The sequence below is a fragment of the Bacteroides sp. AF20-13LB genome, assembly GCF_003603065.1.
Taxonomy (GTDB): Bacteria; Bacteroidota; Bacteroidia; order Bacteroidales; family Bacteroidaceae; genus Bacteroides; species Bacteroides uniformis.
On sequence record NZ_QTMH01000019.1, the window covers coordinates 1 to 90,850 of the forward strand.

80 protein-coding genes and 1 pseudogene are annotated in these 90,850 nt (G+C 47.1%); 47 read left to right on the forward strand and 34 right to left on the reverse strand.

The window, feature by feature from the left end; all coding sequences use genetic code 11:
• Positions 1-54: 54 nt before the first annotated feature.
• From DWX62_RS19200 to DWX62_RS19235, 9 genes are all read right to left on the reverse strand, one after another.
• Entirely contained in the window at positions 55-1,152 is a 1,098-nt protein-coding gene (locus DWX62_RS19200) for a glycosyltransferase (RefSeq protein ID WP_120173096.1), read from the reverse strand.
• Positions 1,149-2,036, reverse strand: coding sequence for a glycosyltransferase family 2 protein (locus DWX62_RS19205; protein WP_005827587.1), 888 nt, complete (start codon positions 2,034-2,036; stop codon positions 1,149-1,151). The genes DWX62_RS19200 and DWX62_RS19205 overlap by 4 nt, the downstream gene beginning before the upstream one ends.
• Positions 2,020-2,646: a CatB-related O-acetyltransferase gene (locus tag DWX62_RS19210; protein WP_057097879.1), complete on the reverse strand. Its 627-nt coding sequence runs from the start codon at positions 2,644-2,646 to the stop codon at positions 2,020-2,022. Before DWX62_RS19210 ends, DWX62_RS19205 begins: the two co-directional genes overlap by 17 nt.
• Complete coding sequence (locus tag DWX62_RS19215; RefSeq protein ID WP_165491347.1) at positions 2,643-3,887, reverse strand: oligosaccharide flippase family protein; 1,245 nt, start codon at positions 3,885-3,887, stop codon at positions 2,643-2,645. Before DWX62_RS19215 ends, DWX62_RS19210 begins: the two co-directional genes overlap by 4 nt.
• A 176-nt stretch (positions 3,888-4,063) precedes the next feature.
• On the reverse strand, positions 4,064-4,681 hold the full coding sequence (locus tag DWX62_RS19220) for a transposase (protein ID WP_158562836.1): 618 nt from the start codon (positions 4,679-4,681) through the stop codon (positions 4,064-4,066).
• A 326-nt stretch (positions 4,682-5,007) separates the two neighbouring features.
• A complete protein-coding gene (locus DWX62_RS22065; RefSeq protein WP_005827578.1) occupies positions 5,008-5,160 on the reverse strand; it encodes a hypothetical protein in 153 nt (50 codons plus the stop codon).
• 10 nt (positions 5,161-5,170) lie between these two features.
• Positions 5,171-6,739, reverse strand: coding sequence for an ATP-binding protein (locus tag DWX62_RS19225; protein WP_057097876.1), 1,569 nt, complete (start codon positions 6,737-6,739; stop codon positions 5,171-5,173).
• 73 nt (positions 6,740-6,812) lie between these two features.
• Positions 6,813-7,298 carry a UpxZ family transcription anti-terminator antagonist gene (locus tag DWX62_RS19230; RefSeq protein ID WP_057097875.1) on the reverse strand — a complete coding sequence of 162 codons (486 nt, stop codon included), beginning with the start codon at positions 7,296-7,298 and terminating at the stop codon, positions 6,813-6,815.
• 23 nt (positions 7,299-7,321) lie between these two features.
• Positions 7,322-7,858 carry a UpxY family transcription antiterminator gene (locus tag DWX62_RS19235; protein ID WP_057097874.1) on the reverse strand — a complete coding sequence of 179 codons (537 nt, stop codon included), beginning with the start codon at positions 7,856-7,858 and terminating at the stop codon, positions 7,322-7,324.
• Positions 7,859-8,473: 615 nt separating this feature from the next.
• Here DWX62_RS19235 and DWX62_RS19245 point away from each other — a divergent pair.
• The 11 genes from DWX62_RS19245 (at position 8,474) to DWX62_RS19295 (ending at position 19,659) form a co-directional block, all read left to right on the forward strand.
• A complete protein-coding gene (locus DWX62_RS19245; RefSeq protein ID WP_057097873.1) occupies positions 8,474-8,833 on the forward strand; it encodes a hypothetical protein in 360 nt (119 codons plus the stop codon).
• Positions 8,834-9,013: 180 nt separating this feature from the next.
• Positions 9,014-9,379: an SH3 beta-barrel fold-containing protein gene (locus DWX62_RS19250; RefSeq protein WP_008664384.1), complete on the forward strand. Its 366-nt coding sequence runs from the start codon at positions 9,014-9,016 to the stop codon at positions 9,377-9,379.
• Between the two features lie 25 nt (positions 9,380-9,404).
• On the forward strand, positions 9,405-10,106 hold the full coding sequence (locus tag DWX62_RS19255) for a Lin1244/Lin1753 domain-containing protein (protein ID WP_005827562.1): 702 nt from the start codon (positions 9,405-9,407) through the stop codon (positions 10,104-10,106).
• 59 nt (positions 10,107-10,165) lie between these two features.
• Positions 10,166-10,930, forward strand: coding sequence for a glycerophosphodiester phosphodiesterase family protein (locus DWX62_RS19260; RefSeq protein WP_005837303.1), 765 nt, complete (start codon positions 10,166-10,168; stop codon positions 10,928-10,930).
• Positions 10,931-11,270: 340 nt separating this feature from the next.
• Complete coding sequence (dapF, locus tag DWX62_RS19265; protein WP_120173097.1) at positions 11,271-12,119, forward strand: diaminopimelate epimerase; 849 nt, start codon at positions 11,271-11,273, stop codon at positions 12,117-12,119.
• A 27-nt stretch (positions 12,120-12,146) separates the two neighbouring features.
• Positions 12,147-13,379 carry an LL-diaminopimelate aminotransferase gene (locus DWX62_RS19270; RefSeq protein ID WP_120173098.1) on the forward strand — a complete coding sequence of 411 codons (1,233 nt, stop codon included), beginning with the start codon at positions 12,147-12,149 and terminating at the stop codon, positions 13,377-13,379.
• Between the two features lie 85 nt (positions 13,380-13,464).
• A complete protein-coding gene (locus tag DWX62_RS19275; RefSeq protein WP_055288639.1) occupies positions 13,465-14,190 on the forward strand; it encodes a TorF family putative porin in 726 nt (241 codons plus the stop codon).
• Positions 14,191-14,261: 71 nt separating this feature from the next.
• A complete protein-coding gene (locus DWX62_RS19280) occupies positions 14,262-14,618 on the forward strand; it encodes a P-II family nitrogen regulator (protein WP_005827548.1) in 357 nt (118 codons plus the stop codon).
• 58 nt (positions 14,619-14,676) lie between these two features.
• Positions 14,677-15,945, forward strand: a complete 1,269-nt coding sequence (locus tag DWX62_RS19285) for an ammonium transporter (RefSeq protein WP_005837308.1) — start codon at positions 14,677-14,679, stop codon at positions 15,943-15,945.
• Positions 15,946-15,990: 45 nt separating this feature from the next.
• On the forward strand, positions 15,991-18,180 hold the full coding sequence (locus DWX62_RS19290) for a glutamine synthetase III (protein WP_035448681.1): 2,190 nt from the start codon (positions 15,991-15,993) through the stop codon (positions 18,178-18,180).
• Positions 18,181-18,360: 180 nt separating this feature from the next.
• A complete protein-coding gene (locus DWX62_RS19295) occupies positions 18,361-19,659 on the forward strand; it encodes a S28 family serine protease (protein ID WP_035448683.1) in 1,299 nt (432 codons plus the stop codon).
• An 85-nt stretch (positions 19,660-19,744) separates the two neighbouring features.
• Here the strand turns inward: DWX62_RS19295 and DWX62_RS19300 are convergent, their stop codons facing one another.
• Complete coding sequence (locus tag DWX62_RS19300) at positions 19,745-20,320, reverse strand: DUF308 domain-containing protein (RefSeq protein ID WP_005827537.1); 576 nt, start codon at positions 20,318-20,320, stop codon at positions 19,745-19,747.
• 629 nt (positions 20,321-20,949) lie between these two features.
• On the opposite strand from DWX62_RS19300, the gene trpB reads away from it, so the two are divergent.
• From trpB to DWX62_RS19395, 18 genes are all read left to right on the forward strand, one after another.
• A complete protein-coding gene (trpB, locus tag DWX62_RS19310) occupies positions 20,950-22,125 on the forward strand; it encodes a tryptophan synthase subunit beta (RefSeq protein ID WP_171030456.1) in 1,176 nt (391 codons plus the stop codon).
• 76 nt (positions 22,126-22,201) lie between these two features.
• Positions 22,202-23,602: an anthranilate synthase component I family protein gene (locus tag DWX62_RS19315; RefSeq protein WP_120173099.1), complete on the forward strand. Its 1,401-nt coding sequence runs from the start codon at positions 22,202-22,204 to the stop codon at positions 23,600-23,602.
• A gap of 124 nt (positions 23,603-23,726) precedes the next feature.
• Positions 23,727-24,353 carry an aminodeoxychorismate/anthranilate synthase component II gene (locus DWX62_RS19320; RefSeq protein ID WP_120173100.1) on the forward strand — a complete coding sequence of 209 codons (627 nt, stop codon included), beginning with the start codon at positions 23,727-23,729 and terminating at the stop codon, positions 24,351-24,353.
• 64 nt (positions 24,354-24,417) lie between these two features.
• The gene (trpD, locus tag DWX62_RS19325; RefSeq protein ID WP_005837316.1) at positions 24,418-25,413 is read left to right on the forward strand and encodes an anthranilate phosphoribosyltransferase; all 996 of its coding nucleotides are present in this window, start codon (positions 24,418-24,420) and stop codon (positions 25,411-25,413) included.
• A 4-nt stretch (positions 25,414-25,417) separates the two neighbouring features.
• The gene (trpC, locus tag DWX62_RS19330; RefSeq protein ID WP_120173101.1) at positions 25,418-26,245 is read left to right on the forward strand and encodes an indole-3-glycerol phosphate synthase TrpC; all 828 of its coding nucleotides are present in this window, start codon (positions 25,418-25,420) and stop codon (positions 26,243-26,245) included.
• Between the two features lie 96 nt (positions 26,246-26,341).
• A complete protein-coding gene (locus DWX62_RS19335) occupies positions 26,342-26,965 on the forward strand; it encodes a phosphoribosylanthranilate isomerase (RefSeq protein WP_057089591.1) in 624 nt (207 codons plus the stop codon).
• 184 nt (positions 26,966-27,149) lie between these two features.
• On the forward strand, positions 27,150-27,929 hold the full coding sequence (gene trpA / locus DWX62_RS19340) for a tryptophan synthase subunit alpha (protein WP_008664364.1): 780 nt from the start codon (positions 27,150-27,152) through the stop codon (positions 27,927-27,929).
• A gap of 141 nt (positions 27,930-28,070) precedes the next feature.
• Positions 28,071-29,111, forward strand: coding sequence for a type I asparaginase (locus tag DWX62_RS19345; RefSeq protein WP_117652636.1), 1,041 nt, complete (start codon positions 28,071-28,073; stop codon positions 29,109-29,111).
• Positions 29,112-29,291: 180 nt separating this feature from the next.
• Entirely contained in the window at positions 29,292-31,574 is a 2,283-nt protein-coding gene (locus tag DWX62_RS19350) for an LruC domain-containing protein (RefSeq protein WP_118358053.1), read from the forward strand.
• Between the two features lie 25 nt (positions 31,575-31,599).
• Complete coding sequence (locus DWX62_RS19355) at positions 31,600-31,959, forward strand: response regulator (protein WP_005827508.1); 360 nt, start codon at positions 31,600-31,602, stop codon at positions 31,957-31,959.
• 18 nt (positions 31,960-31,977) lie between these two features.
• The gene (locus DWX62_RS22510; protein ID WP_034529835.1) at positions 31,978-33,144 is read left to right on the forward strand and encodes a sugar transferase; all 1,167 of its coding nucleotides are present in this window, start codon (positions 31,978-31,980) and stop codon (positions 33,142-33,144) included.
• A 34-nt stretch (positions 33,145-33,178) separates the two neighbouring features.
• Positions 33,179-34,015, forward strand: a complete 837-nt coding sequence (locus DWX62_RS19365; RefSeq protein ID WP_165859029.1) for a TolC family protein — start codon at positions 33,179-33,181, stop codon at positions 34,013-34,015.
• A gap of 8 nt (positions 34,016-34,023) precedes the next feature.
• Entirely contained in the window at positions 34,024-36,183 is a 2,160-nt protein-coding gene (locus DWX62_RS19370; RefSeq protein WP_005827501.1) for a hypothetical protein, read from the forward strand.
• The gene (locus DWX62_RS19375) at positions 36,184-37,641 is read left to right on the forward strand and encodes an O-antigen ligase family protein (protein ID WP_005827499.1); all 1,458 of its coding nucleotides are present in this window, start codon (positions 36,184-36,186) and stop codon (positions 37,639-37,641) included.
• A gap of 23 nt (positions 37,642-37,664) precedes the next feature.
• Positions 37,665-38,870 carry a glycosyltransferase family 2 protein gene (locus DWX62_RS19380; RefSeq protein WP_005827498.1) on the forward strand — a complete coding sequence of 402 codons (1,206 nt, stop codon included), beginning with the start codon at positions 37,665-37,667 and terminating at the stop codon, positions 38,868-38,870.
• A complete protein-coding gene (locus tag DWX62_RS19385) occupies positions 38,867-39,988 on the forward strand; it encodes a glycosyltransferase family 1 protein (protein WP_120173102.1) in 1,122 nt (373 codons plus the stop codon). Before DWX62_RS19380 ends, DWX62_RS19385 begins: the two co-directional genes overlap by 4 nt.
• 12 nt (positions 39,989-40,000) lie before the next feature.
• The gene (locus DWX62_RS19390) at positions 40,001-41,203 is read left to right on the forward strand and encodes a glycosyltransferase (RefSeq protein WP_005827494.1); all 1,203 of its coding nucleotides are present in this window, start codon (positions 40,001-40,003) and stop codon (positions 41,201-41,203) included.
• Positions 41,200-42,201 (forward strand): phosphoribosyltransferase family protein, encoded by a 1,002-nt coding sequence (locus tag DWX62_RS19395; protein ID WP_009038304.1) that lies wholly within the window; start codon positions 41,200-41,202, stop codon positions 42,199-42,201. The genes DWX62_RS19390 and DWX62_RS19395 overlap by 4 nt, the downstream gene beginning before the upstream one ends.
• Here DWX62_RS19395 and DWX62_RS19400 read toward each other — a convergent pair.
• Positions 42,136-43,200: an acyltransferase gene (locus DWX62_RS19400; protein ID WP_009038303.1), complete on the reverse strand. Its 1,065-nt coding sequence runs from the start codon at positions 43,198-43,200 to the stop codon at positions 42,136-42,138. The two genes, DWX62_RS19395 and DWX62_RS19400, sit on opposite strands and share 66 nt — an antisense overlap.
• Before the next feature lie 168 nt (positions 43,201-43,368).
• Here DWX62_RS19400 and DWX62_RS19405 point away from each other — a divergent pair, with 168 nt between their 5' ends.
• From DWX62_RS19405 to DWX62_RS19445, 8 genes and pseudogenes are all read left to right on the forward strand, one after another.
• Entirely contained in the window at positions 43,369-43,578 is a 210-nt protein-coding gene (locus DWX62_RS19405) for a hypothetical protein (RefSeq protein WP_229031894.1), read from the forward strand.
• Between the two features lie 321 nt (positions 43,579-43,899).
• A complete protein-coding gene (locus DWX62_RS19415; RefSeq protein WP_005827485.1) occupies positions 43,900-44,919 on the forward strand; it encodes a DUF4373 domain-containing protein in 1,020 nt (339 codons plus the stop codon).
• 219 nt (positions 44,920-45,138) lie between these two features.
• Positions 45,139-46,953, forward strand: a complete 1,815-nt coding sequence (locus DWX62_RS19420; RefSeq protein WP_120173103.1) for a bifunctional DNA primase/helicase — start codon at positions 45,139-45,141, stop codon at positions 46,951-46,953.
• A 112-nt stretch (positions 46,954-47,065) separates the two neighbouring features.
• Positions 47,066-47,314 carry a DUF4248 domain-containing protein gene (locus DWX62_RS19425; RefSeq protein ID WP_005827481.1) on the forward strand — a complete coding sequence of 83 codons (249 nt, stop codon included), beginning with the start codon at positions 47,066-47,068 and terminating at the stop codon, positions 47,312-47,314.
• Between the two features lie 407 nt (positions 47,315-47,721).
• Positions 47,722-48,237, forward strand: a complete 516-nt coding sequence (locus tag DWX62_RS19435) for an HU family DNA-binding protein (RefSeq protein WP_009038298.1) — start codon at positions 47,722-47,724, stop codon at positions 48,235-48,237.
• Between the two features lie 75 nt (positions 48,238-48,312).
• Positions 48,313-48,426 carry a smalltalk protein gene (locus DWX62_RS22070; RefSeq protein ID WP_005827475.1) on the forward strand — a complete coding sequence of 38 codons (114 nt, stop codon included), beginning with the start codon at positions 48,313-48,315 and terminating at the stop codon, positions 48,424-48,426.
• A 33-nt stretch (positions 48,427-48,459) separates the two neighbouring features.
• Complete coding sequence (locus DWX62_RS19440; RefSeq protein WP_005827473.1) at positions 48,460-48,903, forward strand: N-acetylmuramoyl-L-alanine amidase; 444 nt, start codon at positions 48,460-48,462, stop codon at positions 48,901-48,903.
• A 107-nt stretch (positions 48,904-49,010) separates the two neighbouring features.
• A pseudogene (locus tag DWX62_RS19445) lies at positions 49,011-50,129 on the forward strand (AAA family ATPase); the annotation flags it as partial.
• A gap of 56 nt (positions 50,130-50,185) precedes the next feature.
• Here DWX62_RS19445 and DWX62_RS19450 read toward each other — a convergent pair.
• Both DWX62_RS19450 and DWX62_RS19455 read right to left on the reverse strand, forming a co-directional pair.
• Positions 50,186-51,253, reverse strand: a complete 1,068-nt coding sequence (locus DWX62_RS19450) for a glycosyltransferase family 2 protein (RefSeq protein WP_005827470.1) — start codon at positions 51,251-51,253, stop codon at positions 50,186-50,188.
• Entirely contained in the window at positions 51,238-52,224 is a 987-nt protein-coding gene (locus tag DWX62_RS19455; protein WP_005827468.1) for a glycosyltransferase, read from the reverse strand. Before DWX62_RS19455 ends, DWX62_RS19450 begins: the two co-directional genes overlap by 16 nt.
• Before the next feature lie 94 nt (positions 52,225-52,318).
• Between DWX62_RS19455 and DWX62_RS19460 the strand changes: the two genes are divergently transcribed.
• On the forward strand, positions 52,319-53,854 hold the full coding sequence (locus DWX62_RS19460) for a hypothetical protein (RefSeq protein WP_005827464.1): 1,536 nt from the start codon (positions 52,319-52,321) through the stop codon (positions 53,852-53,854).
• Here DWX62_RS19460 and DWX62_RS19465 read toward each other — a convergent pair.
• The 8 genes from DWX62_RS19465 to DWX62_RS19500 form a co-directional block, all read right to left on the reverse strand.
• Positions 53,848-55,032 (reverse strand): glycosyltransferase, encoded by a 1,185-nt coding sequence (locus DWX62_RS19465; protein WP_009038295.1) that lies wholly within the window; start codon positions 55,030-55,032, stop codon positions 53,848-53,850. The two genes, DWX62_RS19460 and DWX62_RS19465, sit on opposite strands and share 7 nt — an antisense overlap.
• Before the next feature lie 11 nt (positions 55,033-55,043).
• Positions 55,044-56,084 carry a glycosyltransferase gene (locus tag DWX62_RS19470; protein WP_005827459.1) on the reverse strand — a complete coding sequence of 347 codons (1,041 nt, stop codon included), beginning with the start codon at positions 56,082-56,084 and terminating at the stop codon, positions 55,044-55,046.
• Between the two features lie 6 nt (positions 56,085-56,090).
• Entirely contained in the window at positions 56,091-57,125 is a 1,035-nt protein-coding gene (locus DWX62_RS19475; protein WP_229031896.1) for a glycosyltransferase family 2 protein, read from the reverse strand.
• 16 nt (positions 57,126-57,141) lie between these two features.
• Positions 57,142-59,043: an asparagine synthase C-terminal domain-containing protein gene (locus DWX62_RS19480; protein WP_120173105.1), complete on the reverse strand. Its 1,902-nt coding sequence runs from the start codon at positions 59,041-59,043 to the stop codon at positions 57,142-57,144.
• A gap of 37 nt (positions 59,044-59,080) precedes the next feature.
• A complete protein-coding gene (locus DWX62_RS19485; RefSeq protein ID WP_034529734.1) occupies positions 59,081-60,253 on the reverse strand; it encodes a glycosyltransferase family 2 protein in 1,173 nt (390 codons plus the stop codon).
• Between the two features lie 640 nt (positions 60,254-60,893).
• Positions 60,894-61,562 (reverse strand): bifunctional 4-hydroxy-2-oxoglutarate aldolase/2-dehydro-3-deoxy-phosphogluconate aldolase, encoded by a 669-nt coding sequence (locus DWX62_RS19490; protein WP_005837350.1) that lies wholly within the window; start codon positions 61,560-61,562, stop codon positions 60,894-60,896.
• A 106-nt stretch (positions 61,563-61,668) separates the two neighbouring features.
• Positions 61,669-62,034, reverse strand: coding sequence for a four helix bundle protein (locus DWX62_RS19495; protein ID WP_005827444.1), 366 nt, complete (start codon positions 62,032-62,034; stop codon positions 61,669-61,671).
• Positions 62,035-62,079: 45 nt separating this feature from the next.
• Complete coding sequence (locus DWX62_RS19500; protein WP_057256456.1) at positions 62,080-63,105, reverse strand: sugar kinase; 1,026 nt, start codon at positions 63,103-63,105, stop codon at positions 62,080-62,082.
• Between the two features lie 341 nt (positions 63,106-63,446).
• Here DWX62_RS19500 and DWX62_RS19505 point away from each other — a divergent pair, with 341 nt between their 5' ends.
• From DWX62_RS19505 to DWX62_RS19525, 5 genes are all read left to right on the forward strand, one after another.
• Complete coding sequence (locus tag DWX62_RS19505; RefSeq protein ID WP_008664333.1) at positions 63,447-64,502, forward strand: LacI family DNA-binding transcriptional regulator; 1,056 nt, start codon at positions 63,447-63,449, stop codon at positions 64,500-64,502.
• Positions 64,503-64,616: 114 nt separating this feature from the next.
• Positions 64,617-66,128, forward strand: coding sequence for an altronate dehydratase family protein (locus DWX62_RS19510; protein WP_120173106.1), 1,512 nt, complete (start codon positions 64,617-64,619; stop codon positions 66,126-66,128).
• A 176-nt stretch (positions 66,129-66,304) separates the two neighbouring features.
• Positions 66,305-67,615: a Na+/H+ antiporter NhaC family protein gene (locus DWX62_RS19515; protein WP_057256455.1), complete on the forward strand. Its 1,311-nt coding sequence runs from the start codon at positions 66,305-66,307 to the stop codon at positions 67,613-67,615.
• 176 nt (positions 67,616-67,791) lie between these two features.
• Positions 67,792-68,340 (forward strand): 30S ribosomal protein S16, encoded by a 549-nt coding sequence (locus DWX62_RS19520; protein ID WP_005837359.1) that lies wholly within the window; start codon positions 67,792-67,794, stop codon positions 68,338-68,340.
• Positions 68,341-68,463: 123 nt separating this feature from the next.
• Positions 68,464-69,561 carry a TlpA disulfide reductase family protein gene (locus DWX62_RS19525; RefSeq protein WP_120173107.1) on the forward strand — a complete coding sequence of 366 codons (1,098 nt, stop codon included), beginning with the start codon at positions 68,464-68,466 and terminating at the stop codon, positions 69,559-69,561.
• A 156-nt stretch (positions 69,562-69,717) separates the two neighbouring features.
• Here the strand turns inward: DWX62_RS19525 and DWX62_RS19530 are convergent, their stop codons facing one another.
• Positions 69,718-70,689, reverse strand: coding sequence for a hypothetical protein (locus tag DWX62_RS19530; protein ID WP_005827419.1), 972 nt, complete (start codon positions 70,687-70,689; stop codon positions 69,718-69,720).
• 419 nt (positions 70,690-71,108) lie between these two features.
• Here DWX62_RS19530 and DWX62_RS19535 point away from each other — a divergent pair, with 419 nt between their 5' ends.
• Both DWX62_RS19535 and nrdG read left to right on the forward strand, forming a co-directional pair.
• Complete coding sequence (locus tag DWX62_RS19535) at positions 71,109-73,316, forward strand: anaerobic ribonucleoside triphosphate reductase (protein WP_098032254.1); 2,208 nt, start codon at positions 71,109-71,111, stop codon at positions 73,314-73,316.
• Positions 73,317-73,453: 137 nt separating this feature from the next.
• Positions 73,454-73,960: an anaerobic ribonucleoside-triphosphate reductase activating protein gene (gene nrdG, locus DWX62_RS19540; protein WP_005827412.1), complete on the forward strand. Its 507-nt coding sequence runs from the start codon at positions 73,454-73,456 to the stop codon at positions 73,958-73,960.
• Between the two features lie 164 nt (positions 73,961-74,124).
• On the opposite strand, the gene DWX62_RS19545 is transcribed toward nrdG, so the two are convergent.
• A complete protein-coding gene (locus DWX62_RS19545; protein WP_005827410.1) occupies positions 74,125-75,471 on the reverse strand; it encodes a threonine/serine exporter family protein in 1,347 nt (448 codons plus the stop codon).
• A gap of 112 nt (positions 75,472-75,583) precedes the next feature.
• On the opposite strand from DWX62_RS19545, the gene DWX62_RS19550 reads away from it, so the two are divergent.
• On the forward strand, positions 75,584-76,306 hold the full coding sequence (locus DWX62_RS19550) for a DUF6064 family protein (RefSeq protein ID WP_005837362.1): 723 nt from the start codon (positions 75,584-75,586) through the stop codon (positions 76,304-76,306).
• A gap of 28 nt (positions 76,307-76,334) precedes the next feature.
• On the opposite strand, the gene gpmA is transcribed toward DWX62_RS19550, so the two are convergent.
• Both gpmA and DWX62_RS19560 read right to left on the reverse strand, forming a co-directional pair.
• A complete protein-coding gene (gene gpmA / locus DWX62_RS19555; protein WP_005827407.1) occupies positions 76,335-77,081 on the reverse strand; it encodes a 2,3-diphosphoglycerate-dependent phosphoglycerate mutase in 747 nt (248 codons plus the stop codon).
• A gap of 36 nt (positions 77,082-77,117) precedes the next feature.
• Positions 77,118-77,414, reverse strand: coding sequence for a hypothetical protein (locus DWX62_RS19560; protein ID WP_005837364.1), 297 nt, complete (start codon positions 77,412-77,414; stop codon positions 77,118-77,120).
• A gap of 243 nt (positions 77,415-77,657) precedes the next feature.
• Between DWX62_RS19560 and fldA the strand changes: the two genes are divergently transcribed.
• On the forward strand, positions 77,658-78,164 hold the full coding sequence (gene fldA, locus DWX62_RS19565; RefSeq protein ID WP_120173108.1) for a flavodoxin FldA: 507 nt from the start codon (positions 77,658-77,660) through the stop codon (positions 78,162-78,164).
• A gap of 124 nt (positions 78,165-78,288) precedes the next feature.
• Here the strand turns inward: fldA and DWX62_RS19570 are convergent, their stop codons facing one another.
• The 9 genes from DWX62_RS19570 to DWX62_RS19615 all read right to left on the reverse strand — a co-directional run bounded on the left by DWX62_RS19570 (position 78,289) and on the right by DWX62_RS19615 (position 90,529).
• Positions 78,289-80,853: a glycosyltransferase family 1 protein gene (locus DWX62_RS19570; protein WP_005827401.1), complete on the reverse strand. Its 2,565-nt coding sequence runs from the start codon at positions 80,851-80,853 to the stop codon at positions 78,289-78,291.
• Between the two features lie 30 nt (positions 80,854-80,883).
• A complete protein-coding gene (locus DWX62_RS19575) occupies positions 80,884-82,545 on the reverse strand; it encodes a glycogen/starch synthase (protein WP_005827398.1) in 1,662 nt (553 codons plus the stop codon).
• 295 nt (positions 82,546-82,840) lie between these two features.
• Positions 82,841-83,260, reverse strand: a complete 420-nt coding sequence (locus DWX62_RS19585; RefSeq protein ID WP_005827396.1) for an ATPase — start codon at positions 83,258-83,260, stop codon at positions 82,841-82,843.
• Between the two features lie 33 nt (positions 83,261-83,293).
• Positions 83,294-85,120, reverse strand: coding sequence for a V-type ATPase 116kDa subunit family protein (locus DWX62_RS19590; protein WP_005827394.1), 1,827 nt, complete (start codon positions 85,118-85,120; stop codon positions 83,294-83,296).
• The gene (locus DWX62_RS19595; protein WP_005827391.1) at positions 85,117-85,722 is read right to left on the reverse strand and encodes a V-type ATP synthase subunit D; all 606 of its coding nucleotides are present in this window, start codon (positions 85,720-85,722) and stop codon (positions 85,117-85,119) included. The genes DWX62_RS19590 and DWX62_RS19595 overlap by 4 nt, the downstream gene beginning before the upstream one ends.
• Positions 85,723-85,842: 120 nt before the next feature.
• Entirely contained in the window at positions 85,843-87,168 is a 1,326-nt protein-coding gene (locus tag DWX62_RS19600) for a V-type ATP synthase subunit B (RefSeq protein WP_005827389.1), read from the reverse strand.
• Between the two features lie 140 nt (positions 87,169-87,308).
• Positions 87,309-89,063: a V-type ATP synthase subunit A gene (locus DWX62_RS19605; protein ID WP_005837368.1), complete on the reverse strand. Its 1,755-nt coding sequence runs from the start codon at positions 89,061-89,063 to the stop codon at positions 87,309-87,311.
• 19 nt (positions 89,064-89,082) lie between these two features.
• On the reverse strand, positions 89,083-89,922 hold the full coding sequence (locus DWX62_RS19610; RefSeq protein ID WP_005837370.1) for a DUF2764 domain-containing protein: 840 nt from the start codon (positions 89,920-89,922) through the stop codon (positions 89,083-89,085).
• Positions 89,923-89,938: 16 nt separating this feature from the next.
• Positions 89,939-90,529: a hypothetical protein gene (locus DWX62_RS19615; protein WP_005827382.1), complete on the reverse strand. Its 591-nt coding sequence runs from the start codon at positions 90,527-90,529 to the stop codon at positions 89,939-89,941.
• Positions 90,530-90,850 lie beyond the last annotated feature (321 nt).

Sequence of the window (90,850 nt, forward strand, 5' to 3'; positions counted from 1 at the left end):
ATTTTTGTTCGCAGCGAAGATAGAGGTTGCAATCAATAGCCATTTTTTGACTGCTTACCATCTAAATAAAGTATTAACTTTACATATTTGCTGATTCAAATCAAAATCAGATAATCTATGCCTTAATTTAGTGGATATCAACAAAGAATGTTCTGACGCTTTACAAATTGCTTCCGAAAAAGAATTTATATCCAATGAAGCCACATATCCAAACTCTCCATTACACAATACTTCTTCAGCACCTACACAAGGAGAGGAAACAATATTTCTTTCTAAAATTAAAGCTTCTATTATTACAGTCGGTAATCCTTCATATAGGGAAGATAAAACAAATACGTCACAGGATTTTATTAAAGGATATGGATTTTCTTTAAACCCTAAAAAATGTACATAATCTTGCAATCCCATATCATCTCTCAGTTTTTCCAACTCAACTTGTAAAGGCCCCACACCTAAAATCCATAATGTAAAATTTCCCTTGTTCAACAATAAAGGCATACACTCAATCAAAAATCGATGATTTTTACCTTTGTCAATCCTACCTACAGCCAATAAATTTATTCTATCCCGACTAAATGGTACATTAATATGTACATTTGATTTTTGTATAATATCAGAAATATCAATAGGATTATATAAAACAATCGATTTATTTTTGACAGCAGGGCATAAATTTATCAATGTCTTTTGACAAGCTTTAGAAACACATACTATTTGATTTAAAGAAGGAAGGTCACGAAAATATCTCCGCTTATTAGTTGTTTTACAGTAGGTATGCTTTATTAAATCTGTATGTAGCCAAGCCACTCTTTGCGCAGTAGCAGGAGCTTTAAATAAAATTCTGGTAGCAGTATCCTCTCTAAAAGCAATATAACAATCGTATAGTTTCCTTATATGAAAGATATAGAACAAGCTAGGAAACGTTAGTAAAATACGTCTCTTAATTTTATTTATTAGCAGATTTGAATCCCCCAAAGCAGAATATAAACATATATTCCGAGGAACACTATCAAGATAAACACCCTCTCTATTTATTAAAAAAAGATCTACATTATATTTTTTTGCATCAAGATGTTGAAGTATTGTTATCAATATCCTTTCTGCTCCACCACCTTTCAAATTATCTATAATGAATAAAAGATTTTTTTTCATGACCTACTTTTATCTTTAATATATAATAAAATTCCTAAGAAACAGGCTATTATAAAAGTCCATCTTCTATTTATAGCTTCTTTATATATATTCCTAAAACTTTTTCCTGCAAATAGACTATAACGCACATAACTTGCAGCATTAATAACATAGTTAGTAAATGATAAATTAAAATAATTCCTCTCATTTATATACAGAGCATAACCATTAGGATTTCTTAAACACAGATGTCTGTATTTGCTAGACAGACCATCTCTTTGATAATCTTTTATTTCTAAACTTCGCTTAATACAACATATTTTATATCGCAAAGAAATTCTATTTAAAACCAATGCTTCTGTTACAAAGAATTCATTCTCAAATTCAGGGAATGGATATTCTTTCAAAATACGAGTATAATAAATTAACCCTTTATCTCCTTTTACTGACAATGAATTGTAAAGGTTATAATGTGAAACAACCAACTCGTCTACAGGTAGCGAAGTTCCTATTAGATTTCCATGTAAATCTAAAGAATTACATGAAAATCCTGCTATCCAAGGATTATCCTTATGTATCAAATGATATGAATAAATTATTTCTAGTGCAGTTTCAATATAATAATCGTCAGAATCTAAACAAATAAAGATTTCCCCTTTAGCTATCTGCACTGCTCTATTAAATGCACGATGCTTTCCCCCATTCTCCTGCTTCAAATATACAATGGAAATTTTATTTGTATTTATCCATTTCTGAACTATTTCTTCTGTATTATCTGTGGAACCATCATCCACAATAATCCATTCAAAACTACGTAATGTTTGTTTACACAAATATTCATAGGTACGTCCTATAGTATTCGCTCTATTGTAAGTCGGAGTAAATACACTAAAGAGAAATTCCATATTTTTCCATTAAACAATTAACATCTGAAAAAAGTAAACTATTACTTCTTATCCATTCCTCATCCATATTCCACCACTTTAATTTTAACAAAAAATCTATTTGATTCTGCTCAAAGCGCATTCTAATACATTTAGCCGGTACTCCACCATAAATTGAATAAGGCGGTATATCTTTAGTTACAATAGAATTTGCTCCTATTACTGCACCATCACCAATTGTAACTCCATTTACAATAGTCACATTAGCACCAATCCATACATCATTTCCAATAGTAACTATAGCAAACTGGTCATACCTATCTTCTAAAAGGAACTTTCCTTTTAAAAATAACCTCGGAGAAGTCGTAACGTTCTTTTCTACTGGATGATTACCCAAGCCAGCTACGACATTAGGACCTATTGAACAAAACTTTCCTATATGGCAACAATGTATAATAGAGTTATAATTTACATATGAATAATCTCCAATAATAGAATTACTGAAAATAACGCGAGCTGAAAAAGAACAATCACAGCCTATAACAGTATTTCCTAATAATTGTACATCTCGTCCTATATTGACAGTCCTTCTCCTAAAGAGTCTCATAAACCGATTTATGAAATTCATCATATTATACCATATTTTTTACAATAATACCATCTCTGTAAAGTTTCAAAGAAAACAGATATTACCAATGATATAGATAAAGTATATATATTTAAACAATCAATAATTCCCAAAAACATTATTACGAACAAATACACGAACATACTATAAAACATATTGACAATAACATCTTTTACATGATTGTGACTTATTAATATAACAGTTCCAAGAAAATAACTTAAATGGCGATATATAAACAGAGTTCCCAACATCCAATACACAGGAATTGCCATTAGCATATCATTATTAAAAAATAAAAGAATAAATGATTTCAAAGAACATCCAACAATAAAATATAATAAAACTCCTATTACAGTAGTATATATTAAAAGTTTACGGGCAAATATTTTATTAGCATTTTTATTATAATATGGAAATACAACATTACTTATTGTATAAAATATAGTAGATAATACATTTACTATTTTTTCTACAAAATCATAATAAGCAACTTCTCCCATTCCCAAAACGCTACCAATAACTATAGTATTAGTCCTATCTTTCACTATACCTGTTATTGACGTTAAGAGAAGTTTGGTTGAATCTTTTGTATGATAAAATATAGTCGCTAAAGACTGCCATCTAAACTTAATTTTAAATTTATATATTAGTATATATATGGCTATAAGAGATGTAATAATAGCTCCAATGCCATTTATAAGTGGAACCAATAAATAATCTTGCGGTGTAGTGACCCATATAAATATCAATAGAATAAACACTACACGTCCTATGAAAGAAAAAATTGCAATATATTTCATTTTTTCTATACCTTGAAAAAACCATATAGGAAATAAACATTCATAAATACATTGCCACATTGAAAAAATATATAATAATTTATATTCTCGAATTTCAGGAAAAAGAAATATTAAAAATAAGAATCCAAATACTATAATTAAAAGCAAGGTTTTTACAATATATACCACACTAACTATTTCGTTTATCTTCTTTGAATCTTCTCTATTAATGCTAATATATTTCGTAGCTGAGATATTAAATCCCCAGTTTACAAATATTGCTAAATAACTAACTATTGCCTGAGAATATATGATTACACCATATAAATTTTTTCCTAAAGTATTAATTAAATAAGGATATGTAACAAGTGGTATCAATAAATTACATATCTGTAATAAAGTTAGATAGCCAAAATTTTCAATTAAGGTTTTATACCTATATATATAGTCAGATATATTTTTCACTTTGCAAATTAACATCATCGTAAGCACTCAATCACTTTGGACTCTTCTGAAAATAAGTAAGCAGTCATTTTAGACCTGAAAAGGTTTAAAAGTAAGCACTCAATACCTTTTTCCCTACTGAAAATCAGCGAGAAAGGGAATTGGTCTTATTATATTTGACTTCGATTTAACTTAATTCAAACCGAAATGCCTGATGGAATCAGCATTTCGTAGTTCTTGTTTCCTGACAATAGTTCACGGAATACATGTATAAGATATCCCTTGATATCCGAGAGGTACATCTTGGCCGTTTCGATAATGGTATAGAAAGTCATTGCCACATTGACACCCTCCTCACTGCTGAAGTGAAGAGAATTATTTCGCGATACGGCAAAGGGACGTATCGCACGTTCCGCCACCATGTTGTCTATCGTGTAGTCGCCCCAGTGGCGATATTTAAGCAGGTCATCCCAGCCGTTCAACATATAAGCCAAAGCTGTCTCCATCATTTTACCGTAGTGACAGCGTTTATCCTGCTGAAGTTCCAATACCTGTTTCCTCAAGCCTTTCAATATCTCACTGACATCGGATTTATTTCTTCTTTTCCTTATCTCCCCGAGAGTGAGCCGACGCATCAAACATTCAGCCTCTATCAGATACAACCGCCCAATTTGTTCCACAAACCATGCCGCCTCTTCGTCTTTGGCGATGTCTGCAGCAAGTTTGAACTTTGCCCGGACATGAGAGATGAACTTGGAAACTCCCTCCTTTTGATAGCGTTTCCATAAATTCTTGAAATCCGTGCTGCTTGCCATAAGCATTCGTTTTATCTTTATGGCACAAAAATCTAGCATACGGGGCGGTAAAGCAAATAAACAATTGAGTGCTTACCGTCCATATGGGTAAGCAATAATACGTTATTTTTTGAATCCGGCACCAACTCTCCCTATCCAAAAAGCGATGCAACGCCATCCGCATCCGGATTTCCTTTACCGAAGGTATCAGCTGGCCGGCATTTATATAATTCATAAACTGAGGGACGAGGTCCGAAAGGGAATCTCGTACAGAGTCAGGCATCAGCATGTGCCATTCACCTTTAACATCATCCTCATATGTCAGCACAAGACCGAACTTCTAGAGTTTATAGGGAGTTTTGCGTATTGCGTACCACGTATGCATTGGCACCGACCGTGACAAACTCCTCAAGCAACTGATGTTCCGCCTTGCAAAGAGAATTGCAGATGGCAGCAAGGCTGATATTAGAACCGTATTCCTTATTTTTGATGGTAACCATATTTCCAATTTTAGAAAACAAAATCTTCCACAATATACCTGTCTACATTACGCCTTTCCTTGCTGAAATTCACCCCCACTTTGACAAGACGCCTCCCGTCCAACCTATAAGGAATCAGATACCCTTTTTCATCAATCTGCCGTAAAGCCTCCTCGGCACTGCCGTTCAGTTTAAACTCAAAAACATAAATGGTATCTTTCGTCTTCACCACGGCATCGGCACGACCGTGGGCACTACGGATTTCCGTCTCAACAAATTGTCCCATCAAAGTGAAAACCACATAAAAGACAGCCTGGTAGTGACGTTCCGTATTATCGCTCAAATCGTATGGCATACCGGCAAAAAACACCCGGAGACGTTCCATGAAAGCATCCACATCACCGGAACGGAGTTCACGCATAAACTTGGCTATGTGGAAACCGGTTTCATCATCGGTCACTTCCGTATAATAAGGTACCAGAAAATTCAAGAAACCATAGCGTACCTCATCATTGGGAAAACCCAAAGTGTACAATAAAACATCCCTGTCGTAGTCTTTGATGGTCAGATAACCACTCTGGTAAATCATGGGAAGCGGGTTCTTTACTTCTGCACGATACTCAAAAAAAGCAGAAGCCGTCACTTCAACTCCCTCAATCAAAAGGCGCAAATCATAATCACTCTTTTTCAACAAGTTAGCCAAGTAGGTAGGAGTACCGGTCTGAAACCAGAAATTATCCAAAATCTTCGACTTGCATGCATTCAACACACTGAAAGGATTAAAAACCCCTTCACAATGAGGGTAAAAATGATAACCGTCATACAGCTTCGTCATCCGCTCCAAAGTTGTATCGAAGTCCATCCCATTGGAAACACCCAAACGTTCTATCTCCGGAGTAAACGTTGTGAGCAGTTCTTCCTTAGTAATACCACATAAAGAAGAATAGTCGGGCCATGTACTGATGTCCTGCAACTGATTTAAATCACTGAACACGCTAATCTGCGCAAACTTCGTCACACCCGTCAAAAAAACAAAGCGGAGATAACGGTCGGCACTTTTCAGTACCCCATAAAAGGCTTTCAATATCCGACGATACTCTTCCGTTAACTTTTCATCCGAAAGAGCTTGAAGCAAAGGCTTATCGTATTCATCAATCAACACTACCACTTGCTTACCCGTCTGGGCATACGCCTGCTCTATCACATAGGCAAAACGCTCTTCGGGACTACGCTCCTGCTTTTCCGCACCATATTTCAATTCCCACTTTTCCAGATATTGATTAAGCATGGCTACCAAATCTCCGGCTGTTTCATATTTACGTGCATTCAAGTCCAGATGCAATACAGGGTATTCCTCCCACCGGGTTTCCTGTTTTTCGATGGCAAGCCCGTGAAACAAATCTTTACGTCCTTGAAAGTAAGCTTCGAAGGTAGATATAAGCAAACTCTTACCGAAACGGCGAGGACGGCTCAAAAAATAGGGAGTGGAATTGGATGCTATCTTATAGACCATTGCTGTTTTGTCTACATAAAGATAATTTTCTTCACGCAGCTTTTCAAAAGTCTGTATACCAATTGGCAGTTTACGCATCTGTTCCATCTTATTTCTCTTTTTTAGAAGCTATATGCAAATATACGTTTTTTCTTCAAAGAGAAATCCTATTTATACATTTTTATTCCATTTCCTCCCATGGATAAGGATTATCCACCACATTCTGAAACTCGTCAACTGCTTCCTGCTGCTCGGCAGTCAGTGATGCAACACTCCAAGAAGCAATGATAGAACGGCCTTCGTCGGCCAAAGGCTCATCGAAAACCTCTCCATAACAAGCCGTAAGCAAGCGGAGTTTCAGCAAAGAGGAAGGAAGGGAATCAAGGGTATCCCAGCAACGCCTCAATACCTCCTGCACATGCTGTAGTTTTTCACCATGGTCAATGAACGAGGCACTATACCCCTTCAAGAGAGCAAGACAGACATTTGCCTGCTCCTCCACCGTGGTGCCCCAGGTGCCGGAATTATACAAAGTTGTGGTCAAGCGATAGACTTCGCTGTTACGACGAGACAAATCATCGCTATAGATAGGACTACCGTCCATACCCAAATACATCAGATCGTGCGCGGCACGCTGAAGGAGGAGTGCTTCTTCTAAAAGAGACATGAGTAGTAATTATAAATTAAAGACTAGCGGATTACTTCAATGAGGTCTGGATGGATGGTCGCCATGGCAACGGCAATGATACCTTGTATAGCAATCACTACGCGACGATCACGGGCACCTTTTACTTTTAGAAAAACACCTTCTTGACCCTCGAAGTCGCCACCGGTGATACGGACTTTCGTACCTTTGGAGAGATTCAGTTCTTCGGGTTGGAAATAGAGAAGATGGTCATTGTAGGTACCGGCGACGGCTATGAAACGCTGCATATCATGGTCGGGAATGACTATTTTCCGACCGCTACGGGTATCGGTGATATATTGCAAATAAGTAATTTGAGATTTAAATCGCTGTACTTCGGAAGGACGTGCATGGACAAAAACCAGGTTACGGATGACGGGAACCAAAGCACGGACTTTCCTGCCCCTACGGATACTTATCTTATATTGCATGGGAATGAAACAGCCAAGATTTGCCTTTTCGAGAAGATGCATAGCCTCAAGCTCCCTGCGGTATGTGGCACGCATGGCAAACCAAACTTCGGTCTCTTTATCCATTTCTATTCTTGCTAATTTTACTTAGAAAAAGGTATTCCTTGGGGGCTTTGAACTACTATTACAGAACTGTAGTTCAATCACTTGCGAGCATTTTATGGGAAGTTTGACAAGCACTATGCTCTTCTTGTCAACAGATTCTCTGCGGTTGTTCATTACCTTTTGGTAAGAGACTATAAACGAACGTATTAGAAACAAAAAAGCGTTTTTTAATCGTACGTTTAATGAACGCAAAGATAGAGACGTTTTTTGTAATGGCAAAATGTTTGATAGAAAAATGTTCCTAATAATAAATAATGATAAGTATATTGCATTGAATTTCAGTAGTATATGCAATATATGTAATCAGTTAAAATCTTCTTATTTTTAGCTCTTTGAGTATGTCTTGTATAAGTTCGAAATAGGTGTTTTTTAAACGTACGTTTTTAAAACAGCATATCATCTTATATATCAACCATTTACAACTCACCCTTCACATTTCCCTCCAAAATCCCCTTATTTCTCCCTCACTTTTTACACTTTCGCATTTTTTAACCAGAATAAAAAACAGTTAAACGAACGAAGAATTACACAAATGAAAGAACTCAAAAAAAGAAGCATCTCAACAGTAACGAACAGAGAAGCATGTCGTATCAATCTGATACACAGAAAATAAAAGTAACAAAAGTCAAAGAGCACTGCTCCATAGTGAACGAAAATCTATTGTCAGAACGGGTTTACTACGGAGACCAGACCCATGTTTATGTAGGTTACTTAAGAGCCTTTAAATCAGGCTATTTTGAAGGAACAAATATCAAGAAAATTACAGATATAGCCAAACTATTCGTTGCTTCCGAAAACTTCACAAAGAGAACCAGAGGAGAGCAAAAGCCTTTGACTTACAGTACGATAATCACCGAATTGGAGAAGGTATGGGCCATCATAAAACAGGAAGACACCACACTGATTGACCCATACGGATATGATGTAAGGATAAATCACTGATAGTTCAGTACCTGGAAAGGCAGTAATTTTGCCGCCGTCAGCAACCGGACAGAAGGGCTACACCTTTCTTGTCGGATGGTGTAGCCTCAACAAGGCAAGGGCGTAGCCATCCGTACTGAAAGGAGTAGCCCTTTTTCATTGCTGATTATCATACATTTACTAACCCTAAAAACATAAAAAATGGGAAAAGAAAAAACTGAATTTGAGGAGAAATTTGTATCCAAAACAGAAAAAGCAAAAAAGCTATGGGAAAAACGGATTACGGAAAACACGACATTGAGCATGGAGTCTGTACAATGGATGGCACAACGCATAAATTCCCTATTGGAATACATGCGATACGGATATGCATTGATAGCCTACCGAAAGCAGGACGGCAGCTTCTACATGGGAAGAGGAACCCTTGTTTCCTACGAAAGCGACTTCAAAAAGAAACATGACATGACAAGCATTAAAGCTCACGTAGCCTATTGGGACGCGGAACAACAAGGCTGGCGGACTTTTCTGATTGAGAACTTTATGGAATGGAGACCGATAGTAAACTAACAAAAAAACACCAATATCAAAAGCTATGGAGGCTTATTTACTACATGATGCCAATGCCGGCAGCAACCTAAAATTAATGATTATGATACAAGAAGAAGGTATGAAAGGATATGGCATTTACTGGACAGTGCTCGAATTCCTCAGATTGCAGAACGAATATAAAGCCAGCCTGAAAGTGATTCCCATACTGGCACAAAAAGCAAGGGTGACAACTGCCACACTGAAGCGAATCATCTATGACTATGCGCTGTTCGAGGTGAACGAGACAAGCTTCTCATCCCCCGGACTAAGCCGCCGCATGGAGCCATGGGACGCCCAACAAGAAGCTAAAAAGGAAGCCGGACGTCGCGGTGGACTGGTTAACCAGCAGAGAATCAGGGATGCCAAGACAAGCAGCGCTTTAGCAAATAAACTAAATAAAGAGAATAAAGAAAACCCCTCTCTATCTCCCCAAGGGGAGACGGGAAGAAGGAAGGAGGAGATTCTTCTGACTCCACCGGAGTACACGCTCAACAGACAGACGCATAATTACCAAGGCCTAATGGAAGAACTGGCAAGGCAGAAAGTAACCGACATACACGATTTGAATGCCATCCTGAGACTGACGGATTTTGGAAAACTGGGAGGGAAAATCTGGAAAATCCTATACGAGTTGAACAGCTCACCCCAACTGAAAGCCCGTATCGTGATGCCTGGAAAGTACATACTGAAATTACTCAGAGGTTAGATTTAATAAAAGAAATATAATACTTATCTTTGTGTCCATAACAAAACACCCTAATCATTATGAATCTGAAAAAACTATTTTTTGCTTCCGCCCTGCTCTTTGCTGCATGCGGCACTATCCAGGCCCAGGAAGTCATTGCCCACCGTGGTTTCTGGACTACGGACGGCTCGGCCCAAAACTCCCTTGCCGCACTTGTAAAGGCTGATTCTATCCACTGCTACGGTTCCGAGTTCGACGTTTGGCTCACCACAGACAATCAGCTGGTTGTCAATCATGACGCCACCTTTAAAGGCGTGACTATGCAAGATGCCACAGCCAAGGTATGCACCGCCGTACAACTGGACAACGGCGAACAACTCCCTACCCTGCAACAGTATCTGGACAAGGCAAAAAGCCTGAAAACCCGCCTTATCCTCGAACTGAAAGCCCACAAGACCCCCGAACAGGAAACACGAGCCGTAGAGGGCATCGTAAAAATGATAAAGGACAAAGGGCTGGAGGACCGTACGGAATATATCACCTTCTCCCAACATGCCACCAAGGAGTTTATCCGTCTGGCACCCAAAGGCACCCCCGTCTACTACTTGACCGGTGACCTTACCCCCAAGGAGCTGAAAGCATGGGGTTGTGCCGGTCCCGACTATCACTTCAGTGTCTTCCAAAAACATCCCGAATGGATAAAGGAATGTCACGACCTCGGCATGAAAGTGAACGCCTGGACTGTAAACGAAGCCAAAGACATGGAATGGCTTATCAGCCAAGGAGTAGATTTCATCACAACCAATGAACCGGTAGTGCTGGAAGAAATTTTAAAGAAAAAATAGCCGTTCCTTATACATTTAGAAACAAAAACCAAACAAACCGCTTCATTATGTTCGCAATGGAGCGGTTTATTGTTTTCAAAAAGATAGCAATTAGTCTTATAAAAAATCTTTTTTCTTATTTTGAATCAAACTAAACTTTCACATGGATTACAATTTATATAAAAACAAAGCCATATGCTTTTAAATTGAAAGCCTGACAGTAGATATTCTCATTGAATGAAAGTTTCGCTAAAAAATAATAGAAAATAGATATGCTTTACAGTTAATTATAAAACAAAACGTCGTATATTTGCATCGAAATAAAACAAAAGGATATATTAACCAACTGATAAAGGACAAAATGACAAGAGCTATAAAATTCACCAAGATGCACGGTGCCGGAAACGACTACATTTATGTAGATACGACCCAATATCCTATCAGCCATCCGGAAGAACTTGCGAGGGCATGGAGTGCACCGCATACGGGAATTGGAAGTGACGGTCTGGTACTTATCGGTTCTTCGGACAAGGCCGATTTCAGCATGCGGATATTCAATGCCGACGGCTCGGAGGCCCGGATGTGCGGCAATGCAAGCCGCTGCATCGGAAAATATCTTTTTGACTACGGACTGACCTCCAAAACAGAAATCGCACTCGATACACTGTCAGGTATAAGGATGCTAAACCTGCACTTGGCAGACGGAAAGGTCAACTCTGTAACCGTAGACATGGGCATACCTGCCGACGAACCGGCAGACTACGACGGCAAAGGAGCCAAACCGATGAAAGAACAGCCCATCGAAGTGGACGGAGAACGATATGTAGGGACCACCGTATCCATGGGAAACCCGCATCTGGTAATCTTTGTCAATGATATTGAAGCCATCGACCTTACAGTCATCGGTCCCAAACTGGAGAATCACCCTCTCTTCCCCGGACGCATCAATGTAGAATTTGCCCAGATATTGGGAGAAGGAAAAATAAGGATGCGTGTCTGGGAACGAGGCTCGGGCATCACCCAAGCCTGCGGAACCGGAGCTTGTGCCACTGCCGTGGCAGCCTTCCTCACCGGACGCGCAGGAAGGGAATCCATCATCATCATGGACGGAGGCTCACTCAACATCCGATGGGACATCGCCACCAGGCATGTACTGATGACGGGAGAAGCCACCAAAGTATTCGACGGCAAAATTGAATTAATTGACTAACCACCAACTATCAACCAAGAAAAGATTATGGCATTAGTAAACGAACATTTTTTAAAGCTACCGGGCAGTTATCTGTTTTCAGACATAGCCAAGAAGGTAAATACTTTCAGGATAACACATCCCAAGCAAGAGGTCATCCGTCTGGGTATCGGAGACGTTACCCGGCCACTGCCACCAGTCTGCATCGAAGCGATGCACAAGGCAGTGGAGGAGATGGCTGACGCACGGACATTCCGTGGATATGGTCCCGAGCAAGGATACGACTTCTTGATAGAAGCCATCATCAAGCACGATTACCTTCCACGCGGCATCCACTTCGGTCCTACGGAAATCTTCGTGAACGACGGAGCAAAGAGCGACACGGGAAACATCGGTGACATTCTCCGCCACGACAACAGTGTAGGCGTGACCGACCCTATTTATCCGGTCTATATAGACAGCAACGTGATGTGCGGACGTGCCGGAGTATTGGAAGGAAACGGCCAGTGGAGCAACGTTACCTACATGCCTTGTACCGCCGAGAACGACTTCATCCCGGAGATTCCGGACAAACGAATCGACATTGTCTACCTCTGCTATCCCAACAACCCGACGGGAACCACTCTGACCAAGTCCGAATTGAAGAAATGGGTAGATTATGCGCTCGCCAACGACACGCTGATTCTGTTCGATGCTGCCTACGAAGCCTTCATCCGCGAAGACGACGTGCCCCACTCCATCTATGAGATAAAGGGAGCAAAGAAATGCGCCATCGAGTTCCGCAGCTTCTCGAAAACTGCCGGATTCACGGGAGTACGCTGCGGCTACACCGTTGTGCCGAAAGAACTCACTGCCGCCACGCTGGAAGGCGAACGCATCCCGCTGAACAAGCTCTGGAACCGCCGCCAATCTACCAAGTTCAACGGCACCAGCTACATCACCCAGCGGGCGGCGGAAGCCATCTACACACCGGAGGGACAGCGGCAGATAAAGGAAACGATAGATTATTATATGGACAATGCCCGGACCATGAAGCAGGGCCTTGAAGCGGCCGGGCTGAAAGTCTACGGCGGTGTGAACGCTCCTTACATCTGGCTGAAAACACCCGACGGAACAAGTTCCTGGCGGTTCTTCGAACAGATGCTGTACGAAGCCAATGTAGTGGGCACACCGGGTGTAGGTTTCGGCCCCAGCGGTGAAGGATATATCCGGCTGACGGCCTTCGGCAAGCACGAAGACTGCGTGGAAGCCATGAAGCGCATCCGGAAGTGGCTGAAATAAAAAAACAATTGAATTAGCGAGGTACTTGCTATAATCGAGTCGGACTGATCATCCGGAATTTTTCTAAACTTAAAGGTAAAAAGGTATGAAAACAAAAAGTGTAAAATGGGGAATAATGGCAATGGCGCTGTTATCAATGGCAATGCCTTTCACGGCAAAGGCTCAGGATAAAGTGGAAGCGTCGGCAGGCGTCGACCTCGTAAGCGGTTACGTGTGGCGTGGCCAGGATTTGGGAGGGGTAAGCCTCCAGCCGAGCGCATCCATCGCCTACAAAGGTTTCTCTCTGGGAGCTTGGGGCTCCGTAGGCATCGAGAGTTCGGACACGAAAGAGTTCGACCTCATACTGGGATATTCAACCGGAGGCTTCAGCGTATCGGTGACGGACTACTGGTACAATGTGACCGGAGATGGGGTGACAGCCAAATACTTCCAGTACGGTGCACACAATGCTGCCAACTCACATCTGTTCGAAGCGCAAATCGGCTATGATTTCGGCCCCGTAGCCATAAACTGGTATACCAACTTTGCAGGCGACGACGGTGTTGACAAAGACGGTGACCGTGCTTATTCATCCTACATCTCCGTGGCAGCCCCCTTCACACTGGGCGGACTGGACTGGGCGGCCGAGATAGGCGCTACCCCTTGGGCCACGGACTTCTATGGAGCCAACGGATTTGCCGTATGCGACGTCAGTCTGGGAGTATCAAAAGACATCAAAATCACCGATTCCTTCTCCCTCCCGTTGTTTGCCAAAGCAACCTGGAATCCAAGGTCTGAAGGTGCCTATTTCGTAGTCGGACTAAGTTTCTAAGATGAAAAACCTATGATTTACACACACCGAACGGTAAATCGTAAATTGTCTAATCGTAAATTATTTAAGGTATGAAAAAGATTGAAGCTATTATCCGAAAGACCAAGTTCGAGGACGTGAAGGACGCGCTGCTCGAAGCGGACATCGAATGGTTCTCCTATTATGATGTACGGGGCATCGGGAAATCCAGACAAGCCCGTATCTACCGTGGTGTCATGTACGACACCAGTTCCATCGAACGGATTCTTATCTCCATCGTGGTACGCGACAAGAATGCGGAAAAGACCGTACAAGCCATCATCAAATCTGCACAAACCGGTGAAATCGGCGACGGACGTATCTTCGTCATCCCCATTGAGGATGCCATACGCATACGTACTGCAGAGAGAGGCGACATCGCACTCTACAATGCCGAACAAGAAAGATAACGGGCAGCTACAAACCACAACTAAGAAAATACAATACAACTAAAAGCAACAAGAAATTATGGATAAACTTATTTTAAGTGAACTGACCAACGGACTGAACACTGTATGGATGCTGCTTGCAGCCATGCTGGTATTCTTCATGCAGCCGGGCTTTGCACTGGTCGAAGCCGGTTTCACCAGAGTAAAAAATACGGCCAATATCCTGATGAAGAACTTCGTTGACTTCATGTTTGGCAGCCTGCTCTACTGGTTCATCGGTTTCGGACTGATGTTCGGTGCAGGCGGATTCATAGGAATGCCCCATTTCTTCGACCTCTCGTTCTACGACGGAGGCGGGCTTCCCACGGAAGGTTTCCTGGTATTCCAGACTGTATTCTGCGCAACGGCTGCCACCATCGTGTCCGGAGCTATGGCAGAACGTACCAAATTCTCCATGTACCTGGTTTACACCATCTTCATCAGTGTGCTGATTTATCCCGTTTCCGGTCACTGGACTTGGGGCGGCGGCTGGCTGATGAACGGTGAGGCAGGTTCCTTCATGATGGAAACATTCGGAACAACTTTCCATGACTTCGCAGGTTCCACCATCGTCCACTCCGTAGGCGGCTGGATTGCCCTGGTAGGTGCGGCCATCCTCGGCCCGCGCATCGGAAAATACGGCAAAGACGGCAAGTCAAGAGCCATTCCGGGACATAACCTCACGATTGCGGCACTGGGTGTATTCATCCTTTGGTTCGGATGGTTCGGCTTCAACCCCGGTTCACAGTTGGCAGCAGCCACTACGGACGATGCAAGGGCCATCTCGCATGTATTCCTCACCACCAATCTGGCAGCCTGCGCAGGCGGTTTCTTTGCATTGGCGGTAAGCTGGATGAAATATGGCAAACCCTCCTTGTCTCTGACACTGAATGGCATTCTGGCCGGATTGGTAGGCATCACGGCCGGTTGTGACATGGTTTCTCCTTTCGGGGCGGTAATCATCGGCACCATCTGCGGCATCCTGATGATTTATTCGGTGGAATTCATCGACCGGACACTGAAAATTGACGACCCCGTAGGGGCCAGTTCCGTACACGGCGTCTGCGGTTTCACGGGAACCATCCTCACCGGACTGTTTTCCACCAGTGAGGGACTGTTTTACGGTGCAGGCTGGAGCTTTCTCGGAGCGCAGGTATTCGGTGCACTCGTAGTAGGCGCATGGGCAGCAGGCATGGGATTCATCATCTTCAAAGGACTCGACAAAATCCACGGCCTCCGCGTTTCCAAACGTGTGGAGGAAGAAGGACTCGACATTTACGAACACGGCGAGTCTGCCTACGGTGCATAATGATTTTATATTTTATTAAACCAACAATTACAACTCTAAGGTATTATGTCAAAATTGAGATTCAGAGTAGTAGAGACGGCGTTCAAGAAGAAACCCGTTGCAGTGGCAGTCCCGGCGGAACGTCCGTCAGAGTATTTTGCCAAGTATGTATTCAACAAGGAGAAGATGTTCCGCTATCTGCCGAGCAAGGTGTATGCCAAACTGACGGATGTGATTGACAACGGAGCTCCGCTGGACCGCAGCATAGCCGACGAGGTTGCCGCAGGTATGAAGAAATGGGCGGTTGAAATGGGGGCGACCCACTATACGCACTGGTTTCATCCGCTGACCGAAGGTACTGCCGAAAAGCACGATGCTTTTGTGGAACACGACGGCAAAGGCGGCGTGATGGAGGAATTCACCGGCAAACTGCTCGTGCAGCAGGAACCGGACGCTTCCAGTTTCCCGAACGGCGGTATCCGCAATACGTTCGAGGCACGTGGCTACTCGGCATGGGACCCCTCCTCCCCGGCATTCATCGTAGACGACACGCTCTGCATCCCGACTATTTTCATCGCCTATACCGGTGAGTCTCTGGACTACAAGGCACCGTTGCTGAAAGCCCTGCGTGCCGTAGACAAGGCTGCCGTCGACGTATGCCACTATTTCAATCCGGAAGTAAAGAAAGTGGTTGCCTATCTGGGCTGGGAGCAGGAATATTTTCTGGTTGACGAAGGGTTGTACGCCGCACGCCCCGACCTGCTGATGACCGGACGCACGCTGATGGGCCATGACAGCGCCAAGAACCAGCAGCTGGAAGACCATTACTTCGGGGCCATCCCCAGCCGTGTGGCCGCTTTCATGAAGGAACTGGAAATCGAAGCGCTGAAACTCGGCATCCCCGTCAAGACCCGTCACAACGAAGTGGCTCCCAACCAGTTCGAGCTGGCTCCCGTCTTCGAGGAATGCAACCTGGCGGTAGACCACAACATGCTCATCATGGCCTTGATGCGTAAAGTGGCACGTAACCACGGTTTCCGCGTACTGCTGCACGAAAAGCCCTTCAAGGGTGTCAACGGTAGCGGCAAGCATAATAACTGGTCGCTGGGTACGGACACCGGTATCCTGCTCCACGCACCCGGCAAACTGCCCGAAGAGAACCTGCGTTTCATCACCTTCGTAGTGAATACGCTGATGGCCGTATACCGTCACAACGGATTGCTGAAAGCCTCCATCTCCAGTGCGACGAACGCCCACCGGCTGGGTGCCAACGAAGCGCCTCCGGCCATCATCTCTTCCTTCCTGGGCAAGCAGTTGAGCCAGGTGCTGGAACACATCGAAGAGAGCACCAAGGACGATCTCGTCAGCCTCAGCGGCAAGCAAGGCATGAAGCTGGACATCCCGCAGATTCCGGAACTGATGATAGACAATACCGACCGCAACCGCACCAGCCCGTTCGCCTTCACCGGCAACCGCTTCGAGTTCCGCGCCGTGGGTTCCGAGGCCAACTGCGCCAGTGCCATGATTGCGCTGAACTCCGCCCTTGCCGAGCAGTTAACGGAATTCAAGAAAGATGTGGACGAACTGATTGAAAAGGGTGAGCCGAAAATCTCCGCCATCCTCGAAGTCATCCGCCGGTACATCAAAGTCTGCAAACCTATCCACTTTGACGGCAACGGTTACAGCGATGAATGGAAAGCCGAAGCAGCCCGCCGCGGTCTGGACTGCGAGACAAGTGTTCCCGTCATTTTCGACAACTACCTGAAACCGGAGAGCATCCGGATGTTCGAGTCCATCGGTGTCATGACGAAAAAGGAACTGGAAGCCCGTAACGAGGTGAAATGGGAAATGTACACCAAGAAAATACAGATTGAAGCCCGCGTGCTCGGAGATTTGGCCATGAACCACATTATCCCCGTAGCTACACAGTATCAGTCGGATTTGATTGACAACGTCTACAAGATGAAAGACCTGTTCTCCGCAGAGAAGGCTGCAAAACTGTCTGCCAAGAATCTGGAACTCATCGAAGAGATTGCCGACCGTACCGCCTTCATCAAGGAGCATGTGGATGCCATGATCGAGGCGCGCAAAGTGGCCAACAGAATTGAGAGTGAACGTGAAAAAGCCATCGCCTACCACGACAACATCGTACCGATGATGGAGGAAATCCGTTACCACATCGACAAGCTGGAACTCATCGTCGACAATCAGATGTGGACGTTGCCCAAATATCGCGAGTTACTGTTTATAAGATGAAAAATGAAGGATGAAGGATGAATCCTTAATCCCTATCTCATTCTTTTGTTGGTTGTTTTAAGTTTGCAGGGGGGAGAGGTGCCGCGAGGCAGTTCTCTCTCTTTTTTCGTCCATGCCAACTGTTGGCGGTAAGCGGGAAATAACCTATCTTTGCCCGTCAGATAAAACAATCCTGTCATCATGAAGAATTTACGTAACTGCTATGCAGCGTTCCTGCTGTTTGCCTTGCTGTTCGTTGCGGCTGCTGCCCCGGCACAAACCGATCTGCAGCAAAAACTGGGTCGGATTTCCGCTATTACGGAAACCCGTCCGTTGGAGTCCACCCGGTTCTCCGAGAAGTATGTAACCTATTTTACCCAGCCGTTGGACCACCGTCGTCCCGAAAAGGGCAGTTTCCGCCAGCGCGTGATTGTCTCCCACGTCGGCTTCGACCGTCCCACGGTGATTGTAACCGAAGGCTATGGAGCCGCCTATGCCCTCAACCCCAAGTATCGCGAGGAACTTTCCGAGCTGCTCGATGCCAACATGATTTTTGTGGAATACCGTTATTTCCTGGAATCCACCCCTGAGCCCAAAGACTGGCAATACCTCACCGCCGAGAATTCTGCCGACGACCTGCACGCCGTCCGCAACGCCTTTAAAAGCATCTATCCCGGCAAATGGATTGCGACCGGCATCAGCAAGGGCGGACAGACTACCCTGCTCTACCGCACGTTCTATCCGGACGACGTGGATATTTCCGTGCCTTATGTAGCTCCGCTCTGCTACGGGGCGGAAGACGGACGCCACGAGCCTTTCCTCAGGAAAGTGTCTACTCCGGAGGACCGCAAACGGATTGAGGACTTCCAGTTGGAAGTGTTGAAACGGAAAGCCGCACTGCTCCCCCGCTTTGAGAAATATTGCAATGAAAAAGGACTCAAGTTCCGTGCGTCCGTTGAAGAGATATACGACTATTGCGTGCTGGAGTATTCTTTTGCCCTTTGGCAGTGGGGAACTCCCGTCAGCAGCATCCCTGCCACCACGGCCTCGGACGATGAGATATTTGCCCATCTGCTCGACATCAGTAATCCCGACTACTTCATTGCCGACAGTCCCACAGCCTCATTCTTCGTGCAGGCCGCCCGCGAACTGGGCTATTACGGCTACGATACGAAGCCTTTCAAGAAGTATCTTTCCATCCAATCGAGCAAGGATTACCTGCATCGTCTGATGCTTCCCGAAGAGCTGAAAGACATGCCCTTCGACAAGACCCTAAGCAAGAAAATCACGAAGTTCCTAAAAGAGAATGACCCGAAAATGATATTCATCTACGGACAGAACGACCCGTGGACGGCTGCCGGAGTGACCTGGCTGAAAGGGAAGAAGAACATCCATGTATTCGTAGAGCCCGGCGGAAGCCATCGGGCACGCATCGGCACACTGCCCGAAGAGGAAAAGAAGCAAGTGATGGAGCTGATAAATGAATGGTTGAAACAATAAAAACGGATGGTCCGTGTGGCATGAACAGACCATCCGTTTACTCCTGACAGACCATCTGTTCAACCTCAACAGATGGTCTGTTTTTTTATTCTATAATTTGTGCATCCTCAATATCGTCCACTGCCTTTACTGAAGCATCCGGTGTCTTCGGGCGGCGACGCGTAAACTTGAACCAGTTCAGCAGTTCCGAAGCCGCATAGACCAGACTGCTGATACCGATAATAATAAATGCCGTGGAGCGTACTCCCGTAGGATTGAACAGCGCAACCAAGCCGGCAAGCAGAATTAATACCGGAACCACATAAAAACCTCCCGGTACCGGCATCCAGCGACGGGCAGCGGAAAGCGAGGCAATCTGTTGCACTCCTCCCATCACCAGGATAAATCCCAATACAAATGTCAGCAAATCGGCAAAGAAACCGGGCATGATAATCAGCCACAAGCCAAACAGCAGGCTGCCCACCCCCTCGATAGGGAAACGGCTGCGCATTTCCGTGCTCTGTGCAAAGTAGCCTATGATGCTGATAAGCGAAGGCACCAGGAAAATGACACCTATCGTAATCACAAAGTAATCACCCGCCTGGTCGGGAAACATCACCAGCACCAAACCGATAACCAGCGCACATATAGCACGCAAAAATGAATAACTTAATCCTTTCATGAGTCTATGTTTTTTTGCGAAGATACATCTTTATCCGAATAACTCCACACGAAAATCCCGAAAAATCAGTTTACATTCAGCCAGGCATTCATATCTTCGGCCACAAAGAGCCAGTATAATAACAATAGTACAGCAATAACCACGCCTATGGCAACTAAATGTTTTCTATTCATAGTTTGTTCCTTTCTTTTTTTGAATGAATATTCGTTTTTACTACACTTATAAGAACAATATTTCAAGAAAAATGTTCTTATCCAGAAAAAAAGTCATATTTATTTTGGCAGTTAAAACAAAGTGCTTATATTTGTCGCGAAAACGAAGACAGGCTGCACCTCAGCATAAAATAATGAACAAGTTCATTTTATTATACATTCGGTTTGCACTGTCTTTGCCCCCGATAAAACAAAAAAAGTCAATGAAAACAATGTTAGTAAATACATATTGGTGGTGGCACCCGTTACAACTCCGACAGTCGTAAGGGAGCAGCGCTCGTATGTATATATGTAATATATAGTAAAAAACAAAAAGAGCCCTGTCGCACCAAGCGACGGGGCTTTTTTCGTTTAAACAATAATGCGTTTTGATTTCTGAAATAGTAAATAGTAAATCGTCAAATAGTAAATAACATGATGAATTTCTTAGTTGACAAAGAAGGTTATTACGGAGAGTTCGGCGGGGCATACGTTCCCGAAATCCTCCACAAATGTGTAGAAGAGTTGCAGAACACCTACCTCAAGGTGCTGCAAAGTGAGGACTTCAAGCGTGAATACGACCAGTTGCTGCGCGACTACGTGGGACGCCCTTCCCCACTCTACTTGGCACACCGCTTGTCCGAGAAGTACGGTTGCCGGATTTACCTCAAGCGTGAAGACCTGAACCACACCGGTGCCCACAAAATCAACAACAGCATCGGGCAGGTATTGCTGGCACGCCGCATGGGCAAGCGCCGCATCATCGCCGAAACCGGAGCCGGGCAGCACGGGGTGGCCACAGCCACCGTCTGCGCCTTGATGAACATGGAATGCATCGTCTACATGGGTAAGACCGACGTAGAGCGCCAGCGCGTCAATGTGGAGAAGATGAAGATGCTCGGCGCCACCGTCGTTCCCGTCACCAGTGGCAATATGACGTTGAAGGACGCCACCAACGAAGCCATCCGCGACTGGTGCTGCCATCCGTCGGACACCTACTACGTGATAGGTTCCACCGTCGGCCCGCATCCCTACCCCGACATGGTGGCACGCCTGCAGTCCGTCATCAGCGAAGAAATAAGGAAGCAGCTCCTTGAACACGAGGGACGCGAATGCCCCGACTACCTCATCGCCTGCGTAGGTGGAGGAAGCAATGCAGCCGGCACCATCTATCACTACGTCAACGACCCGCACGTGCAAATCGTCCTCGCCGAAGCCGGAGGAAAAGGCATTGAAACGGGAATGACAGCCGCCACCATCGCCCTCGGCAAGATGGGCATCATCCACGGCTCGCGCACCTACGTCATCCAGAACGAGGACGGACAGATAGAAGAGCCCTATTCCATCTCTGCCGGACTGGACTATCCGGGCATCGGCCCCATGCACGCCAACCTTGCCAAGCAGAAACGTGCCATCGTCCTCGCCGTCAACGACGATGAAGCCATCCGCGCCGCCTACGAACTGACCCGGCTCGAAGGCATCATCCCCGCATTGGAAAGTGCCCACGCACTGGGTGCGCTGGAGAAGATGAAGTTCAAGCCGACGGACGTGGTGGTGCTGACGGTGTCGGGACGGGGGGATAAGGATATAGAGACGTATTTGAGTGATGAGTGATGAGTTATAAGTGATGAGTTATAAGTGATGAGTTATTTGAAAATACGAGATACAATGAAATAAAATACAAGATACAATGAAACAATATGATTATAAAACAATCAGCCGCACCATGCTCGGTGACTTGCATACGCCGGTGAGCACGTATCTGAAGGTGCGTGACATCTTTCCGCAGAGCGCACTTATGGAGAGTTCCGACTATCACGGCAGTGAGAACAACCGTTCGTTCATCGCTCTGTGTCCGCTGGCTAGTGTCAGCATAGACCACGGCACGGCTATCTTCCGCCTGCCGGACGACAGCCGCGAAGAGCATCCCATAACCGATGCATACCGGGTGGAAAATGCACTGAACGACTTCCTCGGCCGCTTCCACGTGGAAGGTGAATACAGCAATTACTGCGGACTCTACGGATACACCTCCTTCAATGCGGTCCGCTACTTCGAGAATATCCCTGTGAAGGACAGCCGCGAAGCTACCAACGATGCGCCGGACATGCTGTACATATTATATAAGTACCTCATCGTCTTCAACGATTTCAAGAATGAGATGCTGCTTCTCGAGATGCTGGCGCCCGGCGAGACCAGCGAACTGGACCTGGTGCAGAAGGCCATCCATAACCGCAACTACACCGCCTACGATTTCCGCGCCATCGGCCCCACCACCTCTCCGCTTACGGACGAGGAGCACAAGGCGAATATCCGCCGGGGCATCGCCCACTGTCTGCGCGGCGACGTTTTCCAGATAGTCCTCTCCCGCCGGTTCGAGCAGCGTTTCACAGGCGATGACTTCAAGCTCTACCGTGCCCTGCGCAGCATCAACCCTTCTCCCTATCTGTTCTATTTCGACTTCGGAGGCTTCCGCATTTTCGGCTCGTCCCCCGAAACCCATTGCCGCATCGAAGGCCGCCATGCCTATATCGACCCCATTGCCGGAACCACGAAGCGCACCGGCGATGCAGAGCAGGATGCCCTCAATGCCCGGTACCTGCACGACGACCCCAAAGAGAACGCCGAACACGTGATGCTGGTGGACCTTGCCCGCAACGACCTCTCCCGCAACTGCCACGATGTAAAGGTGGACTTCTATAAGGAGATGCAGTATTACAGCCATGTCATCCACCTCGTCAGCCGTGTCAGCGGAACGCTCCGCGAAGAGGCCGACCCCGTCAAGGCCTTCATCGACACCTTTCCTGCCGGCACCCTGAGCGGTGCCCCCAAGGTACGCGCCATGCAGCTCATCAGCCAGCTGGAACCGCACAACCGTGGAGCCTACGGAGGCTGCATCGGTTTCATCGGACTGAACGGCTCGCTGAACCAGGCGATTACGATTCGTACTTTTGTCAGCCGCAACGGTGTCCTCTGGTTCCAGGCAGGCGGCGGCATCGTGGCCAAGAGCAACGACGAGTACGAACTGCAAGAGGTGAACAACAAGCTCGGCGCACTGAAAAAGGCGATTGAGATGGCGGAAAAAATGTGAGTTTATGTACGATTTGCCATGCGGCGTACATTGCGCAGCCAAATCGTACATCGTAAATAAAGTAACTTCAATCGTACATCGTAAATCGTCAAATAGTAAATAAAATAGATTGTAAAAACAAAAGATGAAAACAGTTATCATAGACAATTACGACTCCTTCACCTACAACCTTGCCCATCTGGTGAAAGAGCTTGGCGCAGAAACGGATGTGCTGCGCAACGATAAATTCCGGCTCGAAGAATTGGAGCCATACGATAAAATCATCCTCTCACCCGGCCCCGGTGTCCCCGAGGAAGCCGGACTGCTGCTGGATGTCATCCGCACCTATGCCGGACGGAAACCCATACTCGGTGTCTGTCTGGGCGAACAAGCCATCGGACAAGCGTTCGGTGGAAAGCTGGTCAATCTGGAAGAGGTGTTCCATGGGGTACAGACGGAGATAAGGAGGAAGGAGGAAAGACTAGGGACAAGGGATGAAGGATTAGGGGGAAAGGATTATGAAGGTATTTCTCTCGAAGAAGACTATATCTTCTGCGGTTTACCCAATAGGATTCCCGTCGGACGATACCACTCCTGGGTGGTCGATACGGAGGACTTTCCCGAAGCGCTGGCCATTACCGCCATCAGCCCCGAAGGACAAATCATGGCGCTGAAACATCGGGAGTATGACATACACGGCATCCAGTTCCATCCTGAATCGGTACTGACACCCGACGGAAAAACAATCGTAAAAAACTGGCTTTTCAAATGAGGCACTTCAGAAAAAGAGTAAATTCAATCGTCAAATCGTAAATCGTCAAATCGTAACTAAAAAGATGAAAGCAATACTCACCCGTCTCTTCAACCACGAAGAGCTTACGTCGGAGGAAACCAAACAAATCCTCCTCAACATCACCAAGGAAATGTATCCTGAGGCGCAGATAGCAGCCTTGCTCACTGCCTTCCAGATGCGGAGCATCACTGTGGACGAGCTTATCGGTTTCCGCGAAGCACTGATGGAGACACGCCTTCCCATCGACTTCGCCCCCTATCGCCCCATCGACATTGTAGGTACGGGCGGCGACGGAAAGAACACCTTCAACATCTCCACCTGCGCTTGCTTCGTGGTGGCGGGCGCCGGCTACAAGGTTGCCAAGCACGGCAACTACGGAGCCACTTCCGTGAGCGGAGCCAGCAATGTCATCGAGCAGCACGGCGTACGCTTCACCAACAACCCCGACACGCTGAAACGCAGCATGGAGGAGTGCAACATCGCTTACCTCCATGCCCAGCTTTTCAATCCGGCGATGAAGTTTGTCGGTCCCGTACGCAAGACGTTGGGAGTGCGCACCTTGTTCAATCTGCTCGGCCCGCTGGTGAATCCATGCTGCCCGGCATACCAGCTGCTCGGTGTGGCAGACCTCTCGCAGATGCGCCTATACACCAACGTATTCTATAAGCTCGGCATTGACTTTGCCGTGGTCAACAGCCTCGACAGCTACGACGAAATCTCCCTGACGGACGAGTTCAAGGTGATGACCCGCAACTACGAGCGCATCTACCGTCCGCAGGCTCTCGGCTTCAAGGATGCCCGTCCCGAAGAACTCTTCGGCGGCGCATGCAAGGAAGATGCCGCCCGCATCTTCGACAATATCCTTACGGGGCATGCCACACCTGCACAAACGCAATGCGTCATTGTCAACGCCGCCTTTGCCATCCAGGTGATGGAGCCGCAGAAAGAGATTGAAGAGTGCATCGCCATCGCACGCGAATCATTGGATAGCGGACGGGCGCTGGCTACACTGAAAAAATTTATCGAGATTAATAAATGAAGCAATGAAAGATATACTCTCCGAAATCATCGCCCATAAGCAAACAGAAATTGAACTGCAAAAGCAGACCGTCTCTCTGGAACAGTTGCAGGAGCAGGCCGGAATCATCATCCGGGAGAATGCGGCACACCGCCGCAGCATGAAGCAGGCCCTTGCCGCTTCTTCTACAGGAATCATCTCCGAGTTCAAACGCCGTTCACCCTCCAAAGGCTGGATAAACGAGGCTGCCCGGGCAGAGGAAATACCTGCCGCCTACGAAGCCGCCGGCGCCGCCGCCCTCTCCATCCTGACGGATGAGAAGTTCTTCGGCGGTACGCTGCGCGACATCCGCACGGCCCGTCCGCTCGTCCGCATCCCCATTCTGCGCAAGGACTTCATCATCGACGAGTACCAGCTTCTGCAAGCCTGCATCGTAGGTGCCGACGCCGTATTGCTCATTGCCGCCTGCCTCAGTCCGGAGCAGTGTAGCACCCTCACCGCCCAAGCCCACGAACTCGGGCTGGAGGTATTGCTCGAAATCCACAGCCCTTCGGAACTCTCCTATATAAATAAGGAGGTCGACATGGTGGGTGTCAACAACCGCAACCTCGGCTCCTTCGTCACCGATGTAGAAAACTCCTTCCGGATAGCCCGGCAACTGCGCGAAGCCACCCACGGACCGGCATCCCCGCTCCTTGTTTCCGAAAGCGGCATCTCCGACCCCGAAACCATCTGCCGCCTGCGTGCCGCCGGCTTCCGCGGTTTCCTCATCGGCGAAACCTTCATGAAAACAGCCAATCCGGGCGAAACCCTGAAAGAGTTCATCCAAGACAGTCTCTTAATTGATAATTAAAAGTTGAAAGTTGATAATTGTAAATACAAAAGTCTCTCATACAGCGTCACATCGCGCAGCCAAATTGTAAATAGTAAATTGTAAATCGTAAATAAAATGTCTCCTCTCATCAAAGTATGCGGAATGACCGAAGCAGAAAACATCCGCAATGTAGAACTGCAAGGTGTAGATATGATTGGTTTCATCTTCTACCCAAAATCTCCCCGTTGTCTGTGCCAGATGCCCGGGTATCTGCCAGCCTGCGCCAAGCGTGTCGGCGTCTTTGTCAACGAAAGTAAGGAAAACATCCTGATGTATACCGACCGTTTCGGCCTGGACTACATCCAGCTGCATGGCAATGAAGCTCCCGAGTACTGCCGTTCCCTGCGCAATGCAGGCCTGCACCTCATCAAGGCTTTCTCCATCTTGCTGCCCAAGGACCTGCTTTCCGTATCTGCCTACAATGGTCTGTGCGACTATTACCTCTTCGACACCAAGACCCCGCAGTACGGCGGTTCCGGCAACCAGTTTGACTGGAACCTCCTGCACCGTTACAACGGTCCCACCCCGTTCCTGCTCAGCGGTGGCATCAACCCCTACAGCGTAAAAGCCCTCCGGGAGTTCCGCCATCCCTATTTCGCAGGTATCGACATCAACAGCCGTTTCGAGACGGCACCGGGAATAAAGGATGTGGAACGCATCTCAAACTTCCTGAAAGAACTCAAGGGAGGTACGATTTGACGATTTACTATTTACTATTTGGCTGCGCAATATACGCCACATGGCAAATTGTACATTGTACATGGTAAATAGTAAATAGTAAATAGTAAATTGTAAAATTGTAAAATTGTAAATCGTAACATGCAGCATATAGTGCGCAGCCAAATAGTAAATTGTAAATTGTAAAATTGTAAATAGAAATAGTATGTTGAACCGCATTAACCAACTTTTCCAGGACAGCCCCAAGAATCTGCTGTCCATTTACTTTTGTGCAGGCTGTCCCAACCTCGACGGTACTGCCGACGTTATCCGTGCCCTCGAAAGAAACGGAGTCAGCATGATTGAAATCGGAATTCCGTTCAGTGACCCCATGGCCGACGGCATTGTCATTCAGAACGCCGCCACCCGCGCCCTGCACAACGGCATGTCCCTCCGCCTGCTTTTCGAACAATTGCGCGACATCCGTCGCGATGTCCGCATCCCCCTCATCCTTATGGGGTACCTCAATCCCATCATGCAGTTCGGCTTCGAAGCCTTCTGCCAGAAGTGCGTGGAATGCGGCATCGATGGCGTCATCATTCCCGACCTCCCTTTCCGCGATTACGAAGAGAGTTACAAAGCCATCGCCTCGAAGTATGACATCCGTGTCATCATGCTCATTACCCCCGAAACCAGCGAAGCCCGCGTCCGCGAAATAGACGCCCACACCGACGGCTTCATCTATCTGGTGTCCAGTGCCGCCACCACCGGTGCCCAGAAAGACTTCGACACCCGGAAGCAAGCCTACTTCAAGAAGATAGAGGATATGAACCTGCGCAATCCACGCATGGTAGGCTTCGGCATCAGCAACAAGCAGACATTCGATGCCGCTTGCGCCCACTCATCCGGTGCCATTATCGGCAGCCGCTTCGTCACGCTGCTCAACGAGAAGGAAGGAGATGCGGAAAAGGCTATCAGGCAGTTGAAGGAAGATTTGAAACAGTGAGCTTATTCAAATTTCATACAATATATTTTTCGCAATGAAAAAATAAAAGAGACAAAATCTGCAAAGACTTGTCTCTTTTATTTTCTCCCCATCTCATATTTCACTATCTTTGTGCCCGAAAAAAGCTCTAATACGAATATCATGAAAGTCGATTGCCCTTCCGTACTATTGATTTACACTGGCGGAACTATCGGAATGATAGAAAATCCCGAGACCGGTGCGCTTGAGAACTTCAACTTCGACCAACTGCTACAGCATGTTCCCGAACTGAAGCGCTTCAACTACCGCATCTCTTCCTATCAGTTCGACCCACCGATCGACTCTTCCGATATGGAGCCTTCCCTCTGGGCAAAGATTGTAAAAATCATCAACTACAACTACGACAATTTCGACGGTTTCGTCATCCTGCACGGTACCGATACGATGGCCTATACAGCCTCCGCCCTCAGCTTCATGCTCGAGAACCTTTCCAAGCCGGTCATCCTCACCGGTTCCCAGCTTCCCATCGGCACCCTGCGCACCGACGGGAAAGAGAACCTCATCACCGCCATTGAAATAGCCGCCGCCAAGCATCCGGACGGTACTCCTATCGTCCCCGAAGTGTGCATCTTCTTCGAGAACGAGCTGATGCGGGGCAACCGTACCACCAAAATCAATGCCGAGAATTTCAATGCTTTCCGCTCCTTCAACTATCCCGCACTGGCAAAGGCAGGCATCCATATCCGTTATAACGAGCACCTCATCCACCGTCCCGACCCGTCACGCCCCATGAAGCCGCACTACCTTTTCGACACCAATGTCGTAGTGCTCACCCTCTTTCCCGGCATCCAGGAAAGCATCATCAACTCCGTGCTTCATGTTCCCGGCCTGAAAGCTGTTGTCCTCAAGACCTTCGGTTCCGGCAATGCCCCCCAGAAAGAATGGTTCATCCGCCAGCTGAAAGAAGCCAGCGAACGTGGCATTGTCATCGTCAACATCACCCAATGCCAAAGTGGCGCCGTCGAGATGGGACGTTACGAAACCGGTCTGCAACTTCTCCAGGCAGGTGTCATCAGCGGCTATGACAGTACCCCCGAATGTGCCGTCACCAAACTCATGTTCCTCCTGGGACATGGACTGAACCAAGCCGAAATCCGCCACCGCATGAATTCCGACCTGGCAGGAGAAATCACCAAGATTTAGTAAAGCGGCAATACAGAGGGCATTTAGTAATATTGATAATTTTCAAGACAAACTTGCATTATCTATCCATACAAAATCGTTAAAAAGCGTTAACCAACACGCTTTTATCCCCCATTAATAAAGCTTATTAGTTTAAATAAACGTACTTTTGCTTACAATCAAGCAAAACAAATGTAAAATATGGGAGAAAATACCCTATACAAACGCTTTCTGCCGCTTGTTATTCTTACAGTAGGCATACTGCTGCAGGGTTGTAAAGACGATGTTTTTAACCCCGAAAAAGTGAAAGCAGCCTATCAAGACAGGTTTCCGGTCAAGAACATAGATCCGGCTATGGATTGGAAAATGACTCAGCAGGTCCGGGTCAATGTTTCTGTATCCGAAGATACCGGCATCGACTATACCATACGTATTTACGACAAGAACCCCTTAATCAGCCGGTCATCTGCCAAACTGCTGGCAGAAGGCACCGCCAATAATACAACAGTATTTACTACCGTCATGGACTGCCCTTCTGTGCTGACGAGCGCTTTTGTGTGCCGCACCGATGCACACAGCCGCAACATAGTAAAATACGTATCCATCCAAAACGGTCAGCTCCATGCCGCTTTCGGCAGTTCCCCCACAACTACACGTGCCGCATGGACGCGCAGTGTCAGCATCGAGACCTATTCACCGGAAAAGTCTGAGGCAGAAATCACCGCAATGCTATCAAGTGCCGAAGAAATAAGGCCGAATACCGATTTTCAAAACGGAAAAGCCTACAAAATCTCCAAAGACAATATATATAGGAATAAAATCAGCAAGGACGGCATGGGAAGTGACAATCCGGCCATCATCATCATTGAAGGCAGCTGGGAACCCAATGGAAACAACATGACCGTTGAACGAGGCTTCGAATTCTATGTGATTGACGGAGGGGAAATCGTGATACCGGACGAGCACACCTTCACTTTAGTGCAATCCAGCCGGTTTATCGTCTACGCGGGTGGAACCATCAAAGGGAACGACATCGAATTGACCAATGCATCCGGAGGCAGCTACAACTACAATGCCGGCACTATGGAAATAGACGATTTCCATGTCAGCCAGGGAGGAGCATTCTATAATTGCGGTACCGTGCGTGTCGATGAAATGAATTTCGACAGCGGATGCAAATTCATCAACCAGGGCAAAGCCTATATCGGGAAAACCGACAGCAACATCACTATAGACAACGGATGCTATCTATATGCGGAAGAATTTGTAGGCACACTGAACATGGGAGACACCTCTTCTGCAGAGATAGAGGATTTCGGGGACCATAGCAACAATTACAACACCCAAATCACGATGGGTGACAACTCCATGATAACCGTACTTGATGAAGCAGAATTGTCACAAGCACAATTTATGGGTCCAAACAATGAATATGCACTGGTAAAAATCAATAAAATTGAAGATATAGGAAATTTCTCCAGCCAGGGAAACATTCATTATGAAGTGAAAGAAATTGACGATGATATCACCGAGGATATCTGGTGGGAAGCCAAATTCCTTGATGCCATCAAGAACACCGAAGGAACCATATCCAAATGGGGAGAATCCCCCATCACCATTCCTGCCGGAGACTGTACGGGCGAAGGCAATACTCCGGACGAGTCCGGCTCAGAAACCCCTACAGACCCGGTCTCCTATACGTACGTATTCGAAGACAACTTCCCGTTGGTAGGCGACTATGACTTCAACGACGTGGTCTTGGACGTGGAGACCTACTATCACCGCGAGAAAAAGACGAACCACATCAAGCGCATACAGCTCGACGTGACCCTTGCTGCAGCAGGAGCAAGCAAGCCGTTGGGCGTAGGGCTCCGGATTACCGGAATCAATAAATCCGATATCCGGGAAGTCAAGACCGGAGGCGACGATTCGCGTTTCCAGGAGTCATTCAACAGCTCGTACAACAAATTCAGGTATAACAACGTTACTTACATGGAAGATTCCGATCCGAGTGTCGTAATCCCCATCGCAGGCGAGGTGCACAATGTATTCGGAGTTGAACCGGGTGAGATGGTAAATACCGGCATTGGAGTAACCGCCAAAAAGTACACTTATGAAGTCATTATTGAACTGGCAGACCAAACCCGGACAGAGCCCCCATTCTCAAAAGACAATCTGGACTTCTTCATCTGTTATCAATATAAAAGCATGGAACAACGCATGGAAGTCCATCTTTACGAATTTTGGGGATATGGCGCCACTGCCGCCGGAACCATACAGCAAGAGAATCTTGACTTGGCAGGCAACAACACGTGGGCAATCTGCGTGCCGTATGGCTTCCGCTATCCCAAAGAAACAATCAATGTGTCACGTACTGATATCCCCGAGGCAAGCGCATATCCGGAATTCATCTATTGGGCCCAAGACAGAACCCAGTATACGGAATGGTACGAACACCCGGTAGAAGAAAATGTATATAGATAAATATAGCAAACAATTATCATAAACAATGAAACAAATATTATTTGTAGATGACAAACCTGCCATAGGCAAGGTACTCTCGGTCTATTTAGGGAAAGAGAATGAGCTGGTTTATTTCGAAGATCCCGTCAGGGCCATAGAATGGCTGAATGAGGGGAACGAACCCGCTCTCATCATTTCGGACATACGCATGCCCAAGATGACCGGCAGTGAATTCCTGGCATATCTGAAAAGCAATTCACTTTTCAAGGACATTCCGGTTGTGATGCTTTCCAGTGAAGAAAGTACCACCGAGCGCATCAACCTGCTCGAAGCCGGGGCCGAGGATTTCATACTGAAACCTTTCAATCCTATGGAGCTGAAGGCCCGCATCAAGAAATTTCTCTAAACAACAAAATCAATGGATATGTTATATTATATCTACATAGGTAGCAACCGCGTCACCATCGACCACTTGAGCAAAATTGCAGGAGGCATGTTCATGGCTGTTTCATCCTGCAACAAAGCGGCGAAAGTCATCGACGGTATCCGCGAACGGTACAACACATCCATTCTTTACGAAGAAAGCACCCCTCAAAAGGACAGCCAGAACATCACTTTCCTGCACAAGCGCTTCCCCCGTGTCTACATCATCCTCATCACCGAAGGACTGCAGAAGGAACACCGCAAGCTCTATCTGCAGGCAGGTGTCAACAACACCCTTTCCCCCATGGCCAGCGAAGAGAGCCTCCAGCAAATGACAAAATTCCTCCAACTGCGCAAGGAGCATAAGTTGCAGGAATTCAGCCAGTCACACCGTAAGATATTCAACACCTTCCACCTGCCTATGTGGAAGCGTATCTTCGACATCCTTTTTGCCGTTGCCGTACTGATTGTGCTGTCTCCCATACTCATCGCGACAGCCATAGCCATCCGCGTGGAAAGCAAGGGAAGAGTGATTTACAAGTCCCAGCGTGTGGGCAGCAACTACCAGATATTCAACTTCCTGAAGTTCCGCTCCATGTACACCAATGCCGACAAGCGCCTGAAAGAGCTGAACGCCCTCAACCAATATAAGATAGAAGAAGAGCTTACGGACGAGCAGCCCGATATCCGCTTCGACGACCTGACCGGCACTTCTGAAGAAGAGGCTACCCTGCTGATTTCGGACGATTTTGTCATCTCTGAAGAAGATTTCCTTAAAAAGAAGGCCCAAGAAAAACAGAATACGTTTGTCAAGATAGAGAACGATCCCCGCGTCACCCGCGTAGGCCGTTTCATCCGCAAGTACAGCATTGACGAACTGCCGCAGCTGTTCAACGTCCTCAAAGGAGACATGAGCATCGTGGGCAACCGCCCGCTCCCCCTCTACGAGGCCGAGCTGCTGACCAGCGACGCATATATCGAGCGCTTCATGGCCCCTGCCGGACTGACGGGACTGTGGCAAGTGGAGAAACGAGGCGGTGCCGGGAAGATGTCGGCCGAAGAGCGCAAGCAACTGGACATTAAGTACGCCAAAGAATTTTCATTCTGGCTGGACATGAAGATACTGTGCAAGACGCTGACAGCGTTTGTGCAGAAAGAGAATGTATAAAAATAAAGATAATAGGAATTATATGGCTTTAGAGATGATAAAAAGATATATCAAGTGCATCATTTACAGTGTAATCCTTTTAGGATTGTTGGGGGTACCTTTGTCTGTGGCTGCGCAGCAGGAGTTGACACGGGAGGAGCGCATCAAGATATTGGAGCAACTCAAGATGGAGGATAAAAAAATAGAAGTCAACACATTGGGTTTAATCAGTCCGAAGACATCAATAGATATTGAGAAATTAGAATTGCCCCCTCTATCTGTCTTTCTTGATGCAGTGACAGAGAATGCGTCAGTAAAAAGAGCCCAATCCCAAGTAGAGCAACTCAAGAACCAATATCGCCTGGAAAAGCGGAACTGGTGGAACTACTTCAGACTGAACGGTAACTATTCCTACGGACGCTACAATATTATAGGCAATGCCAGTGACGAGTATACTCCTATGTACCAGACAACGATGTCAAGTGCCCAGCACAACTTCAATGTCGGGGCCAGCGTCGGCATCACCTTAGGAGACTTGTTCAACCGACCACTGAAACTGAAAGACTACCGCTATCAGATAGAGCAATTGCAGTACACGCAGGAAGGAGTTATGGAGGAGCGAAGGCTAAAAGTTCTGGAAGCCTACAATGCGGTTACCGAGCAACTGGCTACCATAAAGGCCAAAGCGGAAACGGCTGCATTGTATAACGCACAGATGAAAATATCTGAAAATAATTTCATACAAGGAGCCATTGATATCATTGCACTTTCTTTGGAACGTGCACGCCGCACCGGTGCCGTGACTAATTATGAGCAAAGCCGCGTAGCTTTACACAATTCAATCGTATTGTTAGAGATGCTGACTAATGTTAAAGTTATAACAGACAAGTAAAACTAATTATGAATATAGTACAATTTTTGGCAAGCTTCTTTTACCGCATCCGTTATTGGTTATTGTGGGGAAGCCTCCTTGTTACAGCATTAGTCATATACTTTACACAGTTTTTACCATACAGTTATACGGTAAACAGCAGTCTATATGCAGGTGTAACCAACAGCACCAATCTGGACGGAAGCCAGCTTATCAATATCAACAGTACCTTCGACAATATCATCAATATAGGCAAGTCCAAAAACACTTTGGCAAAGGTTTCGGTACGTCTGCTTGCAACCAGCCTCGTATACGGTGATGAGTGGAAAGACAACATGTACATTCAAGCCAAACATTATAGGCAGCTCGTCCAAATCCTTCCTAAAGAAGTGCTGGCTTTGGTAGACCGTTCCTCTTTGGATAAAACTACAAATAATCTGATGAATTACCGGAAAGAGAACAGCAGTAATTTTGTCTATTCCATATTCAACCGTCCCTACCCTTATTACAGTTATAGCGCATTAAGCACAATCACCATTAAACGACTGGGTACCAGCGACCTGATAGAATTGGTATATACCTCCTCCGATCCCGGTATTACGCAAAACACCCTCAAGATATTGGAAGATGAACTGTTAAAGGCTTATGAGCAACTCCGGTTCAGTGCCACGAACAGTGCTATCGCCTATTTTGAAGAACAAGTGCGCATAGCCAAAAAAGCACTTACTGCAGAAGAAGATGATTTGACAGACTATAGTGTTCAAAAACAAGTCATCAACTACGACGAGCAATCCAAGGCATTAGCTTTGACCAAATATGCGACGGACGACCGTATGGAAGAAGTGCAGCGAAACTATGGAAGCGCAGTGGCTTTACGCCAGATGTTAGAGAATAAAATGGACATACGTGCCAAGATTATACGCACAAATACTAATTTGTTGCAAGAACTGGAAAAAGTTAGTACCCTGAACCAAAGTATTCTTGAGCAAGAAATATTCACCACAGAACAGAGCCAGCAGAATAGTGATAAACTTCAAAGAGAAAAAGACGCTCTGCAAAAGGCAGAAGAAAAGATAAGCCATCTCTCCGATAATTTAAACGAGTATGGTTTCTCCAAGGAAGGGGTAGGCATTCAAGAAATGGTGACAGAATGGCTGACGGCATGCATCAATGAGGCGAAAGCCAAAGCTGAAGTGAAAGTATTGGTTGACCGCCAACGGGACATTATCGACCAATACCGGGAATTCTCACCCGTAGGCACTCAAATCAAGCGGAAAGAACGTGCCGTAGGCATTGCCGAAGACAATTATCGCCGACAAATAGGAGGCCTTGCCGAAGCACACCTCCGTTTGCAGAATATCAAGATGACAACTGCCAACCTGCAGGTCATAGCATCCCCCGAGTATCCGCTGACAGACAATGGCAGAAAAAGAATTATCTACGTCCTTGCCGCATTCTTCGGCAGTATGATATTCATAAGCGGCTACTTCCTGCTGATTGAATTGTTAGACCGCACTCTCCGCGACCCGGACCGCAGCAAACGCCTGACCGGACTCTCTGTCATTGCAGCATTCAACGGTGTAAGCAACTTGAAGTATCGTGGATTCCTCAAGGCCTGTAACCGGCTTGCCGCTGCCTATAGTTGCCGGCAATTGAACAACTACCTGCACCCGGACCGTCCTACTGTCATAAACCTGCTCAGCATGGAGAAACGTGAAGGAAAATCATTCCTTGCCAAATATTTCATTGATTACTGGGAAACTGAGGGTATAAAAGTGCGCCTTGTAAAATATGACCACGATTTCGATACCCAAAACAAGGGATATGTACAAGCTCAAGAATTGTCTGACTTCTGGGTTCTGAATGAAGCAGAAGAAATACCGGACATCATTTTAGTGGAATATCCTGCTGTCAGTACCGCAACTCTACCTATGTCGGTATTGAAAAAAGCAGATTTCAATTTGCTGATAGCCAACGCCGCCCGATTGTGGGGCAGAGATGACGACACCCGGTTGAAACCGTTAAAGGAAGAATTGGAAGGAACTCCTCTATTTATGTATCTCAACAATGCAGACCGCGAAGTGGTTGAAAGCTTCACCGGAGAATTGCCTCCTCACACCCCGGTTCACAGCTTCTTCAGCCGGTTGGCACAATTAGGTTTAACATCAAAATCAGCAGCTGTCAAATAAATGCAAACGGATATCAAAGGACATAGCATATCTCCCTTGGCGGTAACATTATTAGTGTTCATCATCGGACTGGGTGCGCTCATCTATAGCATATTATTCAGTACTTGGGATATCACTGCATACGTTTGCCTTTCCCCTTTCTTCCTGATAATAGCAATACAAGCATTAAGAAACCCTTTTGCCGGTGTATGTTTCCTATTCACATTCAATTACTTTTTCATTCCCTGGTACAGATACACGCAGGGCAGTGGGTTGAGTGTCTGGTATGATGTCGCAACCGTCACCCTGCTTGTGACGCTCCTGATATATTCCTATCACCAACAAGGTAAGATTGCATGGAAATACACCAAAAACATTCTGACGTTCGGAGGTTGCATATGGGCCATATATACTGCGGCTGAAATCATGAATCCAACAGCTCTCACGGAAGCTTGGATTTACTCCCGTGGAATCATATACAGTACCCTTGTCATGTCATTAATTGGCGTTTTAACAATGACCTCCTACAAGCGGTTGCGCGTCATTATGCTTTTTCTGTCCATATTCACATTGACAGCCGTAGCCAAAGCTGTTTACCAGAAATATGCAGGTTTTGATGAGACAGAAACAACCATGCTGATTGAAACGGAAATGTACAAGACACACCTTTTATCCGATGTCACCCGATATTTTTCCTTTTTCACAGATGCCGGAAATTTCGGTTCCAACATGGGCTTTGCCGCCATTCTGTTCGGTATCTCGGCTATCTTCATAAAAGAACGTTCCATAAGAATCTATTATGCAATTATTGCCGTCTGTTCCATATATGCCTTGTTCATTTCCGGAACCCGCGGTGCACTGTTTGTCCCCATCGGAGGAATCATATTGTTAACTTTCCTCAGTAAAAATATCAAGCTCATGGGAGCTACAGTCTTCTTCGGATTGTTTTTTTATGTCTTTTTCGCCCATACCTATATCGGTGAAAGCAACACTTCCATCAGACGCATGCGTACAGCTTTCAGACCTACAGAAGACGCCTCATACATTGTCCGCAAAGAAAACCAAAAAAGATTGGCTGAATATCTAAAATACAAACCTTTCGGAGAAGGACTTGGTTTGGGAGGGGTAGAAGCCAGAAAATATGGTTCCCGTCTCACAACACTCATTCCCCATGATTCTTTTTATGTCAAGATATGGATGGAAACCGGCATTGTAGGATTAGTGCTTTTTCTTACCATATATGTCTGTACATTGTTAAGAGGTTGCTATCTTATCATGTTTCGGATTAAGAATAACGAGCTACGTGGAATACTCACGGCCATTGCTTGCGGTATTTTCGGACTAATGATAAGTGCCTATGGAAATGCCTTTTTCTTTCAATTCCCTACAGGATTTATAATCATTTTATTTTTGTCAGTTCTGATTAACGGGGAGCATATCGACCAACTGCTGACCCAACAAAAAATGAAAAAGAAATAGAAAATATTAAATAGAAAACATATATGAACGACATTTTTTCCATATTCAATCCCGACTGGTGGATGGACGAGAACAACAATGCCTTGCAAATGACAGACGCGGTTCTTTTCTTATTGCTGGCCATCCCCGTAGCCTACTTGTTTATCTATGCATTGGCCTCCTTGCGGAAATACAAGAATCCCTATCCACCGTCCCCCAAGCGACATCGGTTCCTGGTCCTCTTTGTTGTGCTGAAAAACGGCAAGGAAGTGATAGAGTCCATCAATCATTTCCTTGACACGCAGACGTATCCGAGAGAAAAATACGACATCGCAGTGGCTGCCACACAACTGTCCGAAGAAGATTTGGTTACGCTGCTCCAGATGCCGGTCAACATTGTCGTGCCCGATAAAGAACATTGCACAAAGATATATGCCATACAGCAGGTCATGGAGCGCTATTCTCCTCATGAGTACGATGCCATCACCATATTCAATTCAGACAACAAAGTTGTTCCTAACGCATTAGAGCTTTTCAACAATGCCTACTACTCCGGATGTGATGCCATCCAAGCCCACCGCATGACGGAAAACCTGAATACTAACATCGCCGTATTAAACGCCACCAGCGAAGAAATCAACAACCACCTCTTCCGCAAGGCACATACGGCACTGGGATTCTCCTCCGCCCTCATCGGTTCGGGCATGATGTTTGATTTTGAGATGTTCCAGGAAATCGCTCCCAGATTATCAGGAAGCGATTTGGCCAAAGCTACAGAAATGGAACTTCTGAAGGAAAACATATATACCGAATACATGGAAGAAATAGTCTGCTATTGCAAAAAGACGGACGATACATCGGGGTACAGCAAAGAACGCCAGCGCTGGTTGGGCTCACAGTATCGCAGCTCCATACTGGCATTGCAACAATTTCCGATAGCATTCTTACAAGGAAAGTGGGATTTATGCGAAAAATTATTCCAATGGCTACTTCCATCCCGTTTCCTGCTCATCTTATATATCACGATATGTGCCGTGGCAATGACGTTTCTGGAGTGGCCGCTTGCTACAAAATGGTATGCACTTTTAGCCGTTTTATTCATCACTTTTTTGATGGCCATGCCCGAAGGGGAAATCAGCCGCAAATTCCGGAGCGCTTTCTGGTCTCTGCCCATATTGGTAGTCACCTCTTCCATGAGCCACATCACAAGAATCTTTAAACGGAAAAAGAAAAGAAAGGCAGCAAAATGAGAATCGCCATCGAAGCCCAACGCATTTTCCGCAAAGACAAGCATGGCATGGACTTTGTCATCCTGGAGACACTGAAAGAACTGCAAAAGCGGAAAGACGGTAATGAATATTACGTATTCGTTGCTCCGGGGGAGGACTGGTGCCTGGAAGAATCGGAAAACCTCCATATCATTGAGCTTCGCTGCCCTACTTATCCTTTGTGGGAGCAGATAGCATTGCCCCAGGCCGTCAGGAAGCTGAAAGCGGACTTGCTGCATTGTACATCGAATACAGCCCCGTTATGGTGTCCCGTCCCTTTGGTGCTGACGCTTCATGACATTATCTATTTGGAGCCGCGTCAGCATCGCAGTCCTTCCTTCTATCAGGAAATGGGATGGCATTACCGTCGCCTGATTGTTCCCCGCATCCTGAAGAAAGCAAGAAATATTATTACAGTTTCTCAGTTCGAGTGTACCCGCATACGCGAAGCGCTGCAACTTCCCAAAGAAGTCATTAAAGCCGTTTACAACGGCTACAGCGCTTACTTTACGATGCAGGAAACACCCGATGAGAGTATTGTGCAGAAATACATACCGCACCCAGACTTTCTTTTCTTTCTTGGAAATACAGACCCCAAAAAGAATGCGGCACGTACCCTGAAAGCATACGCGTTGTATCTGAAAGCATCCCAAACGAAACGCCCCCTTCTCATTGCCGATTTAAAAGAAGAATATATCGACCAGCTTCTTCAGCAAGAAGGAATCACCGGGATAAAAGAACATCTGTATTATCCGGGATATATCGGCAACAAAGATTTAGCAACCCTTTATAATGCAGCATTTGCATTTCTCTATCCTTCCTTGCGTGAAAGTTTCGGGATTCCGATACTGGAGGCTATGGCTTGCGGCACTCCCGTAGTGACGGGCAACGTTTCGGCAATGCCCGAAGTAGCCGGTAAAGGTGCCATTTTAGTCGACCCTCAAGAACCGCAAAAAATAGCAGATGCCTTGCTACGCCTGGAAAATGATGCGACACTCTATCAGCAACAAGTAAATTACAGTCTGGAACGTGTAAAACTGTTCTCCTGGAGACACACTGCGCAAGAGTATGTAAATATATATCAAAGTATTCATGATTAACCGGCAAGAATTATGAGAGACTTCATCATCACCAGCCTGCAAACATGGGACATCGAGATAGGCAGTACCATCAAGAATACGGCATTGGAAATTTCAAAGCAGAACCGGGTGCTCTACATCAACACTCCGATGGACATTTCCATCCGGCTGAGAGGGAACAGACAATCTCCGTCCTACATCCGGCGCATGGCTGTCATCAAGGGAGAGACTTCACCGCTCCGGCAAATCAACGCCAACATGTGGGTGCTGGACTGTCCTTTCATGTTGTTCTCGGCCAACTTCCTACCTGCACCGCTTTTCAATATCGTCAACAGAAAAAACAATGCCCGCATAGCCCGATGGATTGTAGAGCAGGCTGCCGCGCTCGACTTCAAAAATTACATCCACCTTATCGATACAGACATTTACCGCAGCCGCTATCTAAAGGAGTATATCCATCCGTCTGTTAGCATCTATTACCGGCGCGACTACGTCATAGGCGAAGCCTACTGGCGCAGGCACGGCACCCGTCTTGAACCGGAACTGGCTGCTTCGGCCGACCTTGTTCTGGCAAACTCCACCCGTTTTGCCGCAGAGTTGCAAGCCTACAATCCCCATACCTACCCCATCGAAACCGGCGTAAACCTAAAGCTGTACAATCCGGCCAAGAAATACGAAACACCCGGTGACATGCAAGACATTCCACGCCCTATCATCGGATATATGGGTACGATAAACAGTACCCGCCTTGACGGAGACCTGCTTTATCAGATAATAAGTCAGCGTCCCGATTATAGTTTTGTGTTCACCGGACCAGAAGATGACATTTTCCGTCGGAACCGTATCCATAGTTTGAAAAATGCCTATTTCACCGGACAAAAAAAAGTGGACGAATTACCGGCCTACATAGCTGCCTACGATGTCTGCATCAATCCGCAAATGGTGAACGAGATTACCGACGGTAACTATCCATTGAAAATAGACGAATACCTGGCTATGGGTAAACCCACTGTCGCAACCAGTACCCACACCATGCGCCACATATTCGCAAATCACACGCACCTGGCCACCACCCCGGAAGAATGGCTTTCGGCCATAGACCGTGCTGTGACCGAAGCCGATGACGAAGAACTTGCCAAACAGCGCATAGCCTTTGCCGAGACCCACAGCTGGGGGCACAGTGTAAAGAAAATATACGACATAATCGATAATTTTTTGAAGGAGAAAGCTACATGAACTATCGTAACATAGACGACCTGAACCATTGCATCCTGCAACATCTCAGCATTCTGCCACGGGATTTCGACCTCATTGTCGGCGTGCCCCGCAGTGGCATGTTTCCCGCCAACCTGCTGGCGCTCTACCTGAACCTGCCGGTCACGGACATAGACTCTTTCCGCAACGGGCATATCTATCAGACCGGAGAACGGGGGAAAACTTTCAACATGAACAATATACATAATGTATTGGTTGTGGATGATAGCATAGCCACGGGAAAAGCCATGAAGAAATGCCGCGAGCTCCTGAAGGACATAGAACATTTATACAACATCCAATATTGCGTCATTTATGCAGTCCCACTACACTCCCATTCCGTAGACTATTTTTTCGAAATAGTCGATTATCCCCGTTTCTTCCAATGGAACATAATGAACCACTCCATCCTGCAAAAAACGTGTATGGACATTGACGGCGTGCTTTGCGCAGACCCCACTCCGGAAGAGAACGACGACGGCGAGAAGTACCGTCATTTCCTGCTGAACACTCCTCCGCTATTCATTCCCAAAGTCACCATCGGCACACTGGTCACTTCACGCTTGGAGAAATACCGTCCGGAGACGGAAGCCTGGCTCCAGAAGAACCATGTAAAATACAATAAGCTCGTCATGCTGAACCTGCCGGATATGGCTGCACGCCAACGGGCGAATTGCCACGCCTCCTTCAAAGCCAAAGAATACGGTTCATCCACAGACAACATGCTGTTTGTAGAAAGTTCCATGACACAAGCTGTCGAAATCAACCGCCTGACCAAGAAACCGGTACTCTGTACGGAAACGTTCCAGATGATTTATGAATCCAAATCGTTGTACTACAACCTGAAGTCGGGAGAAACATTCCCGTGGCTGCGGCGTTTTATGATAAGGATGCGCAACAAATTAAGCTCTCATTCAACCTCTTCCACCTGTAATAATGGCTGTAAAATGTGGAAAAAGTTTTTTCAACGAAGCGTATAACAAAAGATTAACAAGAATAATCACCAAAGGGCTAACAATATAAATAAGCATAAATTGCCAATCAGAAACGGGAGACATAAACTTAAACAGAATACGGACGAACATATTCAAGGGAAGCTGGTGACATGCATACACTAAAAAACAAGAGCTTATCAAAAAATAAGAAGATTTCCATCTTTCCCGTTCCACAAAGTAAGCAGTCAAAGCTATAATCGATACAATGCCCAATAATATGCCGGCATTGGCTACATATAGAAATCCATCTGCTCCTCTTACGCCAATTGTACCTATAGCAAAAAGAAAGTACAAGGCTACTCCCCAAGGAAAAAAAGATTTAAAGTCAGCAACAAAGTTACGTCCGGTAATACTAAACCATGCTCCCACAAAAAAGAAAAAGACAGCATCCATTCTTGGAATCTCCAAAGTTCCCCCTACCAGCCAAATACAACCAAACACTACCAATATATACCAACGAAAATAACGAAGACACCAGTATACTAATGGAGAAAAGGCCAACATGACCATTAAATCACGTATAAACCATAAAGCTCCATTTACCGGCATTCCATTAATATTCCAAAAACTAATCAGATAATCACAAACAGTATAATCGCTCACTTGTTTATAAGCACCTGATGTCAATTGTACCGGTGATAAAACTGTAACAATCCAATGTCCCACAAGTACTACAAAGTTCCAAAACAAATATGGTATTAATAAGGTTTTAATCCTTGACTTTAGCTTCTTTTTATAGACATCAACAGAAAAGGCAGTGCGAAAGAAAAAGAGATACCCTGAAATAAAAAAAAATAAAGGAACTGCCACTGAAGCCAAAATACGTGATATAAAAAAAGAAGTAGTATGATATATCGGTATCCCTGAATCCGGAATATCCAATCCCATAATACCTTCAAAAAAAGAATGCCACAGAACGACTCCAACAATCATAGGAAACCGCAGTACATCTATAACTCTTGATTGCAAAATATTTTTTTCCATTTGATTTAAGTAATCATGTACAAAGTTAATGATTTATAGATGTTTTACAAATTCTCCCCCATTTTTTTCGTGCACTTTTCTTTTTCGTATAGTAAATGGTAGAATACCAATAATTAAGTATCTTTGCCAAGATATTTTTTAACTAATAATGAACATAAAAAAACAACCTTGACCCTCCAAAGCGGAGGTCAAAACGCAGTAAGCATCGAAAAGAATACTGCACACAGTAGAAATCCATTATTGGATCAGTTGGAAATCATTGCAGAGGCAATTGGCGGCTTGCTGGAAGGGAAATCGTCTTTCTCCCAAAGCGAACTGCGCAGTCTGGCCCACATACGGCAGATGACACGTATGCACAAAACAAAGTCCGGAGAGTAATAGCCACTGTGAGTCAAATGTTTACGAATGTAACAAGTAGAAGGCCGCCTAAAGAGCGAGCTCCACCGGCTACTTTCTATAAAAAAATCACATATTTCACCATTGTAGGCTTCAGTTCCCCAGACGAAGGCCAGAACCCCCATACAATAGCTTCTGGACACGCCAAAGCATACATTAAGCCTACAAAAGTCCATTTGCAGGCTTATCCTATTATCCCTACCTTTGCATCACTAAACATAGAGAAAAATACTACGGAAAACGCCGTCGCCACAACAAGCAGCCCCGCTTTACGCACTACTTTTTCCCTCTAAAAAAATATATATGAAAAAGAATTTTTATTTCCAACACTCCTTAATGTCAATGTTCGACCCCAGAATGAAACACTTGGTAGACAACGAAGGACTCAGAGGACTGGGTGCCTACTGGATTATCATCGAAAAACTGTCAATCTTGCCAGAACCGCGCGCGCAACTGGATTATCTCCGTGCCTACTGCGACAGCAAGAAAATTACCTTATGCTACCTTAAGAAAATCATCCTGGAATACGACCTTTTTGAACTGGACGAAGACGGATACTTTATGCCCAAAGAGTTGAATCCCCTACACAAAAAAGGCGAAAAAACGGAAAAAACTACTCAGGAAAAGCCGGATTCCAAAGCAAAAAATGACGAAAAACAGCAAAAAGTATCGAGGAATAAAAGCAAAAAACAGTCTGATTTGTCAAGCAATACACTAAACAACAAGCATTTAGCTAAAAACGCCACAAATACTAATAAGAAGACTATAGATATTAATAAAACAACAACAGCAACAACAGAAGAAAAAGAAGCTGCTGCTGCCGATGCACTTTCATCACCCCAAACAACACCCGCTCCCATCGAACCCTGGCATACGCTGATAGACAAACTCACCGAAGAAAGTGCCTGGCTGGACGTGGCCTGCATGCACAGCGGCTATGGCAGCTTGCTGAAGACGCACATCAAAGAGGCTGTGGAGGTATTCAGGCAGCACGTCATACTGCACGACAACGGCAATGTGCTGCTGAACATGAAAGACACCCGACAATATTTCGTCAACTTTGTAAGGGCCGGCCAGCGCACCTCGCAGGAACTGCATATGCTGTTGCAGGGCCTCGAAAAGCAGCAGTCCGCCGCTGCACCTCCCGACCCCTACCGCTACGAGCTGCTTGTGGACGGACGGCGCACCTACCTGGGCTGCCCCATCCCCGACGGAGCGCCACCCCGACCAGACAATACCGCCTTCTGGAACGAAACTGCCCGTTCGTGGACGTCGCAAACCCCGCCGCCTTCATCGAAAAAGCCGAAACAGAAACCCGGCTGAAACGCCACACTCCGGCATCCGGAATGCCACACGTCAGCGTTCCGAATGCCACATGTCAACGTTCCGAATGCCACACCTCAGCACGTCCCAAGTGTGGCATTTACCCTCGTGAAGTGTGGCATTCCAACCCGCTAAGTGTGGCATTTCAACCCCTCAGGCTGCCCTGAAACTAAAATCTGCGTCTAAAAAATTATCAGAAAACTACTAAAGCAAACCTATATGAGAAATTTCCATCAACGCGGCATTGACACCCGCGGCCGCATCAGCGGCAAAATCAAGACCATCTGCCCGCAATGCAACGACACCCGCGGACACAAAGGCAACAAGTCACTCTCCGTAGACCTGGACAAAGGCCTGTGCTACTGCCACCACTGCGGCTACAAGCTCTACGTGCCCGACGACGCCGAAGAACGCCTCAAGCAGCAGCGCCGCGACATGCACCGGAAGCCCTCCGCACCGCCCCAGCACTTCCGCCGTCCCACCTTCGACCCTGCCCGGATGCAACTCTCCGAGAACCTGGAACGCTACTGGAGCACCGTGCGCTGCCTGCCGCAGGAACTGCTGCGCACCCTGCGCATCACCGAAGAGACGGTGCGCCTGCCGGAGAGCAGCCAGGAGGAGAACTGCATCTGCTTCAACTACTTCGAGAACGGGACGCTCGTCAACACCAAGTACCGCAGCGCCCTGAAACACTTCATGATGGTGAAGGGCGCCGAACTCATCCCCTACAACGTGGACAGCATCCTCGGCACCCCGGAGTGCATCATCACCGAAGGCGAGTTCGACGCGGCAGCCATCATCGCCGCCGGACGCAAGGACGTCATTTCCGTGCCCGCCGGCGCCCAGAGCAACCTCACGTGGCTGGACCGCTTCGTGGAGTCGCACTTCGAAGACAAGCAGGCCCTCTACATCGCCGTAGACGAGGACCCGGCAGGGCAGTCGCTCCGGCAGGAACTCACGCGCCGCCTCGGAGTGGAACGCTGCCGCATCGTGCACTTCGGCGAGGGCTGCAAGGATGCCAACGAGCATCTGGTGAAATACGGCGCCGAAAGCCTCCGCATCTGCATCGAGCAAGCCGAAGAAGTGCCCCTGGAAGGCATCTTCACCGCCGAAGACTGCCGCGACGACCTGCGCTCCCTCTACGAGAACGGCCTGCAGCGGGGTGCCGACACCGGCTGGGACAACTTCGACGAACACTGCACCTTCGAGCCCCGCCGCCTGCTGGTGATGACCGGACGCCCCGGCGACGGCAAGTCCGAATTCACCGACGAGCTGGTGCTGCGCCTCTGCCTGCGCCACGAGTGGAAAATCGCCTTCTTCAGCCCCGAAAACATGCCCATCGCCTACCATCTGCACAAGCTGGCGGAGAAGCTGACCGGCCACCGCTTCACCCCCGGACCGGGCATGACGGAAGCCGTCTACGGGCAGGCAGTGGGCTGGCTGGACCGCAACGTGTCGCACATCCTGCCCGACGACGGGAGCTACGGCATCGACCACATCCTGGAGAAAGCCCGCCAGGTGGTGCGCCGCAAAGGGGTGCGCATCCTCGTCATCGACCCCATGAACCGCCTGGAACAACGTCTGGAACCGGGGCAGACGGAAATGGACTACATCACCGACACGCTGAACAAGCTGGGACGCTTCGCCACCCGCAACCAGTGCCTCGTCATCCTCGTGGCCCACCCCCGCAAGGTGAACCGCAACGAAAAGGACGGCACCCGGCGCCGTGTCGAGATGAACGACATCAACGGCTCTGCCAACTTCGCCAACATGTCCGACTTCTGCCTCGTGGTAGACCGTAACGACACGAAACAGATAGCCACCATCTACATCGAGAAAGTCCGCTTCAAGCACCTGGGCAGCGCCCACACCGAGGCCAAGTTCGTCTACAACCACCTGAACGGACGCTACTGGCCCTGCGAGGAAGACGTCATCCACCCCCCCCAAGGAGAGCAACTGGGACCGGTGAACACGCAGTTCGACAATGAGAATTGGTTGAAAAATAATGAAGAACAAGGCAGGTTATTCGAGTAAAAATCCGTATCTTTACAAGACGGAAAGAAGAGAATAGGTGCAAGCATGTGCAAACTGTGCAATCACGTGTTATCCCTATCAAAGAAAACATACAACCTGAACTTTAAAGAATATGATGAAACAGAATGATTCCTTTGCAGAGCCACGCTTCCCCGTCCGCAGTTACGGGAAAGGCGAACTGGCCATGTACTACCTTCCGGGCATTGCCCAGCAGACTGCCGTCAACCGGCTGAACGAATGGATACGCACCGCCCCCGGGCTGGAACAACGCCTGCTTGCCACGGGCATGAACCCTTATTGCCGACGGTACACGCCCGCACAAGTGCAGCTTATGATTAATGTCTTCGGGGAGCCTTCTTAGAAGGTTCCCCCCCTTTTCACATAAATCCTCACCCCCACTCTGTCTATATGCTCACGCAATGCCTCGTTTTCAAGATTGGCATATACCACCACTTCACGCACTTCATCAAAACGAGCTAAAACAGCACATATCCTGATTACTGTTTTCCAACATATTCCATGTCTTTTTATTCAGTTTACGCACATCTATGCGAATACAAATATACCTCCTATTTGTCACAAATCCAAAACAAAAGAAACAATAACCTCCCTTATCCTCTCCCAACCTCCTCCTACCTCCCCCAACCTCCCATCCTCCCTGCCCCATGTCCTATCTTTGTATCAACGAAACGGAGCAGAGGCCATCGCCGCGGAGACACCTCCTTTCCCCCTTCGGAATGAAACATTAACCATTAAACATCAAACATCATGCCAACAGCATTAGTAGTGCGCACACAGCGCCACAAGAAAATCGGAGACAGCAGCTCCCCCATGGTCTACACCCTGAAACGCAAGCCCCAAGATGCCAAAATCTTCGACCTTGCCCGTATCGCGCAAGACATTGAAGCACTGGGAGCCATGTCGGCCGAAGACGTGGAGCACGTAGGCAAAGCCATCGTACGACAGATGCGCCAGACGCTGACGGACGGCAACAGTGTCCGTCTGGACGGCTTCGGCATCTTCCACACCACCTTTAAATGCCGTGCCACCGAACTGGCCAAAGACTGCACCGTGAAAAACATCGAACGCGTCAATATCCGCTTCAAGGTAGCCAACACCCTGCGGCTGGTGAACGACAGCAACGCCACCACCAAAGGTGGAGCAAACAACCTCATCTTTGAGCTTGTAACTGCCGACAAGGATAGCACCGGTGGAGGTTCCGGCGGCAATAATCCCGATGGCGGAGGTTCCGACGGAGACCAAGGAGAGAATCCGCTGGGATAAAAAAATAGGGGTTAGCGATAAGCTTGTGTTCCCTAACCCCTACCCCTAATCACTAACCCCTAACCATTAACCATTATGAGTACAAAATCATCAGCCTGGGATAAGATTCTGAAAGTAATCATTGCTGTAGCTTCGGCACTTTTGGGTGCATTCAGCGCACACGCCATGAACAGCGGTGGTCCCTTTTAGCGAACAGCCCCCAAAGGCAAACAGTAAAGAAAAATGAGAAAAATTGATTTGATTGTGATACATTGCAGCGCCACGTGCGAGGACCGTCCCTTTACCGGGCAAGCTCTGGAAGCCGCGCACCGCCGACGTGGATTTGATGGCACGGGCTATCATTTCTACATCCGCCGTGACGGACAAATCCTGACTACCCGCCCGGTCGAGAGGGCCGGCGCCCACGCCCGCGGCTACAATGCCCACTCTATCGGAATCGCCTATGAAGGCGGATTGGACCACTATGGGAATCCCAAAGACACACGCACGGAATGGCAACGCCACTCGCTCCGCGTATTGGTCCGCGCTTTGCTGATGGACTATCCGGAAGCAAAAGTGGCGGGACATCGCGACCTCAGCCCCGACCTGAACAACAACGGAGAGGTGGAACCGATGGAATGGACGAAACAATGCCCGTGTTTTGAAGTAAAAAAAGAGAAGTGGTAACCAAGAAAAGGGAGGTGACAAAGCATGACAAAAGCTTTGCCACCTCATTTTTTATTCATACATTTGTTCTAATTAAGCAAAATGCGCATCAAACAAAGTTCAGCCGTATGAAGTACCCTATTGGAATACAGAGTTTTGAGAGCCTTATCAATGACGGATATATCTATGTGGACAAAACCGCCCTGATTTATCAGTTAGTACATACCGGTCGTTACTACTTCCTGAGCCGCCCGCGGAGATTCGGAAAGAGTCTGCTCATCAGCACACTGGAAGCCTACTTCAACGGGCAGCAGGAACTGTTCAAGGGACTGGAAATGGAACGGCTCGAAAAAGAATGGACGAAATATCCGGTACTGCATTTGGATTTGAACACGAGTAAATACGATGAGAAGAACAGTCTTATCGACATATTGAACGATACCCTCTGCCAATGGGAAAACATCTACGGAGCCGTCTCCAGCGAAGTCAACCCCGAACTGCGCTTCAAGGGAATCATCCGCCGCGCCTACGAGCAGACCGGCCAGCGCGTGGTCATCCTCGTGGACGAATACGACAAACCCATGCTCCAGTCCATAGGCAACGAGGAACTGCAGAACGAATACCGCAACACGCTCAAAGCCTTCTACTCCGTAATGAAGACGCAAGACCGGTATATCCGTTTCGGATTCCTGACGGGGGTGACGAAATTCGGAAAGGTCAGTGTGTTCAGCGACCTGAACAACCTGATAGACCTCTCCATGGACCGACAGTTCCAGACGCTCTGCGGAATGACCGACAAGGAGATACACACCTATTTTGAAGAACCGCTGCACCAGATAGCCGAAAACTACGGTATCACCTACGACGAAGTCTGCCTGCGACTGAAAGAACGGTACGACGGCTACCGCTTCCGTCAGAACGGAACCAATCTGTATAACCCCTTCAGCCTGCTGAATACGTCCCGTTCCTTGGAGTTCGGCAGCTACTGGTTCGAGACCGGCACCCCCACCTACCTTGTGAAACTGCTGAAAGACAACAACTTCTGTCTGCCCGACCTTACGAGTGAAGGAGTGACTGCAGAGACACTGACAGACGTGGAGTCGTTCAAGGATAATCCCATTGCCGTGATTTACCAAAGCGGCTACCTCACGATAAAGGAATATGACGAAGAATTCAACATCTATCGGCTGGGATTCCCCAACAAGGAAGTGGCCGAAGGATTCATCAAATATCTGGTTCCCTACTACATGCCGATAAAGGACAGTGAATCCGTCTATTAATAGATGAACAACAATGCCACTTGCTAAAAATGAAGCCAGCGCTTCACCTTATCCTTCAGATTTATATTGACCATGAAGCCAACCAACCACTTTTTAGCGGCCATAGGCATCATATAGAACAGAAGAAAAGGAAGCAGCTTCATCAAATTTTTATCCAAATGCCAATGTGACGGATAAGAAAAATGGCGGGATAAAAGATTTTCCAGATATTGCCGCTTCTTCTCCGGCGAAATACATGCAGAAGCATATACCCGGTTGGCATGATAAAGGCTCATTTTCATGATGTCCAACATCAGTCCGTTATAGAAAGACTCGCCGGTCAAAGAGTGTATATACCCAGACTTCAACAACTGCGTACCAATATATTGTTCTGTCAAAAACTCTGAATACCCTTGCAGCTCTTTCAAACTGGTGACCGATTGAGGATTATAAGTAAAGAACAGTGTACAATCCGGCAACAAGCGGCAAGAACGGGCCCGCAATATCACTTGATACGTAAACCAAGGGTCATCAATCAGATAATGAGGAATACAACGAACCTCATTTTTGCGCAGAAAATCCGTCCGATAAAGCTTGTTCCAAGTAGCTACAAAGATATTCTGCCCCCGTCCGTAACGATATTTAGCCACTGCATAATCTCCATCAGTAATTAGAGTATCCTCGTACTGGCATCCACCGGGATACACTTTTCCTTCCAAATCACGCCGGACGAAGGATGCCGCCACAAAATCCACTGGATGTTCCTGCATCTTATTATACAGCAATTCAATGCACTCCGGTATAAGCACATCGTCGCAATCCATTGTAAACAGATATTCCCCCGTCGCCTTCTCGACAATGGTATTACGTGCCGCCCCCGTACCCTGATTGACCACTTGGTCGATAATACGGACAGCACTTCCGCGTGGATGTTCCCCGGCTACCCTGCGAACTATATCCATACTATCCCCTTTATCATCGACAAAAATAAATTCAATGTTCGGATACGTTTGGTTAAGGGCAGACAATAATGTACGCTCTATAAGACCCGCAGCATTATAAATAGGTATGCCCAGCGTTATAAGCGGAAGAGTATTCATCTTTTTATCCATCGTTTCATTGTACGTAAAAAACGTTGCACATCCAGTATCAACAGAGGGGAAAGCGAAGCCAGACATAAGACAGCATAATCAATGGACAACCGGAAAGGCAATCGCTCTAACGCCGACCTTAGAGCCAATCTCTCCCGGCCAATGAACTCGCCTTTCTCTTTTCTATTATCACAAGCTGTATCCAGCCAAATGTGTACCCGTCGTATATCGTGTACACAAACCCTCATCCAGAAATCAGGGGCCGGATGTTCTTTCACATAGTCACTGTGGTTTTCGAGCCCTTCCAATAAAGACTCTATAATTCTTTTCTGATTATCAACATGATGAGACACCGACTGACTACGCATCCGATAATAATAAGCATCGACCGGAAGTGAACAGACAGCATTGGCATGATAAAAACAAAGAGGATTCAGCACACAATCCTCTGCCTTATTCCCTGGAATATAACGCAAACGGTGCTTTATCAGCAGGTCACGGAGTATCAAGCGATTGGTCAGTACCGGATTGTAATAGAAATCCTGATAGAGCTCTATCCCCGTCTTTATCGGTGATTCAGGTACGTCAAATCCGACAAAACGCCTGCATTTGCCGTCTTCAAAAGCCACATTATTGAATATCAGCATGTCCAAATGGCTTTCGCGGGTCTTCTCATAAAAACGAGACAACAAGCCGGGAGCAATGAAATCATCGCTGTCAACAAACCAGATGTATTTGCCGACCGCCTTTTCAATGGCTTCATTCCGAGTTTCAGCCGCTCCGGAATTAAGATGGGTAAAAACACGGATATTAGCATAATCAGCCCCATATTTCTGTGCTATCCGCAGACTTCCGTCAGTAGACCCGTCATCATAGAGTATTATCTCATATAGCTCTGACGGAACATCCTGATTCAACAAGCTATCTACACATTCAGACAGATAATCTTCCACATTGTATACCGGAACAATAAAACTCAGCCATTTCTCCATAAATTCATTATTCAACCATTTACCTACAAAAATACACAAAAAAAGGGAGCATACTATTTTTTTGTGTACTTTTGCTGGTAATAACAAAAAACTTATGCCTCAGGAGTCACGCCTTAAAAAATCATTGCTCAATGCGCGGGTTAATCTCATTTTTTATTTCCTGAGTTTAGCCCTATCATTTTTTTCCAGAAAAATCTTTCTGGATGCATTGGGCGCAGACTTTATGGGGCTGATAGGTACACTGAACAATCTCTTGGGTTTTCTGAACCTTGCAGAATTGGGTATCAGCACAGCCATCGGCTACGTTCTGTATAAACCCCTCTTTGAACACGATGAAAAGAAAATCAATGAAATAATTTCCGTTTTCGGTTTCATCTACCGCCGTATCGGTTTTATCATTCTAAGTGCAGGATGTGCCTTGGCATGCTTCCTGCCCTTGATATTCCCCAATAATGTCTTTGATTTAGGCGTCATCTATTTTGCATTTTTCTCGTATCTGACCACTTCACTAATAGGATATTTTGCCAATTACAAGCAAACCCTTTTGGGAGCAGACCAGAAGAACTATGTAGTGACAGCCTATTTTCAAAGTGCCGTACTGATAAAGACTTGTCTGCAAATGGGATTAGTCTATTATACGGGCAACTATTACCTATGGATTAGCCTGGAACTTCTGCTGGGCATTGTCTATTCCATTATCCTGAACTGGAAAGTCAACCAGGTATACCCTTGGCTGAAAAGCGAAGTGAAACAAGGAAAGCTGCTTTTCAAGAAATATCCGGAAGTAACCCGGTATACCAAACAGCTCTTTGTCCATAAACTGGGCAGTTTCGTACAGTTCCAAACCACTCCCTTCCTGGTATATGCCTTCGTCTCACTCAAAACTGTGGCTTACTATGGGAACTATACGCTCATTATTGATAAGATAAGTATATTTATCAGCAACCTATTAGGGAGTACCAATGCAGGAGTAGGTAACCTGATAGCCGAAGGTGATTCCAAACGTATCCAGCAAGTATTCTGGGAGTTGATGGGTATCCGTTTCTTGATAGCCGGAACCATTTCATTTGCCCTGATTCGACTGACCGGCGCTTTTATTTCATTATGGCTGGGAAGTGAATACGTATTGCCCCAACATATTCTGTATCTGATTATCATCAACTCGTTCATCAGCTACACCCGAGGTGCCATAGACCAATTTACCTATGGGTATGGTTTATTTCAAGATACTTGGGCTCCCATTGCGGAAGTAATCATCAACCTGACTGTTGCCATCATTGCCGGACATTTTTGGGGACTGCCGGGAATTTTGATGGGCAACATAACCAGCCTATTTCTCATCATAGTCATTTGGAAACCTTACTTTCTTTATTCGCAAGGATTCAAAATACCCGTTCTTCACTATTGGATGGGCTACATCAAGCATCTGCTGATTATACTGCTGCCGGGAATAGTATGCTACCATCTCTATCCAAGCAATGACTTTACACCGGAAAGCTCTTTTACACATTGGATTCTCTATGGAATGATTCTGATTTCCACTTATGGGATATTGACCTGCTCGTTGCTCTATCTTTTCACTCCGGGCATACGTGCATTCGCTCACCGGATACTGAAAAGGCATCATTGACGAGCTGTTGATTTCAGTCGGTCAAAGGCATTTTCCCACTCGTCCGCCACATTCTGTATGTCAAAGCGCCTCACATACTGCACACAATTTTTTGACATCTCCCTGCGCAGTTCTTCATCTTTCATCAATGAGCCCAACTTCCGGGCAAACTCCTTATGCGAGAACGGAGGAACCAACAATCCGTTCTTCCCATCATCAATAATATCTGTGATAGCTGCATACGAATTGAACGCCACCGGAACCGCCCCGAATGTCATGGCTTCGGTCAATACCATTCCCCACCCTTCAAAGTCACTCGTCAGACATAGGATGCTTGCATCCCGGTAAAATGGTTCAGGGTCTTGCCAACCGGTGAAAACAACCCGTTCCATCTTTAAGGCTTTCTGTTCCAATGTCTGCCTTATCGGCCCGTCTCCCACAATGACCAACTCCCAATCGGGAAATTTTTTATATATACGCTTCCAGATATCAATCAGCCGTCCTACACGCTTCTGGCGCCACTCTATCCGGCCTACATACAATATCTGCTTCTTCTTGAGAAAATCTGTATTTTCTTGAGCAGGATATGTATTCGGATTGGGGATGGCAATCACCCGGCTCAAATCTTTTGAATATATCTGCCACAAATCAGGAAGAAATTTCAAGGAAAGTAAACATAATGCATCTGTATATCGAAAAATGCCTCCATAATCTGATTGTAATGTACGCTTGTAATCATACTTAAGCATGGGAATTTTGAGGATACGGGCCACCTTTCTGATTTTTCCCATGATTGTGTTTTTTCCTGATACCCACATTACGAACTCTCCCAAATGATGATATATGCCAAGAGGATTATAATGTATCACGGAAATAATATACACGTCCCGCAAGGTTTTAGAGAAGGAATATAATGTATAATAAGTCTGCGGGTCCTGGTCTATGACCATATCAATACGGTGCTCTTGCAGGAAACTACGGAAAAACAACCCGTTCTTTTCTACTTCCCGAACCTGATATGGGAAAAAATAAGAGGATGCAGGATATGCATAATCCATGCGGCTTTCATCCCGCACACTATGTAAACAAAGAACATGGTGTCCCCGTCTTATGAATTCACGGCACAAAAGGTCACTTACTCTTTCAATCCCTCCCCGTTGGGGATGGAACATGACAGGATGTATAAACAAGATATTCATAATGCCCTCCGTTATTTCGCTCCAAACATTTTCTTGAATTTTATACCTGACAAGAAACGCATCCACCCATCAAAAGCCGATGCCCCCACCCTGCAAAGCAAGAATTTGCCCAACACATCCGCTTTATACTGTGGAAGAAAAAATCGTCTTATCCATTCTTTGTCTGATAAAAGGACTTGATGTAAAAAAGACAACCGTTCCTGCCGGGTATACTTATGCTCTGGTTTATAGATGGCCAAAATCACTTTATGGAAAAAGACAGTCAATGAATTCCATGTTCTATCCAGTGAGCTATCCTCCAAATTAAATTTCTTTTGATACACATAGACCCTTTCCAAAAAATTGGAGAATGCTGCATATTCTGCCGGAAAGCTGTTTATACGCACAGACAACACATCTACAGAATACCCTACTCTATAAACGTAATTATTGTAATCACGAATAACCATAAAATCCGCATACATCAGGTAGTCCAACATAAACAGCATATCTTCCAGTCCGGAAACAAAAGGAACAAAGCCCACCCGGTATTGCTTGATAATCCGATGGTCGTATAGCTTGCTGCCTGCGTACGCAACACGCTTGTCTATCAAGTCTGTCAATATAAGATACATCTGTTCCGAAGCTATATCTTGTTCGGGAACGTGAAACGTTTGAAAGTCCCCATTTGGCAGATACGCATCAAGAGAACCGACTATTACTCCCTCCTTCGTTTTATCGGCAGGCAATGCACCGTACAGCCTTTCAAGATAACAAGGCTTTACATAATCATCTGAATCAATAAAGGTTACATATCTTCCACGAGCATTCATCAAACCAGTATTCCGGGCACAGCTCAATCCTGCATTAGCCTGATGGAACACCCGTATCCTCGTATCCTTCCCGGCATACTCTTCACAAATCTCCCCACAACGGTCAGGGCTCCCGTCATCTACCAGCAACAGCTCAAAATCCGTAAAGGTCTGTGCAAGAATACTGTCAATGCACTGGGGCAAGTACTCTTCTACCTTATAAACGGGTACTATAACGGATATTTCCGGAAGATTATTCATATTCGCTCATTTTGCATGAAACACTGCCTTCATTTTTATAGACAACACCAACAAATAGTAGGCTGACTTTACAAAAGCCTTAAAATACAGATAGCCGGCATACGTAGGAAGCACATAATGGATGTTCTGCAGCATCAGCTTCCATTCGGGACGCAGGCCCGTCATCTCCAACAAAGACGCATACTTTTTGTTCCTGAATACCAAATAACTCTGATAATGAAAGGATGTGTCTTTCGTGAAATACAGAATACGGTCAAAATATTTCGCCTTCAGACTCTCAAAGTATATATATATCAGCCGGTTATCCTGCAAACACCGGGAAGACCGGATAAAGTCGTAGATATAACCAAGCACCAGCACACGACATTCCAAATTACGCATAGACGGCGCTCGCATGATGGAATCTGGCTGCATGGAATAATAGTAAGTGGTCTCATTGACGACATACATACTTTGAGACATACATGCCAACTTAAATGACCATAAATCATCCTCGTGTACAATGCCCTCCTGGAAGTAGAGTTTATGCTGCAAAACGAGGGGACGACTCACCAGCTTGTTCCATGCCATGACATACCATTTTCCCTGCACATAAGTGGAAAGTACAAGAGCATTCCCTTCATAAAACCCGGTGCCTAATGATAAAGGAGGAGCCCAACGTCTGGCGCCGGTCACCTCGTAATTGCCTATCACAAAATCCGGTCGCTTCTGCACCGCTGCATCCGCCAAAAGCTCTATTGCATTCGCTGAAATATAGTCGTCGCTATCCAAGAAGTACAGATAATCGCCAACAGACGCTGAAATACCGGTGTTTCTTGCAGCAGAAAGCCCTCTGTTCTCTTCATGTTCCAGACATCTCACCACCGTTCCGCGCGGATGCGAAGCCACCACCCGTCTGGCTATCTCCATAGAGTTGTCCGGAGTGCAGTCATTCACAAGAATGACTTCCAAATCCTGCCAAGTCTGGTCCAACACGGACAACAAACACCGTTCTATGTACTTGGCAACATTATAAACCGGAACAATAATGGAAACTTTCATGCTTTCAATCATATTTTCAGAATTTCACCTCATGGCCTTCCACAAACTCTTCCCACCACACAACAAGCGTCAACAGATTGAAATATTGCAAAGCCTTGTTCTGCCTATGCCAGAACCAACCACCCTCCTTCTCTGCAACTTGTTCATAATCTGTAAGAAACTTCTCCACTGCATCACGACGCAGATAGTTGTCCATAATGCCGGAAGCAAGAATAAATTCCTTAAAGAAAGCACGTCGGGCCCTATCACGGAAGAACAGTGGCATAGGTGCAAAACCGCCCTGCTTCTTCTTCAAGGTAATGGCCTCGGGAAGTAAAGGTTTATAATGGCGCTTTAACAGATATTTAGAAACGGAACGGCCCCGCGCAATGTCCAGTACACTGTTGCCCCTGCACTTCAACCCTACCGGCAGCTCCTGCAGGAAATGGAAAAGCTCCAGGTCCATAAAAGGATACGTCAGATTGTTACCGAACATGCGTGCCATGCTGGAAGCCTTGAAAAGAATGATACGGTTGATTACAGTCTCCAAATCGGAAAGAATGGCATGCTGCGCGTAAAGATGTTCGAAACTATGGATATCGGGCCGTAGTGATTTTACCGGCTCAAAATCTTCTTTCGGATTTTGCAGAAGGGCACACAAGGCAGAATCGGAGAAGCCGAAACGCTCCCCTTCCAGAATATGAAGTATCTTATCCAAATGGAAATTGATGCGGGAAAGCTTTCCACCGGTATCAAAGGTTTCATGCTCCAGCAGACGGCTGATGCCACGTAGCAAGGGACGCAATCCTATGCGGGCGGATAGATAATGCAACGCCACTTCGCGACCGGAAGTACCGAAATACTGGTCACTGCCGTCACCTCCCAGAATCACGTCGGGCTTGTCATCGCCTATCATGCGCATGGCACAATAGTTTACCATCAGCCCGCCTTCCATAAAAGGCTCACCCAGAAAACGGACAATGTCGGGCAAGGCACTGGTTTCCGTACCGTCAATCTCGTACTCGTGGTGGCGGGTACCAAAGGTTTCAGACATCAGACGGGCCATGGGCAGCTCCGTCCAGGCATCTCCTTTAAAGCCCACGGAATAGGAGTCAATCTGGCCGTCGTAAATGCTGCGCAGCGCAGCAAGGTTTGAACCGGAATCATAGCCGCCACTCAGCAGGATACCTACCCTGCGGCTATGGCCGATACGCCGGCGGATGGCTTGCGCATGCAATTCTCCATAACGGCGGGAGTAGGTTTCTACATCCGGATTCCGTTCAGTCGCCACCTTGGGTTCATGCTCAAAAACGCTGTCGCGCTTCAGACAATAAATGTCATCTGCCACCTTTTCATATAAGCTGGGATTTCTTTCCTTCAGCGAATCAAACATGGAATGTACTTTCGCTTGTGTCTCTAACTTTACAGAAGCCCAAACCGGCATCAGATAACCAAGCTCTGTCAACATGTAGAACTTTTCGCCGGCACCTAAAGAATGAACATCGAATAGGGCGAAATTATTCTTCTTCAAAATGCCACGCTGAAGGAATGTACTCAATGAAACCAGATTAGGCTCGAAATTTTCTTCCAGTTGGTCCTCTAAAAATTGCCAGGAAGTGGCAAAATTACCATCAATGTGACAATAGACGGGATAATGCGTGCCATGATGGTCGCGCACCACTCCGCATTCATTTTCTGAATAATATACTATGGTGAACGAACCGTCCAGGCGTGAAAAGCCATATGCCGGATCGGATAGAAACGCATCAGCAGCAAGCTTGGCATTGGTATCATCCGGAGTTGCCTGCAAGATGTCCCGATTATACAAAGTTCCGAAAAAGAAAAGTCTCAGATTATAACTTTCAAAAGAAGATTCCGGCTCTTCTCCCTCTACACAGACTGTACGCCAATCTTCTAAAGTGATTTTTCCGTATATCATTTGTTTGCTTATAGACTTGTTTATTGTGTATCCCTTTCTATTTTTCCGCCACCCCATGCCTGGTATGTATAAAGGTCTTGTTTGCTCCCCTCAGCTTGAAGATGTTTCCTGCCATCAGCAGGAATGTATAGGGTATCTTTTGCAGGGCCATTGCCAGGCGGCTGGTGCAGAACCTTTTGGGAACGGCAACGAGCAGTGCGACAGCGAGCAACACCAAGAGCAGCCACCACTTCAGCCCCCATGTCCAGCGATAAACCGTAAACAACACGGAGAAGAGGAACGTGAAGCCCATCAACAGCAGGCGGGGAATGGAAAGCTGCTGGAAAAGCTTGTCGCAGAAGTCCCAGTTACGCGCAACAAGCGCCTTCCACAGAAACTTGGCGAAAGTCTGGCAGTAGTGCCATTGTGCCGACAGCCAGCGGCGGCGCTGACGGGAGAAATCGCCGGTGTTCTGTATCTTCTCATCGAACACAAAGGTTTCGGGCAGATAATAAAAACGCTTGCCGCGATAGAGCAGGGTCAGCTCCAATTCACGGTCGAAACCGCCCACAGCCTTGATGTCAGCCATCGTATCACGAAACAAGTCATAACGGAACGCCATACCGGAACCGATAAGGGCAGCCGACAAGCCCAGCTTGGCATGCCCCAGACGGAAAATGGTATTGTTGATTTCCTCACTGATGGCATCGAGCAGGGCCATGTCATTGTTCAGGTTCTTGGCACTCCGGTGGGTCTGCACAATCTCGACTTCCGGATTGGCGAAGAGGTCGTTAATATCACTCAGATAATCGTAAGGGATGACATTGTCCGCATCGAGCACCAAAGCGATGTCATAGTCATTGCCGATGGCAGCCATGGCGGCATTCAGAGATTTGGACTTGGTGCTTTTCTCAAAATGCACTTCAACCAGGCGGACAGGAAGCACAGCGAGGGAAGCGTTGGTTTCGGGCTGCATACGGTCCGAAATGACAACCGTATCAAAACAGTCGGCGGGATAATCCTGCTCCAGACATGAATGGACGCACTCGTGTATCACGGCATCTTCGCGGTAGGCAGGAATCAGTATGGCAAAACGCTTGTGTTCCTTGGCTGGAGGGGGCAGAGGCAGGTCACGCCGGCGTGACGCCAGACTGTAAACCAATAGATACAGTATGTTTATTGCAAACCATATGTATAAAAGCCAATCGAATATATTCAATATATGTTCCAAATTCAGAGCTATTTAAGCTTTAGAGTTGCTGCTTGTTTTTAATGGGTATCCGACACAAAGATAGGAAAAAGAAGTAGAGTCCGGACAAAATATACAAAAAATGCGAAGAATATAGGAATAAAAAAACGAGCAAGCTCTCACGAACCCCTCGCCCCTGTAAGAAAAGCCTTAAAGGCTTTTCTTTTAAACTGCGTCAATGTTACCTAAAAATCAATCTTTCTCTTTACCTGAAAAATAAAACTTCAATTACCTATTCTGAAAACTTCAAAATCCAATTTTTACCTTTACCTAATTTACCTATTTATTCAAAACATTTAGCTTATGAAAAAAATCTATTTTCAATCCTTTTACCTAACAACTAATATCCTTTATTGAAAACTGTTTTTATTATTTATCAAATCCAAATGCAGTTTCCCAACTGCACTGCAAAGGTAAGTGTTTTCTCCGCGCACGCAAAATACCGGCACATTTTTCGCATGTTTTATAACATTGTTTTAGAGTTTAAGGGTGTAGTTTACACTTATAAACAGTTTGTTGTTCATCGGGAGTATACTTTCCAGTAAAAAACAAGCCACCGAAGCGCCGAAACGCTTCGATAGCTGTCCCCTTTAAACACCTTTAAACAAAATGAATTTCTTATTTATTTTCTTGCTTCGGCAATATACCCCAAAGCTTCTTTACATTTTTCTGTAACGTAAGTCCAGTCTTCGGCAGCGACCTTATCCTTCGGGAAGAGTTTGGAACCCATACCTACGCAGAACACACCCGCCTTAATCCAGGAGGTCAGGTTTTCCTGAGTCGGCTCCACCCCACCGGTCACCATCAGCTTGGACCAGGGCATCGGAGCCAGCAGACCTTTCACGAGTTTGGCACCAAGCACGTCGCCCGGGAATATCTTGCAGAGGTCGCAACCTACTTCTTGCGCGAAGCCCACTTCTGAAACGCTTCCGCATCCCGGAGTATAGGCTACCAGGCGACGGTTACAAATCTTAGCAATCTCCGGGTTGAACAACGGGCCTACAACGAAACATGCACCCAACTGCAAATACAGCGCCGCAGTAGCAGGGTCAACGATGGAACCTACACCCATAGCCATCTCCGGGCACTCTTTTGCCGCAAACTTCACAACTTCCGCAAACACCTCGTGGGCAAAGTCACCACGGTTCGTGAATTCGAACGCACGAACACCTCCATCGTAACAAGCTTTTACAACTTTCTTTGCAACTTCTGCATCCTTATGATAAAAGACAGGCACCATTCCAGTAGAACCAATCTTATTCAATACTGAGATTTTATCAAATTTACTCATCTTTTTATTTACTATTTACAATGTACAATGTACAATTTACCATGCGGACTACTTGTACAATGCTTAATTGTCATATTACTTAATATATTATACTTACCTCTATATATTATACTTTACCATTTACTTTATCACGCATAGTGAGTATAGATTTTACTACAATCTTCAAAAGCTCCTTGTTTTCAAGATACAAATCCTGCAACAAATCAGGTTTAACAAGTTCCAATTCCATTATAAGCTCCAACCAATAGGCCGTTTCATCAAGTTCTTCCTCTACCATTTTTAATTTGTTTAAGAAATCCTTGTCTGATTTTCCAACACAAGCTGCCCGATAATTGGCACCGGGAGAAGTACCGGAACGGACAATCTGGTTGCCAATAGCTCTACCTGCTGATGTATTAGGCAACTTGTCTACCAGCCTTATTATTCGTACCGCAAACATCTTCAAGCGGTTTTTCATATCATCTCGATTCATCAGCAGCACAAATTGTACATTGTAAATGATAAATTGTAAATGAACTTATCTCTGCACTCGTCCGCTTGCATCCCCTCCTGCCAGCGCTTCTACCTCTTCTGTGGAAACAAGGTTGAAGTCACCGTTGATAGTGTGCTTCAAGGCGGAAGCGGCTACTGCAAATTCGAGGGCGGCACCCTGGTTGGGTTTTGTCAGCAGGCCGTGGATGATACCACCTGAGAAAGAGTCGCCGCCACCTACGCGGTCGACGATAGGATTGATGTCGTAACGCTTTGACTCGTAGAATTCCTCGCCGTTGTAAATCATTGCTTTCCAGCCGTTGTGGGTAGCGGAGAAAGACTCGCGCAATGTAGAGATTACGTATTTGAAGCCGAATTCCTTCGCCATCGCCTTGAAGATTCCCTTGTAGCCTTCAGCGTCCGTCTTGCCGCCTTCCACGTCTGCATCGGGCTTGAAGCCCAGACAGAGTTCAGCATCCTCTTCATTGCCGATGCAGACATCCACATACTGCATCAAAGGCTTCATGATGGACTGGGCTTTTTCTTTGGTCCAGAGTTTTTTACGGAAATTGAGGTCTACCGACACCGTAACGCCGTGACGTTTGGCAGCCTCGCAAGCCAGGCGGGTCAACTCGGCGGCCTTGTCGGAGATGGCGGGAGTGATACCTGACCAGTGGAACCAGTCTGCACCTTCCATGATGGCATCGAAATCAAAGTCTGCCGCATCTGCCTCGGCAATGGCAGAGTGTGCACGGTCATAGATTACCTTACTGGGACGCATGGAAGCACCGGTCTCAAGATAGTAGATACCTACACGGTCACCACCACGCGCAATGAAATCTGTTTTTACGCCATACTTGCGCAATACGTTGACAGCCGACTGGCCTATTTCATGTTTCGGCAACTTGGTTACAAAATAAGCATCATGTCCGTAGTTGGCACAGCTGACAGCCACGTTGGCCTCGCCGCCGCCATATACCACATCAAAAGAGTCGGACTGCACAAAACGGGTGTTTCCCGGAGTAGACAGCCTCAGCATGATTTCACCTAATGTAACTACTTTCTTTCCCATAATCTTTCTATGTTTTATTTTAATATGAAATTAATTTGTTTCCTTTCAATTTATCATTTCGAGGTATAAACAGAACCTAAATACCTGAAACTATGGAGAGTAAATCAAAATAATATTCGTTCTTCATAGTCTTCGTGTACGGGCACAAAGATACAACAATTTTTGAAATACAAAAAATTATCATATATTTGTATCGAAGATATTAAGATTATAATTGTGTGCGAGCACAAGAAGATGTACGATGGGACGATTTACGATTAGACAATTGAGATTACATTGTAGAATCGTAGCCAAAGCAACATCAATCGTACATCGTAAATCGTTAAATCGTAAATATACAGATGGAAAGAGTCAGAATAAAGGATATCGCCAAGATGGCCGATGTATCCGTGGGAACCGTCGACCGTGTGATTCACGGGCGTAGCGGTGTGTCCGAGTCCAGCCGGAAGCGGGTGGAAGAAATCCTGAAACAACTGGATTACCAGCCCAATATGTATGCCAGTGCACTGGCTTCGAACAAAAAGTATACATTTGCCTGCCTGCTGCCACTGCACGAGAAAGGCGAATACTGGACAGACGTGGAGACAGGCATACACAACGCCGTAGAGACTTACTCTGACTTCAACGTCGCCGTGCACCTCTCCTACTATGATCCGTATGACTATCATTCTTTTGCGGAAGCCTCCGGACAGATTCTGTCACTGGAGCCGGACGGAGTGATGTTTGCCCCCACCGTTCCACAATACACCAAGCCCTTTACGGATGAGTTGACGCAACATAATATACCTTATATATATATAGACTCCAATATAAAGGAAGAGCCCGCCCTATCCTTCTACGGGCAGAACTCGCACCAGAGCGGATATTTTGCCGCCCGCATGCTGATGCTGCTTGCCGGAGAAGACGCGCAGGAAATCGTCATCTTCCGCAAGATAAACGAAGGCATCGTTGGGTCGAACCAGCAGGAACGCCGCGAAATAGGTTTCCGCGAATACATGCAGGAGCATCATCCCGCCTGCCGCATCTGGGAACTGGACCTGCATGCCAAGCGCGACAGCGAGGACACACTGATGCTGGACGAGTTTTTCCAAGAGCATCCTACCGTAAAGAACGGAATCACCTTCAACTCCAAAGCATACATCATCGGGGAATACCTGCTGAAGAAGCAGAAAAAAAACTTCAACCTGATGGGCTATGACCTGCTGCAACGCAACGTAGACTGCCTGAAACAAGGAAGCATCTTCTTCCTCATAGCACAGCAGCCCACCCTGCAAGGATTCGACGGCATCAAGGCCTTGTGCGAACACCTGATTCTGAAGAAGGAAGTCACAAGGGAAAACTTCATGCCCATTGACTTGCTGACGAAGGAGAATATAGAGTTTTATTACAATAAATAGTTACATGTACAATGCACCATCTACAATGTACAATTCGGCCATGCGGAAGGGGACTAATACTAATGCAGCGCAGCCAAATTGTACATTGTAAATGGTAAATGGGAAATTTAAAAGATGGAGGCAAAGTACCTGAAAATCAACCCTGCCGACAATGTTGCAGTGGCTATCACAACACTCCCGGCCGGTGAAAAACTCACGGTGGACGGAAAGGAAATCACCTTGAATGAGGATGTTTCTGCCGGACACAAATTTGCACTGAAAGATTTTGCGGAAGGCGAAAACGTCATTAAATACGGATACCCCATCGGCCACGCCCGGAAAGCGCAGAAGCAGGGGGATTGGATGAATGAAAACAATATCAAGACCAACTTGTCCGGGTTGCTGGAATACACATACAACCCTGTCAACGTAGACCTCAATACTACAACTCTAAACCTCAATACTGGTGCGCCAAACCTGACCTTTAGAGGATACAAACGCAAGAACGGCGACGTAGGTGTGCGCAACGAGATATGGATTATTCCGACAGTGGGCTGTGTGAACGGAATCATCAACCAGCTTGCCGAAGGCCTGCGCCGCGAAACGGGCGGAAAGGGCGTGGATGCCATCATGGCTTATCCCCATAATTACGGCTGCTCCCAGTTGGGCGACGACCACGAGAATACAAAGAAAATCCTCCGCGACATGGTGTTGCATCCCAATGCGGGAGCCGTACTCGTGGTAGGCCTGGGTTGCGAGAATAACCAGCCGGATGTGTTCCGCGAGTTCCTGGGAGACTATGACCAGGAGCGCGTAAAGTTTATGGTGACCCAGAAAGTGGGCGATGAATACGAAGAAGGAATGGAACTGCTGCGCGAGCTCTATGCCAAAGCCATCCAGGACCAGCGCGAGGATATTCCCTTAAGCGAACTGCGTGTAGGCCTGAAGTGTGGCGGTTCGGACGGTTTCTCCGGCATCACCGCCAATCCGCTACTGGGCATGTTCTCCGACTTCCTGGTAGCACAAGGCGGCACCAGCGTACTGACGGAAGTGCCGGAAATGTTCGGTGCAGAAACTATCCTGATGAACCGCTGCCGCACCAAAGAGCTGTTTGAGGACACGGTGAAGCTGATTAATGACTTCAAGGAATATTTCCTCTCCCACGGTGAACCGGTAGGCGAAAATCCGTCTCCGGGAAATAAGGTGGGAGGCATCTCGACATTGGAGGACAAAGCCTTGGGATGCACACAGAAATGCGGCACAAGCTACGTGGAAGGGGTACTTCCGTATGGCGAACGCCTGAAAGTAAAGGGACTGAACCTGCTGTCTGCTCCGGGAAACGACCTTGTAGCCGCCACTGCCCTTGCCTCTTGCGGATGCCACATGGTGCTGTTCACCACAGGACGCGGAACGCCCTTCGGAACCTATGTGCCGACCATGAAGATTTCCACCAACTCCACTTTGGCAAAGAACAAGCCGGGCTGGATAGACTTCAACGCCGGAGTTATCGTCGAGAATGAACCGATGAAGAAAACCTGCGAACGCTTCATCGAGTATATCATCAAAGTAGCAAGCGGTGAATTCGTGAACAACGAAAAGAAAGGCTACAAGGAAATAGCCATCTTCAAGACCGGAGTAACTTTGTAAATTGAAAATTAAGGGCTGATAGATGGAGGGCGGGACAAAACCATTTTGTGCCGCCCTTTGTTTTTGTTACCTTTGCGGCGGAATTGATTTCACCACAGATAATACCGATTAACATGGAATTGATTGAAAGATAGAAATCTGTGGTGAAACATTAATCTCAACCAAACAATACAACTATGTCAGCAACAACCGATACAACCCCTAAAACCAAAGGCGGCTGGTGGGCACTCAGCCCGTTGGCGGTGTTCCTTTGCCTCTATCTGGTGACCTCGCTCCTGGTGAACGACTTCTATAAAGTCCCCATCACGGTAGCCTTCCTCGCCTCGTCCTGCTATGCCATCGCCATCACGCGCGGCCTGAATCTGGAACAGCGCATCTATCAGTTTTCCGTAGGCGCCAGCAACAAGAACATCATGCTGATGGTATGGATATTCATCCTTGCAGGAGCATTCGCCCAAAGCGCCAAGCAGATGGGCGCCATTGATGCAACCGTAAATCTGACCCTGCATATACTACCGGACAACCTGCTGCTGGCGGGCATCTTCATTGCCGCCTGCTTCATCTCCCTCTCGATAGGAACAAGCGTAGGAACTATCGTCGCACTGACTCCTGTAGCCGTGGGGCTGGCGGAAAAGACGGGCATCGACCTGCCCTACATGGTTGCCATCGTGGTGGGAGGCTCGTTCTTCGGAGACAATCTTTCCTTCATATCCGACACCACCATTGCATCGACCAAGACGCAGGACTGCGTGATGAGGGACAAGTTCCGCGTCAACTTTATGATTGTGGTACCGGCAGCACTTATCATACTGGGCATCTATATCTTTCAAGGACTGTCCGTCTCTGCCCCACCACAAGTACAGACCATCGAGTGGATAAAAGTAATCCCCTACCTCATCGTACTGGGTACGGCCGTAGCAGGCGTCAATGTCATGCTGGTACTGCTGCTGGGCATCCTCTCTACTGGAATTATCGGTATCTATACCGGCACCGCCTTCTTCGACTGGTTCGGAGCCATGGGAACGGGCATCACCGGCATGGGCGAGCTCATCATCATCACCCTGCTGGCCGGAGGCATGCTCGAAACCATCCGCTACAACGGCGGCATCGACTTCATCATCTCCCGGCTGACCCGCCACGTCAGCGGCAAGCGGGGAGCCGAATTCAGCATCGCTGCCCTGGTCAGCATCGCCAATCTCTGTACCGCCAACAACACCATTGCCATCATCACCACCGGCCCCATAGCCAAGGACATCGCCCTCCGCTTCCACCTGGACCGCCGGAAAACAGCCAGCATACTGGACACCTTCTCATGCCTCGTGCAAGGAATCATCCCCTACGGAGCGCAAATGCTGATAGCCTCCGGACTTGCCGGCATTTCACCCATCAGCATCATCGGAAACCTGTATTACCCCTTCTGCATGGGAACATGCGCCATACTCGCCATTCTGCTGAGATACCCCAGGAAATACTCGGGAGAAGGATGAGTGACAAGTGATGAGTTATGGGTGACGTTGTGTGAACATTTAAAAAAAAACACCCCTCGTGCCAACAAATAACTCATAACTCATAACTCAAAACTCAAAATCTTTTCTTACCTTTGCACTCGCTATTACGAGATAGTAGCATAATTCAAATCATTAACTAAAAACATTTTAATTAAATGGCAACAAAAATCAGATTGCAAAGACATGGACGTAAAAGCTACGCTTTCTACTCTATCGTTATTGCAGACGTAAGAGCACCACGTGATGGTAAATTTATTGAGAAGATTGGTACTTACAATCCTAACACCAATCCTGCCACAGTAGATTTGAAGTTCGACCGCGCACTTGACTGGGTGTTGAAGGGTGCACAACCTACTGACACAGTTCGTAACATCCTCTCTCGCGAAGGTGTTTACATGAAGAAGCACTTGCTGGGCGGTGTAGCGAAAGGCGCATTCGGCGAAGCTGAAGCTGATGCTAAGTTCGAAGCCTGGAAGAACAACAAACAAAGCGGTTTGGCTGCTCTGAAGGCTAAGGAAGACGAAGCTAAGAAAGCTGAAGCAAAAGCACGTCTGGAAGCTGAAAAGAAGATAAACGAAGAAAAAGCAAAAGCACTGGCTGAAAAGAAAGCTGCTGAAGCTGCTGCAAAAGCCGCTGCCGAAGCACCGGCCGAAGAGGCTCCTGCCGAAGAAGCCCCTGCTGCTGAAGAAGCTGCTGCCGAATAATAGTAAGCACAGCGTTATCGCTAAAAATGGGATTAAAACTATAAAAATCCTCTCCGGTTCATATCGGAGGGGATTTTTTATTACTATATTTGCAGCTATAATCATTCATTAAAAAAACAAACAATGAAAAAGTTTACTTATCTGCTCGCTGTAGCCGCTGTATTTACAGCTTGTAACAGTGGAAACAACGGTTACACCGTAACCGGAACTGTAGAGGGTGCAGCCGACGGCGACACCGTATATCTGGAAACCGTGGAAGGACGCCAATTCGTAAAATTGGACTCTGCTGTCATCAAAGATGGAACATTTACCTTCAAGGGTACACAAGATACTGCTGTCAACCGCTACATCTCCTACAAAGCCGAAGGAAAAGACGGCGCAGCCATCGACTTCTTCCTGGAAAACGGCAAGATTAAAATCAACTTGTCGCAGGAAAACAACTCTGCCACCGGTACTGCCAACAATGATGCCTACCAGGAAATCAGAGCCCAAATCAACGGTCTGAACAAACAAATGATGAGCATCTACGAATCCATGTCGGACACCACACTGACCGACGAACAACGCGAGGCTAAAGGCAAAGAGATGGAAAATCTGGAAAACAGCATGATATCCGCCATCAAAGCCGGCATCAACAAGAACATCACCAACCCGGTGGGTGTACTCCTGCTGAAGCAGAACTACTACTACATGGATGTGGCAGACCTCGACCCGCTGATGCCCCAAATCCCTGCTGCTTACGACAACGACGAAGCCATCGTCAAGATAAAAAGCAACGTTGAGAAGATGAAAGCCACTGCCGTAGGCCAGAAGTTTACAGACTTCGAGATGCAGACGCCGGAAGGAAAAAACGTAAAACTGTCCGACTACGTAGGCAAGGGCAAAGTTGTCCTCGTTGACTTCTGGGCAAGCTGGTGCGGTCCCTGCCGTCGCGAAATGCCCAACCTGGTGGAAGCTTACGCCAAATACAAGAACAAGAACTTCGAGATTGTAGGCGTATCTCTGGACCAGAGTGCCGACGCATGGAAAGAAGCCATCAAGAAGCTGAACATCACTTGGCCGCAAATGTCCGACCTGAAATACTGGAACTGCGAAGGCGCACAGCTTTATGCCGTAAGCAGCATCCCCCACACTGTGTTGATTGACGGTGAAGGAACTATCCTTGCACGCGGACTGCACGGTGACGAGCTTCAGGAAAAGATAGCCGAAGCTGTCAAATAATAAAACCGGACACACCGGAGACTAAAAGAGGAGTGCCACACTCCGTCAATCGAAATGCCACACTTCACGAGGCCCAATCAATGGCATTTGCCTCTGTGAAGTGTGGCATTTCCCTTGCTGAAGTGTGGCATTCGGAATGATGGAATGCGGCGTTTTTCAAGAGAAGATACGCGCAGCCATTTCCATCCCCAACCTTACGGTTTCCCACTGTTTCTCCTCATCGGCCTCCGAAGGCGAAAGAAGCGCATTGGCATCCGGCAGACATAAAGTGAAACGTTTCAAAGGAATATAGTTCAATACACTTTCGGTTTTTGCCTGCAATTCATCCAATTCGTCTTCCTGAGGATAATGGGACAGCACGAAACCGAACACCGCTTCCTTCTCGTGTATGAACCAGAGCAGACGGTTACGGTCGCACGCGCCACAGTCGTAATTCAGGAAATAAGCATCGGCCCCATGCAGTTGCACCAGCATGTCCGTCGGTGCATGGAATGCAACATACATCCCTGCAGGACGCTCACGCAAAACTCGGTTGTTGAGCCGGATGGTATCTTCCATTATCACCGAATGTACCCCGTCGAACTGGACGTAGCGGCAGCCTGCATCATAAAGTTTGGTAAGCAAAAATTTGTAGCAGGAAGCAATATCATCCGTCAAAAGCCGGATGTCGGAGTAAACGGTTTCTATCTGAGTCCGCTCCACACGTTGAATAATCTGGGTCATAACCTCTGCCGGCGAAGGGATATGCTGTTTTTTCATCACCCCTCCGTCCACAATGGAATCAAGAAATGCGAATTCTTCCAGAATAGGATGCCGTAGCAAACTGAGCCGTCCTGTAATCTCCAAAGGAGAGCCTTCGGAGAAAGGCCGGCCGTCTTTGGAACAAATACCCTCCCAGCTTTCCAAAAAATCGCGACTTCGGAAACCACCATCGGAAACAACCTTCATGCCTCCCAGCTCCAGCCGTTCCACCAGACTGCGCACTTCCGCATCTTCAACAGCCTGCAATATCTGCCGGCTCACCTGCCCGTTCTGATATTGCTCGCGGACATCCTTCAATGCACGAGGTACACAAAAAGCCCCAGCTATATCAATTTTAAACGGAGGAAATACATTTGCCATGTTCATCCTTTCTTTGATTATTATAATAATGATACTTTTGCCCCAATACCATGAGCAGCAAAGCAATACAATCGAATGGCAACAAGAAGTATTATCAAGGACTAAAAACCTTAAATAAACCAATTCGTTGCAAATATAACTAAAAAAATCGAAGATTCACAATCTGCCCAAAAGATTTATCTTCATTTGACACTTCGAAATCAGATGATGTTTATGCATGCAATAATAATCAGTAATGAATAACTTTAAAAGTTATTTTTCATTAGAAGTTTTCCACTTTAAACAATTACATCATTAACAATCAATAGATTAACACTTTTTAAATCACAAAAAGTTTTCCAAAAAGCAAAATCTATCAATAACTATAATATCTTTGTTTCCGCAATTAAACTAAAAAAGACAGTCACATTTAAGCATAAAAGGTTATGATACAGACAGTACTCAAGCGCGACGGGCGCGTCGTCGGATTCAACGAAGAAAAAATAGCAACGGCCATCCGCAAAGCCATGTTGCATACAGACAAGGGGGAAGACCTGCAACTGATACACCAGATTACGGACCGCATCTCTTTCAAGGGAGATTCGCAGATGACGGTGGAAGCCATCCAGGATTTGGTGGAAGTGGAGCTGATGAAGAGCAGCCGCAAGGACGTTGCCCAGAAATACATCGCCTACCGCAACCAGCGAAGCATTGCCCGCAAGGCAAAGACGCGCGACATGTTCCTGGAAATTATCAACATCAAGTCCAACGACATCACACGCGAAAATGCCAACATGAATGCCGATACCCCGGCGGGCATGATGATGAAGTTTGCCAGCGAAACCACCAAGCCTTTTGTGGACGACTATCTGCTGAGTGAAGAAGTGCTGGATGCCGTCACCCAGAACTATCTGCACATCCATGACAAGGATTATTATCCCACCAAGAGCCTGACATGCGTGCAACATCCGCTGGACCATATTCTGAAATACGGCTTCTCTGCCGGACACGGCGAATCGCGCCCGGCCAAACGCATCGAGACTGCCAGTATCCTGGGATGCATCTCGCTGGAAACAGCCCAGAACGAGATGCACGGCGGACAAGCCATCCCTGCATTCGATTTCTACCTTGCCCCCTACGTGCGCAACAGCTTCATCGAGGAAGTCAAGAACCTGGAAGAACTGAATGGAAAAGACTATTCCCATCTCTATCAGAAGGAACTGGCCGACTATCTGCTGCAGCCGTTGGACGGACTGACGGACGAGGACCGCATCGTGCAGCATGCTGTCAACAAGACCGTATCGCGCGTGCACCAGTCCATGGAGGCGTTTATCCATAACATGAACACCATCCACTCACGCGGCGGCAACCAAGTGGTGTTCAGCTCCATCAACTACGGCACAGACACCTCTGCCGAGGGGCGCTGCATCATCCGCGAGCTGCTGAAAAGCACCTATCAAGGGGTAGGAAACGGAGAAACCGCCATCTTCCCCATCCAGATATGGAAAAAGAAACGGGGTGTGAGCTACCTGCCTGAAGACCGCAACTACGACCTCTACCAACTGGCCTGCAAGGTGACGGCACGGCGTTTCTTCCCGAACTTCCTGAACCTGGACGCCACCTTCAACCAAAGCGAGGACTGGAAAGCCGATGACCCGAAACGCTACCAGCATGAAGTTGCCACCATGGGATGCCGCACCCGTGTATTCGAAAACCGTTTCGGACCGAAGACCTCCATCGGACGCGGCAACATCTCTTTCTCTACCATCAACATCGTCCGTCTGGGCATTGAGTGCATGAACATCGAAGACAAGGAACAGCGCATCGCCCGGTTCTTTGCCAAGTTGGATAGTATGCTCGAAGTGACCGCACGCCAGCTGCACGAGCGCATGGAGTTTCAAAAGACCGCCTTCGCCAAGCAGTTCCCGCTACTGATGTCTGCCTTGTGGATAGGCAGCGAGAAGCTGAAACCGAACGATACGATTGCTTCCGTCATCAACCAGGGAACACTGGGAATCGGTTTCATCGGATTGGCAGAATGTCTCGTGGCATTGCTCGGAAAACATCACGGCGAATCTGGCGAAGCCCAGGAGCTGGGACTGAAAATCGTGACCTATATGCGCGACCGTGCCAACCAGTTCTCGGAGCAATACCAGCACAACTACAGCGTGCTTGCCACTCCTGCCGAAGGGCTGTCGGGCAAGTTCACCCGCATCGACCGTAAGAAGTTCGGCACGCTGCCGGGCATTACGGACCGTGACTACTACACCAACTCCAACCACGTGCCCGTATACTACAAATGCAGCGCCCGCCACAAAGCGGAAGTGGAGGCTCCTTATCATGAGCTGACCCGCGGCGGACACATCTTCTATGTGGAGATAGACGGTGACGCCACCCACAATCCGGAAGTCATTATGCGTGTAGTGGACATGATGGACCAATACAACATCGGCTACGGTTCGGTAAACCACAACCGTAACCGCTGTCTGGAGTGCGGCCACGAAAACTCCACCCCAAACCTGGAAGAATGCCCGAAGTGCGGCAGCAAGCATATCGACAAGCTGCAACGCATCACCGGCTACCTGGTGGGGACAACCGACCGCTGGAACAATGCCAAGCTGGCAGAGTTGAACGACAGGGTCGTTCATAATTAAAAATTGAAAATTAAAAATTAAAGGGCTGCGCAGTGCAAAGCGGAGCTTCATTTTTAATGGTTGACGTTTAATTTTTAATGATTAATGTTCAGCTTCCTACCTGCGATGTTTAATTTCTAATTTTTAATTCCCTACTCATGCTTTCTATTCTCGACATTTTAGAAGATACCACAGTAGACGGTCCGGGCTTCCGGACTGCCATTTATGCTGCCGGATGCCCCAACGGTTGTCCCGGTTGCCACAATCCGGAGTCGTGGGACATCAACCGCGGGCACTGGATGAGTACGGAAGAGATTCTGGAAAAAGTCCTTGCCGACAACTTTGCAGACGTCACCTTCAGTGGTGGAGACCCGATGTTCCAGCCGGAAGGATTCACCCAACTGGCACATGCCATCAAGGAGCGGAGCCGGAAAAACATCTGGTGCTATACGGGCTATACTTTCGAAAAGCTACTGCGCAACCCGCGCCAAGCCCAACTGCTGAAGTACATCGACGTACTGGTGGACGGCAAATTCAAGAAAGAACTGAGGGATGAGGAACTCTATTTCCGGGGAAGCCGCAACCAGCGTCTGATTGACGTACAAACATCCCTGCAAAAAGGCGAAACCGTCATTTACCACTATAATCCGAAAAAGGGCATTTAAAAAAGAAGAAAAGTTTTCAAAAATATATGAGCACTTTTATAATGTTATAATATCAGGCGCAAATTACACGGAATAACACGGATTCAATAAACAAAATCCGTGAAATCCGCGTAATCCGCGCCTAAAAGAAAGTGTTAAGAGTTTTTTGACACCCTCCACCTATATCACCATTCTATAAATTTCCCTCTTTCCCTGCGCTTCTGCAGCTCCTCCTGAAGAAAGCGCTGCCTATCCTTGGCAATATACCGGCGGGCAAAGATATTGGGCACCGCCACTCCCAGCGCTATGCAGAGAATAATCAGTGAAGCCGTGATGCCGTTGGAAACAACCGCCGTCACCTCGCCTACCACACCGTGCATATTGATAAGCCCAAAAAGTGCACGATACATCAGCACTCCCGGAATCATCGGGATGACAGAAGGAATCGTCAGTACGTGATTGGGAACATGGAACCAATGCACTGCCTTCACGGCTATCAGGCTGACAACCATGCTGCCCATGAACGAACCTATCACCGGTCCGTAACCCAATTCGAAATTGACAAAGTTACGTGTACAAACGGCAATGATGCCGCCCACCGCAACAACCCACAACAAACGCCGCTGTATGTTGAATATCATGGAAAATCCCATGGCAGCTATCGCCGCCGCAATGGCATACACCAGATAACTGTCATGAGGCACCATACTCAATTCGCTGAACTTCTTGTCAATCACGACATCCTCCACCGTCAGCAGGCGCATGGCTATTACAATGCCGAAGGCCATTGCACAGACCATCAGCACCGTATTCACAGCCCGCACAATGCCCACCTGGATATAATTGTCAATCATATCATCCACAAAGTTTATCAGCGGCACCCCCGGAACGATGAACAGTGCACACGCCAACAACGGATGATAGGGAGTTTCCGAGAGCCCGGCAAACGAAGACACATAGGCCAGACAGGTAGAAATCAATGCGGCAATGGCAATACTCATATAGTGATTGATGCCGAACTCCATGCAACGGGCACGGACGCGGAAGCCGGCAAAAGCGCAGATAGAGGTAAACAGAAACGCCATCCAGTCACCACCGAACAGTTTGCAGAAACCTCCGCAGGCAAAGCCGGCACCGATGGCAACAACGTATGGCACATAGTTCCGCTTCTTGTTTTTGATTCTTTCCAGTTCCTCCTCATACTGGTCGAGGGAATAGTCATTCTCAATAGCCCGCCAGGACAGTTTGCTGATTTCGGAAATGGCAGTCATGTTGATGCCATGCTTTTCACATTTCTGGAATTTGGAGAACGAATGCAGGCCGTCGCTCACATTCACCACCAGCATGGTATAACTTACGTCGATGTGGAGCTTTTCTTCCGGCAGCCCCAGATAGGCGGCAACACGGTTCAGGTTACGAACAACACGGTTCGTATCAGCCGCACTCTCCACCAGCAGCTGTCCGGTACGAAGCAATAAATCGAGTTTCCTGCGCAGCAGGGCAATCTCTTGTTCAGTCAAAGTCTTATCCATGAATCTTTTTACCTATTTTTTTGGAGGCACAAAGATAGGCAAAATGTAGAAAACGATTTCATTCTTTCGGCAGAAAACTCTACCTTTGCAGCCGTTTTTTTAATGGACACAAATGGAAATATTCTGGAATACTATCGCACAATACAACGAGGCCACCTGGTGGACACAGCTCCTCATCACCGCAGCAGGTATCCTGCTCACCACGCAACTCTACCGGAAACCGACCTTATGGGCAAAACGCTCCATGAAAATCTACATGGTATTTCTGAACGGGTGGATATCCATCGTGTACTACATGATGTATTGCGGAGCGCGCGGACACCACCATATACTCGCCATCTTCTGGGGAGTGATTGCAGTGTTGTGGCTATGGGATTTGTTTACCGGCTACACTCCGTTCGAGCGCAACCCGAAATACAAGGTACTGGTGGGGGTACTCTATGCAATGCCTTTCCTCTACCCGCTCCTTTCGTGGGCACGCGGAATGGAATTTCCCATGATGACCACCACCGTGATGCCCTGCTCGGTAGCAGTTTTCACCATCGGGCTGCTGCTGGCTTTCTCGCGCAGGGTCAACCTGCTCGTCATTCTGTTCCTTTGCCACTGGGCGCTCATCGCCTTTTCCAAAGTCTACATCTACAAGATTCCCGAAGACCTGCTACTGGCAAGCGCCACTGTGCCTGCCATCTATCTGTTCTTCAAGAACTACTTTGAACAGAACTTGCACAAGGAAACCAAGCTGGGCGCACGGCTCATGAACTGGTTCCTTATCCTCATCTGTATAGTGGTCGGGGTACTGCTCAGCATGACGCTGCTCCATGGGATGAGAGGATAAAGAAATAGCGCGCTTCCGCGCGCCAAAATCATTTCTTCTTTCCCTGATTGGCCACAGCCTCCATCAATTTCTTTATCTCCTCGGGGTCACCCAAGAAATAGTCTTTCGTCAAGTTCAGCTCATCGTCAAACTCAAAGACGTAGGGCACCGCCGTAGGCAGGTTCAGATGCACAATTTCATCGTCCGAAATATGCTTCAGATGCTTGATAATACCCCGCAGGCTATTGCCATGAGCCACTACCAGCAATTCGTCGGCCGTCTTCAGATTCGGGAAGATGACACATTTCCAGTAAGGCATGATACGCTCAATCGTATCTTTCAACGACTCCGTACGGGGCAGTTCGGCATCGGGCACTTCTTGATAACGGTCCTCAAAACGCGGATTACGCGGGTCATCCTCGGCCAATGCATGCGGAGCCACATCAAAGCTCCGGCGCCATACCAACACCTGCTCGTCACCGTACTTGGCAGCCGTCTCTGCCTTGTTCAGCCCTTGCAACTGGCCGTAGTGTTTCTCATTCAACCTCCACGATTTCTCCACCGGAATCCAGTCCTGGTCGAGGCGGTCCAGCACACAATCCAGTGTCTTCACGGCACGCTTCAGATAGGAAGTATACGCCTTCTTGAAGCGGAATCCCTTTTCTGCCAGCAGCTCACCCGCCCTTACAGCTTCAGCAACGCCTTTCTCTGTCAAATCAACATCCGTCCACCCCGTGAAGCGGTTTTCCTTATTCCATGCACTCTCGCCGTGGCGAAGCAAAACAATCTTTTTCATATAGTCTCCTTTCAGTTTTACCTATAGAACACCCGGCTACCTCCTCTTGTTCATGCAATAGCGGACCACATATACCAAAAGTATCAGAAACGCCACCCACACCATGCTGATGACCGGCAGGTAGCGGTTATACAAATATTCCCCTTCCTTCGGGACACGGTTGAAAGTACAGATTATGCAATTACAGCACGCATCGAGTGCATCATGCGAGAATACCGAAAAAACAATGATAGCCACCCCCGCAAGAAGCATCATCAAAGTCCCCCACACCAGCCACTTACCAGCCACGGAAGGATGGAATTGCGAATGAGTGGAATGTACGAATCTAACCATAAACACTTGTCTATTATTACCGGTACAAATGTCCTTCATTTTTAACAATCCGGCAATACCTACTTTTCATCAAAAAGAGAGTCTGCCATCCCAATTAGTAGGTAGCCGCGACCTCTATAAACCACGCCACAAGCTAACCCGAAATGGGGAGCGGCACAACACTAAAAGCCCTACATGTAGGTATTTCACGTTCTCCGGCAAAGCCTTTACTTTGCAGCAAACAATTTAATCACTTTATTTACAATGAAAAAGACTGGTGTTTTTTATGGTTCCAGTACCGGAACCTGCGAAGAGTTGGCTAACCAGATAGCCGAAAATTTGGGAGTTTCCTCCACCGACGTACATAGTGTTGACAAGATGACCGCCGATAAAATCAAGGAATATGAAGTGCTGGTTCTAGGTACCTCCACTTGGGGAGACGGCGAACTGCAGGACGACTGGTATGACGGTGTAAAAGTACTGAAGAGCGCCGACCTTTCCATGAAGTTCGTAGCCCTATTCGGTTGCGGTGACTCCGAATCCTACTGCGACACATTCTGCGACGGCATCGGAGTACTCTACGAGGACCTGAAGGATAGCGGATGTACCTTCTTGGGCAACAAAGTCAGCACGGACGGGTATTCCTTCTCCTCTTCCATCGCCGTGGTAGACGGTGCATTCGTAGGACTTCCCCTCGACGAAGTGAACGAAAGTAACAAAACCGCCGAACGCATTGACGCCTGGACAGCCGAAATAAAAAGCAAGCTCTAGAAAAGAAACAGACCATCCGTTTACTTTAAACGGATGGTCTGCCTGCATCATGCAGATGATATCTTTTATCTGAACAGATAATGTGTTCTGCCATATCCGCAGGCACATTATCTTTTTTATGCTCTTATACGAACCAGCGAACGTAGCAGAAGTCCTGACGGTGAGGCAGGTCTGCATTCTTCGGGAACATACGGTAAGAAACCTTGAAGCTACCCGCATTTTCCATCTTGTGCTTAGCTTGGAAAGTATAAAGGTTACCTTCTTTCTTCACTACATTGAACGGTTCTACGGAGTAAACATGCTGTTTGCCATCCTGAGCCGTATAAGTAGTCACCAGTTCCAGACCGATAGCATCGTTCAAGCCCTTCTCGTCGATAACGTAAGTAATGGTGTATTCCTTACCGCTCTCGATGGAGCCTTTCACCAGGTCTTCGGTCTTTTCGCAAGACACCACTTCAATGCTGTCCCACTTCTCGGCAACTTCTTCCTTCCAAGCAGCTATTTCCTTAGCCTTGGCACAACCGTCGGCAGCCAGCATCTTGAAACGTTTGGCCTCCTTGATGTAGAACTTGTCGTAATAGTCATCCAGCTGACGCTTCATTGTATAGTGGGGAGCAATCTGTGCGATGGAGTTCTTGATAGTCTTCACCCAACCTTCAGAATATCCCTTCTTGTTGCGTGCATAGAACAACGGCAGAATTTCTTGCTCAAGAATGCTGTAGATAGTAGCGGCATCGAGCTGGTCCTGATGTTCCTGGTTCTGGTAAGTACGCTTTTCGGTCAATGCCCAACCGGCACCTTCACGATAGCCTTCCAACCACCAGCCGTCGAGTACGGAGAAGTTTACAACACCGTTCATCAACGCCTTTTCGCCGGAAGTACCGGATGCTTCGAGCGGACGTGTCGGAGTGTTCAGCCAGATATCCACACCTGAAACGAGGCGACGTGCCAACTGCATGTCATAATTTTCCAGGAAGATAATCTTGCCCAGGAACTCCGGACGACGGGAAATCTCGATGATTCTCTTAATCAAGCCCTGGCCGGCACCATCGTGCGGGTGAGCCTTACCGGTAAAGAGGAACTGTACCGGATAGTCGGGGTTGTTCACAATCTTGGCCAGACGGTCGAGGTCGGTGAACAGCAAGTGTGCACGCTTGTAGGTAGCGAAACGGCGTCCGAAACCTATCAGCAGAGCGTTCGGATTGATTTTGTCCAGCAGGGAAACGATGCGTGAAGGGTCACCCTGGTTCTTCAACCAAGTTTCACGGTATTGCTTGCGAACATAGTCAATCAGTTTGTTCTTCATCACCATGCGCGTCTTCCAGATTTCTTCGTCGGACACGTTATAGATAGCCTCCCAAATCTTGGGGTTGGACTGGTCGTAGAGGAAGTTCTCATCAAAATGCGCAGCATAGAGATGTTTCCACTCCGTAGCGCTCCAAGTGGGGAAGTGTACACCGTTGGTAACGTAGCCCACATGGCTTTCTTCGGGGAAGTAACCCTTCCAGATGGAAGCGAACATCTCCTGGGAAACCTTTCCGTGCAGCCAGCTCACACCGTTCACCTCCTGAGAAGTGTTGCAAGCGAATACAGACATACAGAAACGTTCACCCTTGTCGCCCGGATTGTTACGTCCGAGGTCCATCAGGTCGTCCCAGCTGATACCCATTCTTGAAGGATAGCCGCCCATGTACTTGCCGAAAAGGCCTTCGTCGAAGTAGTCGTGACCGGCAGGAACCGGAGTATGTACAGTATAGAGAGAAGAAGCACGTACCAGCTCGATAGCCTGGTCGTAAGTCAGACCTTCGGCCACGTAGTCACAGATGCGCTGTACGTTGATTAAAGCAGCATGTCCTTCGTTGCAGTGATAGATATCTTTCTTGATGCCCAGCTTCTTCAGCGTCAGAATACCACCGATACCGAGCAGGATTTCCTGCTTCAAGCGGTTTTCCCAGTCACCGCCATACAGCTGGTGAGTGATGGAACGGTCGAACTCGCTGTTCATTTCATTGTCAGTATCAAGCAGATAGAGAGAGATACGTCCAACGTTCACTCTCCACACATAAGCATGCACGTAGTAGTCCAGATAAGGAACATCCACTACCATCTGCTCGCCCTTCTCATCCAATACACGGTCGATGGGCAACTGGCCAAAGTTCTGTGCCTCGTAATTGGCAATCTGCTGGCCGTCCATAGACAATGTTTGTGTAAAGTAACCGTAGCGGTACAGGAAACCGATTGCACACAAGTCGGCGTTGCTATCGGAAGCTTCTTTCAGGTAGTCACCGGCAAGTACACCCAGACCGCCGGAATATATCTTAAGTACATGGCTCAAACCATACTCCATACTGAAATAAGCCACGGACGGGCGCTTGCTGTCAGGCTTCACATCCATGTATGTGCGGAACTTGGAGTATACGTCATCCATTCTGCGCAGAATAACTTTGTCATTTGCGAGTGCCTCGAGTTTAGCATAACTCATACGTTCCAGCAGAAGTACGGGGTTCTGTCCCACTTCTTTCCAGAGAGCAGGGTCAAGGTCTCTGAACAGTTCGGTGGCTTCATAATTCCATGCCCACCAGATGTTATGTGCCAGTTCAGACAGTTTCTCCAGTTCGGCGGGAATGTGCGATTTCACATTCACATCTTTCCAGTTAGGAGTGTTTACATTACTAACTTTAATCTTCATTGTATGATAACTAATTGATTAATAATTCTTTTATTTTAGTTGACGCTTCATGGCATTGCGCAGTGCAATGTCGTAAGCCTCGTAATAATATTGTATAAAGTGCTTCCACAAAGCCTGCTCTGCCACCTGGCCTGCACGCTTGCGTATTTCCTTGATTTCGGCTTCCGTCTTGGTAGAGAACAAGGCTACGGTGTCCTTGATGCCGTCTGCCACTTCGGAATAGTTATAGTCCGAACGGTGCAGCACTTCCACTCCGTCGTTTATGCCATGCTGGTTTTTCAGGCTGTTCACCCAAAGTCCGAAACCGGCAAGGTCGGTGGTGATGGTAGGCACCCGGAAAGCCACGCTCTCCAGCGGGGTATATCCCCACGGTTCATAATAGGACGGATAGACACTGAGGTCCTCGCCTAAAATCAAGTCATAATAATGCTTGTTGAGGATGCCATCGTGACCATCCTGATAGCAAGGTACAAAAATTACTTTCACCTTATCTTCGGGACGATTGCCCATACCGAGGTATTTCAGCATATCCAGCACCTGGTCGTGCGTCATATTGTGCAGCCAGTGGGTGATGAAAGGACACTGCAACGGTTCGGTGAACTTATCTTTGCTCTTCAAGCGCTTCTGCAAGTCCTCGCGGGGGTCTCCCACCCAGCTGGGCACGTTGACAAACGCCAATACTTTCTTCTTTAAATCTTTATCGCGGTTCAGCCGGTTCAATGATTCCAGGAACACATCGATACCCTTATTTTTGAACTCATAGCGTCCGCTGGTACCGATAATCAGCGTATCGTCGCCCAAGTCCTCACCCAGCAGGCAGTTTGCCACACGCAGCATGGTGGAACGGGCACGTTTGCGCTTGCCGGTAAAGGTGGCGCCTTTCGGTACAAAATCATCTTCAAAACCGTTCATCAGCACAACATCCGCAGGCTTGTCAAGCAATTCCCTGCATTCGTTGTTTGTGATTTCGCTCACAGTGGTGAAACAGTCCACATAGTGGGCCGTCTGCTTTTCAATGGAATGTTTGGACTGCATGTTCAGCTCCTCCGCCATCTGGTCGCCGTTGTAGGCGAAAAGATAATCGTAAAGCGGCTTGTTGTTGCCAGCTATGGAGCGGCCGATGGACGTGGCATGGGTGGTGAAGATAGTCCCTATCTCGGGAACGGCAGACTGAAGATAGAGGGCGGCCATGCCGGTCATCCACTCGTGTGCCTGGAACACCACTTTGTCCGTTTCCGTCAAATTATAGCGATAGAAGCTCTCTATCACCTTGCCGGTAGCGAAAGCAAACATGGATGCTTCGTCATAATCACCATATCCATGCAGTGAATCCACCTGATAGCGGTTCCACATTTCTGTATAAATCTCATTTTTTTCTGCAAAGAACGGTTGGAAATCAACCAATATAACAATAGGTTCTCCCGGAATGTTCCAGCGACCTACGCGGACGGAAAGATTGTCTTTCAACGCTGCATGTTTTTTCCACGCTGCACAAAGGTTATCAGACTCAATGAACAAAGGGTTCTCTTTTCCCTGCCAGAAATCCGGCCCTATAAAGAATAATCTATCGCGAAATTTAGTCTGTAAAGTATTTGCCCTTGTAGACAAAACTGTATAGATACCGCCTACTTTATTACACACTTCCCAACTCGCTTCGAAGATGTAATCGGGGGTAAGTAGTTCTTTAGTCATATTATGTTATAATCTCTTTATCTTAATTACGGCTGCAAAAGTACGTATTATTCTTTGAAAAATAGCCTTTTAATCGAAAAAACTGATTAAATATGCATAAACAATCGTTTGCGGAATGTCATAGTTTAGCCACAAAAGCCCCATTGGCTCGCCCATCCATGCATTTTTCGTCTAAAATTCCCGAAGTTTCAAAAAAGAATTCCTGGAGTTTTCAGTTGAAGCCCCAGGAATTTAAACAAAAAACCCCAGGGATTTCAATTGTAAATCCCTGGGGTTTATTTTCTTATAATCCGGATTATACCATCAATGCAGCTACCAGCGCCAAAATAGCGTAGAATTCAGGAAGCGCGGCGTAAATCATTGTATTGGTCTGTACGTCGTGTCCCTGGGAAATACCCACAATACCGCTAGCACAAATCTGTCCCTGACGGATAGCGGAGAACAGGCATACCAGCCCCACACCCAGTCCGATGCCCAGCATCAAAGGGCCGTCCGTAGCAAAATCCCTGCCCATGGACATCAGGAAAGCCACGAAGCCGTAAAGTCCCTGCGTAGCCGGAAGGGCCGACAAAATCATATAACTTGCTGACTTGGAAGGGTCTTTCTTCAACGCACCTTCTGCCGCACTACCGGCGATAGTTGTACCGAAGCAACTGCCAATTCCTGCAAGGGCCAACATCAGGCCCAGACCGAGATAACCTAAAATTTCATTCATAATGTTTCTATTTTTATTTGTTTTTTAATTTGTTTATTTCTTTACTACTGTAAAAGGTTTATAGGCTTCGCCCTTACCTTCGTAACCGGAATTCTTGAAGTATTCCACAAATGTCAGACGGAGCGGGTGTACAAAGGCACTCAGACAAGACATGGCAATGTTCAGCGTATGCCCGAATATCAGTATCAGACCGCAGAACAGCCATCCCAGGGCCGGACCTGCAGCATCGTTCACCATGAAGGCAAGCTGGTTGAACACGCCTCCAAGCATACCGCCTGCCAAGCCGAGGGCATAGAGACGGATGTAGGAAAGTATATCGCCCATCAATCCGGTTGCCATGTTATAGGTATCCCATACTCCGGCACCGATGTTGACAAATACATTCCGGTGGATATTGTTCAGCAGGTAGATACCGATGGCAGAAACACCGCCAATCACGATAAATGCCCACGTAGACACGTCTTCCGAAATTATTTTGAAGAAGGAAAGTCCGCCGGTGCAGATAAATCCCACCACCAGCAACAGCCATCCCCAAGCACTGAGCGACTCCTTGAAGCCGAAACGAACGGTCTGTCCCACGGCCTTCACCGTCATGGCAATGCAGATGTGCACCGCACCGATAATCAACGCCAGCAGCATTTGCTTGTCATAGGTAGTCTCACCTATCTTACCCACAATCATGAATTCCTTCAGTTTGGCGGGTATCTCCAGGTCAAAGAGGCTTACACCGAAGAAGGTTCCCAATATGGCACCGATGACGGACGTAAATATACCCAACGTAATCACCAGGTTCATCATGCCTTTCATGGACTTGGACATCTTCCTTTTCAAAATGAACCCGAGTGCAATCAGTACCAGACCGTAGCCCGCATCTCCCATACAGAAAGCAAAGAAGAGCGAGAAGAATGGCGCAAGTATCGGTGTCGGGTCGAACTCGGCATATTCGGGCATACCGTACATTTTGGTAAGCACTTCGTACATGCGTGTATAGGCGTTGTTTTTCAGCTTGATGGGAGCATTGTCCTCGCGCTTGGCAGCCCTTATCTCATAATAAGTGCCGCTTTCATCGAGAAGTTTCCTCACATCCGCCTCGCAGTCTTCGGGAATCCAGCCTTCCATCAACACTACGGCACCTTCTGCCATATGTTCGCTGTTCAGCTTGACTTTCAGCAGGTCTATCTCTTCCTGGAGCTGTAGGTTGTACTTCTCCAACGTGCAGTAATTCGCTTTGCAGAATTCTTTCAATCCGGCATGTGCCTGCACAAGGGCCTCTTCCGTATCGGCTTTCTTCCGGCTCAGTTCGGAGAGGCTGAGTGAAGGTAGACGGAGCGGTTCCACATCCAGTTCTACCGGTTGGGGAGTGACGGTCACGAAATAAAGATGTCCGCCGTTCTCTTTCACCACGATGGCATTGTAGTCCTCTGCCCACGCTTCGTTATAGTCTTTCTCCGGGCAGGTATAGAACTGCACGAACCAACCAGCATCTTCCAGCTTGCGGATGGCTCTCCAATCGAAATCGCCCCAGACTTCCATCTGCACCACATCCTTGTCGATGGCGGGAATCTGCTGGTTCAAGTCTTGTATCCGCGCCTGCAAGTCCTCGTAGAATTTCACCAGAGCATCGGCCGACAACTCTTTATGCACCTTTTCTTCCGGCTGTTTGTCTGCCAGGGTGTGCATGCTCTGAAGCATATTCTTGTAGAGCGTACGCTTCTGCATGAATTGCTGCAAGGTGTCGTCCATCTCGCCGCACTGCCTTTCCACAACGTGCACCACGCCCAGTTCCCGGATTTGTGCCAGAAATGCTTCGTACTCCTTATGATACACAAGGAACGTGAGCTTCTTCATTTTCGTAATCATGCCTCTGCCTCCTTCCTTTTCTCCTGATGGGATTTCATGATTTTCTGCGATGACTTGGAAAGGTTCTCCTCGTCTTCCATAAACCGCTTGATTTTGCGCAGAGCATCCTGATAACCCGGAATCTGTACTTTCTCAAAAAGATTCACCTTCTGGGTGGTCTTTTTACGCGCATGTTCCAACAAGTTCAACTTGGCAACAGTAAATTCACGCTCGATGGCAGTATGTGCCAGTGACTTAAGCAAATGCAGCCCGTCTGCATACCATTTGGGCGCATTGAACAAGCTGTAAGGGCGTATCTCGAAATCTACATTCTCGAGCAACGGCACCCGTACACCGGCAATCTTCTTTACACCGAGATGAACATCGCTGACCTTTATCAATGAAGCGTCGAACTCATTCCAAAGGGCGAACATGGCTTCGTAAGCTTGGATTTCCTTTTCCAACCTCGCGTCCAACGCGGCAGCGTCTCCCTTGCAGCGCTTCACTTCCATACGCAGGGCACTCTCCTTATTCTTAATAATGGGGAGTGTACGCACGCGCACCTTCAGTTGCTTTTCGAGTTGCTGAAGCGAGGTTTTGTTATATTGAAACTTAATAGCCATTTTATTTACGATTTAACGATTTACGATTAGACGACTGAAGCTACTCAATTTCTCAATTTACAGATTTACAATTTCAGTAATATCAATCGTAAACCGTAAATCGTCTAATCGTACATTTATTTAGTTTGCTTTCGGCCAGAACTGGTCCACAAGCTCTTTCTTGATATTCACCTCTTCCGGACGGAAATACTTGCCGAACAGACTCCATGCCACATCGAGCATCTCTGTGGTATCGAGGTTGACATCGATGGCCAGTAGCTGGTTGGAGTAGTCCTTGGCAAAGGCAAGGGTACGTTCGTCGTAGTTCGTCAGGTCGAAACCGTTTTCAAGCTTGGTTTTGGCGTTGGCGGCATCGGCGTACAGACGTACGGCGGCATTCATCACCTGCGGATGGTCCTTACGTGTCTTTTTGCCCGTAACAAGCTGTTTCAGACGGGACAAGGAACGGAACGGGTCAACGATAACCTTACCGATGTCGCTGTCACGACGGAGGAACAACTGGCCTTCCGTGATATAACCCGTATTGTCGGGCACGGCATGCGTAATGTCGCCACCGGACAGAGTCGTCACCGCAATAATCGTGATGGAACCGCCGCTTGGGAACTGCACCGCCTTTTCGTATATCTTCGCCAAGTCCGAATAAAGGGAACCCGGCATGGAGTCCTTCGAAGGAATCTGGTCCATACGGTTGGACACGATGGCGAGCGCATCGGCGTAGGAAGTCATATCCGTCAGCAGCACCAGCACCTTTTCATTATTGTTTACAGCAAAATACTCGGCCGCCGTCAGTGCCATATCCGGAATCAGCAGACGCTCTACCGGAGGATTCTCGGTGGTATTCATAAAGCTGACGATACGGTCGAGCGCACCGGCATTGGAGAATACGTTCTTGAAGTAAAGGTAATCATCGTTCGTCATACCCATACCGCCAAGGATAATCTTGTCAGTCTCCGCACGCAGAGCCACATTCGCCATCACCTGGTTGAAGGGCTGGTCGGGGTCGGCAAAGAACGGAATCTTCTGTCCGGACACCAGCGTATTGTTCAAGTCGATACCTGCAATACCGGTTGCAATCAGTTCCGAGGGCTGCTTACGGCGCACCGGATTCACGGATGGACCGCCAATTTCCACCTCCTCGCCTTCAATGGCCGGACCACCGTCGATGGGGTCGCCAAAGGCGTTGAAGAAGCGTCCGGCAAGCTGCTCGCTCACTTTGATTGTAGGAGCCTTGCCCAAGAATACTACCTCTGCATTGGTGGGAATACCTTCCGTACCCTCAAACACCTGCAAAGTCACTTCGTCGCCGGCAATCTTCACCACCTGGGCCAGCTTGCCGTTTACGGTCGCCAACTCGTCATACCCCACTCCGGTTGCCTTCAGCGAACACGTAGCTTTCGTAATCTGAGTAATCTTGGTATATATTTTTTGAAATGCTTTTGTTGCCATCTATTTATTTACAATTTAGCAATTTACTATTTACTATTTAAATCTCTGCCATCCTATTCTACTATTTTCCTATCTACAACCTCCGTACACCTGCATCCGCAAGGCAAATAGTAAATTGTAAATAGTCACATAGTACATCCTTAGGCTTTACGTTCCTCAACCAGTTCCTGCAACTGCTTATGGAACTTGTCGTATTCTTCCGACTTAAACTTCGAGTAGTTCATCTGCTTACAGATGTTAATCATTTTCTTGAAGTAATCCATTACTTCGTTGAAGTTGTCGAACTCAAATTCTGTATGACAGATTTCTATTACCATATTCAGAATCTCCTCCTGACGCTCCATCGGGGTCACGGCATCAATTTCATCAAAGGCATCCTGCTGCAGAATAACGAAGTCAATCAATTCCGATTTCCAGAAAGTCACGTGATACTCTACGGGCACACCGTCGTCACCCAAGATGTTGATTTGCTCGGCAATCTCCTTACCACGCTGCAAACGGGTCTTGATTTCATTCACCTTGCCAATCCACTCACCGTTGATGTGCTTGGTGATATACTCTTCAAATTCAGGGTATTCTATATATTTGGAATACGAGTCAATCGGGTTTACGGCAGGATAACGCTTCTTGTCGGCACGGTCTTGCTCAAGGGCATAGAAGCAGCGTGCCACCTTCTTCGTATTCTCGGTTACCGGCTCCTTCAAGTTACCACCGGCAGGCGATACCGTACCGATGAAAGTAATGGAACCGGACTCGCCGTTGTTCAGCTTCACATAACCCGCACGGCCGTAGAAGTTGGAGATGATGGAGGACAAGTCCATCGGGAAGGCATCGGGACCGGGCAACTCCTCCATACGGTTGGACATCTCGCGCAATGCCTGCGCCCAACGTGAAGTGGAGTCCGCCATCAGCAGTACCTTCAATCCCATGCTTCGGTAGTATTCTGCAATCGTCATAGCCGTGTAGACAGATGCCTCACGGGCAGCCACCGGCATGTTCGAAGTATTGGCAATGATAATCGTACGTTCCATCAGCTTCCGTCCCGTATGCGGGTCAACCAATTCGGGGAATTCTGTAAAGATTTCCACAACCTCGTTGGCACGCTCACCGCAGGCAGCGATGATTACGATGTCCGCTTCCGCTTGTTTTGAAATGGCATGCTGAAGCACCGTTTTTCCAGTACCGAACGGACCGGGGATAAAACCCGTACCACCTTCCACAATCGGGTTTACGGTGTCGATTACACGCACACCGGTTTCCAGCAATTTGAAAGGACGCGGTTTTTCCTTATAGTTGGTCATGGCGCGCTTCACGGGCCATTTCTGTATCATGTTCACCCGGATGTCATTACCTTCGCTATCCGTCAGCACTGCAATGGTATCCTCAATGCTGTAATCACCTTCCTTTGCAATTGATTTCACGGTGCACACACCTTTCTGTTCAAAAGGCACCATGATTTTCAGAGGTTGGAAGTTTTCGTCCACTTGTCCCAGCCAGGCAGCGGCTTCCACTTGGTCGCCCACCTTTGCCAAAGGCACAAAATGCCATTTGCTTCCTTTATCCAGCGGATAGGTATATTGCCCGCGTTTCAAGAAAACACCGTCCATCTTATCGAGGTCGTTTTGCAGACCGTCGTAGTTTTTCGAAAGCATACCGGGCCCCAGTGTTACTTCGAGCATATGTCCGGTAAACGCAGCTTCGGCCCCCACTTTCAGTCCGCGGGTACTCTCAAATACCTGCACGTAGACCTGGGTACCTACTACCTTAATCACCTCCGCCATCAACTTGTCTCCTCCGGTCGAGATATAACAAATCTCATTCTGCGCTACCGGTCCGTCGACGACGAGGGTCACCATGTTGGCTATTACGCCACTAACAGTTCCTTTTGTTGCCATATATTTTTAGTTGTTTATTTTATCTGAATTCTGCGGGTATCTGCACCTCGTCTTTCAAGGCAGCGATAATGCTGCGGAACAGTTGGTTACCCTTCTCTTTATCCAACGAAATCCACCGTTCTATCATCTCCAGCTGTAGCAGGAAGACAAACAGACGTTCCACGGTAAAGTAATCGAAGAATGTGGCCTCCTCCATCCAGTCCCAGCGAAGCTGGTCCAGTTTCTTTTCCCGGTCCACCAGTTCCTCCGTCTCACTGATTTTCACCAGCTGCTCCAGATAATCCACCTCAGTACCCAGACCGAAGTCACGGGCATTGGAAGTACGCAGAGCCTCGCACACTTCCGTATCACCCACAATCAGCGGAGCAATGTCCAGCTTGAACTTACGTGCTGTGAGCGCCACCAATATATTATTGAGAGTGAGGTTGAAGCCAAACCAGGAAGACACAAACTGATTCCTGGATTCCATAGCATAGGCGTAATAGAGCGCTGCCAGGCGGTCTTCATACAAGAAACCGTCCTCGGCAGGCAGGCTGAAGTATTCGGAAATGAACGTAGAGAGATAAGATGGGAATACACTGTCAGAGACTTCGTCGCCATCCTTCAGTTGTGAGATATATTCCACCAGTTCCTCCGACGAATAGTTTCCGCGCGGGTCGATGGCAGCATCCTTATCCTTCAATAGTTTCAAGACATTCGCATTATCGAATTTCAGATAAAACAAATCTATCAACTTTTTATCATCTTCCGACAAGGCAGGATATAGTTCCGTCTTGAAATCGGCTACTGTATAGCTCAGTTTACTGTCTTCCAGAGTAAGTTCAGGCAAACCGGCTACCAAGTAATAGTATTTACTCATAATCCTGTGGGAGTTTTTAGAACAGCATTTCCACTAATTGCGGACGCAGGAATTCCTTGAAGTAATTCATAAATTCTTCTTCGCCAAAGTTCACCTTGTACGAACCATCGGCAGGCGATACGGAGAACAAGGTTTTGATGCCATTCACTTGCTCAATCTTCACACCCTTGTCCAGCAGGTCTTTCGCCTTCGCTGCGAAATATTTTGTCAAGCCTTCCGCATCGGCAGTAGAGATAACGATTGGTTCGTTCACACTCCATTTGGACGCCAATGCAACGATGAAGGCATTAAGATAATCCTTGTTTGCAGCAAATGCCTTTACATCGGCATTCACAATGTTGTCCGTCACCAACGTAGCGATTTCGGACTTCAGAGCATTCACAGCCTGACCGGCAAACAACTTTAATTCAGATTTTGTATTCTCTGCCAGTTCATCGGCAGACTTATGAGCGGTAGCCACGATAGAATCCGCTTCCTTGTGAGCATCCTCTATAATTCTCTTGGCTTCTTCCTGAGCTTTTGCGATAAGTTTCTGTGCCTCTTCGTTTCCTTTCTCTACGCCTTCGCGGTAGATCTTATCGGTCAGCTCTTGAATCTTGTTTTCCATATTTGCAGGAGTTATTATATGATTTATATTACAATATTAATTGCGTGATTTTTTCCCTTCCTATTAGATTCACGCCAAATTTACAAAAATCCATTTGATATTGAATAGAAAGAAAGGAAGAAAAGTTCTTGCTCTTCCAAAAAAAACTCATTTTACACCAACTTTGTTCTGTAATGATAACAAAAGAATGACAAAAGAAGCAGAAAAATACGTATGCAACAACGCATGACAGGGATTAAGGGGAGCAGTTCCGGAGGTATATAAACGAACAAAGCCTCCGTATCCTTATCAGACACGGAGGCTTCTTCTGAAAACGGCGAC

Bases quoted from the DNA above. Each gene is read 5' to 3' on its own strand.
- DWX62_RS19245 (WP_057097873.1), top strand. From the start codon at position 8,474: ATGTCGTATCAATCTGATACACAGAAAATAAAAGTAACAAAAGTCAAA.
- DWX62_RS19300 (WP_005827537.1), bottom strand. From the start codon at position 20,320: ATGAAAGGATTAAGTTATTCATTTTTGCGTGCTATATGTGCGCTGGTT.
- DWX62_RS19220 (WP_158562836.1), bottom strand. From the start codon at position 4,681: ATGGCAAGCAGCACGGATTTCAAGAATTTATGGAAACGCTATCAAAAG.
- DWX62_RS19275 (WP_055288639.1), top strand. From the start codon at position 13,465: ATGAAAACAAAAAGTGTAAAATGGGGAATAATGGCAATGGCGCTGTTA.
- DWX62_RS19425 (WP_005827481.1), top strand. From the start codon at position 47,066: ATGATGAAACAGAATGATTCCTTTGCAGAGCCACGCTTCCCCGTCCGC.
- DWX62_RS22065 (WP_005827578.1), bottom strand. From the start codon at position 5,160: ATGGTTACCATCAAAAATAAGGAATACGGTTCTAATATCAGCCTTGCT.
- trpB (WP_171030456.1), top strand. From the start codon at position 20,950: ATGAATTTCTTAGTTGACAAAGAAGGTTATTACGGAGAGTTCGGCGGG.
- DWX62_RS19610 (WP_005837370.1), bottom strand. From the start codon at position 89,922: ATGAGTAAATACTATTACTTGGTAGCCGGTTTGCCTGAACTTACTCTG.
- gpmA (WP_005827407.1), bottom strand. From the start codon at position 77,081: ATGAAAAAGATTGTTTTGCTTCGCCACGGCGAGAGTGCATGGAATAAG.
- DWX62_RS19470 (WP_005827459.1), bottom strand. From the start codon at position 56,084: ATGAATAATCTTCCGGAAATATCCGTTATAGTACCCGTTTATAAGGTA.
- DWX62_RS19480 (WP_120173105.1), bottom strand. From the start codon at position 59,043: ATGATATACGGAAAAATCACTTTAGAAGATTGGCGTACAGTCTGTGTA.
- DWX62_RS19345 (WP_117652636.1), top strand. From the start codon at position 28,071: ATGAAAGTCGATTGCCCTTCCGTACTATTGATTTACACTGGCGGAACT.
- DWX62_RS19200 (WP_120173096.1), bottom strand. From the start codon at position 1,152: ATGAAAAAAAATCTTTTATTCATTATAGATAATTTGAAAGGTGGTGGA.
- DWX62_RS19375 (WP_005827499.1), top strand. From the start codon at position 36,184: ATGCAAACGGATATCAAAGGACATAGCATATCTCCCTTGGCGGTAACA.
- DWX62_RS19395 (WP_009038304.1), top strand. From the start codon at position 41,200: ATGAACTATCGTAACATAGACGACCTGAACCATTGCATCCTGCAACAT.
- trpD (WP_005837316.1), top strand. From the start codon at position 24,418: ATGAAAGCAATACTCACCCGTCTCTTCAACCACGAAGAGCTTACGTCG.
- DWX62_RS19400 (WP_009038303.1), bottom strand. From the start codon at position 43,200: ATGGAAAAAAATATTTTGCAATCAAGAGTTATAGATGTACTGCGGTTT.
- DWX62_RS19525 (WP_120173107.1), top strand. From the start codon at position 68,464: ATGAAAAAGTTTACTTATCTGCTCGCTGTAGCCGCTGTATTTACAGCT.
- DWX62_RS19280 (WP_005827548.1), top strand. From the start codon at position 14,262: ATGAAAAAGATTGAAGCTATTATCCGAAAGACCAAGTTCGAGGACGTG.
- DWX62_RS22510 (WP_034529835.1), top strand. From the start codon at position 31,978: ATGTTATATTATATCTACATAGGTAGCAACCGCGTCACCATCGACCAC.
- DWX62_RS19455 (WP_005827468.1), bottom strand. From the start codon at position 52,224: ATGGAGAAATGGCTGAGTTTTATTGTTCCGGTATACAATGTGGAAGAT.
- DWX62_RS19615 (WP_005827382.1), bottom strand. From the start codon at position 90,529: ATGGAAAACAAGATTCAAGAGCTGACCGATAAGATCTACCGCGAAGGC.
- DWX62_RS19490 (WP_005837350.1), bottom strand. From the start codon at position 61,562: ATGAGTAAATTTGATAAAATCTCAGTATTGAATAAGATTGGTTCTACT.
- DWX62_RS19560 (WP_005837364.1), bottom strand. From the start codon at position 77,414: ATGGTTAGATTCGTACATTCCACTCATTCGCAATTCCATCCTTCCGTG.
- DWX62_RS19460 (WP_005827464.1), top strand. From the start codon at position 52,319: ATGCCTCAGGAGTCACGCCTTAAAAAATCATTGCTCAATGCGCGGGTT.
- DWX62_RS19290 (WP_035448681.1), top strand. From the start codon at position 15,991: ATGTCAAAATTGAGATTCAGAGTAGTAGAGACGGCGTTCAAGAAGAAA.
- DWX62_RS19250 (WP_008664384.1), top strand. From the start codon at position 9,014: ATGGGAAAAGAAAAAACTGAATTTGAGGAGAAATTTGTATCCAAAACA.
- DWX62_RS19315 (WP_120173099.1), top strand. From the start codon at position 22,202: ATGAAACAATATGATTATAAAACAATCAGCCGCACCATGCTCGGTGAC.
- DWX62_RS19585 (WP_005827396.1), bottom strand. From the start codon at position 83,260: ATGAATGAAATTTTAGGTTATCTCGGTCTGGGCCTGATGTTGGCCCTT.
- DWX62_RS19595 (WP_005827391.1), bottom strand. From the start codon at position 85,722: ATGGCTATTAAGTTTCAATATAACAAAACCTCGCTTCAGCAACTCGAA.
- DWX62_RS19545 (WP_005827410.1), bottom strand. From the start codon at position 75,471: ATGGATAAGACTTTGACTGAACAAGAGATTGCCCTGCTGCGCAGGAAA.
- DWX62_RS19210 (WP_057097879.1), bottom strand. From the start codon at position 2,646: ATGATGAATTTCATAAATCGGTTTATGAGACTCTTTAGGAGAAGGACT.
- DWX62_RS19285 (WP_005837308.1), top strand. From the start codon at position 14,677: ATGGATAAACTTATTTTAAGTGAACTGACCAACGGACTGAACACTGTA.
- DWX62_RS19225 (WP_057097876.1), bottom strand. From the start codon at position 6,739: ATGGAACAGATGCGTAAACTGCCAATTGGTATACAGACTTTTGAAAAG.
- DWX62_RS19495 (WP_005827444.1), bottom strand. From the start codon at position 62,034: ATGAATCGAGATGATATGAAAAACCGCTTGAAGATGTTTGCGGTACGA.
- DWX62_RS19390 (WP_005827494.1), top strand. From the start codon at position 40,001: ATGAGAGACTTCATCATCACCAGCCTGCAAACATGGGACATCGAGATA.
- DWX62_RS19590 (WP_005827394.1), bottom strand. From the start codon at position 85,120: ATGATTACGAAAATGAAGAAGCTCACGTTCCTTGTGTATCATAAGGAG.
- DWX62_RS19450 (WP_005827470.1), bottom strand. From the start codon at position 51,253: ATGGATAAAAAGATGAATACTCTTCCGCTTATAACGCTGGGCATACCT.
- DWX62_RS19230 (WP_057097875.1), bottom strand. From the start codon at position 7,298: ATGTCTCTTTTAGAAGAAGCACTCCTCCTTCAGCGTGCCGCGCACGAT.
- DWX62_RS19420 (WP_120173103.1), top strand. From the start codon at position 45,139: ATGAGAAATTTCCATCAACGCGGCATTGACACCCGCGGCCGCATCAGC.
- DWX62_RS19335 (WP_057089591.1), top strand. From the start codon at position 26,342: ATGTCTCCTCTCATCAAAGTATGCGGAATGACCGAAGCAGAAAACATC.
- DWX62_RS19440 (WP_005827473.1), top strand. From the start codon at position 48,460: ATGAGAAAAATTGATTTGATTGTGATACATTGCAGCGCCACGTGCGAG.
- DWX62_RS19570 (WP_005827401.1), bottom strand. From the start codon at position 80,853: ATGAAGATTAAAGTTAGTAATGTAAACACTCCTAACTGGAAAGATGTG.
- trpC (WP_120173101.1), top strand. From the start codon at position 25,418: ATGAAAGATATACTCTCCGAAATCATCGCCCATAAGCAAACAGAAATT.
- DWX62_RS19320 (WP_120173100.1), top strand. From the start codon at position 23,727: ATGAAAACAGTTATCATAGACAATTACGACTCCTTCACCTACAACCTT.
- DWX62_RS19260 (WP_005837303.1), top strand. From the start codon at position 10,166: ATGAATCTGAAAAAACTATTTTTTGCTTCCGCCCTGCTCTTTGCTGCA.
- DWX62_RS19520 (WP_005837359.1), top strand. From the start codon at position 67,792: ATGGCAACAAAAATCAGATTGCAAAGACATGGACGTAAAAGCTACGCT.
- DWX62_RS19530 (WP_005827419.1), bottom strand. From the start codon at position 70,689: ATGAACATGGCAAATGTATTTCCTCCGTTTAAAATTGATATAGCTGGG.
- DWX62_RS22070 (WP_005827475.1), top strand. From the start codon at position 48,313: ATGAGTACAAAATCATCAGCCTGGGATAAGATTCTGAAAGTAATCATT.
- nrdG (WP_005827412.1), top strand. From the start codon at position 73,454: ATGCTTTCTATTCTCGACATTTTAGAAGATACCACAGTAGACGGTCCG.
- DWX62_RS19550 (WP_005837362.1), top strand. From the start codon at position 75,584: ATGGAAATATTCTGGAATACTATCGCACAATACAACGAGGCCACCTGG.
- DWX62_RS19270 (WP_120173098.1), top strand. From the start codon at position 12,147: ATGGCATTAGTAAACGAACATTTTTTAAAGCTACCGGGCAGTTATCTG.
- DWX62_RS19510 (WP_120173106.1), top strand. From the start codon at position 64,617: ATGGAGGCAAAGTACCTGAAAATCAACCCTGCCGACAATGTTGCAGTG.
- DWX62_RS19515 (WP_057256455.1), top strand. From the start codon at position 66,305: ATGTCAGCAACAACCGATACAACCCCTAAAACCAAAGGCGGCTGGTGG.
- DWX62_RS19205 (WP_005827587.1), bottom strand. From the start codon at position 2,036: ATGGAATTTCTCTTTAGTGTATTTACTCCGACTTACAATAGAGCGAAT.
- DWX62_RS19365 (WP_165859029.1), top strand. From the start codon at position 33,179: ATGATAAAAAGATATATCAAGTGCATCATTTACAGTGTAATCCTTTTA.
- DWX62_RS19500 (WP_057256456.1), bottom strand. From the start codon at position 63,105: ATGGGAAAGAAAGTAGTTACATTAGGTGAAATCATGCTGAGGCTGTCT.
- dapF (WP_120173097.1), top strand. From the start codon at position 11,271: ATGACAAGAGCTATAAAATTCACCAAGATGCACGGTGCCGGAAACGAC.
- DWX62_RS19505 (WP_008664333.1), top strand. From the start codon at position 63,447: ATGGAAAGAGTCAGAATAAAGGATATCGCCAAGATGGCCGATGTATCC.
- DWX62_RS19415 (WP_005827485.1), top strand. From the start codon at position 43,900: ATGAAAAAGAATTTTTATTTCCAACACTCCTTAATGTCAATGTTCGAC.
- DWX62_RS19350 (WP_118358053.1), top strand. From the start codon at position 29,292: ATGGGAGAAAATACCCTATACAAACGCTTTCTGCCGCTTGTTATTCTT.
- DWX62_RS19575 (WP_005827398.1), bottom strand. From the start codon at position 82,545: ATGACTAAAGAACTACTTACCCCCGATTACATCTTCGAAGCGAGTTGG.
- DWX62_RS19465 (WP_009038295.1), bottom strand. From the start codon at position 55,032: ATGAATATCTTGTTTATACATCCTGTCATGTTCCATCCCCAACGGGGA.
- DWX62_RS19435 (WP_009038298.1), top strand. From the start codon at position 47,722: ATGCCAACAGCATTAGTAGTGCGCACACAGCGCCACAAGAAAATCGGA.
- DWX62_RS19600 (WP_005827389.1), bottom strand. From the start codon at position 87,168: ATGGCAACAAAAGCATTTCAAAAAATATATACCAAGATTACTCAGATT.
- fldA (WP_120173108.1), top strand. From the start codon at position 77,658: ATGAAAAAGACTGGTGTTTTTTATGGTTCCAGTACCGGAACCTGCGAA.
- DWX62_RS19355 (WP_005827508.1), top strand. From the start codon at position 31,600: ATGAAACAAATATTATTTGTAGATGACAAACCTGCCATAGGCAAGGTA.
- DWX62_RS19295 (WP_035448683.1), top strand. From the start codon at position 18,361: ATGAAGAATTTACGTAACTGCTATGCAGCGTTCCTGCTGTTTGCCTTG.
- trpA (WP_008664364.1), top strand. From the start codon at position 27,150: ATGTTGAACCGCATTAACCAACTTTTCCAGGACAGCCCCAAGAATCTG.
- DWX62_RS19385 (WP_120173102.1), top strand. From the start codon at position 38,867: ATGAGAATCGCCATCGAAGCCCAACGCATTTTCCGCAAAGACAAGCAT.
- DWX62_RS19475 (WP_229031896.1), bottom strand. From the start codon at position 57,125: ATGAAAGTTTCCATTATTGTTCCGGTTTATAATGTTGCCAAGTACATA.
- DWX62_RS19370 (WP_005827501.1), top strand. From the start codon at position 34,024: ATGAATATAGTACAATTTTTGGCAAGCTTCTTTTACCGCATCCGTTAT.
- DWX62_RS19380 (WP_005827498.1), top strand. From the start codon at position 37,665: ATGAACGACATTTTTTCCATATTCAATCCCGACTGGTGGATGGACGAG.
- DWX62_RS19535 (WP_098032254.1), top strand. From the start codon at position 71,109: ATGATACAGACAGTACTCAAGCGCGACGGGCGCGTCGTCGGATTCAAC.
- DWX62_RS19255 (WP_005827562.1), top strand. From the start codon at position 9,405: ATGGAGGCTTATTTACTACATGATGCCAATGCCGGCAGCAACCTAAAA.
- DWX62_RS19605 (WP_005837368.1), bottom strand. From the start codon at position 89,063: ATGGCAACAAAAGGAACTGTTAGTGGCGTAATAGCCAACATGGTGACC.